General features: G+C 62.4%; 117 protein-coding genes, 6 tRNA genes and 2 pseudogenes (1 of these 125 only partly in view). 60 read left to right on the forward strand and 65 right to left on the reverse strand.

Annotated features, from left to right (window positions below):
* Positions 1–114 precede the first annotated feature (114 nt).
* Positions 115–420: a hypothetical protein gene (locus E5P2_RS30780; RefSeq protein ID WP_162570977.1), complete on the forward strand. Its 306-nt coding sequence runs from the start codon at positions 115–117 to the stop codon at positions 418–420.
* 204 nt (positions 421–624) lie between these two features.
* On the opposite strand, the gene E5P2_RS30785 is transcribed toward E5P2_RS30780, so the two are convergent.
* Both E5P2_RS30785 and E5P2_RS30790 read right to left on the reverse strand, forming a co-directional pair.
* On the reverse strand, positions 625–1,221 hold the full coding sequence (locus E5P2_RS30785; protein ID WP_162570978.1) for an HAD family hydrolase: 597 nt from the start codon (positions 1,219–1,221) through the stop codon (positions 625–627).
* Positions 1,222–1,434: 213 nt separating this feature from the next.
* Positions 1,435–1,740, reverse strand: coding sequence for a hypothetical protein (locus E5P2_RS30790; RefSeq protein WP_162570979.1), 306 nt, complete (start codon positions 1,738–1,740; stop codon positions 1,435–1,437).
* A gap of 300 nt (positions 1,741–2,040) precedes the next feature.
* Between E5P2_RS30790 and E5P2_RS30795 the strand changes: the two genes are divergently transcribed.
* The 3 genes from E5P2_RS30795 (at position 2,041) to E5P2_RS30805 (ending at position 4,534) form a co-directional block, all read left to right on the forward strand.
* Positions 2,041–2,895, forward strand: a complete 855-nt coding sequence (locus E5P2_RS30795) for an RNA ligase family protein (RefSeq protein WP_162570980.1) — start codon at positions 2,041–2,043, stop codon at positions 2,893–2,895.
* A 110-nt stretch (positions 2,896–3,005) separates the two neighbouring features.
* Positions 3,006–3,350 (forward strand): hypothetical protein, encoded by a 345-nt coding sequence (locus E5P2_RS30800; RefSeq protein ID WP_162570981.1) that lies wholly within the window; start codon positions 3,006–3,008, stop codon positions 3,348–3,350.
* 23 nt (positions 3,351–3,373) lie between these two features.
* Positions 3,374–4,534, forward strand: coding sequence for an AAA family ATPase (locus E5P2_RS30805; RefSeq protein ID WP_162570982.1), 1,161 nt, complete (start codon positions 3,374–3,376; stop codon positions 4,532–4,534).
* A gap of 396 nt (positions 4,535–4,930) precedes the next feature.
* Here the strand turns inward: E5P2_RS30805 and E5P2_RS30810 are convergent, their stop codons facing one another.
* Together E5P2_RS30810 and E5P2_RS30815 are read right to left on the reverse strand one after the other, a co-directional pair.
* Entirely contained in the window at positions 4,931–5,431 is a 501-nt protein-coding gene (locus E5P2_RS30810; protein ID WP_162570983.1) for a hypothetical protein, read from the reverse strand.
* Between the two features lie 139 nt (positions 5,432–5,570).
* On the reverse strand, positions 5,571–6,155 hold the full coding sequence (locus tag E5P2_RS30815) for a hypothetical protein (RefSeq protein WP_162570984.1): 585 nt from the start codon (positions 6,153–6,155) through the stop codon (positions 5,571–5,573).
* Positions 6,156–6,597: 442 nt separating this feature from the next.
* Here E5P2_RS30815 and E5P2_RS30820 point away from each other — a divergent pair, with 442 nt between their 5' ends.
* From E5P2_RS30820 to E5P2_RS30845, 6 genes are all read left to right on the forward strand, one after another.
* A complete protein-coding gene (locus E5P2_RS30820; protein ID WP_162570985.1) occupies positions 6,598–6,927 on the forward strand; it encodes a hypothetical protein in 330 nt (109 codons plus the stop codon).
* Between the two features lie 211 nt (positions 6,928–7,138).
* Positions 7,139–8,596 (forward strand): RNA-guided endonuclease InsQ/TnpB family protein, encoded by a 1,458-nt coding sequence (locus E5P2_RS30825; RefSeq protein ID WP_162570986.1) that lies wholly within the window; start codon positions 7,139–7,141, stop codon positions 8,594–8,596.
* A gap of 591 nt (positions 8,597–9,187) precedes the next feature.
* On the forward strand, positions 9,188–9,502 hold the full coding sequence (locus tag E5P2_RS30830) for a helix-turn-helix domain-containing protein (protein ID WP_162570987.1): 315 nt from the start codon (positions 9,188–9,190) through the stop codon (positions 9,500–9,502).
* Between the two features lie 14 nt (positions 9,503–9,516).
* A complete protein-coding gene (locus E5P2_RS30835) occupies positions 9,517–10,113 on the forward strand; it encodes a thioredoxin domain-containing protein (protein ID WP_162570988.1) in 597 nt (198 codons plus the stop codon).
* A 554-nt stretch (positions 10,114–10,667) separates the two neighbouring features.
* Positions 10,668–11,717 carry a hypothetical protein gene (locus E5P2_RS30840; protein WP_162570989.1) on the forward strand — a complete coding sequence of 350 codons (1,050 nt, stop codon included), beginning with the start codon at positions 10,668–10,670 and terminating at the stop codon, positions 11,715–11,717.
* A 131-nt stretch (positions 11,718–11,848) separates the two neighbouring features.
* Positions 11,849–12,640 carry a hypothetical protein gene (locus E5P2_RS30845; RefSeq protein ID WP_162570990.1) on the forward strand — a complete coding sequence of 264 codons (792 nt, stop codon included), beginning with the start codon at positions 11,849–11,851 and terminating at the stop codon, positions 12,638–12,640.
* Between the two features lie 13 nt (positions 12,641–12,653).
* On the opposite strand, the gene E5P2_RS30850 is transcribed toward E5P2_RS30845, so the two are convergent.
* The 3 genes from E5P2_RS30850 to E5P2_RS30860 all read right to left on the reverse strand — a co-directional run bounded on the left by E5P2_RS30850 (position 12,654) and on the right by E5P2_RS30860 (position 14,119).
* A complete protein-coding gene (locus E5P2_RS30850; protein ID WP_162570991.1) occupies positions 12,654–12,917 on the reverse strand; it encodes a hypothetical protein in 264 nt (87 codons plus the stop codon).
* Between the two features lie 62 nt (positions 12,918–12,979).
* The gene (locus E5P2_RS30855) at positions 12,980–13,432 is read right to left on the reverse strand and encodes a hypothetical protein (protein WP_162570992.1); all 453 of its coding nucleotides are present in this window, start codon (positions 13,430–13,432) and stop codon (positions 12,980–12,982) included.
* Between the two features lie 294 nt (positions 13,433–13,726).
* A complete protein-coding gene (locus E5P2_RS30860) occupies positions 13,727–14,119 on the reverse strand; it encodes a DUF4326 domain-containing protein (protein ID WP_162570993.1) in 393 nt (130 codons plus the stop codon).
* A 281-nt stretch (positions 14,120–14,400) separates the two neighbouring features.
* Here E5P2_RS30860 and E5P2_RS30865 point away from each other — a divergent pair, with 281 nt between their 5' ends.
* Entirely contained in the window at positions 14,401–15,120 is a 720-nt protein-coding gene (locus E5P2_RS30865; protein ID WP_162570994.1) for a Crp/Fnr family transcriptional regulator, read from the forward strand.
* Positions 15,121–15,233: 113 nt separating this feature from the next.
* Positions 15,234–16,073 (forward strand): HDOD domain-containing protein, encoded by an 840-nt coding sequence (locus E5P2_RS30870; protein ID WP_162570995.1) that lies wholly within the window; start codon positions 15,234–15,236, stop codon positions 16,071–16,073.
* A gap of 83 nt (positions 16,074–16,156) precedes the next feature.
* Here E5P2_RS30870 and E5P2_RS30875 read toward each other — a convergent pair whose 3' ends face one another.
* Positions 16,157–18,328, reverse strand: coding sequence for an ATP-binding protein (locus E5P2_RS30875; RefSeq protein WP_162577709.1), 2,172 nt, complete (start codon positions 18,326–18,328; stop codon positions 16,157–16,159).
* 195 nt (positions 18,329–18,523) lie between these two features.
* Here E5P2_RS30875 and E5P2_RS30880 point away from each other — a divergent pair, with 195 nt between their 5' ends.
* Positions 18,524–20,602 (forward strand): helicase C-terminal domain-containing protein, encoded by a 2,079-nt coding sequence (locus E5P2_RS30880; protein ID WP_162570997.1) that lies wholly within the window; start codon positions 18,524–18,526, stop codon positions 20,600–20,602.
* A gap of 264 nt (positions 20,603–20,866) precedes the next feature.
* Here the strand turns inward: E5P2_RS30880 and E5P2_RS30885 are convergent, their stop codons facing one another.
* Positions 20,867–21,361 carry an H-NS family nucleoid-associated regulatory protein gene (locus E5P2_RS30885; protein ID WP_162570998.1) on the reverse strand — a complete coding sequence of 165 codons (495 nt, stop codon included), beginning with the start codon at positions 21,359–21,361 and terminating at the stop codon, positions 20,867–20,869.
* A gap of 239 nt (positions 21,362–21,600) precedes the next feature.
* On the opposite strand from E5P2_RS30885, the gene E5P2_RS30890 reads away from it, so the two are divergent.
* The 5 genes from E5P2_RS30890 (at position 21,601) to E5P2_RS30915 (ending at position 25,979) form a co-directional block, all read left to right on the forward strand.
* The gene (locus tag E5P2_RS30890) at positions 21,601–21,999 is read left to right on the forward strand and encodes a hypothetical protein (RefSeq protein ID WP_162570999.1); all 399 of its coding nucleotides are present in this window, start codon (positions 21,601–21,603) and stop codon (positions 21,997–21,999) included.
* A 308-nt stretch (positions 22,000–22,307) separates the two neighbouring features.
* Positions 22,308–23,177 (forward strand): hypothetical protein, encoded by an 870-nt coding sequence (locus E5P2_RS30900; protein WP_162571001.1) that lies wholly within the window; start codon positions 22,308–22,310, stop codon positions 23,175–23,177.
* Between the two features lie 365 nt (positions 23,178–23,542).
* Positions 23,543–24,166, forward strand: a complete 624-nt coding sequence (locus E5P2_RS30905) for an HAD family hydrolase (protein ID WP_162571002.1) — start codon at positions 23,543–23,545, stop codon at positions 24,164–24,166.
* The gene (locus E5P2_RS30910; RefSeq protein WP_162571003.1) at positions 24,130–24,828 is read left to right on the forward strand and encodes a hypothetical protein; all 699 of its coding nucleotides are present in this window, start codon (positions 24,130–24,132) and stop codon (positions 24,826–24,828) included. The genes E5P2_RS30905 and E5P2_RS30910 overlap by 37 nt, the downstream gene beginning before the upstream one ends.
* A 296-nt stretch (positions 24,829–25,124) precedes the next feature.
* Entirely contained in the window at positions 25,125–25,979 is an 855-nt protein-coding gene (locus tag E5P2_RS30915) for a metallophosphoesterase (protein ID WP_162571004.1), read from the forward strand.
* A 112-nt stretch (positions 25,980–26,091) separates the two neighbouring features.
* Here E5P2_RS30915 and E5P2_RS30920 read toward each other — a convergent pair whose 3' ends face one another.
* The 11 genes and pseudogenes from E5P2_RS30920 to E5P2_RS30970 all read right to left on the reverse strand — a co-directional run bounded on the left by E5P2_RS30920 (position 26,092) and on the right by E5P2_RS30970 (position 38,772).
* A complete protein-coding gene (locus E5P2_RS30920) occupies positions 26,092–27,027 on the reverse strand; it encodes a DHHA1 domain-containing protein (RefSeq protein WP_162571005.1) in 936 nt (311 codons plus the stop codon).
* Between the two features lie 52 nt (positions 27,028–27,079).
* Complete coding sequence (locus E5P2_RS30925; RefSeq protein ID WP_162571006.1) at positions 27,080–28,189, reverse strand: hypothetical protein; 1,110 nt, start codon at positions 28,187–28,189, stop codon at positions 27,080–27,082.
* Positions 28,190–28,326: 137 nt separating this feature from the next.
* Complete coding sequence (locus E5P2_RS30930) at positions 28,327–30,222, reverse strand: ribonuclease R family protein (protein ID WP_162571007.1); 1,896 nt, start codon at positions 30,220–30,222, stop codon at positions 28,327–28,329.
* A 617-nt stretch (positions 30,223–30,839) separates the two neighbouring features.
* The gene (locus E5P2_RS30935; protein WP_162571008.1) at positions 30,840–32,696 is read right to left on the reverse strand and encodes a hypothetical protein; all 1,857 of its coding nucleotides are present in this window, start codon (positions 32,694–32,696) and stop codon (positions 30,840–30,842) included.
* 401 nt (positions 32,697–33,097) lie between these two features.
* Positions 33,098–34,936, reverse strand: coding sequence for a type IV secretion system DNA-binding domain-containing protein (locus E5P2_RS30940; protein WP_162571009.1), 1,839 nt, complete (start codon positions 34,934–34,936; stop codon positions 33,098–33,100).
* A 72-nt stretch (positions 34,937–35,008) separates the two neighbouring features.
* Positions 35,009–35,686 carry a uracil-DNA glycosylase gene (locus tag E5P2_RS30945; protein WP_162577707.1) on the reverse strand — a complete coding sequence of 226 codons (678 nt, stop codon included), beginning with the start codon at positions 35,684–35,686 and terminating at the stop codon, positions 35,009–35,011.
* 36 nt (positions 35,687–35,722) lie between these two features.
* Positions 35,723–36,130: a hypothetical protein gene (locus E5P2_RS30950; protein WP_162571011.1), complete on the reverse strand. Its 408-nt coding sequence runs from the start codon at positions 36,128–36,130 to the stop codon at positions 35,723–35,725.
* A 150-nt stretch (positions 36,131–36,280) separates the two neighbouring features.
* On the reverse strand, positions 36,281–36,856 hold the full coding sequence (locus E5P2_RS30955) for a hypothetical protein (RefSeq protein WP_162571012.1): 576 nt from the start codon (positions 36,854–36,856) through the stop codon (positions 36,281–36,283).
* 178 nt (positions 36,857–37,034) lie between these two features.
* Positions 37,035–37,232, reverse strand: a pseudogene (locus E5P2_RS30960) (efflux RND transporter permease subunit); the annotation flags it as partial.
* A 101-nt stretch (positions 37,233–37,333) separates the two neighbouring features.
* A complete protein-coding gene (locus E5P2_RS30965; RefSeq protein ID WP_162571013.1) occupies positions 37,334–38,272 on the reverse strand; it encodes a hypothetical protein in 939 nt (312 codons plus the stop codon).
* Positions 38,273–38,418: 146 nt separating this feature from the next.
* Positions 38,419–38,772, reverse strand: a complete 354-nt coding sequence (locus tag E5P2_RS30970) for a hypothetical protein (protein ID WP_162571014.1) — start codon at positions 38,770–38,772, stop codon at positions 38,419–38,421.
* Positions 38,773–39,297: 525 nt separating this feature from the next.
* On the opposite strand from E5P2_RS30970, the gene E5P2_RS30975 reads away from it, so the two are divergent.
* From E5P2_RS30975 to E5P2_RS30995, 5 genes are all read left to right on the forward strand, one after another.
* Positions 39,298–39,834, forward strand: a complete 537-nt coding sequence (locus E5P2_RS30975) for a hypothetical protein (RefSeq protein ID WP_162571015.1) — start codon at positions 39,298–39,300, stop codon at positions 39,832–39,834.
* A gap of 79 nt (positions 39,835–39,913) precedes the next feature.
* Entirely contained in the window at positions 39,914–40,393 is a 480-nt protein-coding gene (locus tag E5P2_RS30980) for an NUDIX domain-containing protein (RefSeq protein ID WP_162571016.1), read from the forward strand.
* Positions 40,390–40,698: a hypothetical protein gene (locus tag E5P2_RS30985; protein WP_162571017.1), complete on the forward strand. Its 309-nt coding sequence runs from the start codon at positions 40,390–40,392 to the stop codon at positions 40,696–40,698. Before E5P2_RS30980 ends, E5P2_RS30985 begins: the two co-directional genes overlap by 4 nt.
* Entirely contained in the window at positions 40,695–41,501 is an 807-nt protein-coding gene (locus tag E5P2_RS30990; protein WP_162571018.1) for a metallophosphoesterase, read from the forward strand. Before E5P2_RS30985 ends, E5P2_RS30990 begins: the two co-directional genes overlap by 4 nt.
* Positions 41,502–41,529: 28 nt before the next feature.
* Positions 41,530–42,060 carry an HD domain-containing protein gene (locus E5P2_RS30995; RefSeq protein ID WP_162571019.1) on the forward strand — a complete coding sequence of 177 codons (531 nt, stop codon included), beginning with the start codon at positions 41,530–41,532 and terminating at the stop codon, positions 42,058–42,060.
* A gap of 21 nt (positions 42,061–42,081) precedes the next feature.
* Here the strand turns inward: E5P2_RS30995 and E5P2_RS31000 are convergent, their stop codons facing one another.
* The 3 genes from E5P2_RS31000 to E5P2_RS31010 form a co-directional block, all read right to left on the reverse strand.
* Positions 42,082–42,909: a hypothetical protein gene (locus tag E5P2_RS31000; protein ID WP_162571020.1), complete on the reverse strand. Its 828-nt coding sequence runs from the start codon at positions 42,907–42,909 to the stop codon at positions 42,082–42,084.
* A gap of 70 nt (positions 42,910–42,979) precedes the next feature.
* Entirely contained in the window at positions 42,980–43,597 is a 618-nt protein-coding gene (locus E5P2_RS31005) for a hypothetical protein (RefSeq protein WP_162571021.1), read from the reverse strand.
* Positions 43,598–43,776: 179 nt separating this feature from the next.
* On the reverse strand, positions 43,777–45,354 hold the full coding sequence (locus E5P2_RS31010; protein WP_162571022.1) for a hypothetical protein: 1,578 nt from the start codon (positions 45,352–45,354) through the stop codon (positions 43,777–43,779).
* Between the two features lie 117 nt (positions 45,355–45,471).
* On the opposite strand from E5P2_RS31010, the gene E5P2_RS31015 reads away from it, so the two are divergent.
* The 4 genes from E5P2_RS31015 (at position 45,472) to E5P2_RS31030 (ending at position 49,300) form a co-directional block, all read left to right on the forward strand.
* Positions 45,472–47,556, forward strand: a complete 2,085-nt coding sequence (locus E5P2_RS31015) for a hypothetical protein (protein WP_162571023.1) — start codon at positions 45,472–45,474, stop codon at positions 47,554–47,556.
* A gap of 130 nt (positions 47,557–47,686) precedes the next feature.
* Complete coding sequence (locus tag E5P2_RS31020) at positions 47,687–48,064, forward strand: hypothetical protein (protein ID WP_174258344.1); 378 nt, start codon at positions 47,687–47,689, stop codon at positions 48,062–48,064.
* Positions 48,065–48,152: 88 nt separating this feature from the next.
* Positions 48,153–48,863, forward strand: coding sequence for an HD domain-containing protein (locus E5P2_RS31025; RefSeq protein WP_162571024.1), 711 nt, complete (start codon positions 48,153–48,155; stop codon positions 48,861–48,863).
* A gap of 89 nt (positions 48,864–48,952) precedes the next feature.
* Positions 48,953–49,300 (forward strand): DUF4145 domain-containing protein, encoded by a 348-nt coding sequence (locus E5P2_RS31030; RefSeq protein ID WP_162571025.1) that lies wholly within the window; start codon positions 48,953–48,955, stop codon positions 49,298–49,300.
* 979 nt (positions 49,301–50,279) lie between these two features.
* Here the strand turns inward: E5P2_RS31030 and E5P2_RS31035 are convergent.
* The 8 genes from E5P2_RS31035 to E5P2_RS31070 form a co-directional block, all read right to left on the reverse strand.
* Positions 50,280–51,392: an NUDIX domain-containing protein gene (locus tag E5P2_RS31035; RefSeq protein WP_162571026.1), complete on the reverse strand. Its 1,113-nt coding sequence runs from the start codon at positions 51,390–51,392 to the stop codon at positions 50,280–50,282.
* A 198-nt stretch (positions 51,393–51,590) separates the two neighbouring features.
* Positions 51,591–52,202, reverse strand: a complete 612-nt coding sequence (locus E5P2_RS31040) for a hypothetical protein (protein WP_162571027.1) — start codon at positions 52,200–52,202, stop codon at positions 51,591–51,593.
* A gap of 124 nt (positions 52,203–52,326) precedes the next feature.
* The gene (locus tag E5P2_RS31045; protein WP_162571028.1) at positions 52,327–52,839 is read right to left on the reverse strand and encodes a hypothetical protein; all 513 of its coding nucleotides are present in this window, start codon (positions 52,837–52,839) and stop codon (positions 52,327–52,329) included.
* A 44-nt stretch (positions 52,840–52,883) separates the two neighbouring features.
* Complete coding sequence (locus tag E5P2_RS31050) at positions 52,884–53,402, reverse strand: hypothetical protein (protein WP_162571029.1); 519 nt, start codon at positions 53,400–53,402, stop codon at positions 52,884–52,886.
* A complete protein-coding gene (locus tag E5P2_RS31055; protein WP_162571030.1) occupies positions 53,402–55,111 on the reverse strand; it encodes an NAD+ synthase in 1,710 nt (569 codons plus the stop codon). Before E5P2_RS31055 ends, E5P2_RS31050 begins: the two co-directional genes overlap by 1 nt.
* Before the next feature lie 135 nt (positions 55,112–55,246).
* Positions 55,247–55,765 carry an NADAR family protein gene (locus tag E5P2_RS31060; protein WP_162571031.1) on the reverse strand — a complete coding sequence of 173 codons (519 nt, stop codon included), beginning with the start codon at positions 55,763–55,765 and terminating at the stop codon, positions 55,247–55,249.
* Between the two features lie 58 nt (positions 55,766–55,823).
* Positions 55,824–56,375, reverse strand: coding sequence for a nucleoside triphosphate pyrophosphohydrolase family protein (locus tag E5P2_RS37945; RefSeq protein WP_232076894.1), 552 nt, complete (start codon positions 56,373–56,375; stop codon positions 55,824–55,826).
* Positions 56,372–57,103: a nucleotide-binding protein gene (locus E5P2_RS31070; protein ID WP_162571032.1), complete on the reverse strand. Its 732-nt coding sequence runs from the start codon at positions 57,101–57,103 to the stop codon at positions 56,372–56,374. The genes E5P2_RS37945 and E5P2_RS31070 overlap by 4 nt, the downstream gene beginning before the upstream one ends.
* A gap of 214 nt (positions 57,104–57,317) precedes the next feature.
* Between E5P2_RS31070 and E5P2_RS37950 the strand changes: the two genes are divergently transcribed.
* On the forward strand, positions 57,318–57,548 hold the full coding sequence (locus E5P2_RS37950) for a hypothetical protein (RefSeq protein ID WP_162577705.1): 231 nt from the start codon (positions 57,318–57,320) through the stop codon (positions 57,546–57,548).
* A gap of 419 nt (positions 57,549–57,967) precedes the next feature.
* Here E5P2_RS37950 and E5P2_RS31075 read toward each other — a convergent pair whose 3' ends face one another.
* From E5P2_RS31075 to E5P2_RS31130, 12 genes are all read right to left on the reverse strand, one after another.
* Entirely contained in the window at positions 57,968–58,825 is an 858-nt protein-coding gene (locus tag E5P2_RS31075; RefSeq protein WP_162571033.1) for a hypothetical protein, read from the reverse strand.
* Between the two features lie 5 nt (positions 58,826–58,830).
* Positions 58,831–59,331, reverse strand: coding sequence for a hypothetical protein (locus E5P2_RS31080; RefSeq protein ID WP_162571034.1), 501 nt, complete (start codon positions 59,329–59,331; stop codon positions 58,831–58,833).
* A gap of 246 nt (positions 59,332–59,577) precedes the next feature.
* Positions 59,578–60,078 (reverse strand): alpha-ketoglutarate-dependent dioxygenase AlkB family protein, encoded by a 501-nt coding sequence (locus E5P2_RS31085; RefSeq protein ID WP_232076893.1) that lies wholly within the window; start codon positions 60,076–60,078, stop codon positions 59,578–59,580.
* A gap of 232 nt (positions 60,079–60,310) precedes the next feature.
* Positions 60,311–60,529 (reverse strand): hypothetical protein, encoded by a 219-nt coding sequence (locus E5P2_RS31090; protein WP_162571035.1) that lies wholly within the window; start codon positions 60,527–60,529, stop codon positions 60,311–60,313.
* An 11-nt stretch (positions 60,530–60,540) separates the two neighbouring features.
* On the reverse strand, positions 60,541–61,779 hold the full coding sequence (gene pncB, locus E5P2_RS31095) for a nicotinate phosphoribosyltransferase (protein WP_162571036.1): 1,239 nt from the start codon (positions 61,777–61,779) through the stop codon (positions 60,541–60,543).
* Positions 61,780–61,939: 160 nt separating this feature from the next.
* A complete protein-coding gene (locus tag E5P2_RS31100) occupies positions 61,940–63,667 on the reverse strand; it encodes a hypothetical protein (RefSeq protein ID WP_162571037.1) in 1,728 nt (575 codons plus the stop codon).
* Complete coding sequence (locus E5P2_RS31105) at positions 63,660–64,580, reverse strand: protein phosphatase 2C domain-containing protein (protein ID WP_332106004.1); 921 nt, start codon at positions 64,578–64,580, stop codon at positions 63,660–63,662. The genes E5P2_RS31100 and E5P2_RS31105 overlap by 8 nt, the downstream gene beginning before the upstream one ends.
* Before the next feature lie 26 nt (positions 64,581–64,606).
* Positions 64,607–65,521 (reverse strand): hypothetical protein, encoded by a 915-nt coding sequence (locus E5P2_RS31110; RefSeq protein ID WP_162571039.1) that lies wholly within the window; start codon positions 65,519–65,521, stop codon positions 64,607–64,609.
* Positions 65,522–65,653: 132 nt separating this feature from the next.
* Positions 65,654–66,028 (reverse strand): hypothetical protein, encoded by a 375-nt coding sequence (locus E5P2_RS31115; protein ID WP_232080949.1) that lies wholly within the window; start codon positions 66,026–66,028, stop codon positions 65,654–65,656.
* 111 nt (positions 66,029–66,139) lie between these two features.
* A complete protein-coding gene (locus E5P2_RS31120) occupies positions 66,140–66,781 on the reverse strand; it encodes a hypothetical protein (protein WP_162571041.1) in 642 nt (213 codons plus the stop codon).
* Between the two features lie 133 nt (positions 66,782–66,914).
* Entirely contained in the window at positions 66,915–67,316 is a 402-nt protein-coding gene (locus E5P2_RS31125) for a hypothetical protein (RefSeq protein ID WP_162571042.1), read from the reverse strand.
* Between the two features lie 69 nt (positions 67,317–67,385).
* The gene (locus tag E5P2_RS31130; protein WP_162571043.1) at positions 67,386–68,051 is read right to left on the reverse strand and encodes an alpha/beta hydrolase; all 666 of its coding nucleotides are present in this window, start codon (positions 68,049–68,051) and stop codon (positions 67,386–67,388) included.
* Between the two features lie 448 nt (positions 68,052–68,499).
* Between E5P2_RS31130 and E5P2_RS31135 the strand changes: the two genes are divergently transcribed.
* Positions 68,500–68,988 (forward strand): hypothetical protein, encoded by a 489-nt coding sequence (locus tag E5P2_RS31135; protein ID WP_162571044.1) that lies wholly within the window; start codon positions 68,500–68,502, stop codon positions 68,986–68,988.
* Positions 68,978–69,256 (forward strand): hypothetical protein, encoded by a 279-nt coding sequence (locus E5P2_RS31140; RefSeq protein WP_162571045.1) that lies wholly within the window; start codon positions 68,978–68,980, stop codon positions 69,254–69,256. The genes E5P2_RS31135 and E5P2_RS31140 overlap by 11 nt, the downstream gene beginning before the upstream one ends.
* 178 nt (positions 69,257–69,434) lie before the next feature.
* Here the strand turns inward: E5P2_RS31140 and E5P2_RS31145 are convergent, their stop codons facing one another.
* A complete protein-coding gene (locus E5P2_RS31145; RefSeq protein WP_162571046.1) occupies positions 69,435–69,668 on the reverse strand; it encodes a hypothetical protein in 234 nt (77 codons plus the stop codon).
* 318 nt (positions 69,669–69,986) lie between these two features.
* Between E5P2_RS31145 and E5P2_RS31150 the strand changes: the two genes are divergently transcribed.
* Positions 69,987–70,994 (forward strand): hypothetical protein, encoded by a 1,008-nt coding sequence (locus E5P2_RS31150; RefSeq protein ID WP_162571047.1) that lies wholly within the window; start codon positions 69,987–69,989, stop codon positions 70,992–70,994.
* A gap of 256 nt (positions 70,995–71,250) precedes the next feature.
* Positions 71,251–71,715 (forward strand): hypothetical protein, encoded by a 465-nt coding sequence (locus E5P2_RS31155; protein WP_162571048.1) that lies wholly within the window; start codon positions 71,251–71,253, stop codon positions 71,713–71,715.
* 42 nt (positions 71,716–71,757) lie between these two features.
* Here the strand turns inward: E5P2_RS31155 and E5P2_RS31160 are convergent, their stop codons facing one another.
* Complete coding sequence (locus E5P2_RS31160; protein WP_162571049.1) at positions 71,758–72,048, reverse strand: hypothetical protein; 291 nt, start codon at positions 72,046–72,048, stop codon at positions 71,758–71,760.
* 163 nt (positions 72,049–72,211) lie between these two features.
* Here E5P2_RS31160 and E5P2_RS31165 point away from each other — a divergent pair, with 163 nt between their 5' ends.
* Positions 72,212–73,480 (forward strand): site-specific DNA-methyltransferase, encoded by a 1,269-nt coding sequence (locus E5P2_RS31165; protein ID WP_162571050.1) that lies wholly within the window; start codon positions 72,212–72,214, stop codon positions 73,478–73,480.
* A 119-nt stretch (positions 73,481–73,599) separates the two neighbouring features.
* On the opposite strand, the gene E5P2_RS31170 is transcribed toward E5P2_RS31165, so the two are convergent.
* Positions 73,600–73,995 (reverse strand): hypothetical protein, encoded by a 396-nt coding sequence (locus E5P2_RS31170; protein ID WP_162571051.1) that lies wholly within the window; start codon positions 73,993–73,995, stop codon positions 73,600–73,602.
* A 523-nt stretch (positions 73,996–74,518) separates the two neighbouring features.
* Between E5P2_RS31170 and E5P2_RS31175 the strand changes: the two genes are divergently transcribed.
* From E5P2_RS31175 to E5P2_RS31195, 5 genes are all read left to right on the forward strand, one after another.
* Positions 74,519–74,595: transfer RNA gene (locus E5P2_RS31175), tRNA-Glu, on the forward strand.
* A gap of 43 nt (positions 74,596–74,638) precedes the next feature.
* Positions 74,639–74,714, forward strand: a tRNA-Arg gene (locus tag E5P2_RS31180).
* A gap of 9 nt (positions 74,715–74,723) precedes the next feature.
* Positions 74,724–74,800 (forward strand) — tRNA-Asp (locus E5P2_RS31185).
* Between the two features lie 10 nt (positions 74,801–74,810).
* Positions 74,811–74,886: transfer RNA gene (locus E5P2_RS31190), tRNA-Arg, on the forward strand.
* A gap of 51 nt (positions 74,887–74,937) precedes the next feature.
* Positions 74,938–75,011: transfer RNA gene (locus E5P2_RS31195), tRNA-Asp, on the forward strand.
* Positions 75,012–75,112: 101 nt separating this feature from the next.
* On the opposite strand, the gene E5P2_RS31200 is transcribed toward E5P2_RS31195, so the two are convergent.
* A protein-coding gene (locus E5P2_RS31200; RefSeq protein WP_162571052.1) for an IS3 family transposase occupies positions 75,113–76,356 on the reverse strand; the annotation gives its coding sequence in 2 pieces (ribosomal slippage) (positions 75,113–76,059 and positions 76,059–76,356; 1,245 coding nt in all).
* A 150-nt stretch (positions 76,357–76,506) separates the two neighbouring features.
* On the opposite strand from E5P2_RS31200, the gene E5P2_RS31205 reads away from it, so the two are divergent.
* Both E5P2_RS31205 and E5P2_RS31210 read left to right on the forward strand, forming a co-directional pair.
* Positions 76,507–76,590: transfer RNA gene (locus E5P2_RS31205), tRNA-OTHER, on the forward strand.
* Between the two features lie 1,227 nt (positions 76,591–77,817).
* Positions 77,818–78,609 (forward strand): glutamate--tRNA ligase, encoded by a 792-nt coding sequence (locus tag E5P2_RS31210; RefSeq protein ID WP_162571053.1) that lies wholly within the window; start codon positions 77,818–77,820, stop codon positions 78,607–78,609.
* On the opposite strand, the gene istB is transcribed toward E5P2_RS31210, so the two are convergent.
* Positions 78,610–79,449, reverse strand: coding sequence for an IS21-like element helper ATPase IstB (gene istB / locus E5P2_RS31215; RefSeq protein WP_162570835.1), 840 nt, complete (start codon positions 79,447–79,449; stop codon positions 78,610–78,612). It abuts the gene before it with no gap.
* Positions 79,442–80,964 (reverse strand): annotated as a pseudogene (gene istA, locus E5P2_RS31220) (IS21 family transposase). Before istA ends, istB begins: the two are co-directional and overlap by 8 nt.
* A gap of 148 nt (positions 80,965–81,112) precedes the next feature.
* Here istA and E5P2_RS31225 point away from each other — a divergent pair.
* Together E5P2_RS31225 and E5P2_RS31230 are read left to right on the forward strand one after the other, a co-directional pair.
* Positions 81,113–81,412 carry a hypothetical protein gene (locus E5P2_RS31225; RefSeq protein ID WP_068673940.1) on the forward strand — a complete coding sequence of 100 codons (300 nt, stop codon included), beginning with the start codon at positions 81,113–81,115 and terminating at the stop codon, positions 81,410–81,412.
* Positions 81,412–81,861 (forward strand): peptidyl-tRNA hydrolase, encoded by a 450-nt coding sequence (locus E5P2_RS31230; RefSeq protein WP_068673938.1) that lies wholly within the window; start codon positions 81,412–81,414, stop codon positions 81,859–81,861. The genes E5P2_RS31225 and E5P2_RS31230 overlap by 1 nt, the downstream gene beginning before the upstream one ends.
* Before the next feature lie 66 nt (positions 81,862–81,927).
* Here the strand turns inward: E5P2_RS31230 and E5P2_RS31235 are convergent, their stop codons facing one another.
* From E5P2_RS31235 to E5P2_RS31255, 5 genes are all read right to left on the reverse strand, one after another.
* Complete coding sequence (locus tag E5P2_RS31235; RefSeq protein ID WP_068673936.1) at positions 81,928–82,785, reverse strand: NAD(+)/NADH kinase; 858 nt, start codon at positions 82,783–82,785, stop codon at positions 81,928–81,930.
* Between the two features lie 48 nt (positions 82,786–82,833).
* The gene (locus tag E5P2_RS31240; protein ID WP_068673935.1) at positions 82,834–83,322 is read right to left on the reverse strand and encodes a nucleoside 2-deoxyribosyltransferase domain-containing protein; all 489 of its coding nucleotides are present in this window, start codon (positions 83,320–83,322) and stop codon (positions 82,834–82,836) included.
* Between the two features lie 57 nt (positions 83,323–83,379).
* Positions 83,380–84,003: a hypothetical protein gene (locus tag E5P2_RS31245; RefSeq protein ID WP_068673933.1), complete on the reverse strand. Its 624-nt coding sequence runs from the start codon at positions 84,001–84,003 to the stop codon at positions 83,380–83,382.
* Positions 84,004–84,043: 40 nt separating this feature from the next.
* The gene (locus E5P2_RS31250; RefSeq protein ID WP_162571054.1) at positions 84,044–84,769 is read right to left on the reverse strand and encodes a hypothetical protein; all 726 of its coding nucleotides are present in this window, start codon (positions 84,767–84,769) and stop codon (positions 84,044–84,046) included.
* Between the two features lie 62 nt (positions 84,770–84,831).
* Positions 84,832–85,704, reverse strand: a complete 873-nt coding sequence (locus E5P2_RS31255; protein WP_162571055.1) for a cysteine hydrolase — start codon at positions 85,702–85,704, stop codon at positions 84,832–84,834.
* A 224-nt stretch (positions 85,705–85,928) separates the two neighbouring features.
* Here E5P2_RS31255 and E5P2_RS31260 point away from each other — a divergent pair, with 224 nt between their 5' ends.
* The 6 genes from E5P2_RS31260 (at position 85,929) to E5P2_RS31285 (ending at position 89,564) form a co-directional block, all read left to right on the forward strand.
* Positions 85,929–86,603: an NUDIX hydrolase gene (locus E5P2_RS31260; protein ID WP_162571056.1), complete on the forward strand. Its 675-nt coding sequence runs from the start codon at positions 85,929–85,931 to the stop codon at positions 86,601–86,603.
* Positions 86,604–86,615: 12 nt separating this feature from the next.
* The gene (locus E5P2_RS31265; RefSeq protein ID WP_068673924.1) at positions 86,616–87,062 is read left to right on the forward strand and encodes an NUDIX domain-containing protein; all 447 of its coding nucleotides are present in this window, start codon (positions 86,616–86,618) and stop codon (positions 87,060–87,062) included.
* Between the two features lie 22 nt (positions 87,063–87,084).
* Positions 87,085–87,582, forward strand: coding sequence for a regulatory protein RecX (locus E5P2_RS31270; protein ID WP_068673922.1), 498 nt, complete (start codon positions 87,085–87,087; stop codon positions 87,580–87,582).
* 58 nt (positions 87,583–87,640) lie between these two features.
* Positions 87,641–88,174, forward strand: coding sequence for a macro domain-containing protein (locus tag E5P2_RS31275; protein ID WP_068673919.1), 534 nt, complete (start codon positions 87,641–87,643; stop codon positions 88,172–88,174).
* A gap of 213 nt (positions 88,175–88,387) precedes the next feature.
* Positions 88,388–88,948: a hypothetical protein gene (locus E5P2_RS31280; RefSeq protein WP_162571057.1), complete on the forward strand. Its 561-nt coding sequence runs from the start codon at positions 88,388–88,390 to the stop codon at positions 88,946–88,948.
* A 70-nt stretch (positions 88,949–89,018) separates the two neighbouring features.
* Positions 89,019–89,564 (forward strand): alpha-ketoglutarate-dependent dioxygenase AlkB, encoded by a 546-nt coding sequence (locus E5P2_RS31285; RefSeq protein WP_068673915.1) that lies wholly within the window; start codon positions 89,019–89,021, stop codon positions 89,562–89,564.
* Positions 89,565–89,858: 294 nt separating this feature from the next.
* Here the strand turns inward: E5P2_RS31285 and E5P2_RS31290 are convergent, their stop codons facing one another.
* Positions 89,859–90,446 (reverse strand): ribonuclease HII, encoded by a 588-nt coding sequence (locus E5P2_RS31290; protein WP_068673913.1) that lies wholly within the window; start codon positions 90,444–90,446, stop codon positions 89,859–89,861.
* Positions 90,447–90,583: 137 nt separating this feature from the next.
* Between E5P2_RS31290 and E5P2_RS31295 the strand changes: the two genes are divergently transcribed.
* The 3 genes from E5P2_RS31295 (at position 90,584) to E5P2_RS31305 (ending at position 92,537) form a co-directional block, all read left to right on the forward strand.
* Entirely contained in the window at positions 90,584–90,991 is a 408-nt protein-coding gene (locus E5P2_RS31295; RefSeq protein ID WP_068673911.1) for a hypothetical protein, read from the forward strand.
* Positions 90,992–91,133: 142 nt separating this feature from the next.
* Complete coding sequence (locus E5P2_RS31300) at positions 91,134–91,526, forward strand: hypothetical protein (protein ID WP_068673909.1); 393 nt, start codon at positions 91,134–91,136, stop codon at positions 91,524–91,526.
* 99 nt (positions 91,527–91,625) lie between these two features.
* Positions 91,626–92,537, forward strand: coding sequence for a S49 family peptidase (locus tag E5P2_RS31305; protein WP_162487226.1), 912 nt, complete (start codon positions 91,626–91,628; stop codon positions 92,535–92,537).
* 111 nt (positions 92,538–92,648) lie between these two features.
* Here the strand turns inward: E5P2_RS31305 and E5P2_RS31310 are convergent, their stop codons facing one another.
* Both E5P2_RS31310 and E5P2_RS31315 read right to left on the reverse strand, forming a co-directional pair.
* Positions 92,649–93,005, reverse strand: coding sequence for a hypothetical protein (locus tag E5P2_RS31310; RefSeq protein WP_162571058.1), 357 nt, complete (start codon positions 93,003–93,005; stop codon positions 92,649–92,651).
* 143 nt (positions 93,006–93,148) lie between these two features.
* Positions 93,149–93,538 carry a hypothetical protein gene (locus tag E5P2_RS31315; RefSeq protein ID WP_068673903.1) on the reverse strand — a complete coding sequence of 130 codons (390 nt, stop codon included), beginning with the start codon at positions 93,536–93,538 and terminating at the stop codon, positions 93,149–93,151.
* A gap of 235 nt (positions 93,539–93,773) precedes the next feature.
* Between E5P2_RS31315 and E5P2_RS31320 the strand changes: the two genes are divergently transcribed.
* Complete coding sequence (locus tag E5P2_RS31320; RefSeq protein WP_162571059.1) at positions 93,774–94,664, forward strand: hypothetical protein; 891 nt, start codon at positions 93,774–93,776, stop codon at positions 94,662–94,664.
* 57 nt (positions 94,665–94,721) lie between these two features.
* Here the strand turns inward: E5P2_RS31320 and E5P2_RS31325 are convergent, their stop codons facing one another.
* A complete protein-coding gene (locus E5P2_RS31325) occupies positions 94,722–95,111 on the reverse strand; it encodes a hypothetical protein (protein WP_162571060.1) in 390 nt (129 codons plus the stop codon).
* Between the two features lie 112 nt (positions 95,112–95,223).
* On the opposite strand from E5P2_RS31325, the gene E5P2_RS31330 reads away from it, so the two are divergent.
* Positions 95,224–95,469 carry a hypothetical protein gene (locus tag E5P2_RS31330; protein WP_068673897.1) on the forward strand — a complete coding sequence of 82 codons (246 nt, stop codon included), beginning with the start codon at positions 95,224–95,226 and terminating at the stop codon, positions 95,467–95,469.
* Between the two features lie 118 nt (positions 95,470–95,587).
* Here the strand turns inward: E5P2_RS31330 and E5P2_RS31335 are convergent, their stop codons facing one another.
* Together E5P2_RS31335 and E5P2_RS31340 are read right to left on the reverse strand one after the other, a co-directional pair.
* Entirely contained in the window at positions 95,588–96,310 is a 723-nt protein-coding gene (locus E5P2_RS31335) for a DUF262 domain-containing protein (protein WP_162571061.1), read from the reverse strand.
* Positions 96,311–96,398: 88 nt separating this feature from the next.
* The gene (locus E5P2_RS31340) at positions 96,399–96,836 is read right to left on the reverse strand and encodes a hypothetical protein (protein ID WP_068673893.1); all 438 of its coding nucleotides are present in this window, start codon (positions 96,834–96,836) and stop codon (positions 96,399–96,401) included.
* Positions 96,837–97,255: 419 nt separating this feature from the next.
* Here E5P2_RS31340 and E5P2_RS31345 point away from each other — a divergent pair, with 419 nt between their 5' ends.
* From E5P2_RS31345 to E5P2_RS31355, 3 genes are all read left to right on the forward strand, one after another.
* Positions 97,256–98,281 carry a tyrosine-type recombinase/integrase gene (locus E5P2_RS31345; RefSeq protein WP_162571062.1) on the forward strand — a complete coding sequence of 342 codons (1,026 nt, stop codon included), beginning with the start codon at positions 97,256–97,258 and terminating at the stop codon, positions 98,279–98,281.
* Positions 98,265–98,714 carry a helix-turn-helix domain-containing protein gene (locus E5P2_RS31350; protein WP_162571063.1) on the forward strand — a complete coding sequence of 150 codons (450 nt, stop codon included), beginning with the start codon at positions 98,265–98,267 and terminating at the stop codon, positions 98,712–98,714. Before E5P2_RS31345 ends, E5P2_RS31350 begins: the two co-directional genes overlap by 17 nt.
* Before the next feature lie 707 nt (positions 98,715–99,421).
* The gene (locus tag E5P2_RS31355) at positions 99,422–100,516 is read left to right on the forward strand and encodes a hypothetical protein (RefSeq protein WP_162571064.1); all 1,095 of its coding nucleotides are present in this window, start codon (positions 99,422–99,424) and stop codon (positions 100,514–100,516) included.
* A 924-nt stretch (positions 100,517–101,440) separates the two neighbouring features.
* On the opposite strand, the gene E5P2_RS31360 is transcribed toward E5P2_RS31355, so the two are convergent.
* Both E5P2_RS31360 and E5P2_RS31365 read right to left on the reverse strand, forming a co-directional pair.
* On the reverse strand, positions 101,441–101,785 hold the full coding sequence (locus tag E5P2_RS31360; RefSeq protein ID WP_162571065.1) for a hypothetical protein: 345 nt from the start codon (positions 101,783–101,785) through the stop codon (positions 101,441–101,443).
* 193 nt (positions 101,786–101,978) lie between these two features.
* A complete protein-coding gene (locus E5P2_RS31365; RefSeq protein ID WP_068673889.1) occupies positions 101,979–102,533 on the reverse strand; it encodes a hypothetical protein in 555 nt (184 codons plus the stop codon).
* A 265-nt stretch (positions 102,534–102,798) separates the two neighbouring features.
* Between E5P2_RS31365 and E5P2_RS31370 the strand changes: the two genes are divergently transcribed.
* Positions 102,799–103,674 (forward strand): hypothetical protein, encoded by an 876-nt coding sequence (locus E5P2_RS31370; protein WP_068673887.1) that lies wholly within the window; start codon positions 102,799–102,801, stop codon positions 103,672–103,674.
* 61 nt (positions 103,675–103,735) lie between these two features.
* Here E5P2_RS31370 and E5P2_RS31375 read toward each other — a convergent pair whose 3' ends face one another.
* Positions 103,736–104,884 (reverse strand): hypothetical protein, encoded by a 1,149-nt coding sequence (locus E5P2_RS31375; protein WP_068673886.1) that lies wholly within the window; start codon positions 104,882–104,884, stop codon positions 103,736–103,738.
* A gap of 115 nt (positions 104,885–104,999) precedes the next feature.
* Here E5P2_RS31375 and trxA point away from each other — a divergent pair, with 115 nt between their 5' ends.
* Both trxA and E5P2_RS31385 read left to right on the forward strand, forming a co-directional pair.
* On the forward strand, positions 105,000–105,311 hold the full coding sequence (trxA, locus tag E5P2_RS31380) for a thioredoxin (RefSeq protein ID WP_162571066.1): 312 nt from the start codon (positions 105,000–105,002) through the stop codon (positions 105,309–105,311).
* 151 nt (positions 105,312–105,462) lie between these two features.
* Positions 105,463–105,684: a DUF2158 domain-containing protein gene (locus tag E5P2_RS31385; protein ID WP_162571067.1), complete on the forward strand. Its 222-nt coding sequence runs from the start codon at positions 105,463–105,465 to the stop codon at positions 105,682–105,684.
* Positions 105,685–105,759: 75 nt separating this feature from the next.
* Here the strand turns inward: E5P2_RS31385 and E5P2_RS31390 are convergent, their stop codons facing one another.
* Positions 105,760–106,248, reverse strand: coding sequence for a hypothetical protein (locus tag E5P2_RS31390; RefSeq protein WP_162571068.1), 489 nt, complete (start codon positions 106,246–106,248; stop codon positions 105,760–105,762).
* Positions 106,249–107,561: 1,313 nt separating this feature from the next.
* On the opposite strand from E5P2_RS31390, the gene E5P2_RS31395 reads away from it, so the two are divergent.
* Positions 107,562–109,064: a replication initiation protein gene (locus tag E5P2_RS31395; RefSeq protein ID WP_162571069.1), complete on the forward strand. Its 1,503-nt coding sequence runs from the start codon at positions 107,562–107,564 to the stop codon at positions 109,062–109,064.
* Here E5P2_RS31395 and E5P2_RS31400 read toward each other — a convergent pair.
* On the reverse strand, positions 109,061–109,239 hold the end of the coding sequence (locus E5P2_RS31400) for a hypothetical protein (protein WP_162571070.1). The gene runs 580 nt beyond the window's last position; only the last 179 of its 759 coding nucleotides appear in the window; its start codon lies off the right edge, out of view; its stop codon occupies positions 109,061–109,063. The genes E5P2_RS31395 and E5P2_RS31400 overlap by 4 nt on opposite strands.

Below are 109,239 nucleotides of genomic sequence, written 5' to 3' on the forward strand. Positions count from 1 at the left end.
TGACGTTGTCTAGCGAAATGCAGCAGGACCGTGGGCCTGCTGGGGACCGGGGCGGTGCGCGCGCCTCCCTATAGGTCGTTGATTCCAAATCCTTGGAGGTAAAAGGACAACAACATGAGTACACAACAACTGAACGACAGGCGCACGGCAGAAGCAAACGCCGCATTTCAGGCCTACGACTTCGGAACCGCCGTCGTCGAGTCCGCCGACGGCTGGAACCGCAGCCTTCCCGGGACGGAGATGGTTAGAACGATTTACCTGGCGCCAGAGAAGGACGGCGAGCCGACCGAGCGCGCTTACTTCACCGTCCGGTTCTCGGGGCTGGACACTTCGCTCATCAGCGAGGCCTATGCCATTACGGTGAAGGGCGGCATCTTCGGTACCGAGGGCGCACGGGCTGACGCACTGGCCACGGCCTGAGCGATGGGATGATTCTTTGAGAGCGGGCCCCCTTTGGCGGCCCGCTTCTTTTTTTGCCGAACGCTAGCTTGCCTATCCGAACGTGTCTGCGTCATGGCAGTGGGACAACAGCGTTGGCACCGGCATCCAGGTTCCCTGAACGCACCTAAGCGAAAGCCCCTCGGCAACGGCCAGAGGGGCTTTTCTGTGCTCCAGGACGACGGCTCAAGGCCCCAGCAGTCGCGTCACCAGTTCATCCAGGCCTTGAATCGCCGGTAGGGCCGGGTGCCGGCCGAAGCGGTCAACGAGAACGAAGTCCATGCCGGCCGCGGCAGCACCTCCTCCATCGCTTGATACGCTGTCTCCAACCACGATACAGTCCTTCGGCAGGATGCCAAAGGCCGCCGCGGGTCCGAAGAACATTTGCGCGTCAGGCTTGAGCAGGCCCGTGTCGAAGCTGAAGTTCCAGTAGTCAACCATGTCCGCCAGCAGCAACTTTGCCTGGCCATACGGCTTGGCCAGGTTGGAGCTGACGAGGATGAGATATCCCGCCGCCTTGAGCTGCACGAGTGCGTCGCGAACCTCATGGAAGAGCTTGATGCGATGAACCTCAGCCTCGAGCTCTGCCGTCACCTCGCGAAGTGCTTCAGGTGAGAGCACGCTGCCAATCTTCTTCGCCATCCGGCCCGGCGAGGCGTTCGACGTCATTACAAGCTCGCGCGCGTCCGAGGCAGTCGCGCCTGCCAGCAGCTGGCGATAGGGATGGGCAGGGTGGTCGATGTAAACGAGCGTACCGAACAAATCAAAAATGATTGCTTTCAAGGGGAACTCCAGCTGTAACGTTGAGCCAGCCCACCTCGAGTGAATTGCCACCGGCAGGCTTACTCTCCGTCTAGCTAGCGCCCTCCACCCTGGCGGCGTGAATGCGAAAACTCGCTGGACGCGAACCACCCTGCGGGGATTAAAAGGCTGACGGCCAAACGGAGAAAGGCCACCCGGAGGCGGCCTTTTGCGGCGTGCGCTCTGCCGAGGCGCTTACGGGGCCTTCTTTGCGGCCAGCTTCGCTTGAGCAGCCTTCAAAGCTTCGGGGCTCAGGCCAGGCGCCGACGGACCACCTGGCGGTTTCGGAGGGGCGGGCGCAACCACCTTCGGAATGATGGGCTGGCCCTTCTCGTCGAACTTCAGCTCCGGGGCGGGCGGCGGCGAACCGGGCGGCATCACGGGCTTGGCGACCTGGGACTTGGCAGCCGGGGCCTTTGCGGTTGCAGGCGCGGTATCGGTCTTCGAGCAGCCGGCGATTGCGGCAGCGACCAGGAGGACGGTGAGAGCGGTCTTTTTCATGGATACTCGTTGGGAATGATGTTGATGACGGGTGGCGGAAGACACCGCCTTGCCTTGTTTAGCGTTCTCGTTTAGCCAGGAGCATTTTAAGGGAGTCTTGCTTCCTATAAGGCAGAAGCCAATTCAATCTGCTCCCAAGCCGAGAGCCGCGGCGTGGCCCCTGCGAGTTGCGGTTTAGATGTGCAATTGACCGCGCGCTGTAAATCGTCTAAAATACAGCACGATTTAAGACGCGGAAACAAGCAGTTCCTCCGGGCACGCACGGTTCGCCAGCCGCGAAGTATTTGACAAGAGCCCGCCATGGAACAAGCCACCAAGTCCGCCATCATCAGCCTCGACATTCATAAGTACATGCGAACTCCCCACCTGGAAAGCTCCAGGCTGCAGGTGGGCGACGAGGGACATGGCCAGGTGCCCTATGCACAGCACAAGGGCAAGTACATCGTGCTCGAAGAAAAGCTCGACGGCGGCAACTGTGGCGTCAGCTTCAGCGCGGCCGGAGAGCTACTTTTGCAGTCCCGTGGACACTACCTCACTGGTGGCGGCCGCGAGCGCCAGTTCAACCTGTTCAAGCAGTGGGCAGTCGCACATGAGGGTTGGATGTTGGAGCGCCTTGAGGACCGCTACGTGATGTATGGTGAGTGGATGCACAAGAAGCACGCTATGTGGTACGACGCGCTTCCTCACTACTTCTGCGAATTTGACGTCCTCGACAAGGTGACGGGCAAGTTCCTCTCAACCGCCGCTCGCCGGCGCCTTCTCGCTGATGGCCCGGTGCTTTCTGTGCCCGTGCTTTACGACGGCATTGCACCTCCAAAGCTCTCCGATTTGTGGGTGCTGGTGAAGCCGTCGCTGGGGCGTACCTCGCAATGGCGAAGGGCGTTCGAGGCAATCGTCAAACGCGAGGGACTGGACGTCGAGAAGGCGTGGAAGCAATGCGACGGTTCAGACCGAGCCGAAGGACTCTACGGCAAGGTGGAAGAGGGTGACGAAACGGTCGACCGCTTCAAGCTGGTACGGCCTGACTTCGTGCAAGCCATCCTCGACTCGGAGAAGCACCATGCGGAGCAGCCTTTCATACCGAACCTGCTGCGGCCTGGTGTCGATATCTTCGCGCCGCGCCTGACGCACGGATGGAACGCTGAGCCATGGTAGCAAGAAGCCGTTGGCTACCGCCAGAGGACCAGCTGCTGCCTCGTGATGAGTTTAAGCGGCTCGTCTTCCTTCGCGCGGGTGGGAAGTGCGTTTTCTGCGACCAACCGGCCGTGGACGCGCACCACATCCTCGAGCGCAAGCTCTACCCCATCACGGGGGGCTATTTCCTGGGCAATGGCGCCGCGGTATGCGACGAACACCACTGGAAATGCGAGACCACGGAGTTGACGGTCGAAGAGGTGAGGGAAGCTGCTGGAATCAAGGCGCCAGTACTTCCGGACGGTTTCGACCCCGCCGCGCGCTTTGACAAGTGGGGCAACATCGTCCTCGAGGACGGGATGCGCGAAGCGGGGCCGCTGGCCAAGGACGACGGCATGCGCCGGGCCCTGACGCAAGGGCGCTTCATTGGCCTGCTGCTACCCCTAACATCAAAGAACAAGTGCTTCGCGCCATGATTGGTCGAGGCGAGGAGAACCAAATGAACAAGTATGACGCCGCCATCCTCGCGGTCGGCCCTGCAGCTGGCCGAAGGGACATCGACTGGAAGGCAGTAGAGGACGCGTACCCCGAGTGGCGCAGCCTAGCCGAAACCCCTCAAGACAGGCACTATCACGCCGAAGGCGATTGCTGGACGCACACCAAAATGGTCTGCGAGGAGCTCGTGAACCTGGCGGATTTCCAGGCCTTGGACGCCCGGGGCCAGCAACGCATGTTTCTGGGTGCGCTGATGCACGACATTGCGAAGCCCGGCGTCACGAAGGTCGACGAGAACGGCCGCATCTCGAGCAAAGGCCACAGCAAGCGAGGCGAGGTGGACGCCCGAATTCGCCTCTGGCGAGCCGGCTACGACTTCTCGGACCGCGAGGCCGTTTGCCGCATGATTCGGTACCACCAGGAACCCTTCATCAGCTTGCGCAAGGCAAACGCCGCGTTCCTTGCTCACAAGTGGTCGCACGAAGTGAACCTGCGGGAGCTGGCCCTCTTGGCGGAGGCTGACGCGCGCGGCCGGCGCACCGACCCCGCAAGCGATTGGCAGAACACCATCGACAACGTCGAGCTGTTCCGCCTGCTCGCGCAAGAGCAGGAGTGCTACGGCCAACCACGGCACATGGCCGATGAGCACACTGCCGTCTCGTACTTCCGCAGGGAGGGCGAAATCAGCCCGGATTACCCTTTCTTCGCGCAGCCAGGCTCGGAAGTTATCGTGCTGTCTGGGCTTCCAGCGACCGGCAAGAACCACTGGCTCGACACGAACCACCCCGAGCTTCCTGTCGTCTCCTTCGACGACGCGCGCGAGGAGCTGGACTTGGCTCATGGCGAGAACGACGGCAAGGCCGCGCATTTCGCAGTCGACAAGGCGAAGGAGCTCTTGCGCCGGCGTGTTCCTTTCGCCTGGAACAGCACGCACTTAAGCGCCCAGATGCGGCAGAAGACCTTGGACCTGCTGTACGCGTACGACGCTCGTGTCCGCATTGTCTACCTCGAGCAGCCTGAGGACGTCCTGCTGAGCCGGAACAACAAGCGTGACTCGACACTGAGCAACAAGGCCCTGCTGGGCATGCTGTTTCGGTGGGAGGTGCCGCTGCCCACCGAGTCCCACCGGGTCGATTATCAACCAGGCACAGCAGCCCGCACCTAGGGGAACAGATGGGCCGTACAGTCATGAAGCTGAACGCCGCCTTTCACGTCACCGTGACGAACTGAGCACGATTCACAGCCGCTGGTCACTGACCGACGGCTTTCTCGTCGCGACAGGCACCACGGCAGTGCCCCGAGTACCGCTTCATCGGCTGCGAGCTGCGCGACGCGAACCGACTGGCAGCTGCTGGGGCCCTTCGCCCCGGGAGCAAGAAGGGACGCTTCCGTGTGACGCTTACCGGCTACTGTCGCTATGACTGGGACACCGTCAGCCCACCGTGATTTCGAAAGCCACCTTCGGGGCGGCTTTTTTTATTATGCGCTGCAGAGCAGCTGGCGACCGAGTCGATTGCGCAAAGAAAAGCACCGACCAAGGGGTCGGTGCTTTGAATGACGATTACTGTTTAGGGTAATCGGTCCGATGCGCAACGGAAGCCGAGGGCGACCGCAGGAGCGCAACTACCTTGGCAACGTGCGGAGGCAGCGAAGGACCGGCCGTGGGAGTGGACGGGGACTCGCTGACAACTACGCCCTTCTCGACGGAATCGTTGGAACGACCCGAGGTGGAGGTTGCAGCCTGCGTTTGGCCGTTGTCTTGCGAAACGGCAGGGGTGGAGCTGGTCAAGGACGTGGCGCCCTTGACGAAACCTTCCTTGAAATCACCGGCAACCGACTTGATGCCATCAAGCGCGGTTGGGGCGACCGACTTGATGAGCGCGAACGGCGAAGTGATGGCCAGGCCCACGAACTTCCCGGCTTTTTCCGAAACCGATGCAGCGGGAACTGCTTCGGACGCGGGGACGAGAGCTTTGGAGCTGGTGGTGTTGACAGCGTCAGCGTGGGCGGACACAGCAATCATCGACAGCGCAGCGAAAGCGGCAAACAGAAACTTCTTCATAGGAGACTCCTTGTGGTGCTTGAGCACAGTTGAACTACCTTCTATAGCAAGCGCGGCCCGAGCGCGCTGCCCCAAAAAGAAAGAGCGCTCCGCAAAGGAGCGCCCGAATGAGGGGACAAGGGGAGAAGGAGAAGGCTGTCTAGGCGGCAGCGGGGACCTGGTTGACCAGGAAATCCGCCGGGCAAAGCTTGACCGAGTACGAATTGCAATGCTCCCCGTTCCAGTCGGTGTACGGCAAGCTGAAGCCTGCATCCTTCAACAGCTGGTTGAGGGCCAGCAGGTCCTGCGGCAAAAACAACAGGGTGATGTTGTCGTACTCTGCAAGCTGGAACACGATGAGGTTCGGGGTGTTCATGTAGCCACAGCTGATGCTGAGCTGGCCGAACTTGAACAGGCCGCCGACCGACGACTCACGGAACTCAGTCAGGTGCCCGACGATGTCGTCGCGGAAAGCTGCAAGCGTCTCCAGCAGCGTTCGCACGGGCTGGTAGGTTGTCTCGACTTCGGTCAGCTGCCGTTTCCAGCCAGCGAGCAACTGTTCGGCACGGTGAATCCGGTTGATGATTCGACCGCGCACCTCGCGCCGCGCCTCGTCGAGCGACCTCAGCCGATGCCCGACCAATGGGGTTGCCTCGCAGGCCGATGCCGTGATTAGGAACTGGGGGCCAGCGTAGTGCGGGTAGCCGTTGCGCTCCTGAATGGTGAAGTTGGTGTATCCGTCCATTGTGTCTGGTGTCTGATGCCCTGCGGCTGGTTGTGGAAGTCCTGACATCGAATAGCGACGCCTCGGCCCCGCGGCTAAAACCTCTCGATAGACAGTTCGTCGCCTTTCCAGACGATGTTGATGGAGCCTCGCGGCTCGCACCTTGGGCAGCCGAATATTCATCGGCACTCGCCCCGCCCCGGAACCCCGTGCGTCCGGGGCCTTTTTTTGCCCATCCCCTGCTCAGCGCCGCGTATAAAAACGTCCCCTATACAGCTGTGTCATGGTTTCCTCCCTGACCCATCGGATGGTTCTGGACACCTCCGCTCTTGCAGCCGGCCCGGCAACAGGCATGGCGCCTCGCCCTGAGACTTCGTGAGCTCAGGGCGATTTTTTCGTCCTGGGCTTGGCCGAGGTGGCTAGACTCTGCAGCAACCACGCTGAACAGGACATTGAAATGGGAATGAACGCCACCGTCGTCGTGATGCACGACGCCTTGGGACAAATCGAATCCGACCCGCGCTTCGGCGCCAAGCTCGCCGAAGCCATCCGAACGGCTTCGGTCGTTCCGGACACGAGGCAGGACGTCGCCGCGGGCAACTACGCGAATGCCGCCCACGTCGTCGAGTGCCATCACGCGGACTTCTCCGTGGCCATCACTGTCGGTGAGAACCTCGGCAAGGTGCAAAGTCGAGCGTTTTGCAAGCACACGACGGATGAAGGCCAAGTGCGACTTCTCGAGACTTGGGCGGACCGCCTCGGCTATCGCCTAGTCGCAAAGCGAGCCTTTTAGCCAGCCAGCGCCGTAAACCCACGGTCTTCAGGCCGTGGATGTAAGGCGCGAGTATTGCAGGCTATCTGCGCTTTGCCGATATAGGTGAGCCGACTCGGACTAGGCTGAGTCAAAGCGGACCTCTATAGGCTATACTTTCCTAAAATCTAGCCTGACTTTGCTACCGACGTCTAAAGTTCGCGCCAAGCGGACCTCCTATCCCAAGCACGACGTGACCTACGAGGTCCGCGAAGGCGTGCTCGAGGTGTCGCCCGCGCTGGGTGCACGCCTGCACGGAACGCTCGACGTGCTGTGCGAGCTGCGCGAGCATCTGCGCCGGGAACGCGAGCACGACCGTGCCCTGGGCCGCGCCGCCCGGGCCACCGGGGGCAGCCACCGCTATCTCGCCAAGGCCGACCAGTACCAGACCGTGCGCGCTCTGGCGGCGCGCGACCATCGCTTCGCCGGCGTGCACTCCCAGGTCCTGCAGAACGTTGCCGACCGCCTCGACCACGCCACCAAGGCGTGGCTCAAGGGCGAGCGCGGGGCACCCACGGCCGTGCCGCGCAAGAACTACCGCAGCCTCACCTTCACGCAGTACGGCTTTGCGGTGAAGATTCAAGGCGGGCGCCTGCACATGAGCCGGCTCGGCGAGGCGCGGCTCATCGGCCTGCGCAAGCTGCCGGGCCGCGTCAAGAGTGTGACCCTCGTGTTCAAGCAGGGCCGCTGGTTCGCGCAATTCACCTGCGAGGTGCAGGTGCAGCACTGCGAGCGACGGCGTCGCCACGCCTCTCCCGAGGTGGCGCTGCTGCCGGATTCGGGGCTCGATACGGGCCTCGCGCGAATCGCTACGCTCGCCGACGGCACCACCCATACGCCGGCGAAGCCCCTGAAGCAAATGCTGCCGCGGCTCAAGGCCGAGCAGCGCAAGATGAGCCGACAGTTCGAGGCCCGCAAACGCGAGCTCGCGGCATACAGGAAGGCGTTTCGGGCCCTGGGGCTCCATGGGCCGCTGCCGGAGCGTGACCACCGCCCGCTCAGCAATCGGCTCAAGCGCCAGATTCGGCGGGTCGCCATCCTGCACTCGCGCATCGAGTGCGTGCGCCGAGACCAGCTGCGCAAGGTCGCGCGCCAGCTCGAGCAGAAGTACCGCCTCATCGCGGTCGAGGAGCACGGGGTCGAGTTCATGAAGCGGAACCGGCGCACCAGCCGCAGCGTCTCGGACGTCGCCCCTGCGATGTTCAAGGGACTGCTCAAGCACGCACTCGGAGAGCGCTACGTTCCGGTCGCCAGCCGGCGTCCCGGCATCGGAGGCAACAGCCAGACGTGCCTGTGCGGCGCATCGGTGCCCAAGACCCTCTCGGAGCGCTGGCACGTCTGTGCGGCCTGCGGCCTGTCGGCGGACCGCGACGCGGTCAGCGCCAACATCGCGATGGACATCGCGTTCGGATATTCAAACCTCGGGGCGGTGAAGCCCCCGGAGCCCGGGCAGGGCCTCGTCAGACGTGGAGAAGGCAAGTGCCAAGCCGGGCGACCGGTGAAGGCCTCGCGCAAAGCGACAGAGCCTCCTGTGAAGCGTCCATCCTCCACCGGCCGACGGCTGGCGTGTACCGCGGGTGCGCAAGCTACCGCGGGAGTCAAGAACCCGCAGCTCTTGCCAGGCGCTCTGGCGCCCAACTTGAGCGGCTGAGACGAGCACCACGCCGGACAGGTCCGGGCTCAGCGCCTGACCTAAAACGTAGGAAGCCCCCGCCTTCAGGGGCGGGAGGAATGTCACCCGCTGATTCCATGAAGCCCCCCTCCCGCGCGACTGCGAGGAGGGCTTTTCTTCGAAGCTTGCTCTGCCATGGTGGGGCATCTCTCCGAGCAGCCACAGCCATGGCTAAGCCGTGCCGCTACACGCGACATGGCGAAAAACATTCAGTACCTGAAGAGGGTGGCACGTGCAGCGCATGCGGCAGACGCTACCGAAGAACTCTCGCCCGAGGCGCTCGAGGCCTTGTTGCTTCGCAGCGACCGGATGAGCGCTCCGGTCTTCAATGAGCTCACGACCAGGGGTTATTTGGTGGCAGAGCGCCGCGGGTGGTCCTTCTCGATGAAGGCAGAAGCATACCGTGCGGCAGCTCGTCGGCCAGCCGCGACCTAAAACGCATCGAGGGGGAGAGTGGCTACACAGCAAACCGGCACTGCTGGATGTTGAATCATTTTAGCCAATGGTGCGCAGTTTGATTTTAGACTATAATGCGTCCATTCCCAAAGTGAGATATAAGGCTTTTACCCCATGAAAGTGGACCAAAAAGCGCGCATGGACGAGGAGTTGCGAAAGCGCTTCCGCGGCATTGGCGAGGTACTTCGCTCGGCGCGCATGGACAGGAACATGACCCAAGAGGACGCGGCAGTTGCAAGCGCTTTGAGCAGGCAGACCGTGTCGCGCATCGAGCGAGGTCATCCTTCCGTTGCGTGGGGACAGGTTGGACGTCTCGCGCAGGTACTCGGGATGCCGCACCTCCTCGGAGGGGAAGACCCGTCGGCCCCTCACGTACACGGCCGCCGTGCTCGAGCACTGGCCACCAAAGATTCAAACAGCTCAACCTAAAACGCTTCGCTTCCATGAAACACCGCCTCAGCACCATCATCCTCGCCGCCGCAGCCTCCGTTTTCGCCCTGAGCGCCTGCGACACTTCCGTGGCGACGGCTGCCACCCCGGCCCCGGCGCCTTTCTCGACCACCGTCCAGGCCGCCTATGACTCCATCGCGGGCCAGACAACCGGCTTCACGCTGGGCGCGCCGCTGGCGGCCAAGGTGGCCTACGTGTTCTTCGACCCTCAGTGCCCGCATTGCGCCCACCTGTGGAACGCGGCCCAGCCGCTTGGCGCGAGCGCCCGTATCGTCTGGATTCCGATTGGCATGCTCTCGCGCGCCAGTGCACCGCAAGGCGCAACCATCCTCGGCGCGGCAGACCCGGCCAAGGCGATGACCGAGAACGAGACCAGCATCCTCAATCGCCAGGGCGGACTCACGGCAGACAGCGACGCCGTCGCGCGCTTCAAGGACAAGGTCGCGGCCAACACCGCACTGTTCAACAGCATGCGAGCGAAGGACGACGGCGTGCCGTTCATCGTCACCAAGGTCAATGGGGAGGTTCGCTCGCAGTCCGGCTCCCTGTCGACGCCTCAGCTCAAGCAGTTCCTCGGTCTTCCGAACTGAGCACGCAACTGGCTCGGCGCTCGGCCGAGTCTTTGCAGATTTCGCCCTTCGGGGCCTTTTCTGTTTCTGCCTCGCCAAAGTAGCCCGTGAAGTAGTTCACGCAGGTAGCCCTTAAGTGCTACCCGCCACCGGAAAACGAATCCTTTAGACGGACACGAAGTCACCGCCCTTTACAGTCGCGCCCAAGGGCCGGCATCCGTTCGGCCCAATCAACCAAGAGGGCGGACTGGATGATGCGTGCGATTCGATGTTTCGTAGCAGTGGCAATGGTCACGGCAATAGCAGCGTGCGGCGGAGGCGGGGGAGGGTCAAGCGGGGTTGGTGGCCTCATCGCGACGGGCCCCTCAGCGCCTGCGGCGAAGCTTACGACGGTCGTTGCAATCAACGGCGCGGAGGCTTCTGCGGCAAGTGACGGCCGATACCTTGTGCGCCCAGGCGACACCGTCGTCATCACGCCCAGCCAGGGTGCGACATGGTCGACCAAGGCTGCCGACCCCGGGTTTGTCCAACTGCGAAACCCTACAGCTGTCGACAACCAATGGTCGGCGCAGGTAGTGAATACGAAGGCGCAGCAGACGACCTATACGGTTACTGCGAACGCTGCTGGCAGCGACCTGAGTTCAGAGGTCGTCCTGGCGGTCATGGCAGGTGACGCACGCAACGGCGAGTTCCTCGTTTTTGCGACCAACGGTACGCAGCAAAAGCTATCCCTCAATCTCGACCTGAGCACCTACGAGCTGACAAACTCGGCCGGCTCGACCGTCACGGGCACGTTCAGCGCCCGCGCCGAGGAGCCCGGCACGTTTTCGTTCAAGAGCGCCCGGGTAGAAATCGCCGTGGACAACGCCCGCTTCCGGCTGACGGACGACGTGGTCGTCGGGTCCTTTCCCTTGGAGCTCGCGCAGGCGGGTCCATTCATCGCCTACTCCGTACAGCCGTTCGTTGCTGTTCGTAACCTCGTGACTGAGCAGGCCGGCCTGGAAGGGACGTACAACCGGTTCGGCATCGACCTGACGCCAACTGGACGGGATTCGACCATCCGTCAGGTCCAGGTCCTCCCCGGTGGCGCGGCCGTCCTGATGTGCGACGACATTGGCGTCAGGCGCATCGAGGCCTGCCCGCCCGCATCGGTTCTCACCTACGACGTGACGCCAGGCAACTCCGCTACGAGCTGGCGCATCACGAACAGGGCGAATCCCAACGACGTCGGCGCATTCGCTGTCGCTCGGGTGGGCAAGGAGAACGTGTACCTGGCAGCGGGCCTCAACAGCCAGGTCGCCAACATGTCGGTGTTCCGCATCGGGCTGCAAGACTCCGCGGCATGGCCGTACACGACGGCTCGAGGCGCCGACACCGCGGCCGGCTGGGTCAAATTCGTACTTGACGCGACGACATACAGCGCAGCCGTGACTCGCTACGACGGGTCCCAAGAAGCGCTCGCCTACGGGCTTATCGGCACCGGAACTGCCGGTCCGCAGGGCATGCGCATCGCCAACCAGGGGCCCGGTGGCCTCTGGGCTGTGCAAAGCGGCCAGCTGGCTGTTGTCGTCGGCGGGCGCGGCACCGCTCAGAAAGGCTTCATTCAGATTGGCCTGACCGACTGAAGCGCTTGTCTCGGAGAACGCCGCCGGACCTTCCTGGCGGCTTCATGCCGGTCGGAAGGGAAGGACGAGCCCGGCGTTCGCTACATGGGATAGGTCAACAACACAGAAAGCCTTATCCCATGCGTCAAGACATGCAGAAAGTTCTCTCCGAACACGGCCGAAGCGCCTCTCGCTACCGCTACGCCCCGTCCCGGGTCCGCGTGATTGACGGAGAAGTTGTTTCCCTCTCGCGCGAACCGATGCAGCTGCGCTATCGCACCGGCTACGGTCGGGCCGCGAAGGAGAGCTACCTCTCCTTCAAGCCGCTTCATCGCTTCCTGGCGAGCCGCATCGGTCAGCCCTGGGACGAGGTGCACTCGGAACTGCGCGGCCTCAAGGGCGCTCGTTCCGAGGAAGCCATTGCCCATGCCGTCGGCGACGTGGCCGTGAATACGTTCATCGACATCGATGGCGTCGTGAAGGTCACCACGCCCTACTACGGGGTGCAAATCGCGGCCGACTGGTACGACTTCTACGTTCACCCGACGTCGCGCTGCTTGCATGGCGGCACTCCGCGCCAATCCGGTCGCAAGAGCTGGGCGGAGCGCGCGGCCGAGGAGGTCGCGGCTCGCCGCCGCGACATCGACGCGTCAACTCAGGCACACCTCGTCGACGGCATCTGGTATGCCGTCAAGCTGGCACCGTTGGCGCCGCTGGTGCGCTACAGCCACCTGACCCCGCTTCCTTTCGCAAGGCGCGGACGGGTGTACGCAACGACGAGCATCGCCGACCCGAAGGTGTTTTGCGACGCTGTCCTTGGCCAGGCTGATGACTACCATCGCGGCAACCTCGAGAGGCTGTACGGCCGCAAGGACGTTTACGGTATCTCCAGGCGCCAGCTTGGCCACAAGGAGCTCGTGAAACTCGGCCTCGCCGCCGCGTAACGCAGCGCAACAGCTACTTCCACATGGACGGCTTCTTGCCGTCCATTTTTTCTGCGATGCAGTGGTAGTAGCAATCGGTACCTTCGACCGAGTCATAGCAGGCAATCACCTCGCAGCGGTCCCGGAATGCCGCCGGTGAATCTTCGGACAGGCCTAGCCGGTTCAGGAGTGCGGCCGCGACAAGCTTCTTTTCGTCCGCATCCAGGACCAAGGGGTCGGCCACGAGGGGAAGCTTGGATTCGTCTTCGACCATCATGAATCTGAGGGGTTTCTTCACGGAGGTCAACCTTCAAAAAGAGCCCGCAAAGGTAGCGCATCGCCCCGACGATTGCAATGCGCTTACGCCGCGTCTGCGACGCCGCGCGCGTGCGGCTCATGCCATTCAACGCGTTCCCACTGGCCAGCCTGCACAACCAGCGTGCCATCCTCGAGGCGCAGCGGCTGGTAGCTGGTGGTCACCCCGATAAACATCTTTTCCGGGCGGTCAAGCACAGCTTCGTCGGTGGCCCGCAACGCGACACCGCCGGCTTCGGGAAGCTTGCGCGAGTGCCGGCTGTTCGCCAATGCAAGGAAGGGGCAAACAGACATCGCGTAGCTTGCGCAGTCCGTGTGCATCGCCGCGTCCGTGAACACCCGATACTCATGGGACCGCGGTCCTCCGATGAATGCGAGGTGGCGGCCGAGAGGCTCACCGCACATCGCGCAAATGCGGCCAGTAACGACCCGGAGCCATCGCTTGACGTCGGTGACCCGGAAATCCGGAGCTCCATCAGGCTTGATGAGCACCGTCATCGGAATTGGGAAGCCTCTGGCATCCCGAGGACGCTTGGCCAGGCGCGCCGGGATGGGCGCCTCGAGAAGGGTGGCTACAGAAACGCGCATGCGAACTTTTTGGCTATAGGGCGCCGCATTTTAGCAACCCAGCGCCGTAAACCCGCGGCCTGCTTTTGACTGCGGAGCGGCCCGGGATGGGCGAGCACTTCCTGCCAGCACCAAACCCGTGCGTCGCGAGCGAGTTTGCGGTTTGTGACGTTGCGCACACCGGCCCGCAAAAGAGACACCGCGCCCATTTGGCGCGGTGAGGAATCAAAACAAGGAATCTTGCACGGGCGGCGCACCTTGACCGGCTTCGTCCCTAGGTGCGAGCTCGCGACCGAGAATGCGCCCCATTTGGGCCCGAATCAGCTCAGCGTGACAGCGGCGCGGGGCACACCAGCACTGGAGAGCAACGGCCTGGCCGCTTTGAACAAGCAGGGCCAAGCGTCGAATTTCTCGGGTCATGGGTCCTTCGCGCTCTTCGTCCAGGGCTCTCTCTCGCTCGAAACTCGCGATGGCCGCATCCCGGCCAGCGGCATCCAGGTGGTCCTTCAAAACCGCTTTGTTGCCAAGTACTGCGTTCGTGCGGTCCACAGCAACAACCAGTTCCCCATCTCGTGGGGGCGTGCCGCCTTTCCGCTTGCTGACAATGCGTACGTACATCAAACCTCCAATATTAAGCCTGACTCGTATAGAGATTGCCCTTTCGTGACGAAAGAGCGCAGCTGCCGGCCCGGACGTTCAGCGGGTGGTGGATAGGTCAGGTTTGCTGCGTTAGACTCTCCTCGCCCACCCTGAAAGGGATAGCTTTTTACAGGTTCCCGGGCGCCCCTCTGCGGTCACAGACGCTCGTTACGCTAGGGGAGCTTTTGCTCGGATGTCCGCGAACCAGGCTCCGTGCGCAACGATGCAGCGGCATGGGCCGCACGGAACGGAGGCACGGATTGTCCAAAGCGCTCTTGGGGCTACCCCAGGCCTTCTCGAATTTACCGGACCATGCACGCCAGAAGCTGGCAGAGAGCGCAACGGTCCGCACGTTCGCCAGGAACGAGGTCGTCATTCCGCCCGGACAGCTGTCTCCACCGGTGGTCGCCCTGCGCTCCGGACTTTTAGTCCTTTCCTTTACTGGCGATGTCGAGGGAGGCATCGCAAGCGACTTCGTCAGGCCGCTTGACGTATTCAGCGGGTCGACGCGATTGAGAATTTTTTCGTCCGGCACGTTGTCGGCTGTCAGCGCTTCAGCCGCAGTGCTGTGGCCCGTCGAAGCTTTCCGTGAGGCTCTTCTGTCCAGCGCCGACTTTGCGGTCTGGTATCTCGACGGCTTGGAGCGCCGCTTGGCCCATCACTATCTTCACCGCGCCCGCGTGGTCCATCTTTCAGGGGAAGCTCAGTACGCTTACTTCCTCTGGGCCATGTCAGAGCCGACGACGGACGGCCGCCGGCTCATGAAGGTGAAAATTCCCCAGCAACTCGTGGCGTCGTACCTGGGAGTCGGGCGAGAAGAAGTCAGTCGAAGAAAGACACTGCTCGAAAAGACCGGGCATATCAGTCAAACGAGTGCCGGCCTCGAGTTAATGGACTCCATCGTTCACTTGTTCTCGCTGGAGGACGCGGGGTCCCGGATGCCTGGGGAACTGCCATTCGTCACTGGCCTTGACGCATAAAGAGGCGAGTTACGTTTTAGATGCCATGCCCTGTAAGTAAATTGTGGGTGGGGCACACTACAGTTTTCCTTACCTCCTGCCGATATCCCCCGTGAGACACCGAGTTACCCGCCTTGACTGACCAGATGCCTGCCACAAGCCAGCCTATTCCCCTTCAAACCTCGGATTCCCGGATTCCTCCTCTGTCGGACGCCCTCTCTCGGCTGATGGGGCTCACGTCAACTGAGCGGACGAACCCTCGCACCTTCGAGCTGCTGACCCTGAAGGACCCGGCTGCAGTCGCGCGGCTCATTTCGCTGTCAAACGCCGCGGGGTACCACCGCAGCGGCAACTCAGTGAAGTCCGTTCGGGATGCGGTGAGAGTGATTGGCACGCGCGCCTCGTACGACGCGCTGCTGGCCATCTTCACACTCGACCTGGTCACATTCCCAACGCACCTGCAGCCGTTGCGAAACTTCCTGACCCGGCACATTTTCTCAGTCCTCGCGACCGCCCGACGCATCGCGCCCTACGCGTCGCCGGAGCACGTCGTGGCGGACCAGACGCACCTTGCGTTCGTGGCCATCGTGGACAAGCTGGGCATCGCCCTCGCCATGGGCCGCATGCACGGCGCGACGATGCCGGCGATGATGGCAGTTGCATCGGACTCCCGCCACTGGCTCCACGGCATGCCCGAGTTCGACGAGGCCTTCGAACTCAGCGCGCAGGTTGCCCGCAGTTGGGATATGTCAGAAGAAGTGCCTCAGGACCTGGAGCACCTTGCTCGGTGGGCGGAACACATGCCGGTCATGTCCAGCGCGTGCCATCACGTGCTCGCAGCGGAAGCGCTACTTGACGCCAAGAAGGGCATGGGCAATGACGCACTACTGGAAGCACCTTTCCGGGACTGGCCTGTCATTCAGAACCTGTTTACGCGCGGCGTCGACCCGATGTCCCTCGTAGCGGACTGGTAGCTTCGCGCCGGCGGCTGCCCACGCGCCCGGCTGGACGTGATGGCCAGCGGCAAGCACTAAGGCAACCTCCGGCTGCCTGCTGTTCAGACGACAGTCGTGCGGGGTGCCCCAGGCTGAGCCTGGGCCCTGGACTTGACTTGGCACTCGAGCTGAAGCTGGCCAATCCACTCGTCTGGCGACAGGCTCTCCCCGAGCAGGACACACTGGCGTTTGACGGTCGCAAAGTCGCCGGCACAGAGGTTTGGCATGAAGATGAGCTCCTCGCTCCACCGAGCCTTGTCCGCTTCGCTGATACCTTCCTGGGTCTCTCGCAGGCTGGCTTCGTTGAGGAACATCTCCCAGCGTTGCTCCGCCGTCAGGGCGAGGAACTGCAGTTTGAAAGTGAAGCGGCGCAGCGCGGCGGTGTCCAAGCCCTCGAAAAGGTTGGTTCCGAGTACAAAAATCCCAGTGAAGCGCTCCATGGCGGCGAGAAGTTCGTTCACCTTGGACACGTCGTGCGAGGCGTGAGCCTTGTTGCGGTCGCCCAAGAGCGAGTCGCCTTCGTCGAGGAAGAGAATTGCGTCTTCGCTTTCCGCCTCTTCGAACATCGCTGCAATGTTCTTTTCGGTCTCTCCAACCCACTTGCTCATGATATCGGACCCGCGCTTGGCCAGCAGCCGCTTGCCCAGCGTCTGGGCCAAGTACTCGACGTACTGGGTCTTCCCGGTGCCCGGTATCCCGTACAGGCAGATGGACCCCTTCGGAGTACGGGTCAGCGCGGTGAGAATCTGCTTCGGACCGAAGCGCCCCGCGCAGTTCAGGAAATCAAGGGAGTACTGCGTCACGCACTCCTTCGCCTTGGGCGAGGTGCCGCGCTCCAGGGCCTTCAGGCTGCGCTTGACGGCCTGCAGAAGCGCCGCTTCATACTCCGACGGTGTCTGCACTCCGAAAAGGCGTGCGGCGCGCATGCCGGCCTCCAGCTGGACGCCTGACACGTCCTCCAGCCGCAGCAGGGCTTCCTCGGTCTCGCGCGAAAGGTCCAGGCCTTTCACCGTGCGCTCCAGCTGGGCGCGCCGGTCTTCACGCCGCGCCTTCTGCAGGCCCGCGTGAAACACGAAACGGGACACCGTGTCTGGTGACAAGCTACTGACATTCGCCGACAGCCAGACCGTGGGCAAAGGATTTGACGTCAGTATCAGCTCATCGAAGGGCGCGACCTGCCCGGGGTCGACCTCGAGCCCGAACATCTTGGCCATGTAACCTGAAGGCTGCGCCTCCAGGATGGCATCCGGCCGGTCGAGCACGAGGAGGGCGGCCTTGTCGACCGTCGGCAGGCAGCGCTGGGCGATGTACGCAATGGTTGGCTCCTCGCCGTACGAGCTCTCCAGCTTGGCGAGACGATGGGCGTTCCTGTTGGTTCGCTCCACCAGCTCCCGCAGGACCCCCTGCTTGTCCAGGCCGCCGGCCCCGTACAACATCAGGTTGACGCCAGGCTCGGATGCATTCGCGACCAGCGCCGCGGCCAGGTCGAGGTCGTCGGAGGGCAAGCGGGCAGGGACGCCGGAGGTCGGGCGAAAGACGATGGGCTCGGTCAGCGTGCGGGCCAGCCCCTCGGGGGACTCGGCGAGGACGCGAATCCAGAACTCCGAGACGACTGGGTAGCGGTTCAAGGTGCCACGGGTGCGAAGCAGCCCCGAAAGGCGCAGCGGCGACGTTTCCGCCAGGGCACCTGCCAGTTCTGCGACGGACACACCAAAAATCCCTGCGAACACCTCAGGGGCGAGACGGTTGGACTGGTCCAGTCTCGACAGGATGGTGCGCAATTCGTCGCTAACGGCGGACGCAACGCCGAAGACGAGCAAATCGCGCTCGAGGTCAGTTAGCTCAAGGCAGTCCACCAGCTCCTGCACCCGATGGGAAAAGTTGTTCTTTGCCTTGTCGAGGATGAAATCGTAGTGCTTGCTGAACTTCCGCAGCGCCGCGTTCACGAGTTCCAGGAAGGCCTGTGGCTCGGCTGCGACCCAGTCGTGCACGGCAAGACCTTCCAGGATGCTGCGCATGTACTCGACGTCCCGGGATGAGGAATCCGTCGCGTAGTTCACCTGCTTGAGGAGGCTGCTCATGCGTTCCAGGTTCATCTTCTTGCCCCGTTGGGCCGTCTGGATGGCCACGACGTCAGCCGGCCACTCGAGCGCGGCAGCAATCGGTGCGTACCAGGCTGCGAAGACGACCGGATTGTGGACAAAGCGAGGCAGAAGGTCCGGTTGAGCTGCCATTCGCAGCAGCCAGAAGGGGAGCTGGGGAAGGTCGATGTGAGCTTGTGACACGAGGTGGCCTGTGAAAACGTGGTCAGGGAGATGCCGGCTGTGTAAGGCCAGCGTTTATCCGGCCGCCTCCCTAAAGGCCTCGTCGTTTAAGCGTCGTAGCTACAGGTGCCAGGAACAACTTTTCTCGTACCAAGGAAGAACAACATGACCACAATGACTTCGTCGAAGCGCGCTCACGCCTGGGTCGACGCTGCCTACGCGGCACTCTCCCGCGACCGCACCTTCCTGCTGCGCGACCAGCAAGTGGACCTCTCGAAGGCCGTCGCTGACGCATTTCTCACCGCGGTGCCCCTGGCTGCGGAGGCCCCCACCGGCACCGGCAAGACCATCGCTTACCTCATCGGCGCACTCGCGGCGTCCGATGTGCTGGGCGAAAACCCGGTCCAGCCCCTCGTGGTCTCCACCGCAACCAAGGCGCTGCAGTCGCAGCTGTTTGAAAAGGACCTGCCCGCACTCGTGCGCGCAGGGCTCGTCATGGCGAACGACGTCGCCCTCGCAAAGGGCAAGGGGAACTACCTTTGCCTTACGCAGGCGGAGGAAATCCGGGACCTGCTGAACGCGGATGGCCAGGAGACCTTCATCGACGACGCTGCCGCGGCGGTCGACCCCGACCAGCTCGACTTCATGGTCGACCAAGCCAACGCTCGTCGCTGGGATGGTGACTTTGACACCTGGACGCACGGCCGCCCGAAAAACGTACGGTCGATTGCAGTGTCCTCGGACACTTGCACCGGCAAGAAATGCAGCCGCTACAAGGATTGCACCTACTTCCGCGCTCGCGGCCGCCTTGGAGGCGCACGCATCATCGTTGCCAACCACGACCTCGTCCTTCGCGACCTGCTGCTCGCGGTGGACGGCGAAACGTCGGCGCTGCCGGTGGCCAACTACTACATCATCTTCGACGAGGGGCACCACCTCCCGGAAAAGGCGATTGCAGTGGGCGCGCGCGAAGCGGACCTGGCCTCGTTCCTGCGGGTTCTGCCCAAGCTGAGCGGGATTCAAGCCATCCTCAAAGGTAGCCCGGAGCTCACGAAACAGCTGGGCGCGTACAACGTGCACATCGACGACTTCGACCGCAAGCCCATTGGGGGCCCGCTGGACGAGCTCACGACGCTGCTCAACGACATCGAAGTGGACCCCGACACGGCGCAGCGTCGCTTCATGAAGGGCGAATTGCCTCCGAACGTGGAGCTGCAGATGAAGGTGCTGCTTGCAGCCATGATGCCAGCCATGCTGGTGACGGCGGGTACGCTGGCCGCGCTGCGCGAGCTCACCGGCCTGCCCAAGCCAGTGGAAGACAAGGCCACCGACCTCGGTCGGCGCGCCCTGGACGTTCACCGAGCGTTCAAGGAGCTTTCCGAGTGCATCAGCATGATGGTCGCCCCTGGGCGGCGTGTGAAGTGGCTGTTCCGCAAGGACAAGGCACTCTCGCTGCACTGCTCGCCGCTGGAAGGCGCTGACGTGCTCGGCCCGCTGCTCTGGCAGAGCGCCCGCACAAAGGGGGTCGCTATCGTTTCCGCAACGCTGCGCGACATCGGCGGGTTCTCTCGCTTCAAGTCGCGCGCCGGCATGCCGGACAAGTCCAAGACGATGGTGCTGCCGTACACGTTCCCCTACAGGAACAGCACGCTCACCGTCGCCGGAATGAACGCAACGCCGAAGATGGCGGAGCGCAAGATGTTCATGGGCGAGCTGGCCCTGAAGCTGCCGACGGCCATCGACCGCAAGGAAGCGACTCTCATCTTGTTTCCAAGCTGGGCGATGCTCAAGGAGTTCGTGCCGAAGCTGCGCTATCAGTTCGGCGAGGACGCAGTGCTGGTGCAGGGCGACAATGTGGTCCCTGTGCTGCGCAAGATGCACACCGACCGCGTTGAGGCGGGCAAGGGAAGCATCTTGGTTGGCACGGCAACGTTGGCGGAAGGTCTCGACCTCCCTGGCAAGCTGTGCGAGCACGTCATCATTGTGTCACTGCCGTTCGCGGTGCCGACCAATCCGGTGGAACAGGAACTGTCCGACCTGCTCGGAAAGGAATACTTCTCGAAGCGCAGCTTGCCGGACGCCATGGTGAAGCTCGTACAGATGGTGGGTCGCCTCCTGCGTCGTGAAACCGACCGCGGCCGCGTGACCGTCTTCGACCGCCGGCTGGCATCCACCAGCTACGGCCGCCAGATGCTGGAACAGCTTCCACCGTTCCAGAAAATCATTGAAAAACTGGCCGCCTAAAGGCTTTCTTCAACCGCCCGAGACATCTCGGGCGGTTTTTCTTTGCGCAAGTGTCTTACACGCAGCGGATGAATTCCCGCCATAAACAGCGGCGAATGAACATCTATGTCATCGATGACCATCCGATGATGCGCGAGGAATCACGATGGTCCTGCGGCGCCTGCGCCCTGGCGAGAGCATCGTCGAGTTGGACCGTTTGGACCAGCTAGCCCCTGCAGTCAGCGCCAAAGGCCAGCCGGACAGCCTGAAATCGCTCTGAGGCCATCAGGCCTTCTGCGCGAAATCGTCCAGGGACTTGCCTGCTTCCAAAGCTTCGCGCAACCAACGGGGGCGCGGGCCCATACCCGACCAATTGTTGCCTGCATTGTCGCTGTAGCTGACCTTCGCCTGGCGCTTCTTGCCTGCTTTTGACAACTTCAAAGAAGCTGCCTTCTTTGGCGCACCGGCAGTAGCAAAGTCCGCAAGCGACTTCCCCGAGAGAAGGGCCTTTTTCAGCCAATCAGGGCGCTTACCCATTCCTCCCCAGGTGTTGCCGTTCTCGTCCGCAAACTTCGCCACTCGAGCGCCAGTGCGCCCCTTGACTGCCTTCGTCGACTTAACGCCTTTGCCGCCAAACAACTGTTCCGCAGTAAGTCCATAGTGTTCAATTGCTTCCCGGATGCGGGCAACAACGCCCCCGACTTCCTTCTCGCGAACGCTGTCGGCTTGTCGTTGAAGCGCAGCAATTTGCTTTTGGAGTTGGCTGTACGTTTGAGTCATTGGTGTGAAGAATCGATATTTCAGAGTCTTAGACTCTATCGCGATTTTTGGTTCGATGTTCAGGGGAGCGTAGTAAAGCTGTCGTGGAGTCGTTCTAGCACCAGCAAGTAATGAATTTGCGACGGCGCTAGGAGAGTTGGGGAGCTGCAAGACGCGCAAATCGCAATGACCGGAACGTAAGTTGCGCTTTAGCCTCTGGTAACGTATAATTGACCCCACACACTTAAACGACAGCCGAGGTGTTCGGCACCAAGAAGAACAACATGCCCCGCATTCGCAATCTCGCCCAACTTGATGACGAGAGCCTGAACCTGGAAGTTGTCCTCGAAGAGGCGCCCACCTTGTGGGAAGACCTGCTTCGCAAGGGCTACGAAGTCACGATGCCCGATATGCTCGGCTTCAGTGCGCCGCATGACATCAGCTGGTTCATCGAAGTGGGCGAGTCGAGAACCACCGCCTACATGTGGAGCCAGCGCGCCCGCGCTCGTGTCGGCAATCGCTTCATCGTGGACGGTGCCCCGGCAGCTGCTGTCGCCGAAGCGCAGCGGCTTCTCGAAGGGGTGGCGATGGAGGAATCCCTGTCGGGCGCGCCGCTGTATGCCGGCGTACCGGTCGATGAACATGTCACCGTCGCCTGAGCACACTGCCCGGCTCGCATCGTTGGGTAGCCACCTGCGCGACCTGCGCCAGCAGAGCTCGCTTCGGCGCCTGGCCGAAAGCACGGGCGTCTCCAAGCCTACGCTTATCGCCGCGGAACGGGGAGGGGACCTGCAGCTATCCACCCTCCTCCGGCTCCTTCAGGCGCATGGCCGGCTCGCCGAATTCGACCGGTTCGTCGCTACCCTGGCAGTTGGTGAGCACCAAATCGGCGAGCCTGCCTGATACAGCATCCTGAGCGCGCGCTTTCGCTATAGGGGAGGTAGCAACTCTCAAGGAAAGCTCGAGCATGCGAAAAGGAAACAAGCCTCGTTTGGTCGTGAACAGCTCCGGGGCCTTGGTGGCAGTCGCCACAGGTTCTGACGCAACGACCGAGCATCAAGGCGGCATGGATGCCCTGAGTGCGGCCCTGACGGAAGGGCCCGGCGTATCCCGTCTGGCGCTTGCTCAAAGGCTTCGCAAGGATGGGCGGCTCCACTGCCCAGACCTGATGGCAACCAAGCGCATTGTCCGGGACCTGGCCAATGTCGTCTACGAAGAGCGCCTGGTACAGGGCGAGCCGGCGGCTGCCCTGGTGTACATCGCTGGCAAGCGCGCGGCAGCCTTCGGCAATTCGTTCATCGATGCGGAGCTTAGGCTCAATGTCGTGGGCGATTCGACCGGCCTGGGCGGGGCGTGGGATGAACGCAGCTTTGGCATCAAGGTGAAGGGGCAGGAGCGCGTGAAGCAGCTGCGTGCTTTCGCGCAGGCCGTGAAGGCTGGCAGAGCCATCTTCGCGGGGACGTTCCTCGAAGGGGAGGGTCTCCTCGGCCTGAGCGGCGTCATCATCGCGATTGAGGACCTCTTGGAGCCGCGGCACAGGGAAGCCATGGCGAAGGCCCAGGCCGCGTTTGAATCCGATGTGCGGCTGCATGCCAACGGCCGAGCAGATGAGCTGCTTGCAAAAGCTCGCACCCTGCAGCACCGCAGCATCTTGCATATCTGGCCCATCTGGAAGGACGGCGTGGTTGACGGGGAGGTCATTTACGCCATGAACCCTGGGTTCAATGTGGACGCGGACTACTGGGGGCCCTACAGCTTCGACCAGCTGAACCAATGGCTGGAGGCCGGCGCTGTAGCACCATTGCGCGCGAACAAAGTCCAGCTGGCTGCTGCGTAATTCGAAACGACCCAAGAGCACCTTGCTCTTGGGTCGTCTTCTTTCGTCTCAAAACAGCCGGCTCATATTGGGGACCAATAAGAGCCGGCTCTGCCTAACCTCGCCGGCAAGAAGACCTCGCCGAGGCTAGGCATCTCAGTGTTGCCATTGCTGAATGGGCCAGTGTAGTAGGCAGCGCTGCCGACCACAAGCCCGAGCAGAGAACAAAAAAGCAGCCCCTGAGAGGGGCTGCGGGAATGATGCTTTCAAGCCGAGACGAGCGGTCACCTCGGTCTCCAGAAGCCTCCGGCCCTGACGTGGGCCCTATAGGGCGAATGGACGGTCCCTAGACCTAGAAGGCACCCAATCCCTTTGAAGGAACCTAGATGACTGAAAACAATGTGCTCGCCATCGACTGTGATGGCGTCAAGCTGGACTACAACGCCACCTACCCGCGTGTCTGGCGCGCAGCGTTCGGAAGCGACTTGCCCCGTGTGCGAGACAACTGCTACCACGCTTCCAATGAATACGGCGTGGCCTTCCGTGACCAAGCTCAAAAGGAGCAGTTTTTCGATGCGTTCGACGACCGATTCTGGTCGACGATGGAGCCTCTCGAGGGCGCCGTTGAAGGCGCCAAGCTGCTCTCGGCCGCGAGCTGGCGCATTGTCTGCGTAAGCTCGATGCCCAAGAAGTACGCCGGCGCGCGACACCAAAACCTCCAGAAGTTGGGGTTTCCTGTGGAGCGCGTCATTGCCACCGGCCGCGGTGATGACCACCGGAATCCCAAGCTCGACGCCATCGCCGACTTGCAGCCCGCTGCATTCGTCGACGACCTGCTCGAGAACTTCGACGGCATCTCAGAACGCGTGCATCGCGCCTGGGTCGACTACCAGAACGTCGATTCTCCCAACAGGGGCCTTGAGGGCAAGTACCCTCACGATAGCGTCCATCGCTCGCTCTTCGAGTTCGCCGCATGGTGGACGCAGCATCGCAGATTGCCAGCCTTCTGATTCACGGCCGCCTCGTCTTCGAGGCGGCCGTTCCTTTCTTCCGCAATAGCCGAGGGACCCGATGTCCCTATAGGCGACAGGACAACATCAACCTCATCATGAGCTACATCGATACCATCCCTCACAAACGCGTCGGCACGCTCGCGGGCTATCCGGTCTACCACTCCAACGCCACCGTCAAGGCGGCGCGCGGAGCATCCGATTTCGGTTGCACCCCCTCCAACCTGGTGCTGGGCGGCGGCTCAGGCGAGCACCCAGGTCTCGTCGTCCACAACTTCGACTACCTGGTTTCGCAGTACCTGCTCCTTCGAATGGAGCAGCTCGGAAATCCGCCGCATCCGAATGGCTTCAGCCCCGCGGAGGACTACTTCGGCAGCAAGCTCGACACGAATCTCGCGAATTGCTTCGAGTTCTGCGGCTGGGGTGTCGAGCAAGTTGCGGAGTTTCTCCGACGTTGCTCAGGCCACTTGGTAGCACGGCCATACGCGGCAGAGCTCGACACAAGCTTCGAGCATTGGCTTGCTTACAGCTTCGGTGAATACGCCTGGTCTCGCCAGCCGAATTTAATGTCAGGCATGTTCGAGCGCCAAGCCACCCAGCTGCTGTTTACGTACAAGAAGCTCTTCGCCGGGGAACAGTTCTCCAACTTGGTTCCAGCGTAGGGCTCGCCCTTCATTAAGCACCCCTCCGCGGGTGCTTTTTCTTGGCCGGCGCATCCGGCGGGATGGCCACGACGCCCGCCAAATGCAAAAACCCCTGTCGGTGAGGACAGGGGTTTTGCGCCCAGGACAGTTCGAAAGTGGGCTGCGTATTCCACAGCGTGAAAGCATTATAGCACGGCAAGGCTGAAACGCCAAAAGATGCGTTTTAGACGTTCAATCTAGGGTCAGGCAGACAACGAGGGACCTGGGGAAAAGGGTTAAAGCCGGTCGCTTTACGTGGAATTGGATTCCACGTAATGACCGACAAATACCGCATCTTCCCTGGCGCCCCATTTGCCGCCATCGGCACAAATAGCCGAGCGGGTGGCAGGGACTTCATCGTCTCAGACATCCACGGCCGTTACGCGGAGCTGGTTGCAGAGCTGGTCGCCGTGCGATTCAATCCGTCGCGCGACCGGCTGTTCTCGGTAGGGGACCTGGTCGACCGCGGGCCGCAGAACCTGGACTGCCTCGGGCTGCTGCGCCAGCCTTGGTTCAAGGCCGTTCTCGGAAATCACGAGGGCTTGCTTCTGACTCGCCGGGCAGGGCGACCATCCCGCTACCACAGCATCCTCGATGCCTACAACCCGCGGAACGGAACGGGCTGGCTCGACGGGCTGTCCCTCGCCGACGAAGTCGAGCTGAACTCGCTCATTCCGTTGCTCGAAGCCTGCCCCTTGGTCATGCGCGTCGCCCACGAAGCAGGGGAATTCAATGTGACACACGCGCAGCTGACTCGCGACCGCACCTCCGGCTTCATCAGAGAGGAGCACCTGCTGGATGAGCAGTTGCTCGAGTACGCCGAACCCTTCCTCACATGGGGTCGCGCCCTTTGCGGAGAGGGCCGGCGCGCACACAAAGCGCTGACGGTGGACCTTGGCGACGGCGAGGTCCTCGAGGTCACAGGTAACCCCTTTGAGCCCGGCGTTGCGCTCACTTACTGCGGACACAACCGGCTCAAGCGCAGCCTGCTCCACCGCTCCCACTTCCACTTTGACCGTGGTGCGGCCTACATGGGCCCGGGCGAACGGGTGCTGGTGCTGGAACACGCGGATGTGATGCGGCGTCTTGAGCTGGCGGGCGTCAAGGCCTGGCCAAAACACACGCCCTGAACGCCAAAGTCGCCCCCGGAGCTGGGGCCAGGTTGCTGCTGCCGATGTTGGCCGGCGGCAATAGAAAAGCCCCTCGCTCGCCGGGCCGTAGCTGGGGAGGAGGGGCTCAAAATCAGCTTGCCGGCGTAGGGTTCAGTACGCCTGCAACCAGGTCGGTGATGCGGGTAGCCGGAAGGCGCAGCGCCGCAGCCTCCTTGTGACCACCGCCGCCGAAAGCCTCCGCCAGCGCCCGAACGTCGAAGCCGCGGACGCCCCGCAGCGAGAGCTTCAGCTGGCCGGTGTTCTCGAGTGTCCAGACGGCTGCGAAAGTGCCCGCTTGCTTGGCAAGCAGCGCGCCAACATCGCTGGCGAGTTCCCGCGGCCCGCACACCATCAGTCCCTGGTGCCCCATGACGCTGACCGGCACGGCCTCCTTGGCGATGGTCGCGACAATGGCGTCAAATTTCTGGCACATTGCCTGGCCGGCCGCCATGAACGTTGCGCGCTCGCCCTCGTTCATCTGCAGCACCCGATTCCACGTCGGAAAATCCATGGGAAGCGAGTCGAGCTTGGCGAGGAAGTGCCGCGTGTGGTCCCCGAAGTGCCAGAGCCACAGGTCACGGTCTTCGACGAACTGAACAAGTTCAGGCACATCGAACTGACCGTGAAAGTACTCCCACGCGAGGCGGGCGCCCGACTTCGAGATGTCAAGCGCCGTGTGACTGCTGTGCCGGTGCACGGTCGCAGGCTCGGATGCACCAGCCTTGGCGTCGCGCACGAGGCGGACCTTCCCGCAGGTGCACTTGTAGCCCGCAAGCTTGTCGATGGCGGTCTGGTGGTGGTCGAGAAGCACGACGCGTGTTGCGACAGCCTCCAGGGCCTCGACCTGTTCGCGCGGGAACGAGAAGTCGACGATGTACACGGCCTTGCCGGTGACATCCGGGGGCGCCATGCCGTATTGGTACGGCAGGTAGTCGGCGGTATCCCGTAGCTTCAGCCAGGCAGCAAGCGCTGCGGCGAAACCATCTGGACAGTCCGCGTGGTAGATGACGATGTTTTGTTTGCTCATGAGTTCCTTTGAGGGTTGCCTTCTTCGTATAGGGCAGGCCCCCGCGGACCGCCTAAATCGCGGCTGCCTCCAGCCGGTCGTAAGGCACCGGGTGCTCTAGCGGGTCCGCGTACTGCGTCATAAGCTCTTCGAAGTCGTATATGCCCGAAGCAAGGAGGTGCTCGCTCTGGTAGTGCACTCTGAGGTTGATGCCAGGCACCTTGGCAGCCTCGTCCTTCCAGACGAGCTGCGAGTGAAAGCGCTGCTGAATGCCCTGCTTGTTCAAGCCCCGCAGCAGGCGGATGGACCACTCGCGGGCAGCGGGCTGCTCCTCGTACACCGTCAGCTCCGGATGGGCCCGCACCGGGCCGGTGCCAGCAATCCATGCGTCAAGGTCAGCGACCGTGTACCAGCCGTAGCGCGCTTTGTGGGAGTAGTGAGGGGACATGAAGAAGACCACCCCCTGCTTGCGTTCGTCGGCCCAATCCGCACGAATGCTGTCAACCCGCATGCCCGCGGCCTTGAGCCGAACTTCGATGCCGGTCGCCTCGGCCGCCAGGGACAAGGCCTTCGCGTCTGCGTAGCGCGTGGCCGCAGCGGCTTTGTCGTCAGCGGTGAGCGCCCCGAGAATGGCAAAGCTCAGGCCACCGCGCAGGAACGAGTGAGACCAGGGCATCGCCAGGACAACGTCCTTTCGCTGAATTGCTTCGTGAAGCTCGCGCAACCGTGCGATGTTCTCGGCGCCGCGTACATGGATGGCAAACCCATTCCGATTCCAGGCGGTCATGAGGTCATCGCGAGCCTTGGCGCCGAGCTTCTGCGGGTGGTCGGGCCAGAATTCGGTGTGCGTCTCGCGAACGAGCTCCATTGCCTGGGTGCGGGGCCGACCCGGCGGCAGAGCGGCCAAGTCGCAGCTGTACATCAGCAGCGCGGCAGGATAGGGCTTGAACCGCTTGTCCTTGGACCGACCCTCATACTCGATGTACGCCAGTAGGTCGGGAACGACCTGGATTCGGTGGTCTTCGACTCCCTGCGGAAACTGCGGCAGGGCGATGCCCAGCGCGGCCATCAACGGCTTGACGCCACAGCCGTGCTCAGCGCAGTGGTCGAAACCGAGGCTCAAGCCCTGAAGGGTTCCGCCCTCCGAGAGCAGCCAATTCTTTGAGGTATACGCAACACGCATGATTCAATGCCTTCATTCAGGTCAGCGCGTCAATAAACTGACGCATATCCGGCTTTATCGCCAATTTATTGCCAATTCGGGCGGGGCTCGCCCAAAGAAAAGCCCCCGCCGGATAACCGATAGGGGCTTGAAATCACTTAGTACAGACGCGGGCGGACCGCCTCCGGAATCGCGTAGAGCTCGGTGCGGCCGTCCGCGTCCTCGAGGTCCACCCAGCTGACGCTGAGCTTGTGGCCAGGTTCCCAGACGGCGCCGTTGACCCAGTGGCCGGCCTCGGCATCGTACTCACAGCCGTGGGCCTGCAGCACATCCGACTCCAACAGCGCAGAGCACTGCCAGGCTGGAATCACCACCCGCAATCCGCGCCGGCTGGAGCTGACCACGTGGGCGTTGAGCAGGTCGCTCTTCGCGACGTCGCGTGCGAGCAGCCGCTTCTTGATGCGGTCCCAGACATAGCGTTCGGCCATTCGCGAACCGTGCGCGCGTCGCGAGCACTGCTCACCTAGCGAAACCACGGACTCGCCGAGGTCCTCGCCCAGCAGGAGCCGGTGCACCAGCAGGTCAACCAGCCGACGAATCGGACTCGTGAAGTGCGTGTACGCCGCATAGCCCAGGGAGAAGTGGCTGGCGGTGCCCGGTTGGTACACAGCGGACTGCATGACGCCCCGAACTGCCAACTCAGCCTTGAGGCCGCTGCCGCCTTCATGCGCGCTCTTGATGAGCTGAGCGAGAGCGGGCAGAGCGGGCGTTTCACCCTCGAGCGTCAGGCCGTGCGCGGTAGCCCAGTCCTTGAGCTCCGTCCAATCTTCCATTTCGGGGGTTGCCTGGTGCCGGAAGAGGCCGGCGGGCAGCTTGTCCTTCAGGTGTTGGCCGACGGCATTGTTTGCCAGCAGCATCAGCTCTTCGACGAGCTTGTGGGCGTCCGTGCGTTGTTCGAATTCCAGGCTGTACTCGCCATCCTCGCGGATGACCAGCTTTGCCTCCTTGTCATCAAAGGACAGCTGGCCGCGGACCTCGCGTGCTGCGAGCAATTTGCGGAAGACCGCCGTCAACGCCGTCAGCGACGTTTCGATGCTGTGCGGAAGGTGCGTCGCGTTGTCAAACCAGGCCTGAACCTGGTTGTACGTGAGGCGCGCTGCCGAGCGCATTACAGCGCGATAGAACTTCTTGCTCAGCACGCGAGCGTCGGCGTCCAGCTCCAGCTCGGCGACCACCACGAGGCGGTCTTCGCCCGGAACCAAGGAGCAGACCCCGTTGGAGAGCTTCTCGGGAAGCATCGGAACCGTCTTGCCCGGCAAGTAGACCGAGGTGCCACGCTCGCGCGCCGCACGGTCCAGAGCACTGCCCGGCTTGACGTAGTGAGAGACGTCGGCGATGGCCACGTAGACCTTCGCGCCCCCAGAAGTCAAAGGCAGGCCGTAAACGGCGTCATCGAAATCCCGGGTGGACTCACCATCGATGGTAACAAAGGGAATCTGGCGTAGGTCCGCGCGACCCTTGAGGTCGTCAGCCGACAAGCTCAGCGGGATGCGAACCGCTTCCTCGTGGGCGCGCCGGTCGAAGTGCGGGGGAAAATCGTGCAGCGCAAGTGCGTAGTCCTGGTCGAAGCCGCGGCGGTCGCGCGCCCCCAGGATGCGCTCGAGGCGAGTCCGGAGAACCGGTGCCTTCAAGTCGATGGCCTCGGTTCGAACCGAAACCACGCCAGCGGCGGCGAACGTCAGCCCTCGCACCTCGATGGGCATGAAGCACGGCGCATCGGGAACCAGCATCAGCCGGCCGTCAACGACGTTGATGGTGCCCTGCCAGGTAGAAGGCTTGCGCTCCAGAACGCGGATGTCGCCCGCCTGGAATTGGCCGGGCTTCTTGGGCGACTCGACGATGCTGCAGAGAACGGTGTCTCCGGGGACCACCTTGCGCATGAGTGGCGGCGGAACGAAGAATTCTTCGCCGGCAGCCGTGGTCAGGAAGCCGAAGCCTTTTGGATGGGCGGTGACGACACCTTCCTGGGTGTTGTGTTTGTTGTTGTTGGTCATTGGATTGGTCTTTATGTTGAGTGTCCTTGTCTGGCGTATAGCGCAGAGAGGGCCACGCCGCCCTTGCGCCGCTTGGTGCGGGTTTAGGCAGGCTGTAAGAGATAGAGGCAGTGCTTAGGCGTTGCATCTATTTTAGCAGCTTAAGGTCTGAAGCTAAACCAGTTTAGCTTCTTCGCCGGCAGTTTAGACGCATCATTTGGCGTTACTTCGGAGCTCTCGGGAGCGGCAGAGCTGTCGAACACCATTCAAGGACTGGACAGCCTGGCGGACCCCGCCTACAACAAGCAGATGGACACCGTCCGTGACCGGTTCGACCAGGAGTCTCGCGGCAAGCCCGACGTCGAGGTAGCCAAGGCCGTGGACTTCGAGCAAGCCGCCCGGGTTTCGGGGGCAGGAGACCAAGCCACACGACCTGGCGGAAACCTTCAGGAAGTTCGGCGAGGAGACTGCCACCAGTTCGCCTGATGAGCCAGACTTCAGGGAAACAGCAGGCGAACAGGAACGCGCCTCGGAAGCGCCTGAAGCAGCCGAGGCGGAAGAGATGTCCATGGCCGAGTAATCCCAGGCTCCGCAAAGCAAAGGCCCCGCATCGCGGGGCTTTTCTCGTAGCGCATCGTTTACGAGCCGCCGCCCAGCTTGAAGACCTTGACCCTCTCTAGCTCCCTCGCAGCCGGTTCCTCCCGCTTGAGCTCCTCGCGGGAAATCGCAGGCGCCTCATGATGGCTCTCGCTGACCTGCCTTGTGCGGTCACGCATCTCCTGGATGCGCCTCTTGAGGGTGTCATCGCCCAATTCAGCCGCCGCAGGCGCCGCTGCAGGCTGTGCGCTTGCGGCGGCCCGCGGTTGCGCCGCATCCCGGGGTTGCACGCTACGGTCCGCTCGCTCAAGGAAGTCCCGACCGGCGCGGTCGGCCACTTCAAGATTGGTCGTCCCCACAGGGAGGTTGGGCGCAGCGGCACGCAGGTTCCTGACCGTTTCAAGGTTCAGGCCTTTCTCTGCGATGTGCTCCAGCGTCTTTGCAAACACGACGGTGTCGCCCTGCCTCGCCACCTGGGCAGCGCTGCGCTCGGTGGTCGCCGTGGCAAGGGCCTCGCCGGACTTGTGCAGCACGACAACGCTCTGCCCTTCGGGCCGCACATTGGCATTCGCGCGCACAGCAGCCGCAATCTCTCCAACTTTGGACACCGCCTCGCGGTCGAAGCCCTGGCTGCGCATGTGCTCTGCGAGCGTTTGTTCCAGGGTCGCGCGAGGCACGGCCGCTGGCGCAGGGGAGGGCGCTGCGAGAGCCTTCTCCAGGTCCCGCGATGGCTCAAGCTTGCCAACAGCAGGACTGTTTTTGTCAGCGACGACAGTAGCCGGCAGGCCGGGTTCGCGCGCGACCACCGGCTTGGCTTCGGACATCTCCTTCGTTGGTGCACCGGACTGCGGGTGGGCGAGGCCACCTGAAGCACGAACCTCCGACGGCTGAACAACTTCGATACGCTTGGTGTCGACGGGCCTTTCGGCAGGTGCGGCCTCCCCGCGGCTTGGACCTTGGGATGAGTTTCGCAATCCAGATGGTTCGGGTTCGGCACCGGGGCGCTCACCGGCTGGATTGGACCGCAGGGGCGCCGCAGATTCCGGAGCTTCTGCGCTTCCGCGCCCACGCTCGGCAGCCACCCTGGCCTGCTCGCCCTGCCCGTCAACCTGCCTGGGCCCTGGAGCGGAGCCCTGCTGCGGTGTTGGTGCTTCAGCGGCGCGAGTCACATCCTTGGCCTGTTGCCCCGCCCCTTGGACGGTCGTGGGTCGGGCAGGATGCGAGGCGCTCTTTGCCGGCTGCGGCGGCCCTTGCTTCACTGCCGCAGGTTCTTCTCGCTGAGCCTTCGCGACGGACGCTGTGCTGGCCCCTTCTATCGTGGCAGTAGCCTGAGCTGTGACCACCTCCCGCGCCGCGGCGGCGTCAGGCTGTTCCGCGCGTTGGGACGAAGCATCAATCTGGCGGTCTGAAGCTTCGAGCACAAGCTCGCGATTTGCCTCCAAGGCCGTCAGTGGCTTGACTTGTGCGGTCGAGGTGCTGGGCGCGGCACTCGCACCTGCAGCCCCTTCGGGTGCTCGCTGCTCGGCGACCGCGGCGTCCAACGCCTTCAGCAAGCCTGGGTGCTGGGCCACCCCCTTGTTGTGCGCAAATGAAATGGCGTCGCCAGGGGCGTCGCCTCGGTCAGCGGCACGCTGCAGCGCGCCAGCGACCTTGTTGAGTGCGCCGACCTTTTCCTTGATGAGCTCCAGGGACTCCGAATCTGCAAGCAAGTCGGAGACATGAGCCAGAGGCGGCCCGGTAAGTCGGCTTTGGGCAGCGACCAGCATCTCCTCGCGAGCCTTACCTTGCTGAAGCGCCGAGTTCAGGAAGTTCGCAGCTCGGTTGAGTTCCTTCGATTCGGCCTTGAACTGGTCGCGCCAGGCAGCAGAAGCCGCGACTTTAGAATTCGCCTGCTCCACGCCTGCGAGACCCACAGCGGCGGTGACCGCCCCCTTGACCGCGCCGCCAAGGCTCAGCGGCGCCGCGTCAGGCGCGCGCTTGGCTTCTTTCCTCTCAGTTTCCCTGCTCTGCTCGCCCTGTGCACTAGCCGCTGCGCCGGTCTGAGCCGTCGACGCAGCTGTGCGTGGCTTTCCCTTCACTCCGACAGGCTGTGAAGGCGTAGCAGCTGACGGCCCCCTTGAAACGGAAGCCGCAGGGGCTTTCTGCGCGCCGGGCCCGCCGGCAGGGCGGGAACCGCCAGTTCCCAGGAAGGAGAACACGTTTTCCGCGGCGTGAGCGCCACTGCGCGGCCGCTTTCCCTTTGGACGGGGCCCTCCCCCGGAATTCGACTGCGATGGGGACGAGTGAGGTGTCGACATGGTCAGCGGCTGGAATCAGATTGCGGAGCTCGGCGCAGCAGGTCGAGGCCGGGAAGCTTGACGGCAGGGCCAGCTCGGGAAACAAGGAGCTTCGAATCCGCCGGAAGTAGTCCGACCTCGGCCTTGGCAGGCGCCGTCGCTTGTGGATGGACTGGCAGAAGTGGCGCGCCGCCTAGCGGTAGGACGGGCGCCTTCGGCTTCGCCGCGGCCCCCACCTCAGGGCGTGGGGGCGTCGAGGCGTCGGCGGCCGGGACGTCAGCCACGAGCTTCAGCATCGGGCGCTTCGTGAAGTCCCGGCCCACAAAAGCGGCGGCAGTAGTGGGGCGGCGCTTGGCAGGCAGCTCGAGCTTCACCTGGCAGATGGGGTAGTTTCCGGTCAGCTTCAGAAACCCTTGCAGGTTGGGAAGTCCCTGAATCTGCGACGGCAGCAAGGCCCGTTGGGTGGCCTGCTGCTCGTTCTGGCTCGTCGAGTCGCCGGTGTCGGATGTGCTGCTGCTGCGGTTCTTCCGCAAAAGCTCAACGTCGCCGATATAGCGCGACATGTATTCCGAGGTGTCTGCGTCAGCGCACCGCAACACCAGCCAGCTGGACAAGCACGATAGGATGGTCTGCGCCCCGAACTCGCCGTATCGGTCCCGAAGCTGCGAGACGGACTGAACGCCCAGCAGCAAGCAACCTCCCGCCTTGCGAGCCTTCGTGGCCACAGCCTCGATGGACTGCACGCGGCCGATAGAGGCGAACTCGTCCAGCACCAGCCAAATTCGACGGTTCTCGTCGGGGGGCATCGAAAGAATGGTTCGCGCGGCCACGTCCAGCACGCAGGCGATTAGCGCTCGAAGGCTGTCGAGCTGGTCGTCCCTGTAGGTGACATAGAGAAAGCCTGAGTGTTCCTGTCGAATCATCTCCGACACGGAAAACGGCTCACCGGCATTCGGCAGGTATGCGTAGGGGGTCAGGTAGTTCGCGGCGATGGTCCGGATGGAGCCGAACGTCTTCTCCGACGAGAGCTGCGCCATCGCAGCTGTGCCTTGAAGCAGCTCCTTGAGCTCAGGGACCGTGGCCGCCTGGACGTAGTAGAGGAAGTCCCGCAACGTCATCTTGTTCTTTGACCACAGCTGCCGCAGCACGCACGACACCAGTGTCTGAGCGTATCCATTCCATTCCTTACTGTCACCGACACCATCGGGAACGATGGAGCGCGCCATGGCTTCGGCATCCCATTCACCCTGCATCTCGAGAACGGGCGACCAGTTGACGCACCGGGCGTCGAATGGGTTGAAGACAAAATCGGTGTCGGCACGGTAGTGCTTCTCCATGAAGCCGCCGCCGCTGTCGACAAGAATCACCGTGTCATTGGCTGCACGGAGCTGGTCCAGGACCTGGTTGATGGCGACCGACTTGCCTGTGCCGGTTGAACCGGCGAAAAGCAGGTGGTACGGCTCGGAGTCGAAGGGAATCGGCACGCCCCCGATTTCGAGCCGGGTGGGCTTGCGATTCGCTTTGACCTGACGCTTGACGACAGCAGCGGTTGCGACGTTCGTCCCGCGTTTGACTTCATCCTTACCGCCTTGACGCGACTTCAGGAGGTTGTAGATGGCTGGAACGGCGAAGCCGGTCAAGCCTGCAACGAGCGCGAGCTTGAAGTCCGGCGCATGCCCGACGGCGTAGAGGAACCAACCCGCGGATGCTATGGCCCAGGCCCACAGCGAGAGCTCCAACGCCTTCTTGACCAACGGGAAGGCGTTGTTCCACCGGGATGCGCACTTTCGCCACATCCACAGGAGCGCAGCGCCGCTGAGTCCGGCGCAGAAGGCTGGCGCCAATTGAGAAACGAAGTCCATGACCACGGAAGTCCAAAAATGGGGTACTAGCCGTGTAGGGAGGGGACTTATCCCGCGCGCACGCGCGGCACTTCAACGGAACGACGAGGCGAGAGCCTGAACCTGTTCGCGAAACTGATTGATACCTGCCATCGCCGGGTGGCGAACGTAGGGCGCTTCGACGCCCTGGACCTGCAGTTGCCGTTGGGCCACTCGGCCGACCGCAACAACACGGGCCGTACCTAGCAAGGTCAGCATGTCACGAAGCACGTCCGCGCAGGCAGCCACCTCTTTCGGCGTTGGGGCACGGTTCGACAGCGGTTCACCGGGCTTGTGCGGGTGACACGGAAAGGCGTTCCAGAGAACGAATTCTTCCGGGGCCAGTCCGAGGGAGAGCAGCAAGCCCCATACGGTGCTGGCAGTCTGCTCGTTGGCCCCCTTTTTGTGCAGCTCCGGGAGGCTGGTCTGCTGCTTCGGTCCCTCGAAGACCGCGTGGTGTGGAATCACCGGGTGGTGCCCGAGCATGATGCGCTCCGACGTCATTGCAATGCCACTGACGCGGCAACCTCTGTGGCCGGGTGCCTCTGCTACCAACAGCAGGCGGGCCTTGCCCACCCGCGCGGCCAGGTAACGCTCCAGATTGGCTGCCCGGATGCTGGGGCCCAGTTCGTTCTGGTCGTTCACCGGGTCGTGGTCTCGCCATGGATTGAAGACATCCGGGAAGGCTGGGAGCGCCCTCAGGGATTCCACGAATTGGAGAGGGGTGGTCATATGCTGCGTCGATTTCCGGGCCTGAACGGACTGCGGTTAGCGACCGGGCGCCTGCCCGGCCGAGCCGGCGCGCGAGCCCAGCGGCAGACCTCGCAGCGGTGCGCCGGGGTCTTTGCCACCTTGCGCTGCCTGGATGAGAAGGCGCTTGGCCTTGAGCTCCTCGAAGTCCGCCTTCAGCTTCTGCTTGACGGCCGCCATCGAGTCGATGTCGCCTTGCGTTTTCGCCTTACCCAGTCGCTCGAAGGTGGCGTTGATGCGAGCTTCGATGGCGTCTGTTTCCGCATTGGCAGGAATTGCGTGAGCGCCACCGGGGACGCTGGCGGGGTCCAGCCAGATTTGGCGGGCGCCCGAGCTCGGCGCGCCGGCCAGCGACGGGGACTGCGCCAGGCACACGGATGCTGCAACGCACAGGGCGGTAGCAACAGAGATGCGGTTGAATGTCATTCGGAATCCTTCGTGTTGGGGAAGCTGACCCGTCTAGCCAATGGGTCAGACGGAGCGCTATAGCAATTGCGTGCAGCTACCTGGTTTAGCCGCGGCCCATGAAAAAGCCCCGCGCTGCACGAAGCAGGGCGGGGCTTGGGGCCTGTCGGTTCAGCGCGCAGGTTGCGGAGCTGGCCGGGCGGGCGGCGGGCCGAAGCCGTCGCGCGGGGGAGGCGGATGGCGTCCTTCGGCATCAGGGCCTGGTGGTCGGCCGCCTCGGAACTCGGAATGCCGGAATTCGGCGTCCGCGCGCTGCTTCAGCTCGGCACGTGCTGCACGCAGCGCGGCGTGGTCCCGCTTGAGCCTGTGCTTCATGGCCAGGGTAGCGGCTTGGTCGCCCGTACGCTCGGCCTCTGCCAGGTTGGCGTGGCTCTCGGCAATCGCGGCGTGGAGCCGGTGCATCTCCGGGGTCGGCTTGAACTTCGCGCGCCTGGCATGCGCGTGCTCACCGCGTTGGACCTTCTCGGCGTGTGCACGCAACTCCGGGCGGGGGCCGAGCTCCGAATGGAGCGGCGGAGGGAGAGCCTTGAAGTCGTCTCGAGCCTGCGCAGGCGTGGACACTTGTCCCGGAGCGTGGTTCGTCGGGGGCTGCACGCGATTCACAAGCGGCGCGCCTTGCGCAAAGGCGCTCGCTCCGGCGAGTGTCATCGCGCTGGCGAGCAGCAGGCGGTTAATTTTCGTTCTCATCTAAATCCTTTCACTAACAAACGGCGAGGGACGCCGCCCTTAGTAAAGGCACCTCCCCTAGCGTGGGGCACGCGGAAACCTGGCCAGGGGGCCGGGCCTCGTTCATCTGCAATGCAAAGGGAAAGGCACCTGCGGGAGGTGCCTTTTTCTTAGAGCGAGTATTCGCCGCTTGCGTCGGTTATGCCGTCACTCTGCGACCGGACAAGCTGTAGGCGGCAGGCACCACGACCAGCCTCAGAAGAGTCGAGCTGACCATGCCGCCGATAATGGCGACTGCCAGAGGCTCGTTGTTCTCAGAGCCAGCTCCGAAACCCATCGCCGCCGGCAGCATGGAGAGAATGACCGTCAGCGAGGTCATAAGGACCGGGCGCAACCGTCCGCGCACGTAGGTCCGGGTAGAACTTGAGTAAGGCCGAGGCGCGGCAAAAGAAAAGAAGCTCGCCCGATACTGGCGAGCTTCACGAAAATGAGACGGCGCTATGCCTTCGCGGGCTGCTGGAGCAGGCCTTGCGCAAACAAGGACCCGGCCTGGCGCCGAATGCCGTCGGCGGCCACTTCCCTCTTGTGCTGGGAAGCACCCGACATCAGGACCTGCACAACGACCATGCACGCGACCAACGAGCAAAGGAAAACCACCGGCAGCCACCACAGGTACTTCGTACCATCCGTCGCGGCGAACTCGAGCGCCCCTGCGACTGTCCAATTGCGCTGGCGGGCCGCATTGAATTCGGATTCAACCTCCTTCAAGCGCCTTTGCGTCGCGCGGTATGCCGAATAGACCCGCTCGGTTTCTGCGTAACGACCAGGTGTCAGACGGAGGCGGTCGGCGCGTACAGTGACTTCCCTGGCCTTGGCCATCTCCGCGTATGCCACGTTGTACGGCGGATACTCGGCGAGCCAGCGAGGCGGCCGGTCGTTGGCATAGCTCGCGAGCAGGTAGAACATGGCGAACGCGGTGACGAGAAACGTGAGCACGTAAATCGTCTTCATCCAAATCACGTCGGCCACCAAGCCGCCGCGCCGCACGAACGACCGGAACCCCTTCGGGTCTTCTCGCGACTCGCCGGTATCCAGGTTGCTCGCAAAGAGGTACGTGCCACTGCTACTTCCTTCTGGGCCACCCCACATAACCGAAACCCTGTTCCCCGGCCGTACGGGCAGGGACCAACTGTTCCAGCTGAAGGAATGCTCGACGCCGGCGTCATCTCGCACGAACAAGTCCTGATGCTCAACGGACTCCGAAGTGATGCGCGGGGGCGCCACGTAGCCCCCGGAGGGACCTACCGAGCCGCCGCCGCCACGCGACGACACGAGCGTCTCAAAGGCACGTTCGGAGTGCAATACTTCGCCGGTGACTTGGCACGTCCAGGCCGCCTTGCCGCTTGGCCCAATCAGTTTTTGGTTCACGACTGCCATTACATACTCTCCTCTGACACACGCGAGAGTCACCCTTGGGCGCCCGCGTGCTGCTAAAACTCATCTCTCGATGTCCTAATCGGTCTAGCGACCATCGCCGCTGCGCCAAAGGACACCCCGGGCCAGCAGCGCCGGAGGAAATGAGGTCAAGCAACCATCTGGAAAGTCGGCAGGTCTTCGAACTGCTCGTTCTGCGCCGTCAGGAGGCCGAACAGCGTCTTGGCGGCCCAACTCTTGGCGGTCAGGGCCTCAGCAACCTTCTTCTCGACGGAGAACATGTAGCTCATCACGAGCGAAGTGCACTGGCGATACACCGACTTGTCCATCTCCAGGTCGCCACCGTCAACGCAATCCATGTACTCGCATGCAGCGAGGGCGTCACCAGCCTGCACCGCATCCGCGGCAAGGGCGCGTTCAGCGTTGCGTTGAAGCTGGAAAAAATAGGCTTGCTCCGACTCTTCAATCTTCGTACTGGAAACAACCTTAAAATCGTAAACCATCTAAAAGCTCCGTAAACACCATTTAATCGATAGGCTGAAATGTACGCAGGTAGGACATTTCCTGCATCCGGTTTCAGAGCTCAAATGTGGGCATCCTCACATTCGCGCTCACTTAAGCATTCAGCGAATACTTTAGACCTATCGAGGTGCCGCGCGGGGCAAATCAGCTGGCAGACGGGCATTCAAGACGCCCGTTGTCCCAATAGAACGGGACTCCAGGACGGCCGTCCCAACGCTGCCGGCCTCGCGGGCGGGGCGTTTCTCGGAGGGCGTGGTGGAGGCTGTTGCAGTGCTTTTCATCTGTCGGTCGATTCCTACATGTCTGCGTTGTTGGAGCCTACATTTTAGCTTGAGACCTATACCGTTGCAAGGCTAAATCGGCTGCTATTTACGGTATAGACTAGAAAGTATCAGCTATTGCCTTGACACTATCACTTTATGCTTACAGCTAACGCAATTCCCCTATGCGTTCCACGTTGGGATGAACGCGCCGCCCTGAAGGAAGGGGCGGAATACAGCCGAGAGTTGGGCTTCCACGTGCCCGCGGAGGCCTACCTTGACAACGTCTGGAACTGGCTTCCGCTGCGGTGGAAGTACCCTGACAAGCCTGCGCTGCTCCCCGAGATGCTCCCTTCCTCCAGTTGGGAACAGAATCTGCGAACGGCCCTCACTCCAGCCAAGTGGGATGCCTTGCGTCGCCACTGCTACGCGGCGGCAGGAAACCGCTGCGAAATCTGCGGGGAAGCAGGGCGGGTCGAATGCCACGAAAAGTGGGCCTTTGACGACCTGATGTGCGTCCAGTCTCTCGGGGGGCTCATCAGCCTTTGCGGTATTTGTCACAAGGCGCACCATCTAGGGTTTGCGAGACGCCTTGGCGTCTATGGGCAGGTGCTCGAGAAGATGATGGACGTGAACAGCTGGTCCCACGCACAGCTTGGGCAGGCCATGGAGCAGGCCGAAAAGCTTGCCCAGGAGCGAGACCGCTACTACTGGCACGTGGACCTGTCCTGGCTCGAAACGGGCCGATATAACCTTATCTACCAGCTCGACGGCAAGCGCTAAGGGCGTGACGCGCGACGGCTAAACAGCGCTCGCTAAATGGGTGACATCCCCCGCGGCCGCTTCCCGGCCCTTGTCACCTATGCAACAATACGTTTTAGGGTTTGCGTTTGAGCAGGCCAGCGCCCAGGTCGCTCTCATCATCAAAGCTCGCCCCGCTTGGCAGGCGGGGCGGCTCAACGGCATTGGGGGGAAGGTAGAGCCGGGCGAGACGGCGCTCCAGGCGATGGTTCGCGAGTTCAGAGAAGAGGCCGACGTGAGCACGGAAGTGGGCGAATGGGACTTGTATGCGGTGCTCCGCGGTGACGGCTTCGAGGTTTTCACGTTCCGAGCCACTCTGGACAGCGCCCGGTTCGCACAGCTGCGTTCTTGCACGGATGAGGCCGTTGTCGCGATTCCGGTCTTCTCCGAGCAGTTGGCCAAGCATGCCCTATCGAATGTGCCCTGGCTCATCGCCGCGGCGCAGGACCCTGACTGCGGGCGCATTGTCCTGACCGTCGACTACGCCGGCGGAGCCAAGGAGCGCGCGCGGCAGGCGCTCGAGGCGACGGGGGCGCCATGAAGGAATCGTGGGAGCACACCAAGTTCGGTGGCCGGGCTCGGCCGCACCTCCCGGTGACGGTCGATTCGGTCAAGGGCCAGCCGTATACAGGGCCGCGCGAAGAGCTCCGCCCCGACGGCTTCTACATCGCCAAGCCAAAGGGCTCCTACGGACCGTTTTGGCTACGCGCGTACCACGCTTGGCTGATTCTGACCAACCGCGCGATGGCCTTCCAATTCACGGTCGACCACCTCCGGCTCGCGGGGCTGCCAACAAACCCGGCGGAATACGAACGAGTGGCCAAGACCACCCAGGGGAACTCATGAAGCTGCATGTCCTGTCGGACCTCCATTTGGAGTTCTACGCCTCCGGCCCACTGCCTGTCCTCGCGGATGCGCTCGTTCTCGCGGGCGACATCGTCCTGACGCGCGACCTAGGCCCGCTGCGCGAACTGGTGTCGAACTACGCCGCCGCCGGCCGGCCAGTTTTGTTCGTCCCTGGCAATCATGAATTTTATTCTGCGGTCATGAGCGACGCCTTGCGCCAACTGAGCCGTGAGCTGCCGAAGGCCGGCGTCACGCTGCTGCACAACCGCTTGGTGCAGTTTGGGGGTGTACGCTTCTTCGGCGCCACGTTGTGGACCAACTACCTGCTGGGCACAAACGGTGGTTCTGCCGCCTACAGCATGCACGCCGCGCGTTCGATGCTGGTGGACCACCGCGCGATTGCGCTGCGCCGCAAGGGGGAGCTCAGGCACTTCGACCCTTCCGACGCTGCAGCGGCGCACCGGAAGTCGTTGCGGCTGCTCAGAACCAAGCTGAGCACGCCGTTTGCCGGCCGTACGGTCGTCATCACGCACCATGGCGTTCACCCTGGAAGCATCGCGCCGCGCTATGCGGGGGACTCCATCACCCCTGCCTTCATCAGCGACCTGCGGCCCCTCATAGAATTGCTCCAGCCCGCCCTGTGGGTTCACGGCCACGTTCACGACTCCTTTTCCTACGAGCATGGGCAGACGCGCTTCGTCGTGAATCCACGCGGATACCCGCGCTCCAAGTACCCTCCCAAGGGCGAACCGATGCGCTTCGAAAACTCGTCCTTCAATCCAGCGCTGGTCGTCGAGGTTTGACGACACCTGACAATTTCCGAGCTAAACGATGACTTCAGATGCTGGTAAAGTGATGCGGGCCGCGCTCTTCTCGGCGGAGAAGCATCGCAGGCAGCGCCGCAAGGACGCGCAGGCGGACCCGTACATCAACCACCCGCTCGCCCTGGCCGCGGTGCTGGCGGATGAGGCGGGCATCGATGACGGGGTTATCCTGGCCGCTGCGCTTCTCCATGACACGCTGGAGGACACGGACGCCACGGAAGCTGAGCTGCTGGAGCTGTTCGGCGCTGAGGTCCTTCAGGTCGTTCTCGAGATGACCGACGACAAGAGCCTACCGAAGGCACTGCGAAAACAGTTCCAAATCGACCATGCGCCTCATGCCTCCCGAAGGGCGAAGGCCGCCAAGCTTGCTGACAAGATTTGCAACCTGAGGGACATGGCCAAAAGCCCGCCTGTGGGATGGCCGGACGAGCGGGTGGCGGCGTATTTCGCTTGGGCGAAAGCCGTGGTTGACGGCCTGCGGGGCGAGTGGCCCCTGCTCGAGCGCCTGTTCGACGAGGCCCACGCCCTCCGCAGCTGAGACCGAGCGGAGGCGCCCTGACTATGCGCCAGCCCCTTGCAGGCATGGCTGCCCTATGGCCGTGGTCAGCATCGAAAGCGTTAGCTCAGGCGCCAGCGCTTCAGTCACGACCCGCTGAGCATCCTGGACACTTTGCCACGCCAGCGTTCCTTCAAGTGCTTTAGCCTGGCGAAAAGCACTGAGCGCGGTGTAGGCAGAGCCTCCATCCAGCGGATGCGCCTCAAAATAGGCCGTCAGTGCCATCTCGTCGACCGCCACTCGAACTCGCTGTTCGTAGGATGGGAGGGCTTTGAACACCTCCGCGGCCGTCAACCAGGCGGGCTCAGGCACCTCCACGGTGAAGCTCGGCCCAGACCGGCCATCCAGGCACTCATCCCAGGCGAGCCGGCGCTTGCTCCACTGCAGCACCGACACATCGTCCGGCTTGTCCGTGTTGTTCCAATAGCCGTATGCCCGTGCGACGCCCAAGCCAAGAACCCGGTTCAGGGCCCCGGGAAGTTCCGATTGGAGCAGGCCGAGGTAGCTGTCCTGGCGACGGCAGTGCCACAACACGAACTTGGCTTCAAAGTCGACCGCAGGGTCGCGTCGATTTGTGCGGCGAATCGCTGCCTGCCGAGCCTCAAGTTCGGCCTGCGCCGCCTCCAGCGGGCTCTGCCCCGCTCCCGCCCCTGCCGAAGCCTTGCCAAGTGCTACAGCGTCGACGAATGAAGCCGCTCGCAGCGCCAGGAACTGGTTCTGCTGGCGCTCGGCCAAGTCAGCCAGCTGAGCAGAGGCCCTCCCGAGGCTCGAAAGCACCTCAGGAAAGTGCTTGGCCGTCATTCGAAAGCCGGTATAGACCTTGGTACTCATTGATGCGCCAGATGTAGAAAGGCCGCGCCGGGCGAGGGCGCGGCCTTTAGGTAACGGGGGCCCGGATGCCTCAGCGGATTGCCTTGCCGTCTTTGTCGTACTTCGGCGTGAACGTAAAACCGTACTCCTGAACGCTTGCCGGGTAGAGCGTTCCCGTCTCGCCGAAGCCGGGGAACTTCCCGATGCGCGGGAGCTTCTTCAAGCAGTCGTCGTATCCAGGGTCACCCTTGCTGCACAGGACGCCTACGACGATGTTGCCTTCACCCTTGGCCACAAAGTCCTTGTTCACGTCGTACATGCCAGTCTGCCGCACCTCCACGCGGTCGCCCGCCTTCAGGGCCCGAAGGTGGTCAGGAACCATGGCCGACGTCGGCCATACCTTCTGCCCCGTGCTCACCCACGCGCCGTACTCGGGTTGCCGGATGTTCAGTCGAACTACGCGCATGTCGTACTCCGGAGAGCCAGACTCGATTCCGAAGGTGTAGAGAATATTGCGATTGGCAAAGGGGTAGTTGCCGGGCCAAGCCTCGTCGAGCACGACTTCAGCCGCGATATTCCGATGCTGCATGTTCGCAGGAAGCCCCGTCCCAGCGTTGAGCGTCTTGTTGATTCCATGGATGATGGGAGTTTGACATGCCGACAGCATCACTGCCGTGATGGCCACGGCGAATCGGGAAACAATCTTCACTTCTTTGCCTTGATATAGGTGGAATCTTTGCGCCGACCGTTGTCGGAATTCTTTCGTACTTAGTGCGCCTATTTTAGCACACAAAGGCGGCCTATACCATATGCCATCCCTATAAGCCAACGGTCCCCGACGATTTTAGATGTCGGCGCCGTTGTGTGGCATGAGAAGGATGGGCCCCTTTACTGGCCGAACCCGCCACCCGCGTCGTTGCGAACAATCTTTCCGCCGTTATCCCGCAAGAATTGAACCTGATTTTGCTCGATATATTGGTCCGCGTGCTGGATGACGCCAGTCGCACCGGCGCAGTTGGCCAAGGCCGCTCCAGGAGGGCAGGTCCCCTGAAAGGTGGTTGCGAAGCCAGTCAGCGCGTTCCCGTACGCGTTTCCGGTGATTTCGTTGTGCGTCAGGGGGACGACCTTCATGTTCAGCAGCTGGTTGTTCTTGTCGTAGTTAGGGGGGTCGTTGTATCCCTTGACGTTCTCCACCTGGCCATAAATGGCGTTGTAGCCGAACTTCAAGGGGCCACTGAGGTCGGCCCCCCCTAGCATCATCGCGCCCCCGATAAGCGCAGCCTCCACCGCCACGGACATGGCGAGGCTACCCATGGTGACGCCAGCAGCCGCAAGGTAGCCGCCCATGACGCCTGTCGCAACGCCGGACGTCACCGCGCCGGTCGCGGCCGCGGCATTCAGACCGACGGCTGCACCAATGCCTGCAACGGTAAAGCTGAGCACCACCGCGACGACCAGCACAGCGAGCCAGCCAAGGCCGGACTTCGTCCATTGGTCGATAAGCCAGGCGTCCTCATACGCGGAGAGCGAGCCGCCTTCGTACTGCTCAAACATGACGCCGGCACTTGCCGTCTGGTACAGGGCACAGGTTGTGGCGCGAGGGTCATTGGCGCAGTATGCGGCCATGGGGATGGTGCTCGAGCGCGCTTGGAACTGGGCGGGATAGCCAATCAGCCATGCGGGTTTTGCCATCCCGTAGACCTTGGTGGTCACCTTTTTCTTAAAGGCGTTGCCACTCTTGGTCTGCGTCTGGTCGAACCGAGTTTGAGCAACCGCAAGGACGCTCAGCGGAGCTCCGACATATCGCATTGCATGTCCCACAACCACTTGCGCTCCCGACACGCTCAGGTTGCAGAACGTCGTGCTAGCCGGGCAGGTGAAGGCCTCGAAGGGGTTCAGTCCCGGAGTGTCCCCTGCGATACGGCGCTGAGGGTCGAGATAGGCGCCGGACGCCTTCCAGAAGTTGCCGTGGCTCGGCGCGAACTTCGCATGGTAGAGGCCCGATGTCACACTGTTGCCGCTACCACCCTTTTCGAGCTTGAAGATGTCGACCGACATCGTGTTGTCCAGCGGGTTGTAGCGCGCGAACACGAAAGGCACGTTGGACGGAAACATCTGGACGGCGCTCGTGACCTCGCTGGAGGGAACGCCGAGCGCGATTGCAGCACGATTGGCCATGGCCAACGATTCGGTCGAGGGCGGCAAGACGCCTCCGCCGGTTGTCACCGTGGGGGCTGGGACCTCGGCAATGCGCTCCCACTGGAGCTTGGGATAGGCGACGACCTGGCTGCCGAAGCGCTTCGCACTGCAGGCGGGGTCCATGCCCTGGTCGGCTGCGAGGACGTTGGCGCAGTTGCTGATAGGCGCGGCTTGCGCGAAGGCCTTGGGCATGGGCGCAGGCATGCCCGTGAACAGCAAGCTTGCCATCACGAGATAGGAGACGGAGCGCAGAAATGGCTTAAGCATTTTCAGCTTTCATTGAGACGTTACGCCGTCTAGCTACCGGCGGTTTAGACAGGCCGAACCGGCGTGGCTAAACCCTCGTTCCCTATACCGCGTACACCACAACCCGGCCTCACCTCAATGAAACGCCTGTTCATCATCCTTGCCGCGCTGCTTGTCGGCACAAGCAGCCTCGCGCAGACGCCGCGGGCGCGTCCTCTGACGTCCTCTCCCTTCAAGACCGTCCTGTACAGCAGCCAGGAGGTCAATATCAAGGGCGAGAGCGTGGCGCATGCTCGGGTTGCCCCGTTGGCGGTAGCGTCGGGGGGGCTCGCTGCCGACAGGCTTGTGACGGAGGTTTCAGGCTATGACGTCGGGACGCTCCCGAACATCCCGATTGGAAATCCGAGCACCCAGCAAGCAGCCCTGATGGCCGCAGAGATGTGGATGCAGATGAACCAGAACGCGTTCACAACGAAGGTGGGGCGGTACATCAAGAAGGAAGGCATCTCGAATGCTTTCTTCTCCTTTACCCAGGAATTCAACCTGGCCACGGCGACCGGTGTGCGCAAGAAGGCCATGGCCTGGAATGCAAACATCGACACCAGCGGCCGCGCTGTGTACGGCAGCCCCAAAATCATCGACAGCGACCCTGTCTTCATCCTTGCCCAATACACGCCCAAGACCATGGTGGATGGCCTCCCTCAGAGCTGGGCAAATAGCCCCCTCGCCGGGATGCTCTCATACGAAGTGCGCAACAAGAAGTGGGAGCCCATCACCAGCCGTGTCACGGTGGACACAGGCGGCGCCTATGACCAGGACCAGTCCGGCTCGGACAAGTTGGCTTGCCTGATGGACCACGGCTACTACCCGGGCATCTGCTACGGGCCGACGACTATCCGGCAGCTGCTCAACGATTATGGGGCAACGGCGGCCTTCGTCGACTACGTGCGCCAGCTCGAGCCGGTGTACGTAGAAGACGCGAACGGCGACATGGTCGCACAGGGCGCGATTTCCTATGACGCACGCATTGTCAGCTGCGGCTCGCTCAAGAACTCCGGCTTTTTCGGCTACGCGTTGAGCTTAACCGCCGAGCGGTACCTGGCTACGCCGTCCACCGGTCTGGTTCAGTACCAAGCGATTCAGCAGTTCCAAGGGAAGATGGCCTCTCCGACTGAGCCGTTCTCGAAGGAAATCCCTATCGGCGAGCTTCAAGGGCTTAGCCCCGATACGTACGTGATTTCACCGCATCCGGGCGACAACAGCCTGATGCGCCACGACAGCACGCCTAACATCCTGTACGTAGCGCCCCTGCGCTCGGACGCTGCAGGAAGCGGCAACTTCGACAACATTGCAGCCTCACCTGACATGGCGGTGAATCAAGTGTCGCAAGTCGGACCGGTGCGCGAGTTCTACATCGGCACGATTGGCGACAACTACTGGCCCTCGGGCGTCTACGACCGAGCTGTCGGGTTCACGACAGGCAACCCAAAAGCGACGGATGAATTCGCCATGATTGCCGAGGGCTTCGACGACTGGATGATGGTCAAGGTGAACGAGCACATCGTTTTCCTTGGGCCCGCCCCAGGCATGGAGACACTGGAGCTCAGCACGACGCCAGGGACCGGTCTCCCCGCTAGTGCCGGCTGCACCCTTGGTGCGACCGGGAAGTACGAGTGTGCAGGAGGGGCCATCGTCGACTCAACCCCCGCCAGCTGCTTCGGGGGCCGGTTGAATTGCCAGTGCCCCGAGGGGTACACCCTGGAAGAGCAAACCTGCGTGATTCGCGCGCCCCAGTCCTTCGACTATTGCGACGCTCAGATGTCCGGCGTAGGTGGCGATGCATCGAATCCGACCGTGGAAGGGTACACCTGTGGGCAGGGCTGCAGGCCCTTCATGGTCAAGTACCTGCACAACATCAACAACCTCAACCCCAACCCGTTAACAGGCACTGGCTGCGGGTACCCCGAACTCAACCAAAGCTGGTTCTTCAACGCTTATGTTGACCTTCGCCCCTTCCTGGTCGCGGGGTACAACACCCTCTCCTTCCGCGTCATCGTTGCCGGCAACGGGGAAGGCTGGATTCGCGTGCGTACCCAATCGTGCGCGATGGCAGACATCGCCCCGGGCGGTGAGCCTCCGCCGGTGCCGGCAAATGGGGGGAACGGCGGCGTTGGAAATACCGTAGGTGGCATCGTCAACGAGCCCGTGCTTCCAGGCCAGTGATGAGCTGCTAGCTCCTCTACATAGAGCCCGCTTCGGCGGGCTTTTTCTTTTAGCAGGGCGTGTCCCGGTTGCTAGACATGTCGTTACCCCTCCGATACGGGGCTCACCAGAAGGACAGGACACCATCACCATGACCAAGAAGACCACGGCCAAGGCCAAAAAGAGGACCGCATCCAGCAAGGCCGCTGCGGCGACTGGCACGGCAAAAAAGCCGGCCACGAAGAAGGCTCCTGCGGCCAAAAAGCCTGCTGTCAAGAAGGCTCCCGCCAAGCGGGCAACGCCGAAGAAGGCTGCTGCGAGTAAGTCTGCACCATCGGCCTCGGGGCTGTACCTTGGCAAGGAACTCTACAAGCAGACCATCGATGGCCTGCGCGCCCAAGGGCTGGACCAGCAGGACGCGGTGGACACCCTGCGCGTTGGCCTCCGCGAAGCGAATGGCCGGCCCGTCCCGGTCCAGCTGCGCGGCACCCACGCCTCGAACGAACCGAACATGCAGCTCGCTGCCTGATTCAAGAGCCTACCAACCTGGTAGGCTCTTTTTTGGGGGCTGCGGGCCGTTCGTGTCTAGACGGGCAATAGAACCCCAAGGAAATTGCATGACGATTCACTTTGACATCCCCGCCGAGCTCGCCTGGCTAACTGCCCCAGCCCCTCATGAGGAGTTGGCTCGTCTTCGCGCGAGCGGTGAGCTCAGACGATTCCTGCCAGAGGTCGACGCGCTTTACGGCATCCCGCAAAGCCCGGAGCACCACCCCGAAATCGACACAGGAAGGCACATCGAGCTGACCCTGGAGGCCGCAGCGATGCTGTCCTCAGACCCCAAGGTGCGCTACGCCGCTCTCGTCCATGACCTGGGCAAGGCGCTGACGCCACAGGGCGAGCTGCCCCAGCACATCAACCACGAGCACGCCGGCCTCGCTCCGGTCGCTGAGGTGAGCGACAGGCTCGGCGTCCCGAACGACTGGAAGACCCTGGCGTTGCTCGTCTGCGAGCATCATCTCAACGTGCACCGCGCGTTTGAGATGAACCCACGGGGCGTGATTCGGCTGTTCGAGCGGCTTCCGCTCGTTGCCCAGCCCGAGTTGCTCGAGCCTTTCCTGATAGCCGTCGAGGCTGACAAGCGAGGCCGGGCCGGGCAGCTGCATCGCGACTATCGGCAGGGAATCTTCCTGCGCGAGGCGTTCCGCTTCCTGCTTGAGAACCCCATCCCTCCCTACGAGACCATTGACACGCCCGCCGGCGTCGCCGTTCACAGAACGCGCCTCACTGCCCTGGCGGAAGCCCGTAGGGCTGTCCTGGCCGCATAGCCTGCGGTAATTCTCCCAAGCGCCCCTCACATCCAGGGGCGTTTTTTTTTATGCTCGATACCTAGACGCGAGAACTACTTCTGCGCTGCATGTCCGACATCGAGCTTGTCATCACCTGGTCCCGCCGGCTGGAAAAACTGCTGGCCACACGCTATGGTGCCCGAGGAAAGGGGCTTCACGCGCTCACGACTGCCGCGCGCCACCGATTGCCTCCAAACACCGAACCGGGCCTGCGCTGGATTGCCACCATGAGGAACAAGGTCCTGCACGACGACGGTTTTCGGCTCGGAAGCCGCCGCGATTTCGCCAAGGAGTCGCGGCGACTGCAGCGCGCGTTGGGCTCGGCGGGCACCGGCCTCCTGGCGAAGGCTCGTGCAGTTGTGGTGCTTGGGCTGTTTTTGGCCGGAATCTGGGGATTTTCCCGCGGTTTTTATTAAGCGCGAGCCAATTTTATGCACGAGGTTGCTAGACGTTTTATATACCAATCATTAGCACCCCATGCAAACACAACGAAAGGCGCTCCTTGCTGCCATCGCGCTCACCGCGATGCAGCTATCCACAAGTGCCCTAGCTGCCAAAGAGCAGTGCCTGGTCTTCAACCGGGAACTTCAGAAAATTGAGCACAAGCTCTGTGACGTCCCGGACAAGCTGGTCGACGCCGCCGTTCAGGAAGCCAGCCAAAGCGGGCAGGCATGCGCTTTACCGGACCCCGCGCTAGCCAGTTCACCTGAGCCGGGCGCGCCGCTTCCAGCCGCCGCTTCCCCAGCGCCGCCCGACGTGCTCTCGACGGTTGAATGGCGGCAAGCGCAGCCCGAAGGTGGAAGCCCGCCGACATACCAAGGCTTCAGCGCGGGGGTTTCCGCTTCAGGCATGGGCAGCCCCGCGACGCCTACCACGAGCGCGGTAAAGGCAACGCGCGAATCGTATGCCGCTAGCCGCCCTGGCGAGTGGAGTCCGAGCGTGAAACGCGAGACTTCGAGCAGTTGGACGCCACCGGACGTGCTCAAGCCGAACCCGAGAGGCAAAGCAGCGTGGAACGCCTTCGAGTGCCTGCTCGTGCTCGCGGTCATCGCGACCTTGATGGCCTTCGCGGTCAACTGGAGCGATGCGGACGACCGGCGTCGCGCAGAGGCCCGGCCCCGGACATCGCCGCCGGGACCGCCGGCGGGCGGCCCAAAGGCCTCACGCAACACAGCCTTCCAACAGCCTGTCCGTACGCTCTCCATCCCGGACCGCAAGAAGTATGGTCTGAGTTGGCTCCCGGCTCCAGGCTCGCCGGGAGGTCCCTTGGCACGGTTGGTCAGCGGTTCCTCTGTGACACCAAGGGCCTGAACACCGTCGCCTTCACAAATACCGAAAGCGGAGCACATGCTCCGCTTTTCCATGCGCTGCCAACCCTCCCGGCCGGGGAGGGCGTTAGGCAATCGACAGTTTCTGTCGGGATGCACTCTTTTGACCAACGCCGAGCGGTCGCGACGTAATGCGCAGGAAGTGGTCAAGGATGTGAAAGTGGTCTTCGAAGAACTGGTCTTCCATGCGTGCCAGGTCAGAGATTCGCACCCATCGCGCCTTCTTGGCACCTCCATCAGGGTCGAACTGCGCGTTGACCTCCGGGAGTCGCAGGTTTCCGAGATTGAACTTGAAGGCCTGAGAAATGATGCGGCCGCGCGGGCTGCGACCTGGGTGGTCGAAGACGGCCGAGTCCTCGAGCGCGTCCAGCAGCGTGGTATCCAGGAAGGCGAGCCCGGTCTCCTCCGCAAGCTCCCGCACCGCTGTCTCATAGAAGCGGTCGCCATCCTCCATGAAGCCACCGGGCACGGCGTAGAGCCCCTTGCCCGCGCCTTCACCTCGCTGGATGAGCAGGACATGCCCACCGCAGATGACCACCGCGTCGCCGGCGTTGGAAGACTTGATATGCCCCCACTTTGCCTTGTAACCACGCAGCCACTCAGCCTCCCATGCGAGGGTCGACCGACAGGGCAGCGACCACCAGGCCGTCAGGTAGTCGTAGACGCCCGCGGGGACCATTGGCTTGAGCAACATGAAAATTGCTTCGCGCGGCTGGCCAGGGGTGTCGAACAGGACACTGCGAATCGCTGTTGCGTCCAGGTCCGAGAATCGGGGACGCTCTTGAAGCGCCCACCCAGGGAATCGGTTCAGGTAATAGCTCGTGTGGTCTTTGAAGTGTCCGACCAGCGCGACCTTGCGGGCAGCGGGCACCACCTCGGCGACACCGGCACGCACTGCAGCAACCCAGTCAGCGTCCTCGTAGTAGTCCCGGACCGGCACGAAGAACACGCGCTCGCGGTCCGATTCGGGCAGCGCCAGCCGAATCATGTCGGCGCGCTCCTGCCAGGTGAAGGGATTCTTGGGGCTGCGCGCCTGGAAGGCGGAGCCCAGGACGATGGCAACCTGCGGTGCGAGCGCCAGTGCGTCGAGGATGAGGGCCTGGTGGCCGAGGTGCATGCCCTGGAAGCGGCCGATATAGACAGCGAGGTCGAAGGAAGACGGTGGGAGCGGGGAAGTCATGCTTTATGGTGTGAAAAAGCGCAAGGCCTGCGCAGGCCTTTAGTATAGCATCGTTCGTTGCACTGCGCAACTAACGAAAGCAATGTCGTTTGAGAGCCGTTTCCTCTTTTCTTCTTCACCAAACGGCGCCCAGTTGCTGCAACCAAGCGCCATAAAAAAACGCCCCGTGATTGGGGCGTCCTAAAATGAAAGTGGAGGTCAGATGCCGTCGGTCAGCCCAAGCTTTATCCGCGCATTGGCCACCGCGGTTGCGGCATCTCGTGCCTCGGCAATGACGGCCCACGTCGAGTCGGTTGGCTGCACCACTGTCCAGCGACCGTCGCGTTCGCCAACAAAACAACCTGGGGGCAGTTGGTCAAGCGACGACGCCGCGGGGCCTTCGGGAACAAGGGCCACCTTAGGCTCCGCCGTGTGCTTCAGCAGATAGGGGTCCGTGAAATGCACGCCGTGTCCGCCCTCGGGTGTGTGCACCCAGGAAAGGCGATGGCGAATGGCCTTGTAAAGCTCGAACGCAATCTTCGCATCCGTAGGGGTGGATTCGCTGCCGATGGACTTGGAGCCTCCGAGGGTGTAGCCCGTCAGTACGGCCTTAAGCTGTTCGACCAGCTTGTCGCCCTCGAGCAGCGCGCCGTTGGCCAAGGGCTCGCCCTTCTGGCTCGTTATGCCGCCGTAGCGGACGAACTCCATCAGGTATTCGAGCTGGCCCATGCCCAGTCGCCCCACGAGCTCGAGTGCATCAGCCAGTACGTGGCTTTGCTTCTGGCTCAACCCGATGAGGCTGTATCGGAGGTTGGCGTCAAGCTGTGTCATGAATGTCCTTTTGTTTGGTGGAGCGCGCGAAACGGCGGGCCCGGATTTGAGGTCTGTGCGGCGTGTAGCAATTTTGGCGCAACTACCGGCCCCGGCCGTTACAGCACCGTTGCGCCAACGGCGGTCAACGGGGAAGGGTCTCAAGCACCGTTTGAGGCAGCTCGCCGGCGTCAATCAGCTTCTGAAGTCTGCGCATCCGGTACTCGGCGCCGCCTTCCGTCACGATGAGCTCGTGCTCGAACCAGGGCCACGCCGTCTTGCTCATGTCGACGCCTCTGGCCACCTCCTGACCGTAGACAGCCCGAAACTTCTTGAGCAATTCCGTTAGGCTGTAGCGGATGCCGGCAGCCACCTGGTTGAACTCCGAAAGAGCGGGCTGCTCCGTGGCAAGTTGAACCTTCAAGTCACGGTTCTGATTCCAAGCCGTATTGCTTCTCGCGGCGGCCGCCAGCCCCGCGTTCAAGGCGCGCAGTCCATTTTCCCGGTGCTCTCCCTCCGGAAGCTGCAGGACGGCGTCAAGGCCTTTCCTGTAGATGTCCAGGGCGGAGCCTGCCAAGCCGTCTGCGCTGTTCGACTCGAGCAGGCCCCTGAGGTAGTGGTGGCTGAGGGGGTCGTTGTAGTTCTTCTGTGAAGTCATCGTGGTCCTTAAGGCAGCGGAGCAGGGCAGGCAAAACCGCGGGGTCAGGACGCGGGCGCGTCAGAAGGCGAGTCAGGAGCGGCGGGGCTGGCCAAGCTCGACTCGAACCGCCCAAAGATGTGGTTCACGTAATTCGCGGATACGGCCAACTCGTGCTCGAACCAGCACCAGCTTGTCTTCCAGATATCCACGCCTTTCGCCTCCTCCAGCTTCGCGGCCTCCCTGAACTTGCGCTCCACAGTCGCCATCTGGCCCCGGGCTTGCCTGGCGAGTTCATTGAGCTCGCTGAGCTCCGGACGCTCGAGCTTAAGCTGCTCCTTCAGGCGCACGTTCTCGCCGTAGAGCTCAGCTCGGCGTATGGCGGCGCTCACGCCGCTGTTGAAGGCAAACAGAGCCGCCTTGCGGCCCTCGCCGACCGGCAGCTCGAGCAGCCCGTCAAGGCCGGCGCTGAATGACTTCACCACATGGTCCGCCAGGCCCAGCTTCCCCGGGCTTTCGAGCAGGTCGGCCAAGTAGCCGTGGCTTTGAGGGTCGTTGTAGTCTTTTTTGGGTGCGTCGGGCATCAGACCACCTTGGCGGCAATGGGCATCTGACGGCCGCTACCGAACGCGCGCGCCCGGACACGGATGATGGGAGGTGCCTGACGACGCTTGTATTCGTTCCGTGCAATCATCGTTCGCACCCGCAGAACCAGCGCGCGGCCTTCCTCGGTTTCCATCAAATCGCTGACGCGGCGGATTGCGTTGGCCTTTTCGTCAGAAGCCAGGCGGCCGCCCTCGATGAGCATGCGAAGCACGTCGTCCAGCACTTCGTAGGGGGGCAGGCTGTCGGTGTCCTTCTGGTCGGGCGCCAGTTCCGCCGACGGGGGCTTTTCGATGATGGCCACAGGGATGATTTCGCGCTCGGCCGTCGCGTTGATGTGGCGGCACAGCTCGAACACCTCGGTCTTGTAGAGGTCCCCGATGAGGCCGAGGCCGCCATTCGTGTCGCCATAAAGCGTGCAGTAGCCGACCGAGATTTCGCTCTTGTTGCCGGTGGTCAGCAGCAAGTGACCGAACGCGTTCGAGTACTCCATCAGGATGGTCCCGCGGGCGCGGGCCTGGAGGTTCTCCAGGGGAAGCCCCTTCAGCGGCTGCCCGAAGGCTGCCTCGAAGCCCGCGCCGAAGGCGCTGACGACGTCCTTGATAGCGTGTGTGAGCAGTGGGATTCCCAAGTTTCGGCAAAGCGTCTCAGAGTCGCTGACAGAGCCCGTACTGGAGAACTTTGACGGCATCGTGATGGCCGACACGTTCTCTGGCCCGAGTGCTTCAACGGCCAGGGCGAGCGTTAGCGCGCTGTCAATGCCGCCCGACGAGCCGACCACGACTTGTTTGAACCCGCAACGGCGAGCGTAGTCACGCAAGCCCAGGACGATTTGCTGGCGGTAAAACTCCATCGTGGGCAGGCCTTCGACGGACACGACCGGTAGTTCCTTGTCATCGGTTGCGAAGAAGCGCCCGTTGTCGAACCCCAGCGTGCGCACCTCTTCCATGAAACGCGCCGCCTCGTATTGCACTGTGTATCCCTCGCGGGTCGGGACGACAGCAAACGAGCCGCCGTCGTAGACCAGTTGGTCGTGCCCGCCGATGTGATTGACGTAGAAGATTGGGAGCTGGTTCACCGCGCTCGCCTGGCCGAACACGCGGTGGCGCACCTCACGTTTCCCGATGTCGCAGGGGCTCGCGTTCAGCGAAACAATAAGGTTCGGTGCTGCATCACGGAGGCGGTTGAAAGGGTTGACGATGTAGTCGGAGCCATCGTTGTTCCAGCCGTCCTCGCAGATGAGCAGGCCAACTCTCGTGCCTTGCACGTTGACCACGCAGGAACGGTCCGGGCCCGGCTCAAAATGGCGACGTTCGTCGAAGACACCGTAAGTCGGCAAGAGTTGTTTAGCGTACATCCCGCATTCCTTGCCGTCACGGATGACAGAAAGCGCGTTGTGCAGCTGTTTCCCCGGGCCGCTGCGCCGGCGCGGAAGGCCGAATACCCAGGTGAGCTCCGGATGCGCCTTCGACGCGGTCAACAACTGGGCGAAGCCGAGTTCGACCCGGTCCAGGAACTCGGGCTCGTCCAGCAGGTCTCCGGGGTAGTAGCCGGTAAGCGCGAGCTCCGGAAAGACGACCAGGTCGGAACTGGCGGCCGCGGCCTGAGCCGCCGCCTCGGCCATCTTGGCAACGTTGCCGAAGATGTCGCCGACGGTGAGGTTGAGCTGAGCGGAGGTGATGCGAATCATTGTGGTTTTATGCAGCTGTGTTGTCTGGGAAACATGCACAGTATAGCATCGTTCGTTGCACGGTGCAACTAACGGCGGCTATAGAAAACCCACCGCAAATGCGGTGGGTGATTCGAAGTTTCGGACGGGTGGTGCCTAGAAGAGCGTCGGTGCCGGCGCTGCGCGCTGAGCCGAACGGATGGCGGAGCGAACACGCATCAGGAGGTATCCCAGGCGATTCGCGCCGCGCCAGGTCTCGGTGTCAAGAATGCGGGGGTCATAGGCCGCAAGACCCACGCCGTACAGCCGGTCGGTCGGGCTCGCTTCGATGATGAGCTTCTCCTCGCTCGCCATGAGCACGCCATGCGCAGACGCGACCTGCGTGAACTTGTCGAAGAGCCCCTCGAAAAGCACCGCTTCGCTTGCGGCGTCCCAAATCGGCTTGACAAAGCCTGACACGGCCCGGCCCAAGGCCTTTTGTTCGCGCGGGTCCGGCTCTACCAGGATGGCTGCCATGCTGGTGGCATCCCCGAACAGTTCGGCCTTCCGGTACATCATCAGCTGCTCGGAGCAGTTGAAGTCGATGCCGCGGCTGGTGAACTTTCCTATGTTCCAGTTCGAAAGGGGGCTTTGCGCGCCCCAAAAGGTGACGATTTCGGTGCGAAGAAGCTTCATTGTGATGTCCTGTTGGTTTCCTATCCGGTCTAGCGACAGGACAGCGACCTATAGGACCTCAGCGGTCTTCGCCACTACCGTGCATCGTTCCGCGCGCCTTGCGGCCGAGAATCTTGTGCTGGTTCTCTCCCAGCACTTCGGACGGCGTGAAGCCATGCGCCCGGCAGAGCCGCGCCCAGTAATAGGCCACGTCACCCAGCTCCTTGCGCAAGTGAGCGCGGTCGAGCTTGCCGTCGCGAAGCCACTTTTTAAGCAGCTCCATGACCTCACCGGTCTCACCCGACAGGCCGAGCGACATGACGGTGTGCTGGCGCAGGTCCAGCTTGTCGCCATCACCGCTCATCCAGAGGTCGACGGTGAACTGTGCGTACTCGTCGATGTCGGTGCACGGCTTCGCTTCAGCAGGCAGGGGCGGCGCCGGGGCCGGTTCTGCAGCGCGCGAGCTTTTGACCACCCAAAGGCCGAAGAGCAAGCCCACGATGACTGCAAGATGCTCCATCCACAGCTCGAGCTCAGCGCCCAGATAGGCCGCGCTACGCACCAGGAGCACGCAGATGGCGATGGAGCCCAGTACCGTACGAGCAGCGGCGAACTGCCGGGCCGCGCTCATGCGTCGACTGCCTCGATGCCGAGGTTGCTGAAGATTAGGTCCAGCTGCGTCTTGAGCTTCTTGGCGCTCGCGGCCGCCAGCACGTTGCGCACGCCGGCCTTCGGGTCGCCGCCGTCTGCCGCCAGCGCCTTCGAGTCGGCCAGGAGCTGCTTCGGGTCCATTGCGGCCAGTTCCTCGATGGTCTTGCCCAGCGACGCGGCCAGCTGAAACGTGTCGCTCTCCGGAATTTCGCCGTATGCCATCACGCCGAGGTTGGCTGCCTCCTCGACCAGCTTGCCGAACACCACTTCTGAGCCGCGACGCGGCGGCACCTTGTTCAGCACCAGCATGATTTTCCCCTCGTCGAAGCCAAGTTTCTCGATAAGGAAGTGCAGGGTGCTGATGGTGTCCGTCTGGACCTTCTCCGAAGGCTCGGTGGGCACCAGCACCTTGCCGATGAACTCGTGCATGCCGTCGTAGCTCGACAGAGCAGCAAAGAAGTTCGACACGTTCGAAGCGCCCACGTCGACGATGACGGGTGCGGACATGGCCGCTTCGATGGCTTGCTCGAGGATTGCGCTCGTCTGCTCGGCGGAGAGCTGCACGGCCTCCCCCTGGTTGTATCCAGCGTTGACGTCTTCCACAGCAAAGACCCGCACGTCCTTGAGCCGTGGCACAAGCAAGTTGCGCGTCAAAGTTGTTTTTCCGACGTTGCCGCTGAAATTTGCGACCATCACGATTGGGTACATGCGCTCTCCGGAGGAAGTTGACGCCACGGCCTCTGATGGGCCACAGCACTTCCTCGTTTAGGGGAACGTTTTAGCCGGGGGGTGGGGCCTAAGCCGAGACGCTACTACCCGTTACCCCTTCGTTACGCTCGTCGACTGGGCCTCGGTTAAAATCCGCACTTCTCGAAACCGTCACTCCCCTGCGCTGGGACATCGACGGAACCTACAGAGCTCCATGTCCAAAGCAGCACCCCAGACCTCCATCGACTCCGGCGGGCTTCGCTACCGCAACAAAACCCCCGGCTCGCCCTTTGCAGTGGGCGGCAACTTCGGAAGTTCGACCATGTCGTGCTTCAAGTGCGGCACTCACCGCAACCGCTCACTGCTGCAATCCAAGCAGCTGCTGGGCCGGACACACTTCGTCTGCGCCCCGTCTTGCAAGGCGCTGGCAGAAGCCGCGAACTGACGCCAGCCCCGAGCGCGCGCTCGGGAGGCCCCGCTGCTAGCGGTTTCGAATCCGCAATTTCCAGCGAAATTCGGTCGAGCAGGGCTGCGCTCGGCGCCTCTGCGGGGTGAGCCTCGTTAGGGTGACGCCGTAGCCGTCGAATCCGAGGTCATACCGGATGTGCCGCTCAATCTCCCGCAGTGCTTCCTCTGTCCAAGTCACCCAAGACGGTGACTTCGTCGACACGCCCAGATAAACGATGCGGCTGGCACGCGGCCAATGTGCCATTAACCCGTCAGAGAGGTCGAAGCGGCGGTTTGTGCTCGTATGCAGCGGTCTGCCACGGCCATCTGTGAAGTTCAGCGTTGACCGGGATGGCCATAGGTTGGGCGCGCTCGGCCGCTGGTCGCGGGTCAGCAAATTGAGGTTCCGTGCTGTAGTCATTTGTTCTCCAGAAACCCGTCCGTGTCCTGATGGACGGCGGCAGCATCAACCGGACGGCAGACGGCGACAGCCTCCCGGGGCTCACGAGCTGTGAAGTGCCCAGCAGTCAGGCTTGTCACCGTGTCCCGTGGCCACGCCGCGGAGTGAACAGCCTGTCGAGGGTCGCACCAGCAGGGGACGATGAGCGTGGCCGAACTCTGCAGGCAAGGCGTCGCCCCTCCTGGCCAAACCAAGCCGACGTCTGCATTCCATGCACCCGAAACAACGCTGCTGGGCGCGTTCGCGGGCCCAAAGAACTCACCCATTGCCGCCCCATCGAGCTCCTGCAGCGCCGACGCGGCCATCGTTGTCGAGGCTACCTTAAAGACGGCGCTAGCGGCATCAGCGACCTTGCCTGCCGGCCCGCACGCGAACGCCTTCACCGTCTTCAGGCTTGCCCATTCCCACGGCACACTCGCAACGCCTAGCACCAGCTCGAGTTGATGACGGCCGCTGGCACGAATTGCCATCACTGCGGCGTCAACCGCTTCGGCCTCCTTTATCCTCCGCGCCGGAAGCTGCGCTACCACAATCAGGCCTGATGGCCGGAACTGGGACAGCAGCTCGCTTAAGGTTCGCAACAGGTCCTTGGCAGACGCTCGCACCCAGTGCTCGGTCACACCCTGCAATTGCCCAGCCAACGCAGCGGCACTTGGCTGCATTCCGGCATCGAGGTTGAGCAGCACAACAAGCCGCGGGACTTCGGTGCGCTCGCCGTCAGGGAGGTCGAACGCATAGCCTCCGCTCGCAACGAAGATTTCGGCCCCGTCCTGCAAACAGGCCAAGGGTACCAAGGGGGCGGCGGCGCGCGACACCGGCGTCAGGCCGGCAGCTGGGCGCTGTACTTCTCGCAGAACGACTGAATCTTGACCAGGTCTGCCCGGGTGACCGTCTCCGGGAACTGAATCCTCGCCTTACGGCGCGTGTCCAGCTGGATGGCCCATTCATGTACCACGGTCGACGTGGCATTGCCCACGGACTTCATGATGAGGGCGGCCACCGGGTCGACATCCTTCGGCTCGTTCGGCTGAGCTGCCGGGAGGATGGTCGCGAACTTGCGGAATCCCTCGTCCCAGACGAAGCGCGTGCTCATCCCGCGACGGCCAAGAACGAGTTTGCCCATCTGCAGGCCTTCCAGAGCGTTGAGTACCGTTCGGATTCGTCGGGGTCCAAGTTTAGTCAGCTTGACGAGCCGCTCAACCGTGACCGTTTCCATCTTGTTTTCATAGGACCGTAGGGCGTCGAATACGCGGCGGGCATCGCCGCTTTGGATGCGCATGGACTTCAGCTTCTTCTGCAGGTGCATCGTCACGGTGGTCATTCTGGAAGCTCCTTCTATTGCAACCGAATGTACCAGGTAAACAGCGTAAGCGTGCAGTCGCTTAGCCTTTTTAGGCTCTTAGCGTGAGACCGGTGAGCAGCCGAGCGACCGGAGCAGGGCGGCTGCCTGCTGGCAAAGCCCTTTCCGGCTATCGAAAGGTTCTGCGAAACGTAAGGTTCACCCGACTCGAATCGCCAGGCTCCTTGAAGATGCCGTGGCGCCATTCGTTCTGACAATCGCCCTTCATCACCAAGAGCGAGCCCCCTGGGAGCGAGTTCTTGTGCCGCATGCCGGTCTTCTGTGCTCGAAGACGAAGGTTCGCGAATCCCCGAGAGAGATTGAGGCGATGACGGGCTGCGGGCCCAACTGGGTCTCGTCGTCCGAGTGCATGCCGATGGAGTCATTCCCGCTTCGATAGCGGTTCAGCAGGACGCTATTCAGGTCCGTCGGCACCCCATGGTCGCAAAGGTAGGCCTCTATGCGCTGACGGACGGCTTTCAAGGGGGCGGGCATCGCCACCGGTTGGTGAAGGATGCCGGAGTAAGCGTAGGGCACGTCCCCGAACCAAGCCAGTTGGCGGGGGAACTCCACCAGGCGACCGCCCCAGCTGGCCATCTTGGTCTGCCACTGAATCCCGTCCAGGCAGAACTCAAGCAGCTCCGCATGGTGTGCGGGAGTGAGGAAGGCGGGTTCCCACAGCACGTCAGGGAACGGGCCGATGAAATCTGAGAAGAACGAGTTGTCCATAGGTCCTTGCAGCGGTCTCTTTCCCCAGGAGGCGGGCTTCGGTCCGATTACGCGACGGCGGTGGCAGCGAAGCCGATGACCGTCATGCCCGCGCCGAACGCAAGCAGAACGGCCAGCTCGAAGTTGTCGAGGAATCGCGATTTGAGAGAGTAGGTTGCAGGCCTGTTCCTGGGCCTTTGAGGGTTGAACCTCGTGTAGGCAGGTGGTTTACTCGAGGCCGTCTCCGCGCCTGCTACGCATCCGCTGTGGCCAGGTCCAGCTCCGCGAGCTTCCATGCCTCTGTACCGGAACAGAACACGTCCTGAGGCCGGTTCGCGCGGTCCAGGCCAAAGTAGAGGCCAAGGTCCTCGCCATCGACGGACATCACCATTGCGTCCTTGCCCGCCCGACGACCGTCGGGGTGGTCCGCTCGAACCCGGACGAAACCGCCCCTGTTGAGAATGTGCGCCATGCAGTGCCCCTTCAGACGGCGGGCGCCGTGTGGTTGAAAACCTGCCGGAGGTACGCCAGGAAGGTCTCGTCCTTGCACAGCGTCTTCCCCGCGGAATCGGACAGCTTGGCAGTAGGCTGACCATTGCAGCTCATGAGCTTCATGACGATGTTCAGCGCAGGGACGCCCATGTCGTTGGTCAAGTTCGTACCGACACCGAAGCCCACCTGCACGCGGTCGGCAAAGTGGCGATAGAGGTCGAGCGAACGCGGGATGTCGAGGCCATCCGAGAACACCAGACGCTTGGTCCCTGCGTCAACGCGCAGCTTGGCGTAGTGGGCCAGGGCCTTTTCGCCCCACACCTTCGGGTCACCTGAGTCGTGGCGCAGACCGTCGAACAGTTTTGCGAAGTACAGGTCGAAGTCCGCCAGGAACGCGTCCATGCCAACAACGTCCGTGAGCGCAATCCCGAGGTCACCGCGGTACTCCTGCACCCAATCCTCCAGGGCGGCCTTCTGGAAGTCGCGCAGGCGCACGCCAAACGATTGGTAGGACTGAAGGTATTCGTGCGCCATCGTGCCGATTGGCACCAGGCCGTGCTTGCGCGCCAGGTAGACGTTGGACGTGCCCTTGAAGTATTCCGGGACCTCCCGCGCGAGGGTGGCGACCACCTCGTCCTGCCATGCACCAGAGAAGCGTCGGCGCACGCCGAAATCGGAAAGGTCGAACGGAAAGCGCCGTGGCGCCTCCTTGCCGAAGGCCTTGAGCATTGCAATCTTCTCGGCGAGGCGCGCGCGGCCTTCTTCTAGCGCGAGAGCTTGGTCGACATTGCGGAAGTAAAGCTCGTTGACGATGGCGAGCACGAAAATCTCAAACATCATGACGTGAACCTGAGGTCCCGTCGCGACAATGTTCAGGGCATCCCCGCTCACGGAAACCTTGATGAACTTGCGCTGAAAGTGGAACAGCGCAAGGAAGTCGACAAAGTCCGATTTGATGTACCGCAGGCCGCGCAGATAGGTCAGTTCGTCTTCACTGAAGCGCAGGGTGCACAGGTCGTCCAACTGCTCGTTCACCTCCGCCTCGAGCTCTGCCAGCGGAAACTGCGGTTTGTTTCGACAGACAAACGCATACTCCGCGTGTGCACCAGGGTGCCGATGGAGCATCGCCTGCAACATCGAGAACTTGTAGAGGTCGGTTTCCAGCAGGGAGCGGATGACAGGAACGAAGGGCTCTCTTGCGGAGGCCTGGGTTGCGGTGAAAGCGGTCATTTTTTGAGGTGGCGGCATTGCCGCGCGGGAAGGTGTACGTGCAGTATAGCACCGTTCGTTGCGCCGCGCAACTAACGAAAGAGGCGAGGCCGCGCCTGTCGTTCTCTTCCTCACCATGCTGTGCGTGCATCGAGGTGACGCCTACATGCATCCTGCCGAACTAGCTCAAGCTGAGCTTCATCACCTCGCCGTCCTCGAAAGCTCCTATACCGGCGCCGAGCGAGAAGAGCCGCAGCTCGCCGGCCAACCCACTCCTGTCAATCTGCTTGCGGGCCGCCCCTTTGGCAACAACGAGAGCGTCCTCCTCGCGCAGCACCCCGACACCCGAGGAGCTGGCCGCCGCGTCAACCCCCAGCGTCGCAACAACCACCACCTCTTCAACCGCCCACCGCCCGGCCTTGAACGCAAGGGACAGTCGGACGGTCTCACCGTCGACGCGGCGGACAGCCGTAAGCCAGACATTCGACCGGTCAAGGCCAAACCCTTCGGCGACCTTGTAGCCCTTCAGGCCCTCGGCCGGCCCCTGCAGCACGCCGTCCCCTTCAAGCACCCCCACGAAAGGCATGCCCAGGCAGTCTTGCACGAAGCCTCCTCGGAAAAACGATGTCGAGAGGATGGCTGCCGGCCATTGCTGGCGCACAGCCAGCACCAGGCGCCCGCCCAGCTCAGCGGCGTCAACCTCGACCAGACCGTTCGACACGCCAGGCGCAAGCGCGAACACGCGATTCCCGGACTGCCAGACTCGTAGAGCGGTCGAGGGGAGGTTGCTGCCCGACGGCCCGCCGAGCGCGCGACAGGAAAGCGACACCCCTGGCCGGAGCCGTAACACGACCCGGTAACCAGCCGTCCTGACGATGGCGGCCTCGTGCCGAAGGACTTCTTGCAGCTCGCCTTCAGTGACATCAGCTACGGGCGACTTGGCGAGCGCATCCCAAAGCACCAGGCCCGAGGGGCCACGCGCGACGACAAAGCCGTTGAAGGCGGCCAGAATCTTGTCGCCAGCGTGGCCAAGGCGCTCCAGCTTCAAGGAGCCTGCGAGCGTCTGCCGGACGCGCAGCCGCGGCGCGGTCTGTGTCGCAAGCGTGCTCGCAAAGGTTGACGGCGGTTCCGAGCGCTCTCCGGTAGCGAAGGTGAGTTCGTACCAAGCGCGCAAGGCGGGCGGGATGCCCGCCACGAGCCTCGCTGCGGGCGGTAGGCGAACCTTGCTGTCAAAGAGGGACGCGCGCGACCGCATACGCTCCTCGAGCGCCCCGCGACTGAAGTCCGGGTGGGTACCCTTGTAGGGATGAATGCCGGTCCACAGCTGAAACGTGACCACGGCCCAGGCAAACCAGTCACTGCCTTCGGAAAACTCGTTCTGGGAATAGTCGCGGATGGAGGGCATGATTGCCGTGGCAGGGAAGCCAGGCAGCTGCCAGGAGTCCACATCGATTGCCGTTGGCAGCAACCCGTGGACGAGCCAGTTCATCTCGTTGGCGTCGACCATCAAGGCCTGGTGGTCATGAGCGGCGATGGTGATGCCTCGCATGGCCTCTACAACCTTCGCCGTCTCGGTAAGGCCAAACTGATGGGTGTCCCTCCAGCTGTTCGTGAATGCCTTGTAAAGGGCTTCTCCGGGCGCCTTCGGCAGCGACAGCCCAATGAAAAGTCCATTCTTGTCTCGAAGGATGGCTTGCGGAGCGGCGATGCCGGGGTGCTTGATGGCCGCCAGGGCGGCGACCTTGCGCTCCATGCCCGCCCGGATTGCTTTGGCCGGCTCCAGGTAGACCTTGTACGCCGTGTCCCCCTTGACGTAGACCGAACCTTCGCCACCGGTGGCAAGGTGGTCGTTTCCCGTCAACACAAGGCTTCGGCCTCCTTCCGGGTAGACGGTGACGCGCTCACTCATCGCCCGGCTCCCGGTCAAGCCAGATGCCGGCGACCGCGAGGTCATCTGTCGGCATGCCCCCCGCCTTCAGCCAGTCTCGAGCAAGCTTGGCCACCCGCCTACGCACGAACTCCCCTGTGGAGTTCTTCACTGCGGCCACCGCGGCAGCCGTTGCCTCAAGGCCTTCCTTGGTCGTGCCGAGCCCGTCACTGCACACAAAGACGGCATCCAGGTCCTGGCGCTTCACGTCCAGGGTGAGCTCCCAAGCCGGCGCCTGCGAGCTCTGAGCACAAACGTCGCTGCCCAGGACGCCGCCGTTGGCATCGAGCCTGGTACGTACGCAGTTCCGCAGCTGGTCCCTGTATTGCTCGTCGTAGGCAGTCTCCAGGGCAGGGTCTCGGAGGTACTGAAGGTAGAACGGGGCATTCGCAGAGTATTCGACCGACCAGACGGATAGGCCTCCGTCCCTGTGTCGGGCGATGACGACTCCGTCCCCGAACAGGCAGCAGCGCACAAGTGCACCATCGCTTTGGAGTACGCCGAGCGTCGAAAAGCCGTCCTCTGTGCTGAGGTTGGCCAATAGGGGCTCCGCCCTCTCAAGCACGCGGCGCTGCAGCTCGTAGGCGGGCAGCAGCTCCCCCGCAGCGCGAATGAGGACGCGTCGTGCGGCAAGCGCCCAGACACGGGCGCCGAGGTCCGAGGCCCCTCCACTAGAGCACCCATCCGCGACCACTGCCCATGCGACTCCTTCGGCCGAGCCCGCAAGGCAATAGTCCTGGCACGCCGTCGCCGCTGCGGTATGGCTGCTCCCTGTCAACACGGCATGGTCTGTGTGCATGCTCAACCCCTTTTGCTTGCGATGCTCAGTGTAGCTTCGTTCGTTGCTTGGTGCAACTATCGAACCGCAGGAAAAGGCCACCAAGGATTGATTCATCCCTGGCGGCCCGAATTAACGCTGTGCTACGCGATTGCAGGTTCCTGCTCTTCTTCGAAAGCGCGCACGATGTTGGCTCCGTGGAAGAGCCTGCCACCCCCGATGACCCCCGACGGCACCCATCCCGGTCCCTCGATGAACTTCATCCACGAGGTGAAATTGCCTTCATCACGGCGATGCCGATACTCCGTGACCATCCAGGCAGCGAGTTCCTTGGCAGTCGCGAACACCGGGGAAATGGGGCTGCCTTCGGTGGTGTGCTCCCAAATCTGGTAGCCCAACCCTGCCGGAGGCTCCACCTTAGTCCACTTCTCGGCCTTTTTCCTCAGCCGGTTGGTGCGCCAGATTTGACACTCGCCTTCACACGCGCTGCACGACATCGGGTGGCCCAACCGCTTGCATTCGGCTCTGATAACAGCCCAGGAGTTGATACTGTCGTGCCCCATGCCTCCGATGCTCCACGCGTTGACTTGCGCCGCAGTGGGCACGACCGCCGGCTCTTTCTTCACCCAACCGTCGCCGGGGCTGAACGTGGAAGTGAAGTCCCAGAGGCGGTCAGCCTCCAGCAGAGCTGCGACGTCGTCGTCGTTGAGGTGGTGGCTCCACTGCTGATTGAACAGGTCGCACAGCCGTTGCGCCTCACGATTCAGTGCGACGGGCCCTTGACCGTAGAACCCGGGTGCGCTCTCCAGGTTCCTCGACGCGAACGCGATGATGGGCGCGTCTTCGGTCGTCCAGGGCCTGCTGCCTCTGTCCTCCGGTCGAAAGGCCGAGTAGCCGTACCACTGGTTATGCAGCTCGGTGAGCTGCGGCGATTCGCCTCGCCCGCCGCATTGCCGGCACGGTCGGGCATGCTTGCTGAACGGATTCAGGAAGCCCTTCCAGACCTTTTCCAGCGGCCACTTGAAGTCCAGTGCGACTCGCTTGAGTTCACGTCCCATGGAAGTTCCTTTGACGCAGTGCGTCGTACTTGGGCTCGGGGCCCGTTGATAGAAATGCTCTGGGACGTGTAGAAACCGCGCGAGGGCCGCGCAAGCCCGCCTTAGGGCCAAGCGCGTGGACCCTGGCTATGGTCAGGTGAGCGATTCCAGGTCTGCTATGACCTTGGTGCAGACCTCGAGCGGAGGCTTCCCGGGGAACTCGTTGTTGGCCCGGTCCACGGCAGCGTGGACCGCTTTACCCAGCGCCAGGCGGTCGGCACCGCTCTGGTCCGCCTCCGCGGCGACCACATCGGCCAGTGCGTCCGAGAGACGCTCGAGCGCGTCGGAGGGCATGCCGCACTTTTCGGCAACCCGAAGGCCGTAACCGATTTTTCCTGCCGTAGCCAAGAGGTCGTCATCGGCTGCGGTCGCTGCCAGCGGCAGCAGCAGGAGGGCGGCCGCGAGGCCGAAGGGGGCAAGTTTGCGAGTCATGTGCGTGAAGGAAGTGCGGTTGCGCAGTGCAGTCACCGCCTTTAGCCAGCCCTGCTGGGCCTAGGCGGCACGGCGGCGTGGCGACTTTTGGCAGAAAAAAAGAGCCCTCCGTCTAAGCGGAGGGCTGAGCGCGGCGAGCGCGCGAATCTAGGCGGTTGCGGTGCCCTTGCGAGCTTTGCTGGCCTTGGTAGCAGAGGGCTTCGCGCTGCCATTCGACTTGGCTGCGCGAGTGACACGATAGAGGTCGAAAATCATCGTGGCCTCGAGCTGCGCAGGCGCCATGCGGGCATGGTGAGCCACGAATTCATGAGGACGGGTGAACACCGCCTCGTGGTCCGCAGGAAGCTTCAGCGCACCGGGCGCCGGCAGCTTGCAGCGGTTCGCCAGAAAGATGGCGTGACCTGCGCACTGTGCTGAGGTCTTCGCCTGCTCCTCCCAGTTCGGGCTTTCGTAGTCGATGCCTGCCGTGTGGCAGGGCATCCGGATACCCGAGTCAGCTTGTGCCAGAAACTCGCCAGGCTCCGAGGCTCCGAGCCAGCCAGGAGCGCTGTTGCGCCGCCATGGACACTCGAAACATGGTTTTTCGTGTTGGGCGCAGGGCGATGCGTCGGCAGGCTTGAACTCGGGATACTCCTCGTAGAGCGCTTGCTCGGGCGTTTGCCCGTCCTCGTAGGGGCCCATCCAGGCGTCCTCGTCGGCGACGGATACGCCATGCTTGCCCGCGAGCTTCTCGAGCTCGAGGTACCAGTGTTCCCAGATGACGCCCCGGGCCTTGTTGAATTCAGGCATTTCGTTCCTTCGTAGTTGACCTACAGGCGTGTAGCGAAGGGCGAGGCGCCGAGCTTGCCGGACCGCCGGCGCGGTTTAGGCAAGAAAATGGCGCCCGGTGAGGGGCGCCAGTTGTAAGCAGGGAGGGGTGCGCTTAGCTGGCGTCACAGGTGACGCGCCAGGCGAGAAGGCGGCTAGCTGTGGCAACGACCTGGTCCGCCCAGGCCTTGTCCGCCTCGAAGTCCTCGGTCGAAACGCCGAATCGCGCCGCGATGTCCGCCATCTCGGCGGCCGACGCGACCGTGGCGCCCAGGGGGAGCGAGAACAGATTGCCTTGGTGGTCGTAGCCGACGCCATCGACCTCCACCCAAGCGTGGGTGAAGCCGTCCGCACGGTAGCGGAGTACCGGAGCTGCGCCTAGTAGGGTGAAGCGCTCGTAGAGCGCTACCGCCATGGCCCAGCAGCCGCCCTCTTCGAAGTGGAAACCAGCTTCGGCATGTTCGACGGCTAGCGCCATCCCGGAGGAGATGTTCCCCGGATGAAATTCAGCATGCATGGTGTCCTCTGTGTCCTTTCGCTGTGTAGCAAGCGGAAGGCGAGGGAGGCCGTGGCGCGGCGCTTCGAGCTACCTCTTGAATTCCCAGTAGGTGCCTGTGGCCGTCGGCACCTTCGTCAGGCCGAACCGGCTGCTCGCTCCGAACCCTCGAAAAAGTGCTGCCAGGTCGCCAAGGAGAATGCGCGAGTCACCGTACGCTGAGTGGCCGAGGAAATCCGTGTTGACGTTTGAAGCGTCCATCGTCTCCAGGCCCGGCAGGACGATGAGGTCGGCGCCGGCGGAGCCCGCCCGTACTCCTCCCCAGAGACCCATAGATGCCGTCAGCGCTTTGTCCGCCTGGGAGGCGTACAAGCTGACGGGGGCACCGACTGCGACCAGCCGGGGAATGGTTTGCGAGGCGGCCGTGAAGTCCCAGGTGTACGCGGGCAGGGAACCATTGGAGGGCCAACTGTAAAAAACGGGGACCGAGGATAGGCCCAGGTCGGCGGAGATTTGTGCGGTCCGGTATGCCGCGTCTACGAAGGGAACGTTGAACCCGTGAATGAAAAGGAAGGCAGATTTCACACCTGGCGCCCGGCTAAGCGCAGTGTTCATCTCTTGGTAGAACTGTGCGGAAGTCAGCACCCGCTGGTCGAGAATTACGAAGTGCTTTTCGGTGCTCTCCTTCTGCCAGGAGGACGGCCTTTCGATACGGCCCATCTGATGAATAGGGCTAGGTGGGACGCTCACCTTCATGGCCCCCAGGACGATTGGGCCCCCCCTCTTTTCCAAATCTCTCCGGGCCCTCAACAGCTTTGCGGTCCGTTCCGAAGAAAACGTCCAAGACCATTGGCTTGGGGGGCCCCGCCAGGCCCGCGCAGCCTGAGAGCGCCGCCGCCAGGACTGCAACGGCCATGGAGGCCGACCAAAGTTGACGCGATTTCGCGGCCATCAAGGATGCCAGTGCCATGAACCCCTCCATTGTGGAAAAGCGGACAGACGATGGCGGCCTAGTGGTTTTAGGAGTTTGGCCGGCTACGCATTACAGCCGAATTCTGGAGTGACGAGAAGCCCCGCTCCGAGGGGCCAGCGCCCTGAAGCCACGTGCTCTGAACGACCGCGGGGCGAGCTCGAAGCGGGGAGGGCACCGGCTAGTGGTGGCTAGACCGAGAAGAACTACTTCTTCTCAGTCGATAAGGAACCCATGCCAACACACGCATCCCTCTCGAAGTACCAACAAGGCCAGAACCTCTGGTTTCACCCCGAAACGGGCGTCGAGGTGCGCGCTGCCCTCGAAGCAGCGTTCAAGACGCGATATGCCGTCCGACTCTGGTTCGGCGACACCAAGACAGGCCGCGCCTGGCCGGAGCAAGACCACGTCATCGGGCAAATCGGACGGTCGGCGGGCAAGCGCAAGCTGCCGCTCCTCGCGTCAGCCGATGGCGAGGCCGAGCTGCAAATCGAAGACCAGTGCATCGTTCGAATCGACCTGGCCGCACCTGGAACGCTGCCGGGTAGCTCCGTTTACCGGCATCAGGCGTTCCACACTGGCGACTGGGCCGTATCGGCCTCAGATAAGCGTGGTTACGCCGAGGACGTGCTGAACGATGGAAAGGTGCTGGCGCGCTTCAAGCAGAATGGCGCCGGCGCCCGCTACATCGACTTTCTGACCGGAGCATCGAATGCCTTCTGAGCAACCACGGCCCGTCCGCCCGGAGCTCGCTCCCGCATTCCAGCCTGGCCAGGTCATCGAGTTCTGCGACGACTTCTTTGTCGTCAGGGACAACCTCGGCGCCAGCGGGACGGTTACCCACCTTGACGGGCAGCACTGCTCCAGCAACTGGCGCTGGTCCTTTGAAGACGAGGTCTGCCGTCTCGCGACGGAGGCAGAGCTCAAGGCTCTCGACACCGGCCTGCCTCTCGTTTCCGCCGCGCTGGCGAGACTCAAGGCAGCCTCCTAACCAACGTCATTCCAAGCCGGGCCCTATTTGGGCCCGGCTTTGCCTTGTGCTCGGTGAGCGTTCCCGCAGCGCCGCAGGCACCGGTAGTGAGCATCGGGCGCTTGGCCCCGCCACCAACCCCGAAAGAAGGGCCGCTGTCCGGGAGGGAGCAGCGGCCGCTGAATTTTCGCGCCCTGGGTCAGCAGGCTTGGGTCCAAGCCAGCTCGCCACCCTGGTAGATGCGAAGAATGAGCTTGTCGTGGGTGCTTAACCATCGGCGCTTCACCTCAGGCACGAGGAGGAGCAGAAAAGATGAGAACTCATTAGGGTCGAGCCCTTGGGCAAGGTCTGGATGAAGGAGCTGAAGTTCAACTCGTGCAACATCGACCTCCTGGTCGCCTTTGACGGCAACAAAGACAATTGAAGTAGTCATGTGGTATCTGCTGAAGTTTTCCTGTCTTCTATAGCCAACCGCCGCCGCGTCGAGCCCTGCTCCGGGCAAGCTTCGGGAGGACAGGGGCCGGCGCGCCCAGCAACCCCCGGCACGCTAGCTTACCGGCGGGGCTCTCCTGGTTAGCTGCATATACTGAGCACGCGCAGCCCCAGCGCGCCGTCCTCGCCTGCTAACGCAGGTACGGTGAAACGGGGCATTCAGGACACACACACGAACTTTTTGCTTTGCGCAAAGGCGAGTATGTAAAGAGGACAGCATGCATTCACGCCAACGCGCGTATTGCAAGGAGTATTTCACGTGAACGTTACCCAACCTACGCCCAGCCAAGCCGCTGTGGTGCTGAAGAACTTTTTCCGTCGCAAGAGCATCCCGGTCGACCTGGGCACAGCCCAAGAGGCCGTGGCGCTTACCAGGGGCTACGCCTCCTGGAACGTCCTTGCAGCCAATGAAGCCCCGCGCGGTGGCAAGCAGCGCCCAGGTGCTGCGGCCTCCAAGCCGCTCGCTAGCGCCACAGGCGATGAGCTCTGGGTGGTCTGCGGCCGGCTCGGAGGCGATACATTCGACGAGCAACGTAGCATCTGGGCACCAAGCGGCCAAATCGCGGCTCAACGCTTTCAGCGTGCTCTTCTCGAAGACGACGGCCGCATCGATGAGGGTGAGACCTACGACCAATACGACGAGTACTACTCGGTGCTCGTCAACTCCAAGACGCTCGTCGGCAAGCTGGCAGGCGGGCGGTTCGAACTGGACGCGGATACGCTGCCGGAGGAGCATGTCGCCAAGGAACCCGCTAACCCGCAGGCTCCAGAGCGCAGCGAGAAGGCCAGCGAGTCACCCTCTCTGGCGGATATTGAACAGTGGTCGGCCGAAGTTTCGGCGCTCAAGGCTGACAAAGAGGACGCCCTGGTCGTGCTCAAGGACCGGCTCGAGAAAGCCGTTGACGCTACCGGCCTGCTCAAGGCTGCCAAGCGGATGGACGGCCGCGATGAACGGGCCATCGAGGAAGACAAAGGTAGCCCCTACGTGCAGCTAAGCTACAACTTCAAGCTCAGCAATCGTTTTGCCACAGAGCTCGTGGTCACCCTTCGGGATGACACGCTTGCCGTCTACGTACGGACTTGGGAGATGCTCGATGAACTCGACATGAGCAGCAACTACCAAATCTTCGACGAGCGGTCTGGCGACTTCGACACCGATGCCGAGTTGCCTGACAAGGATGAGCCGCTCGCGGTGCTCTTGGCCAACGCGCTCAAGGAAGCGAGGGGCCACAAGGAAATGCTGCAAGCACGCTACAACGTAGCTTGAGGGCGACCTAGCCTAAACCATTCGCCGCCGGACTCAGTCCGGCGGCTTTTTCTTGGCGAGAAGGCATTGCCGACGCGGCTTCATGCCTCTTATACTTTGAGCACGACATCCCTGATGAGCCGTCCTCACCTGTGAAAGCAGGTAGGCAATTCGGGGCATAAGCACCTCCGAACTTCTTGCAAAAGCAAAGGCTTCGCGTGTACCAGAGGACGACACCGAATCCAAGAACCCCTTTGTTTTAGCAAGGAGCATTTGCATGCCCGCTCGTTTTGTATCGCCAGGCCAAGCGGCATTGGCGCTGAAGTCGTATTTCTCTCGTCAGGGGATTGAACTCGCGCTGTGCATGGCAAAAGAAGCCGTCGCAGTGACGAGAGGCCACATCTCCTGGAACAGCCTCATGGCCGCGAGTGCGCCCGGTACCGACGAATCTGACGAGCCAACCTGGTGCCACCACTGTGAGGAGCCGCTCGAGGGCAAAACCGGTTACTGCACCGACCCGCGCTGCCCCTACCACCAATGGAAGCAGGAAGTGCCGTACGGCCGAATGGTCCTTCAAACGACCGAGCAGCTCGAGGCACGCTATGGGCCGAGACGTGGCCAAAGCGTCTGCCTGAACGAGGCCGAGAGCGTCGCCCGCACGGAAAGCGCCGGGCGGCTGGCCGCTGAGCGCACCGATGGGCCCGACGCCAAGCTGTGGCTGGTGCCGCCGCCACAGGACTAGCTCAGCCCGCGAGTGGAGTCCGGGGCGTCTCGGCCGGCCGGTTCAGGGCAATTCCTCTGGGTTCGGGCCCAGCCCGTCGATAGCCAGGTCCTGGTCGGCGGCGTTCTCCTCGGCTACGTCCCCAGAAATCTCGAAAACTTCCTTCCAAACCTCCGGCAGGGGCACCCCGGTTTTTGCGGCCAGGTCAGCCGCGAGCCGGCCGGCATCTGTCGAACTCGGCTGCGCCTCCTCGTCATGAATCTGCGCGCTAGTCAGGTTATTGCAGATTTCTTTGATGCCGCTGTAGAAAACCGGGGAGTCTTTCGGGTCGGGGGTAGGGTTGTCGTGTTGCATGTGTACTTTCAAAGGCCCCCGGAGTGGGGCGGCGATTCTAGTGAGCGACCCCGAGCTTGCCAAGTGCTTCGTTGAAGCGCTCCGACAGGCGGGGTTCTCGGAAGAAATCGCGGTCACGGGGTCGAGCTAGCTACACGCAAGCAGGACAACCACAAGCAACCTCATGACCCCCAACAACCAAATGGACCTCTTCTCGAGCGTCCTGCACGCCTACTCCAAGGAGCAGGAAGGTACGCTGGACAACGACAGCCTGTACAAGGCCGTCGCCGTCGGCATGGAACTGCCTGACGACACCGTGAGCCTGCGCAAGGCCACGGGCGAAGAAGGCGCTTCATTTAATGTGTTCAAGCGCAAGTGCCGCTGGTACCAGCAAACGCTGAAGCAGGCAGGCATCCTCGAGCACGTCGAGGGCGAGCGCGGCGTTTGGCGCCTTACGCGACCTGCGTCGAAGGACCTGAACCGCATCGAGCCCACAGTTTCGGTGGTCGGCTTCTCCACGAAGCTGGGCATTGCCATCCTAGGCTCATGCGAAACGGTCTTCGCCAGCATCGACTCGCCCATCACGCTTGTCATCACGAGCCCGCCGTATCCTCTGGCCAGCGCCCGAAAATACGGCAATCCCACGGAGCCCGAGTACGTCGACTGGATTTGCAAGACGCTGGAGCCAGTTGTTCGCAACCTGGTGCCTGGCGGCAGCATCTGCCTGAACATCTCCAACGACATCTTCCTGCCCGGCTCACCGGCGCGCTCTCTCTACCGCGAGCGGCTGGTGCTGGCGCTGCATGACCGGCTCGGTCTCCACAAGATGGACGAGCTCATCTGGTCGAACCCTTCGAAGGCCCCAGGCCCGTTCCAATATGCCAGCAAGGCGCGCACGCAGCTCAACGTGGCGTACGAGCCAATTTACTGGCTGACAAACGACCCTCACCGGGTCAAGTCGGACAACCGTAGGGTGCTGCAAGCCCACACTGAAGAGCACCTGAGGCTCATCCAGCGTGGCGGCGAGACCCGCGATACCAGCAACTCCGATGGTGCATATTCGATTCGGCCTGGCAGCTACGGCAACGAGACCGCCGGCCGCATTCCGCGGAACATCCTCACGTACGGCCACCGGTGTGCCGCTCAGACTGCTTACAAGCGGGATGCTCGAGCACTCGGCTTGCCTGCGCACGGAGCGCCCATGCCCCTGAAGCTTGCGTCGTTCCTGGTCGAGTTCCTCTCGGAGCCCGGCGACCTGGTGGCAGACCCATTTGGCGGTTCGTTCACAACCGCGGACGCTGCTGAACGGCTTGGCCGCAGGTGGTTGTCGACAGAGTGCATGGTCGAGTACGTGCTCGGCGGGGCCACGCGGTTCCGCCAGGCCGAAGGCTTCGTGCAGTCGCTGCTGCTACCAAGGAAGGCTCAGGCCGACCTGGAGCTGATGGCAGCGTAGCCGGAGCACAGCTTCACTTCATTCAAGCCGCCGGACCTAGGTTCGGCGGCTCCTTTTTTTCCGGACAGGCCTGCGCCGGCGCTCTACTCCTGGCTCGCGCCAGGATGAACCGTATCTACTCATCGGGGATGCAACAGTAGCCAGTCCTCTAGCGCGGCCGGAAGTTCCGAGTCGACAGATGCCTCCGCTACCCAGATGGTCCACTTTGCACCAAGCAGCCCCCATTTCCCGTCCTCGCCGGCGAACTTAAAGATGCCTTCGACCTGCACCGGCACGGCAGAGGGCGCAGGGAATCGTAGCGCCTCGTTCGCAGCTACGACGCGCGCGAACTCAGCGCGGGCTACCGCTCCAGCCGAGGAAATCAACAGCGAGAAGGTCGCGTCGATAACGTCGCGGGCCGCTCCTGGCCCGACTTCGTACCGGCATTCAGCGTGGAGTACATGGTGCACGCGAAACTCGAAGGCGTCACACTGTTGCCAGTGGAGGGGGTGAGTGGAATACAAGTCTGTTTTCATTTGAGTACCTTTCAAAGGTTGGTTAGAGGGTCACGACGGAAGCAGTACTCGCCGTCAAAGAGTGGAGGGAGTGAACGCCGCACCCACGAAAATCCTCTAACGCCGGGCACCCGCACGCAGAACGAATTTTTCTAAAAAAGGCTTGCGCGTATAAACTCCGCGACCTATAATGCTCACACATTCAAACCTGACTGACCGCAACATCATGAACGCCCTCAACATCACCGCCGCTTCCATCCGGGTCTCCCGGACGGTCGACTGCGCTCGTGATGAGCGTCGTGATGAACGTGCGGAGCGCGACGAGCGCTCCTAAGCAGTCACTGGTCGTCTCCGCCAGTGAGCTGGCGGACCCTCAGACGGCCAAAGTCTCACGACACCTCCCTCTGTATTCCCGCTAGCTGCGTCCAACAGGACTCGGAGAGCTTGGTTTTGCCTTGCCGCGGGAAGCTTCCCCTGGCAATGCGGACCATCGGTTTTAGACACCGAGGCGGAGCTATATCCGTCGAAATCTTAAAGGTTTCCTACTCCGTTCGACTTCTGGTTGAGGTCACCAGGCTTTCACCCTGGGCAGGCCGGGTTCAAATCCCGCACGGAGTACCAAATTCGCCGCGTGTCGAGTGACGCCGACGCGCCTTAAACAACTGCGCCATTGGCTCAATGGATAGAGCACCAGGTTGCGAACCTGGAGACTCCTGGTTCGATTCCAGGATGGCGCGCCATGCTTGCAAGGACTAGTAGCTCAGCTGAGAAGAGCAACCGCCTGTCCAGCGGTAGGTCGTGGGTTCGAGCCCCATCTAGTCCGCCAATCATTCGATGCACCCGTAGCTCAGGGGATAGAGCGCCGGCGTCCGAAGCCGGAGGTCGTCTGTTCAATTCAGACCGGATGCGCCAGCGGCGCGAAAGCGCTGCCAAGGGCAGTTTTGTCAGATATGAAAGTTTTGCAGAGCCGTAGCGCAACTGGTTAGCGCACCGGCCTGTCACGTCGGAGGTTGCGGGTTCGAGTCCCGTCAGCTCTGCAAAGCTTTTACGTCACGTTCGTCTAGTGCTCAGGACGTCACCTTCTCAAGGTGATTACACGGGTTGGAATTGATCTTGCCCCCGTATTTCAGGACACGGGCTATTCGCAATGTAGCGCCTGCTCGATCTGAGCAAGACGCTGTTGGGCAGCGCGATGCTGCCTGAACTCCCTGGGTGATCTCATCTTCAATGCCGAGTGCGGGTGTACCTCATTGAAGTGCTCGAAGGCCGCGGCCATCTGCGCCATCACCGTTCTCGCGTCGGCGAGGTCCATGCGGCTGACGTAGTCGCGCTTAAATGTGTTGACGAAGCTCTCGGCCATGCCGTTGCTCTGCGGGCTACACACGGGCGTGTTCACCGGCTTCAGGCCCAGCTGTCGAGCAATCTTCCGGGTCTCGGCCGCGATGTACGCGCCGCCGTTGTCCGAGAGGAACTCCAGCGTGTGAGTCCCGGGGATGCCATCGATGTTGCCGAAGCGCTTTTCCACGGCTTCGATGAGCATCTCACGCACCGGCTCGCCCGGCAGCCCCTTCCCCTCCCAAGCCCGGAAGGCAAGGATCTCGCGGTCGCAGCAGTCCTTGGTGAAGGTCGCGGTGACTGTCTGTCCCGAGTCGCACTTGATCTCGAAGCCGTCCGAGCACCAGCGCACATTGCTGTGCGCGACCGCCACTTTCCCCTCGTGAGGCCGGCTGGACTGGCGCCGTCGGGGTGCCTTCGGCAACAGCAACGCGTGGCCCGCCATCACGCGGTAGACGCGCTTGGCGTTCACGCGCGCAGCGCCGGTGTTGGCTCGATACCGGTTCACCAGTGCGCAGGCGCGTCGGTAGCCATAGGTTGGCAACTCGGTGATCTGCGCCTTGATCTCGTCGAGCAACGTGGCGTCGCTGAGCTTCGCCGGTCTCTGTGTGCGCGCGTCGATCCAGTTCTCTGGGCGGGTCCGCAGGCGATGAACATTCGAGCGCGCCAACCCCAAGGCCTGGCAGACAGCCTTCACTGGCCGTCCCCGTTCAGCAAGGGCGAGCGCGCAATCCACTTTTTTTCGGCGGCGTACTCCACGGCTTCCTTGAGGATTTCGTTCTCCAGCGTCTTCTTGCCGAGCACGCGCTGCAGCTTGGCAATCTCGGCACGAGCGGCGGCGAGCTCAGAAGCCGGCACCACGGCCTCGCCAGCGGAGACCGCCGTCAACGCTCCCTGTCGCTCCAGCTTGCGCCACTGGAACAACAAGCTGGCGGCAACGCCTTCCTGGCGTGCAACCAGCGACACGCTCATGCCCGGTTCGTAGCTTTGGCGAACCAGTGCGGCCTTCTCTCCAAGGGACCAGCGCCTACGGCGCTGGTCCCTCATGATCACTTCAACGGTATCCGTATTCCTAGTCGTACTCACAGTCCTACTCCTATCTTGAAAGATAAGCGATAGACCGTGTCCTGTCATTCAAGGGGCCAGCTCAGAATCCCGTACGTGACTCCAAATCTCTCGGGGCTAGCGCCTCGAAATCCGTCCGTAGCCGGTCTGGTCTTCGAAGCCAGTACGCCGTAGTTGGAGCTGCAATCGGGAGTTCGAATCTCTCCGGACGGGCCACTAAACTCAGTTCGTTAATCCACCTCTCCGACGAGCCAGCTGCCAATGTCTCACCGCCGAGCACCCTTTCTGATAACGGACTTCAAGACTATCGCGTGGCTGGCGGGGTACCTTGAGGGGGAGGGTTCGTTCCTGCGAAACTCCAAGCGCGTTGCCATAAGCCTTCAAACAACAGACTTTGACGTTGCGCAGAGGGTAGCTGGGCTTATGAACGCGAAGGTGCATCCGGTTTCTCAAGCGGCGGCGCACCACAAGCAGGCCTACGCTGTCCATGTCACCGGCAAGCGAGCGGTTTACTACATGCAACTCGTTCAACCCTACAGGGGGGTCCGTCGTCGCATCCGTATCGACGAGTGCCTCGACGCAGTCGCTCAAAACAGCCAGCATAGGAAGCGACTTGGCCAGGCGTCGGCCCGCATCTCGGATTCGGCTCTATTGGCGGCTTGGTTAGGCCGAGGAGAGGGCGTATCGCTTCGGGCGTTCTCAAACTCCGTTGGCATTGGCCGTAGCTCCGTGTCCCGTCGGTTGAACATCCTGGGTTGCAAGGTCAGTCGAGCCGCGCAGCATGACTCATGCTCAGATGCGTCAAGTTCACCACCAACTCAAGCTTGCTACCCGGCCCTTGACGAGCCGTCGGAGGTCTCGCTGGAATGGACAGCTGGGCTACTTGAAGGGGAGGGGAGCTTCGATTTCATCCAGGGGCGCACACGCGTCTCACTGAAAATGACCGACGAGGACGTCGTTGCCCGGTTCTCCCGCCTCGTCTCAACGACCGTTTGCTACCAAGCGCCCACGCGCGTTGGGTGGAAGGCAAGCTACATCGCAGCAGTACACGGCAATGCGGCAAAGGACTTGATGAGTCGCGTTGCACCACTGATGGGCAAGCGAAGACTAGCCAGAATCTCCCACTGCCTGACTGCGGCTCATGAGCATCGCGTGGCGCTGACGCTAGCGGCAAACCGCGTGTTCGAAGCCCGCTATCCCCAGGCGGCCATTTGCGCCAGATGGGCCAGCCGTCTGCCTGGCGAATCCCTCGAGTCTGTTGCAAAGGAGTTTGGAATCAGCCTCGAGTCGCTCCGGCGTCGGCTAACCGAATGGGGCGTCTATGAAGGCACGCCATCGAAGAGCATTCGCGCGTCAGTTCGCGTGGCCAGCCCTGCCTCTTTGCTCTAAGCCTAGCGTATCAGCGCACGCCACTTTGTCCTGAACCTCTTTCTCTGAGCACCCATGGTCTACAACACACGCATCGCCCCAAGCCCATCTGGATTCTTCCATCTCGGAACCGCACGCACGGCTTACTTCAACTGGCTGGCCGCGCGCGCCTCTGGCGGCAAGTTCCTCCTGCGCATTGACGACACGAACACTGCCAAGTCGCAGGACCAGTTCGTTGACGTCATCTACCAGGCTATGGACTACCTCAAGCTCGGCCACGACCTCACCTTCAAGCAGAGCGACCGGCAGGCCCGCTACCAAACGGTCGCCGGCGACCTGGTCGCAAAGGGCAGGGCGGTCCACCGCGATGGCGCGGTCTTTCTGCAGCACGACCTGGTCCATCAATCGTTCGACGACCGAGCGCTCGGCACAGTCAAGGTCACGAAGCTCGACCTCGACTTCATCAAGAACATGGTGCTGCTGAAATCGGACGGCATGCCGACGTACCACTTCGCGAGCGTCGTCGACGACATCGACTTTGACATCAACCTGGTCATCCGCGGCAACGACCACGTGAGCAACACCATGAAGCAGGTCGCCATCTACGATGCGCTAGACGCCGCCGTGCCCCAGTACGCGCATATCGGGTTGCTTTGCGACCTCAAGACCGGCAAGAAGCTCTCGAAGTCGGACGGCGCCAAGTCGCTGCTCGACTTCCAGGCAGACGGCATCGGCGCAGACGCCATGTGCAACTTTTTGCTCCGCCTGGGCTGGGGCTGTTGGCGCCGATGGAATATTGACCAGCTGTGCCGGTTGAATTTTGACCAGGGGCTAAGGCTGCCTCCGCAGGAGGTCAGCTGTGGATAACTATAGAGACGTTCCTGGTTTCTCGCTCCCTTCATTCAAGGGTTGACTGGCTGAAGTCTTGCGCTCCTGCTCCCTGGACTTGATGCGGCCCTTGGCCTCCTTGGAGCTGTGGCGGAAGCGGTAGGACTCGTTTCCGGTCTCGATGATGTGGCAGTGGTGCGTCAACCGATCGAGCAGCGCGGTGGTCATCTTGGCGTCCCCGAACACGCTGGACCATTCCGCGAAGGTCAGGTTGGTCGTGATCATCACGCTGGTGTGCTCGTAGAGCTTGGACAGCAGGTGGAACAGCAAGGCACCACCGGACTGGCTGAACGGCAAGTAGCCCAGTTCGTCCAGAACCACCAGGTCCATGCGCACCAAACTCATGGCAATGCGGCCTGCGCGACCTTGGGCTTTCTCCTGCTCCAGCGCGTTGACCAGATCCACCGTGGAGTAGAACCGCACCCGCTTGGCGTGCCGGCTCAACCCGGCAATGCCCAGTGCGGTGGCCAGGTGCGTCTTGCCCGTGCCAGGCCCACCGATCAGCACAGCGTTCTGCGCATCGTCGGTGAAGGACAGGTCTGAGAGTTTCTGGATCAGCGCCTTGTCCACCTGCGACACCTCGAAGTTGAACCCGGCCAAGTCGCGGTGCATGGGGAAGCGGGCCGACTTCATCTGGTGCGCAATCGAGCGCATCGCCCGGTCCGCATCTTCGGCTTGCAGCAGATGCTCCACCAGCCAGCGTGAGGCATCCAGCGTCGAGTCCCCACCTTGCTCGACCAGATCCGCCCAGGCCACGGCCATGCCGTTCAACCTCAATGCCTTGAGCTGCGCGTGAACATCCCGTGTCGTATCACGCATGACGCACCTCCTGATCATCCAGGTGGGTGGGACGCAGCCGGTCGTACCGCGCTGTGTCGGCCTTGGGCGCCAAGGTCAATTGCAGCGCGGTCTCGGCCTGCATTGGGGTCACCGGGTTGTTCAACCGCGCCAGCACATTGCGAACGTGCTCCACGCTGATGCTGCCGCTGGGGGCCATGCCTTCGAGCACCAGCTCTACAGCCACCAGCACCGCCTCCAAACCCGCCTGCGGAACCACCGCCAGCACCTGCGCCATGACCCGGTCACCTCCGGCGTGGCGCAACAAAGACTGCCGCAGCCGCAGCAGCGCAGGCGGCAGATCCAGGAAGGGTGTTCCATTGCGAAGCGCACCCGGCTTGCGCTGCACCAGGTCGATGTAGTGCTGCCAGTCAAAGACGGTCTGTCCACTGCCCGAGAGCCGGGCGTGGCTGGCCACCACCGCATCCATGGCAGCCACCTCCACCCGCTCCGGATACACCCGGGTGCTCACGATGTGACCCGCCCATTCACACGGCACCGAGTAACGGTTGCGGGCGGCCACCACCAGGCAGGTGCTGCTTACCCGGGCCAGGCGCTCCACATAACCATCAAAGAGCGTCGGCATGGACATGAGGTGGCCCCTCTCCAACTCCAGCATCTCACCCACGGTGAACTGTCGATGGATCGGGTGCGACGTGTCGGCCCACACCGAGCGGCAACGCTCTGCCAGCCAGGCATTGAGTTCGATGAATGAGCCGAAGCGCCGGGTGCTCGCCTCGATCCAGATACGCCGGCGGCTGTCCTGCACGTTCTTCTCCACCACCCCTTTCTCCCAACCCGAGGCCACGTTGCAGAAGTCCGGGTCGAACAGGTAGTGGCTGCACATGGCCGCAAAGCGCGCGTTGACGATGCGCCCCTTGCCCCGCTTGACCTTGTCCACCGCGGTCTTCATGTTGTCGTAGATGCCCCGCCGCGCCACCCCGCCAAGCGCCTGGAACGAGCGCGTGTGCGCGTCAAACAGCATCTCGTGCCCCTGGCTGGGATACGCCACCAGCCAGAACGCTCGGCTGGCACACAGCTTCAAATGCGCGACCTGCACGTTGTAGAACACGCCGCCCACCACCATCGCCTCATCGCTCCAGTCAAACTGGAACGCCTCGCCCAACTCAAAGCTCAAGGGCACGAACGCCTTGGCCGGACTGCTGTCAGAGCGCGTGCGCCACGCCCGGATGAAGTCCGTGACCGCGCTGTAGCCACCGCGGTAACCCTGCGCCTGGATCTGGGAGAACAGTGCCCTTGCAGAACGCCGGCTTTGCTTGGGCCGGTGCGCATCGGCCGCCAGCGCCTGGTGCAGCGTGCCCTCGAACGCCGTGAGCTTGCGCTCAACGACGCGTCGCTCGTACTTCGGAGGCTCATGGCCGGGGCCTTGAGCCATTTCTTGACCGTGTTTCGGGCCAAGCCGGTTCGCTTGGAAATCTCGCTCAGGGAGAGTTGGTCGCGCAGCTTCATGCGCCTGACCTTGCCAATCATGTCCATGGTGATCACCTAATTTCCCTGCTGAAAGTTTCAGCAGGTCAGTGGAACACCCTGGTCAATTTTCAGTAGGCACTTCGACCTCTAGATGGTCAGTTTTCGGTCGGCGTCAACACCTATACGAAGCAGGACCACTTCGTACTAGGAAACCATGGAACTCATCGGAACAATCAAGGCCTACGGTCAAGACCTCGAGGTCAGGGAGACACGCTATCGGGACGGAGCGCTCGCGTTTATCGTGCAATCCCGGCAAGGCGAGGCGTACGGGACTCTGAGCGTCAACGTGCCCGGCCTCGAGCTGGCCGAAGGCGAATTCCTCGCCAAGACCTGGTCGGAAAACGAACCGCTTCGCGCGCCAGCGCTGGCCTTGACAGCATTCACCGACACCGGCAAGCGCGTGCCAGTCGGGTTCTGCGACGCCGAGGTGTGGGTGCGGCAGAGGGCCCATTGATGGCAGCCTTCGACCCTGACATCCAAGCCATGCTCGACGAGCGGGCACGCACGATGGCAGCTTTCACGGCGGACCATCGGCCACTGGCGCTCTACGCGCTTTATCGTGCGGACCTCCAGATGCCGACCGGCAAGCTGGCTGCACAGTGCGGTCACGCGTTCGACCTGGCCCATGACCGCGCCAAGCTCGAGCGACCGGAAATCACCGCTCAGTACCGAGGCAGCGGCAACGGAACCAAGCTCGTGATGTACGGCAAGAACGTCGGCCAGCTGATACGCGCATACCGGGAAGCGAAAGCCGCGGGCCTGCCCTGCGAGCTCATCATCGACCGGGGCCATATTCTCCTGCCGCACTTCACCGGCAAGCCCATCATCACTGCCGTTGGTATCGGCCCAGCCTACAAGGACGAGGTCGCCAACATCACCAAGCGATTCACGCTGGCGCGCTAGCCCCGTGCGTCTCATTCCAACGCCCCCACGTCATCGACGCTGGGGGCGCTTTTCCTGGTCAGGCGCTCAACGCTCGCGCGGCGAGCTCCAGTTCAGCTTTTGCTGAAGCGTCTTGAACAGGTTGTAGTCCTTCAGGTGCAGCATCTTCACGGTGGTCGCACCCTGCGAGACGTGGACCCGCGTTCCGTCCGTGAGCGGCCCGCCGTATGGCTGCCCGTCGCAGACCACCCTCGACTCCACCGTCCCTCGCACAACGACTTCGACCTTCACCGAGCTCGGAAGCGAGATGGGCCTTGCGGTCAACGAATGTGGGTTCAGTGGCACCAGGGCGATGGCTGCCAAGGAGGGGTGCAGGATGGGCCCGTTGGCCGACAGGGCGTAGGCGGTCGAGCCGGTGGGCGTCGTGATGATGAGCCCGTCCGCACGCAGGGAGAAGACGGGCTGCTCGTCCACGAAGACGTCGAACTGAGCGAGCCGGCCGAAGCCGCCGTTTGTGAACACGACGTCGTTGAAGGCAAGCCCCCTCGACTCTTCGCCGTCCAGCCCTGCCTCCAGAAGAATGCGGTCCTCGACCGTGTACTCGCCGGCCTGGATAGCATCCAGCATCCGTTCAATGTCCTTGGCAGCAACGTCGGTGAGGAAGCCGAGGGTTCCAAGGTTGACGCCAAGAATGGGTTTGCCCCAGCCGAAGAGGTTGCGAGCCACCCCGAGCAGGGTGCCGTCCCCGCCGATGGCAATGGCAATGTCCGCCTCCTGCCTGGCCGACTCGATGAGCTCAGAACTCCAGTTCTTGCCGTCCCATCCGCCCTTGTCGGGCCCCACCAGAACCCGTAGGCCCTTGAGCTGCGCCCAGGAGACGATTTCGTTGAGAACACCCCATGCGTGGGGGTTGTTGGGCTTGCTGAAGAGGGCCAGGGTCGTCATTGTTGTTTTTGCGGTGCAGGAATCGGAAAACTTGTTCTTTGGGGAAACCTAGAAGGCCAGCTCTGCGCCGGCCCCGTTGAAGGGGTAAGGGTTCTTCGTCTTCTCGACCGCCGCCTCCAGCAGCTCGGCCAGGTCGGCGTGTACGGGGATGTGGTAGCGCTGTGCCAGGCGGTCAAGGTAGCGCATCTTCTGCGCGTCTCCAGGAAAGCCCAGCAGCAACTTTGACGACGCCGCCAGCAAGCCGAATTCGGTGTTAGTCGTGAAGCCAGGCAGGGTTGCGACGTCACGGGGCACCCAGAACACGACCACTGTGGCCTGATTTAGGGCCTGCCATTCCCACTGCACCTGCGGGTCATACGTGTTGGGAGGAAGCCCGCCTCCAACCGTCTCGGGGACGAAGACCTTCCCGTCGAAGTCCAGACCCCGAAGAATCTCCAGCGCTTGCGGGCGCCAGGACTTCGTGGCGGCATCGCGCGGCGTGGGGCCCGCGAGGAAGATGGATTTTTCGAGGGGCTGCTGTGCAAAGATGATGTGCATTTGGAGAAAGAAGTAGGATTTCGAGGGCTTTAGCCCGTGAAGCGGACGGGGTGCTGCTCACCCCGGGAACTGACGAAAGCGGCCCGCGCCATGCCACTCATCGCCATCCACCGGATAGGCATGACCAATACGCGCAGACCAGACGTCCACCATGTGGCAGAACGCCGCGAGCTCGTTCATCACACGACCGTTGCTCGAGTAGTCCTGCATTTCGCCTTCCACGTACGTCAGCGCGTTGAGCTGCGCAGGTGTCAGTACCAACGCATACTCCTGCAGCTTGGCCGCGCGAAAAGCCTTGAACGCGGCTTTGGTATCCAGGCCCTGGCGGTTTACAACCTGGCCGTCGGAGTGCACCAATATGCGCCAAGGCTTCTCGAGGTCGTGCAGGTACAGGATGAGCAATGCGTCTGAAATCGAGAACGGCAGCGGGCGACCCAACGCTTTGGTCAGCGCATACAGGTGGCGACCGTAGTTCATCGAATCGACCACATGGTCCAGGTAGCCCCCATCCCAGGCCTGATGGTTGTGCGTCGACCCGCGCGTGGTCTCGAACAGCTTGCGGTTGTCCGCGAGGATGTGCTTGCAGGCTGTGTGGGCAGGTTCGTCGATAAGGTCCAGCAGGTCCTGGATTTGCAGGTAGTCCAGGATTTGACTAAGGCAGCGAACGTTGGTGGTAGGCATGAAGCAAAGGCTAGATTGAGCGAAGCCTGGCCGGGCGTTCTCAGAAGACGAGAGCTTGGCTGGGACCGCCAGTGCCAAGGGATTGGGACTGCGCGGAGATGGAGCGGCTGACAAAGTCCGCGAGCTTGGCCAGGCGTTGTGGCGTTGCATCCGCCAAGTCGACGTACTGGTCGATGCCCGCTTCGACCTGGAAGGCCTGGAGCTCGCGGGCGTATTGGGCGGCGTTGATGCCAATCAGGACGGTGCGCAGCGATTCGATGTGCTCGCCCTTCAACGCACCCACAATCTCCTTCTGGATGTCCGCTGGCCGCATGCGACTATCGTTGTCGACGCCGTCGGTGCCGATGAAGACGATGCCGTTGACCAGGTAGTCCTGCTGGGCCAGCGTCTTGGCGTAGGCGTTGGTTGCACTTACCGCGGCAAAGGTGGCGTCGGCCAAGGCGGTCAGCCCCTCGCAGGTTGGGGCCACGTACGAGGCCACATCCACCTGATTCAGAGGCAGGAACCCGTGCACCTCGTCGACGCTGCGATTGAATTCGACGACGCGCAGCAGGAGGAACTCGGCACGAGGGCTCTTTCTGCAAGCACCGACCACCGTGACTTTGAGCTTGTTCAACTCGTCCGCGAACGAGGAAACCGAGCCGGTCTTGTCCATCACGACGGTCACAAGGGTGTACTCCGTCGAGCCGAGCGTCTCTGGACGGACGGCGGAGAACGCAAAGCCGGAGACGCTGCCGAGCGTCATGGTGTCATCAACGAGTTTCATGGGAATCCTTTCTGGTCTAGAGACGGGTTGTCTCAACCCGCCCGGTCCAAGCGGTTTAGAGGTTACTTGCGCCCGTTGGCCACGAGTTCGCCCAGCACGTCGGTCGACGTCGCCGTACGCAGGCCGCGAGCGGTCATGTCCGCCAGGAACGACTGGTACTGGGCTTCGAACCCACCTACCGGCGAGATGCAGTCGGTCAGGAGCACCAGCTTGCTGAGACTGTCGGCGCCGAAGTTGTCGGCAATGTGCTCGGTCGTGGCCTTGACGCAGTGGCTGCCCGCCTCGCCGGCAATGAGCACTATGTCGGCCTGGGCCAGGATGTCGATGAGGCCGCGATTGAGCTGCGTGGTGGGGTCGTCGGCCGCCGGAACCTCGGCCATGACCGCGCTGTAGTGCTCGGTCCAGGGGTTCGAGCCCTTGGTCACCTTGTTTACGATGCCGAGGAACGCCTCCTCCCATGCGACGTAGGCGGCGCGCACATCGGCGTGCACGTTGTGCCCCCAGGTTCCGATTTCGCAGTGTGGCGTCCAAACCATGTGGACGTAGCGGCCACCCGCCTCGAGCGCGTCCAGGTAGGCCAGCACGCGGTCCGTGGCCTTCGGGTGGCGCGGCAGATAGGCGCCAGCTCGCACCTGGGCGGCGGTGATTTGGGTGAACGGGTCAACGGGCGAACCGTCACCCTTCATCCACATGGCCGGGCGCTCGATGCCCACACGGTGATGGGAGTCCAGCGTGACGGAGATATCCGAGAGGCCGCGCAGACCGCGATTCAGGAGCTCGGTCAGTCTCAGCATGTCAGCGTGCGCGCCGGGGACGGCGAGTTGCGGCCGGAGGACCTCGCCAGGCTTCAGTGGGTCCGCGGGCAGGTAGGCGGACGGCAGGTCGCAGAAGTCGTTTTGCGGGTCGATGACGAGAAGGTGGATGTTGTGCTTCATGCGGAGCTCCTTTGCCGTTGTGTTGTGCTCAGTATAGCATCGTTAGTTTCTCCGTGCAACTAACAGCGGAATCGAGGGCGCCCAGCGCAAAAAAAATGAGTGCGGAACAGGCAAGGGGAGGGGCCTTGTCGTGGCCTTGCCCAAAAAGTGTCGTTAGTTCTATAATGATACTAACGGCCTTCCCGCAGGCTTATCCCACAAAGCTCCCTCTAAAGAGGAATCCCATGTTTCAAACTGTCATCTGCACGGTCGACGTCGTGCTACTGACCCTGAAGGAGCACAAGCTCCACGTCGCGCTCTTCAAGCGGGACAAAGAGCCCTTCGCCGGCAGCTACGCCCTGCCCGGGGGCTATATCCATGCCGACGAAGACAACACAGCGTTTGATGCGGCGCTGCGCGTTCTCAAGGCCAAGACCGGGGTCACGAGCCCCTACCTCGAGCAGTTGGCGACATTCTCGGGCGCGGAGCGCGACCCTCGCGGATGGTCCGTCTCCATCGTCTACTACGCGCTGATGCCGCTGGAGGTTTTGGAAGCCGCCGACCAGGCGGGAATGCAGGTGTTGCCCGTCAGCGCCGTCAAAGACCTGCCCTTTGACCACAATGACATTGTTGCGGCGGCCGTCAAGCGCGTGCGCAGCAAGAGCATCTACTCATCGCTGCCGGCACATCTGTGCGGCCCGCAGTTCACGCTGCCTGAGTTGCAGTCGGTTTACGAAGCGGTGCTGGGCAAGACACTGAACAAGGTGAGCTTTCGCCGAAAGGTGGACGAGCTCGACCTGGTGGAAGAGATTCCTGGCGCCAAGACCGAGGTCATCTCGCAGCGGCCCGCGCAAATCTACCGCCTGAAGCGCAAGTTCCGCCACAAGCTTTCGACCGTCGAGCGGGCACTGCTGTCCTGAGGCGGCAACGCGATGAAGACCACATCGTGCGGCGTGCTCATCCGGAACGCGGCCGGCCAACTCCTGGTGGCCCATGCCACGGGCCAGCGCCACTGGGACATCCCCAAGGGCGGTGCCGAACCCGGTGAATCGCCCAGGGAGGCAGCGGTCCGGGAGGTCCTGGAGGAAACAGGGCTGGTGCTGGCGGCCGAAGCGCTTCGGGAAGTGGGCCTTTTCGCCTACAGGTCCGGCAAGGACCTCCATTTGTTCACAACGACGCTGGCGGAGGCCGATTGCGACCTGGGCCGGTGCCAGTGCACAAGCCATTTCCCTCACTTCCGGACCGGCGTCTTGACGCCTGAGGTCGACGAGTACAGGTGGGTGGACCTGCCGGAAGTACCGAAGTACTGCGCGCTTTCGATGACGGCGCTTCTCCGAACGTTGCCGGGCCTCGAGGCAATCGCCGGACCAAAACGCTGAAACCCGGCCGCTACACAGGCTCATGCCCAAGCACACTCGCGAACCACCGAAGCGCTCTGCAAAGTCCTACGCCGTCTGGCTCCTGAGCCGCCGGGAATACTCGGCCAGGGAGCTTCAGGACAAGCTCACGAACCGCGGGTACCCGGCCGAGGAGGCGACCTCTGCGGTGGGTGAAATGCAGCGTCACGGCTTCCAGGATGACGGGCGGTTTGCCGCGGGTGCCGCGCGCACCTCCGCCCTCCGACTGGGCAACCGCAGCGTGACCGCGAAGCTTGCGGCCAAAGGCATCTCCAAAGAGCTCGCGGCTGAGCAGCTCGAGCAGCTCGAGCCCGAGGAGACACGCGCCCTACGCGTTGCGGAGCGTTTCGAGGGAAAGCCCCTCGACGAGGCCCTCAAGGCCAAGGCCTACCGGTACCTGGCATCGCGGGGATTTTCTGGTGGGGCGGTCAAGGCCGCCATGCGTCACCTCCACGCAGAGGCCCAGCGGCGCGCCGAAGAGGAGGATGGACGGCCTGTCTAAAGGGGTGAGGGGTCGAGTTGCCTATACGGCTGCAGGACAACACACAAAGGAACCCTTCATGACCATCCGCTTCAACACCGGTGACCTCCTGGCCCAGCAAGGAATCATCGTCCACGGCTGCAACTGCTTCGGCAAGATGGGCTCCGGCATGGCCAAGGCCATTCGAAACCGCTACCCGTTCGCCTACCGCGCCTACATGAACCGCTTCGAGGTGTTCGGCCTGCAGCTCGGCGACATCGTCGCGGTGGCCAATCCAAAGCTGCGCATGCAGCAGCCCGAGCTCATGAGGCACATCAGCCAGTTCGACGAGAGCATCCCCGAGGGAGTCATCGTCGTCAACGCCATGACGCAATACGACTACGCCACGAGCGACGACACCAGCACCCGCGTCTTCGCCGACTATCCGGCCATCGAAGCTGCGTTTGCCCGCATCTACATGATTGCCGCGGCAACCAAGATGCCGGTGAACTACCCCCTCATTGGCTGCGGCCTTGCCCGAGGCAAGTGGCCCGAGGTCCGCGAGCGTATCGAACGCTCGATGAAGAACATCGACAGCGACCTGTGGCTCCTCCCCGGCGCAACCGTCGAGTAAGAAATCCGTTCTCTACTTCAACCACCGCTCCTTTTCCAAAGGGCGGTGGTTTTCTTATGGGGTTGGGCGTGATGTTCGTCGCGCATTGACGGGATTTGGGACGCACCGAGGCGCGTTTCGGACACGAGGCGACAGCTATCATTGGCGCCAAACAGGCAAGAAGCAGATGATGAGATTCGACTTTCGCAGGGAGGGGCTTTTAGCCTGCTTCCCATGACCGCGCGCAGCACGCAGGCGCTTCGCGCCCGAACCGCTCAAATCCTCAAATTCCTGGACTCCCCCGTCTACGGGGTGACGCGGACATCCAGCCTCCCGCTCACCGGCGCGGCATTCTTCTACGCGACAGGCGCTGCAAGTTGGCTGTTCAGCCCCGCCCTGGCTGGCGCCCTGGCAGCCACGTTGACGCTGCGAGCGGCGCTCAAAGGCCTTCGCATTCGCCTCGACGCTGCTGGGTTCGCGGCACAGAGCCACCCGAGCATGTCTGCCGCCGAGCGAGCCGCGATGCAAGAGATTTGGGGCCGCTGGTCGATACATGCCGGCAAGAGTGCGCTCCAGGCGCTTGCGTTCTGCGCAGGCGCCGGCCTGACTCCCGCGATTGCCTACGGACTTGGAACGCTCCTGGCCGACCCTCTCGAAATCTTGATGCAAGCGTTGGGCACAACAGGAATTGCACTGGCCTGGAGCCTCGTTTTCATGTCCAGGCGAGGGTACTGGGTGCGGCCGCTGCGAAGGGTCTTCGGCAGTTCAGGGTCGGTCCAGAACACTGACATTTAGTTTAGGTCGAGGGCTTCCTAAAACGTATCGGTCGTGCTAAAATGCTTCTCCTACGCTAAAGAGAAGAGCCATGAACGCGCCAATCACGTACATCCCCGGATTTCTGAAAGACCCCGACGCCGTCTTGAACGCGCTTTGGAACGAGCTCGCCTGGGAACGCCGCGGCACGACGCCGCGTCGTGAGTACTACTCCAACGAGCATCCGGTGCCCTACGCCTACGGGGTGGAGGAGTTCAAGCGCGAATACCAGCCACAGCCTTGGCATCCGGTCGTCCTTGACATCAAGGCGGCTCTCGAGGAGCGCACGAACACCAAGTTCGAGGTCTGCTTCTTGAACGGATACGAAGACCAGCGTGACCACCTTGGGTGGCATGGCGACAATTCCAGCGAAATGGACGACGCTCGCCCTATTGGCATCGTCACAGTCGGCGCGGAGCGCGACATCATGTTTCGACGCAGAGGCGACAAGGAAAGCATCGAGCGGCTCAAGCTCCAGCATGGAAGCCTGTGTCTCATGGCCCCAGGTATGCAAGACCTGTGGGACCACAAAATCCCAAAGGCCGGCTTCTCCTGCGGCACGCGCATCAGCTTGACGTTCCGCGGCTACGTCGCCTGACAACAACTGACCCTACGAGCCCCGAAGCCGCAGCTGGCCTCGGGGCTTTTTCTTTGCCGCCGTGCGTGCATCCAACGAAGGAGGCAAAGGCGCGGCCGGCGGGGGACTGAGGCCGGCACGACTCCGTGCGAAACACAGCAAAAGGCTAAGGGCGCTATCCCTAAGGGCGGGGAGTGAATCGCGGTGGTGGGCCCGCTGCGCTCCCGGGTCAGCGCAAGCTGTTAGCAGCCGCTTGATTCCCGCCGGACCCCGCCACCTCGACGGAGTTTTCCTTGGTCGGGCGCGATGGCTTTCCTATCGACGCGCGGCCGCCCGGACCGGAGCAAACGATTGCCGGTGCTCGGGGCAGGGACCGCGCGTGCGTAGTGCTTCCATATGGGCGGCAACGCCGTACCCGGAGTGCTTGGAGAAGCCATAGCCGGGGTAACGCGCGTCCAGCTCGACCATATGCCGGTCTCTGCGCACCTTGGCAACGATGGACGCGGCGGAAATTTGCGGGCATAGGGCATCACCGCCGACCAGGCTCTCCAGCTGGTTGGCTGCAAAGTTCTCGAAGCGTGGCAGCCGGTTTCCGTCAACGCGAATCAGGTCCGGACGGACGGGCAAGGCGGCAACGGCGCGCTCCATGGCCAGGAAGGTCGCCTGCAGGATGTTGATTTTGTCGATTTCCTCGGCGGTGGCCACCCCGACGCCTACCCAGCAATGCTCCTCGATGAGCGGCAGAAGAGCCTCGCGTCGGCGTGCACTCAGTTTCTTTGAATCGTCGAGGCCTGGAACCAAGACGTCGCGGAAGATGACCGCAGCCGCATAGACAGGCCCCGCGAGCGGGCCGCGGCCTGCTTCGTCAACACCGCAAACCAGCTTGAAGGGGGAATTGCTCATGTGGCGCCATTTCGAGACCTGTGAGCTTTTCGAGGGATTCGCCAAGTCTCTGGTCCGTCCCCCTATAGGCGCCGTCGTTTAGCCGCTGGCCCGGGCGGCTTCGCTACACCGGGGCAGGACCAACAGAAAGGAATGACATGACAATCTCTCTTGCGCCCACCGATGCAAATGCGACCGACCCTCTAAGCTCAGTCGCGCTCAACCAAGCGCTGGCGGAAAATGAGGCTGAACTTGCCGCCGTACAGGCGGAGATGGACCGCCTGCGAAAAATCCGAAGCGGGCTGCTGCGACAAACGCCCGTCGCTTGCGAGCGCAACAACTTCGGCCAAGGCTGCGGTGCGGTCACCTCCATCGGCGAACTGACCTACATCCAGACGCACTGGTATGAGGGCCCGCATGGCTGCAGCGGCGGCGACACCTGGCATCGAGGTGAAGGTCAATTCGTCTGCCCAAGCTGTGGGCACCGCAACCGGCTTTACAACCGAAAGGACGTCGAAAAGCTGGCTGGGCTCTTCAGGGTCATCCAAGCCGTGTACGACCGCTGAACTGATTGAACGAACGCCTTGGTCCTTCCGGGGCGTTTTCTTCTGCCTGCCAGGCTAACGAAGAACGCAGAGCCAGCACCAAAGAGTACTTCCGGCTAAACGAATGCTCTAGATGTGCAAACGACTCTACGCAGCACACCCAATGGAATTCCCGGCCCTCACGGAACGAACCTACAACGACAGCCGCCGCAAGCTCTCCGTGCTGGCACAAGCCATGGCACTGGACGTCATCCACCGCGCCCAATCGCAGGCCGTCACTCTCATCCTTCAGGCCGGCCTGCCGGACGATGCTGCACGGCTCCTCAAGAGCGATATTGCCGAGTCGCTGCTGGCAAAGGACGTTGCCCGCGTTGTGGAATGCGAGGGCTACCTGCAAGTTCCAACTGCAGCCCGGAGGGAGGAAATCCTCGAGCAGGCGCTGGTGGGTACCTTGCTCGGCTGGGTTTCGCAGAAGGTGGAGCAGGAGGACGCCCATCGGCTGCTTCAGGCGGTGCTTTCGCTATACGAGCCGTCCAACCCTGACGGAAGACCCTGACCACCCCGAGCGGGTCGCCCCCAGGCAGTGCCACCCCAAGCGAGACCCGCGATGACAACTGAATACACTCCTGACCGCAAAGAGACGCTCGAGCGTCGCATGTTCGACGACCTCCTCGCGGACCGACGGCTCTCCCGCCGATTGACCTACGCGAAGTACGCGGTCATCGCGACCCTCGGCCTGAGCTATCTGGGCGTGCTCGGTTTCGGCTTCTTCAAGTCCGCGGCCCAGCCCATCGTTCCCGGTGGATACGCTGCCATGATTCGCATCGAAGGCGAAATCGGACCAGGCAAGGCGGCCAGCGCCGAGCGGCTGAATCCCCTCCTGGAGAAGGCCTTCGCTGACGTGAACGCCAAGGGCGTCATCCTGCGCATCAACAGCCCGGGAGGCACGCCGGTCCAGTCGGCGCTCATCAACGACCGCATCCTGCAGCTCAAGAAGCAATACCCGGAGAAGAAAGTGGTGGCGGTCGCCGAGGACATGATGACCTCGGGCGCGTACTTCATCTCCGTCGCAGCGGACAAGATTGTGGTCAACCGCTCCACCATCGCTGGCTCCATCGGCGTCATTACCAAGGGCTTCGGTTTCCAGGGTCTGATGGACAAGCTGGGCGTGGAACGCCGGGTCGTGACCGCAGGTGAGTCAAAAAACATGATGGACCCGTTCGGGCCCCAGACGGACGACGAGAGGACGAAGCAGTCGGAGCTCCTGTCGGCCATCCACAAGCACTTCATCGATGCGGTCAAGGCCGGCCGGGGTGCCCGACTTCACATGGAGACACCGAATTTGTTCTCGGGAACCGTTTGGACGGGCGAAGAGGCCGTTCAACTCGGCCTTGCTGACACCCTCGGAGATATCGAATCTGCGGCCCAGGCAAGCTTCGGCACCAAGAACATCCATGAGTACGCGCCGGCGCGTGGTCTGCTGGAGTCCCTCATCTCGGGCGTCAGCGTGCAAGCTGCGGCGCTCCTCAAGCCAGAGGTCGAAGGCCCGCAACTCCTTCCCCGATAGGGTCATTGCTGAGTCCAAAGGAGGGCGCCATTGGCGCCTTTCCTCATGGCCCAACCCGGTCTACGACTGGCAAGAAAAAAGCGCCTCCTGGGGAGGCGCAGAAGAAGAGACTTAGTGAACCGTCGAGAATTCTGCCTTGAAGCGGTCGATTTCCTTGAGAATCCCTGCGTCGCGGCAGCACAAGTTGTCGATGAGGCAGACGCGGTGGCTGCCGTTGACCACAAGCTGGGCTCGGAGGAACCAACCTCGAAGCCAGTCCTTCCGGACATTCTCCACGACGTACTTGCGGCCGGTCGTCTTGTCGATGACCTGCTTGCCGACCAGGGGATGGCCGGGCACGTAGTGGTGCGACGGGTAGAAGGCATTGCGTTGAGCGCGCGCAGCCTTCACCTTGAGCCAATGAACCAGGTCGAAATGCGAGTACTCGACAGCGGGAACCGAAGAGTGCGGGAGAGCGATGGCGTTCATGAAGCGTCCTTACTGAGTTAACCTGCCTCGTCTAGATACGAGCTCGAGTGGCCGGCGGCGAGGTCTAACCCTTAGGCACCGCCGCTGCCAACACGGCAAAACGCCCTCGGGGGAGGGCGTTTCACGGAGGAATCGGAGAGCTGCTAGTCCGAGCGAAGGCAGAACTGCTCGAAGGCTGCCTGAAGAAAGCCGACCGGTCCGTACTCGCGGTTGACCGCCTCTGCGCCTTCGTGGCCACCGGATTGCCGATACGCAAGCGTTTCTCCTTCGCGCACGTACCAAAGCTGCTCTCCCGCTGGTCCACGGTCCAGGCTGACGAACAGCGAAAGAGCCGGGCGCAGAAGAGAGAGGCCATGACAGACGTCCGACAAGATGCTCTCCGAGGGCTTGGTCTCGTGCAGCCACATGGCGGTCGGTTCCTCGCGCCGAACCTCGACCCCTCTCGCCTTTAGAAGAGGCAGGACTTCGGCTTTGAACGCGTTGATTGCGGTCGCGCTGGCGTGAACAACGAGGGTGGTCTCGTACTTGGACAAAGGTAGCGCTCCTGTTGGGTTAGATGCTCGGTGTAGCCATATGAGTTTGGCGAGCACATCGCGAACCGCAGGCTCGCTCCCGCAAGGTTGGGGCGGCGAGATGAAGCTGGCCGGCAACACTTCCCCCTCCGTTAGTGCGCCCAATCTGGCGCAAAGGCACTGGAAAGGCTATTCTCCGAACGTCGCGATAGCCCGCGTAATTGGATTCAAACTGAGCCAACGCGAAGGTGCACTTATGGACATTCCCAAACTCCCCGCCTTCGTTGGCCCTGATTCACCCACCGCGGACCGCATGCATTGGGTCCGTGTCCCTTTCGATGTTGTGCTCGGGATGTACAAGGAGTCCGTGCTTCGCGTACAGCGCCATCACTTGCGCCGCGCTAAGGAAGCTCGACACATCACAGGTTCCGACAACCCCCTGCACGTCAACTTTCTTGCAGCACGGACTGCTGACGGAAAGACTCGACTGATTGACGGGTACACCCGCATCACCGCCATCCTGCACGAGGGGAAGGTTGCTCCTGCCCAGGTGTGGCTGGGGGTTGCCGATTGCGAGAGCATCACGGATGCAGAGAAGCTCTATGACGCCGTCGATAGCCGCGCGGCCGTCAAGCGGGGCCGGGATGCATTTGAGGAAGGGTTACGTCGCTCAGGCCTTCTGGGCAAGCTCACCAGCCCGGCCTTCGTGCGAGGCCAGGCCGTGTCAGCTGTCGCTGCGGCTGCCGGCGACCGCGACATCCGTAAGGCCGTCTACGAGCTGCGCAAGGGTATTCAGGTGCTCGACCCCATTTCAATTCGAGCGGGCCGCAGCGGGCTTCCTGCTGGCGCCCTGGCAGCACTGCTGGTCGTCGCATCGAAGGAGGAAAGCCGGGCGCCGGAGGTACAGGCCTTTGCAGCTGCGATTCAGCATCCAAAGGAGGTGCCGCTCGAACGACGCAAGGAGCTCGAAGCAGCCTTCAAGTGTGCCGAAGCCTTGAAGCATCGACGAGAGGCAAACGCGCTTTCCGGCAAGAACGTGGAACCCATCATGGAGTTGGTCCTCGGGTACTGGGAGCAGCATTCGGGCAGGGGTGGTCCTCGAGCAACTCCTGTCAAACGCGACGAGTACCTGGCGACCCCCGCCTGAAGCACGAAAAAGCTCCCCTCAAAGCACTTGCTTCAAGGGGAGTGTTCGGAATGATGGCTAGGCCAGTTCGGTTTCGAGCGATTCGATGGCGGTGATTTCCCATCCTCGCTCCAGGCTGAGAGAGGCTTCGTTGCCCTGGTTCTCGCCCAGCACATCGAAGAGGAGCTTCAGGAAAGCACTTGGAGGATAGAAATTCTCCGCGGCCTCCTCATGTGGGGCCTCGACTGCCAACACGATGGTGACAAAGCAGCGGGTTCCAGCTCGGTTACCAGAGCGCTCCGGGCAAACCTGGCCGCGCACCAGGGTCGCCACGCCTTTCGGGAAGGTCCGAGCCTTCGCGTGACGGGCATTGAACGCCTGGATGAACGCGTCACTCAACTGGCCTGCGGAGACCGTAGCGTTGCGGGTAAAGCCGGTAGCGTCGAATTCGACGTTAAATTGCGCCATTTATGTTGCCTTTTTGATTACAGGAGGGGCACAACGTGCCGATGTACTACTTCCTGTAGAGACGCCGGCAAGGCGGCCCTATACCGAGCAGGTCAACTCAGCGAGCATCTCCATGCCCAACAAAATCGTGTTCATCGGCAACTGGCGCTTCTTCGAAGGCCGCAAGTACTGGCACACGGACATCGACCTTGTTGCCGATATGCGGCGCAAAGGCGTGCGTGACGGCAAACTCCACGGGGTTGCCCTGGAAGCGTTCGTCGTCGCCTGTCTGCGGACGCCGGACTATCAGGTACTCGGCGTCCCAATGGACGCTCAGGACTATGCCGCGGTCAGCGCTGCTGCACTCGAGGCGGCGTAAAGGCGCCTCGTTCTTCAATCCCCTGTCGACTCCTTGTCTACAGGGGATTTTTTTCAGCCAAAAAGGAAATCCCCCGGCAGCTCAAGCTGCGGGGGGATGAATCATCCCGCGGGGCCCATCACGGAACCCAAGAGAGCGCGGCATCGAAGTCGCTTGCGGCCATGGGGACGCCGACCTTGCAGATATGCAAAAACGCGTCCTTTGCTTCCTGCGCAGTGGCGTACTCCATCTCGGTGACCACCACGCGCGCTCCTGAGAATGCCCCAGAAGCTTCGTCGAACCACTTCAGGCCATCGTTGAGAACGGTTTCCTCGAAACCAGCCCACTCGTTGGTCCAGCGGCGGCGCATCAGCGGGCTTGCGACCAGACTGCTGAGCAGGGCTCGCGCCGGCAGCCGGAATCCCGAGTCAGCCTCTGCCTGGTCGACGAACTCCAACTTCTTCTCCCGGAGGTTGGCAACCAGCGCCTTGCCGTCGGCCCACACTGCTCGTTCGGCAGTCGTCAGGTCGTCAGGAAGGGGGCTCGCCTCGTCACGGGCCACCCAAGCGAGGGTCGCAAGCCGGTTCTGGCCGTCCAGTAGCAGCGAACTCGTGGAGTTCCCGCGCAGCATGTGCACGGGGCCCAGCCTTGTACGGCCGGCTTGACTGATGTCGGCCCGGCCATAGGGGGACCAGAGCAGGAAGGCGCCGATAGGGTAGCCGCGCAGGATGGATTCCAAAAGCGCCATTACATCGGCCCTTGTCCAAACGTAGGGGCGTTGGAAGCCGGCGGGCAAGAGCCGCGCGTTGGTTAGGTCCTTCAGCAGGTTGATGAGGAACACCGAATTTTGCTGAATGTTCATTCGTTCTAGTCCTGTGATGTTGTCCTGCGCCGTATAGCTGACGGTCGCGGGAGGCCAAAAAAAACCTCGCGTTAAGCGAGGTTTGGAATCAGGAGTGCAAGCGGGAAGCTTGCGAATGATGAATCAGGGGTTCAGAAAAAAGCAGCGGTTTGCTGCGCAACTTCAATCGAAGCACGAAACTGAGAGCAGAAGCCCTCAAAACGCGCATCGCAGAAGGCGTTGCGAGCACAGCGATTGCAAAAGCAATCGTTGAATAGCCCAACGAAGCAGTGAAATTCGCATCCATCACAATGGACGCAAATAACATGGCTACGGAACATCCCGTAGCCAGCATGTGAGACATGAAGAAGCGTGACAGCTTCAACATAGCCTTCAACATGGCTAGGAATGCTTCGGCGCCACTGATTTGCTTGCCAAGGAGACCTTGCTCCCAGACAGACACAATCAGTACCTTTGTCATACCGCCGACGGCAGCAACGACGAGGGCTAGTGTTACCAGCGACCCAATAAAGTTTGCGATTTCCATATGTGTGCCTCGATGGACGACGCGCAGCGCTCGATGACGAACTCTGGCGAACAACCAAAAAATGTTTCCTATGCACCATATAGGCACCCGAATCAATCGGGTTCGCAGGGCACCCTTCAGGGTCGCTAAAGCGCGGATTTCCCTTTTTGCATCAATGACTTAGGCGCGCATGCCGCGCCAACAGATGTCCATCTTCGACATCCAACGTCATGGGCGCACATGAAGCGCCGCTTCACATGTCACCTCTTGCGACTTCATGACCTAAAACGTCATACTGGGACGGCTGCAAGACCCTCATCGCGCAGCACTCCCTCAACAATACAGTTCGTTGTACTTTGAATACTAACCGTAATGCTTTAGACGCGCAACCGACCCGTCTAAAACGCTTGTCCTGGGCCAATGACTCCCATCGGCAGCTCGTGGATGAACTCCTGGAGGCCTATCGCGTCCACCGAGGCAGCCTTCGCCATCGCGAGCGGACCGTCACCCTGGAAGAAGGCATCATCTTTGACTTCATGCGGCATGCCCAATGCCCGCCAGGCCATACGCAGCCGCACCACTTCGAGCAGTGGGGCGACAGCCTGTTTCAGCAGCGTGGGGTTAGCGCGGGCACGCAGCGGCGCTACCAGTCCAGCGTGCGCCTGTTCTACGACTACGTGGGCAGGGAGCCGCGGCTACGGCAACGCGTGCGCGACGTCACTGGGCAGGAGCTCGTGCAGGTCGCAACGCCCGAGAACTGCATCGTGCACGTGCGTGTACGAGAGCTCGAGGCCGACAGCAGCCGACGGTCATTCACCGATGACGAGACGCAGGCCCTCATCGAACGCATGGACCTCGAGATTCGTCTGGCTCACCAGCAACGCTCCAAGGCACTGAAAGCGCTGCGACGCGACAAGGTCGTGTTTTGCACCGTGCTCGAGCTCGGGTTGCGCGCAGCCGAAGTCTTGGGACTGAACATCGACTCCTTTGAGCGCAACCCCAAGCATCCGAAGATGGGACGGTTCGGCCTGGTGAGGGTCTACGGCAAAGGGGGCGTGTGGCGCAGCGTCCCCATCCTGAACCCAGACCTCAGCCGACTCCTGCAGTGGTACCTCGACGAGGTACGCCCAGACTTCCTGGGCAACGCGGCCAACGGGGAGAAGGCCTTGTTCCTCTCTGAGCAAGGCAAGCGCCTGAGCTACAGCGCGCTTTACCGGTCCTTTGTGCGAATGCGGCGCCTGGCCGGTCTGTCCGAGGAGCTTGTGATGCATTGCCTGCGGCATACCTCGGTGTCCAACAACACGATGCTGGGCTTGTCATCCGAGAGCGTGCGGCTTCGCCACGGTCACCGCCACCAAGCCACGACGCAGGGGTACACCCACTTCCCCGACAAGTTCGTACAGAAAGACTTCAGCAAGGTCATCAAGAGGAACCTGAAGGAACGTGACGATGGCGACTCGGATTGACGTCCAGGAGGCCCCCGCGCTGCAGTGGCGGCTGCATACCGTCATGTCCGAGCGGGGCATCCGTAGCAGCGCCGAGCTGCATCGGCGACTGCAGTCCCGAAAGGTGGACATCACCCACCGCCAGCTGGCCCGTATCGTCTCCCAGCTGCCGCAGCGCCTGAGCACCGAGCTCATCCTGGCGTTGATGGTCGAGCTCGATTGCCGCGCCGACGAGCTGCTCAGGCTTTCGCGTACCGGCAGAAGGCAGGTCAAGGCCACGCCGACGAAGGCCTCCGTCGCAGAGGCCCCGCGCCAGGAGGGAGGGGAGCCACCGGTGACGGGGGCCGACGGCACGCAACCGCCGGCCACCATCGCGCCGGCGCCGGACGACGGTGTCTGCGGACCCGACATGAGTTCGTTGGTGCTGCGCCTGGACGAGGATGAACTTGGATGAGCAGCAACACCAGTTCGGCCAAATCGAGCGAGCCCTGCGCGCTGTGCAAGACCTTCACAGACGAGCCGCAGGCTTTCCTTCCCGACGGACCTGTTTGCTTTGCGTGCTACCAGCGCGACTTCATCGCCGTGGCGTGCAGCGGTTGCGGTGCCTCCACTAGGACGTACCTCGGGCAGGGTGAGGCGCTGTGCCGCAGTTGCCGGGCCGCGGCGCGACCTGGCTGCCTGCGTTGCGCTAAACCGGTCTCTCGACGCTCGTTCGAAGTCCCTGGTGGCCACGTCTGCGCGTACTGCAGACGCTTCTACGAGCCACCCAGGACCTGCTGCCGTTGTGGTCGCGAAAGCCGTCACTTCAGCAGCAACCGAGCCATCGGCCTGACGGAGCGGGTCTGCGCAGGTTGCGCCCGAGGTGACTGCCAGACATGCCGAGGTTGCCGAAAGCACCGGCGTGTCTTTGCACGCGATGCGAAAGGCCACCCGCTTTGCCGCCATTGCGCAAGCGGCCAACCGTTCCAGTGCCCGTCGTGCGGGGAGCAGGGCCGGCGACATTCGTCTACCGAGTGTGAGCGCTGCTACCGACGCCGCGGCGTCCAGGAGGAAGCAGCAAGCCTGGCCAGCCAGATTGCGGCACCTTGGGCTCGCGCGTGCTTCCTCGAGTTCGCGGGGGCCTACGCCGGACAGCTCCTCAACGGACGCGCCAAGGTCAAGTTGAGACGCTACGCCAGGTTCTTTGCGGCGGTGGGAGAGCTTTGTACCTCTGCCGGCGAACTAACCTCCATCGCGTTGCTCAACACTTTTGGAACCGAGGGTTTGCGTCGGCACAAGGTCCCCTTCAGCTGGATGGCTGCGCGATATGCCAATGCTCGCGTCGATTTAGAGCAGTCAGTCGCCCATTCCGGCATGAGTACGCGAAGTCGCTTGCTCGCTCGAGTGGAAAGCGGCTGGCAACAGGAAATCCTGCGTCGCTACCTCGCGTTCCTGATGCGCTGCCAACAGCGTTGGCGTGAGCACGGCTGGGTCGGTGACCACGAACGGTTCACGGACCGTACCGTCACGCTCCTGCTGCGCGCAGCAAAGCGGTTTCTGGAGACGCTGGATGACGACGTGACCTCGGTTCATGCCATCGACCGGCTCGCCCTTGAGCGTTTTGTGACAAAACTGCCTGGGCAACGCAATGCTCTGCACTCGTTCATTCAATACCTCAACCGGCGCGAGAGGCTGTTCCAGAAGCTGGAGCTCGTGTCACCGCCCAAGGGTGCGCTGCCCTACCATCACCTGCTCACGGAGCCGCGGGCTCGCGCCCTGATTCAACGCTGGCTCCATGACGAATCCGTGCACCCCCGAAACGCGCTGATGTGCCTGTTCATGCTGCTGTATGCGCGCAAGGCCGTGCAGGTATGTCGGCTGCGCAGGAAGGTGTTCAGGGTCCACGAAGATGGCCGCGTGTTCGCAAGGTTCGGCCCGGTTTCAACTCCGCTGCCCGAGCCACTCGCACGGATGCTCCTGGACTACCTGGCCGCCATTGAAGAGGCAAGGGGCGAGTTCCTGGCGCCTGATGACTACCTGTTCCCAGGACAACTGCCTGGCCGACCGTTTACGCCGGAAGGCCTGCGCTACATCCTGAACCAGGAAGGGGTCAGCGCCCACGAACTGTTCACCACGGCCATGGCCTCCCTCTTCAGAGGGAGGCTGACCCATCCGAAAGTCATTGCGCGGGCCCTGGGAATATCCATCCCGACGGTTATCCGCTACTGGGAAGCGTTCAGTCCGCGCGTCTCCGACGAGATGACGCAGCTGACGTGACGGACAGTTCAGCGCGGAGGTCGTACAGCTCTTCTGTCATGCGTGGGCTCAAGCACGGGCCATATTCCGAAGTGAAAGGGAGCAGTTCATTGATATTCGCCATCCCTCCGCTAGCTGCCATGTGGCTCATGAGTCCCTTGGCTAGCTCACGAGTCGACGCGGGCAATGGCCGTTGCCCTTGAGCCAACTCCGCTTTGTAGCCGGGCAGAGCTTTTCCCAAGGCCTCACCCGCAGCAGTCTGCCGCCGCCCAAAATCGGACATGTGGCCCACGAGGTCCTCATACTCTCCCAGCCACGATTCGGACTCAACCTCGGAGAGAGTGCGCAACTTGTGGTCCTTGACCTCCCAGAGCCCTTTCGCAATGGCGTGGTCCACGAAGCTTGCGTAGACCGACTGCAGGGTGTCCGGGCAGTAGGCACGCTCAACGTACCCCTGACTCATTGCTGAGAACAGATGAAGTTTGATGACCGACTGGTTATCGATGAAGAAGGCAGGAGGCTTGATGGTGGGGATTCCGATGCAAGACATCGCAGTACATGGGGGAGTTGATGGTCCGCCGTGTAGCGAGGCTCTCCGGAAACTTTTTCCCACCCCTGCTTAGCGCAAACCTGCCGGCTTGGAAGCAGGCTCGGAAGCACTGCCAGCGGCCAACCCGTGAAGGCGAAACCCCTTCCCCGGACCCCATCCCCAGCCTATGGATTTGTGAATTTCTCCTTCGGAGACCGGCAGCTTCCTGATGGACAAGCTCATGGACAACCCTTTGGGTTGCCCACGACCTTGACCACAGGACTCCTGCCTAATTCACAAGCTCCACAGGCTTCTAGTCACTGCGTTTTAGAAAGAAAGAAGAGAAAGACATTCGTGGCAAAGGTCAAGGGTTCGTGGATTTGAAGGAACAAGCTTCCCAGTCGAAAAAAACAGCCTCAGGCGGCCACAGGCGCCAGGCCGAAGATGGCGAAGTGCACGTTCCCGCGCCCTCGCGGCGCACTGCGCTGCACGACCCAAGGCGGGTAGGGCATATGCTTGGGGCTGTCGTCGGTCACCAGCCCCAGGCCACTCGGATTCTTGGAAGATTTGACAACCAGGCAATCGAGAATTGGCTTGAGCCCGCCATAGGCGTTGTCCCAATCGAGCTCGCCGGCTGACCTACGGACCACGACCAAGGCAGCCTGCGCGAGCGGCGCGGCAGGCCTCCGGTCGGCAAGGCCCCGGCTGAAGACCTTCACCGTCCACAACCGGCGAAGTGCCATGTAGGCCTTGGGCGCCATCCCCCGAATCATGTTGTTCGATGACGTCTCCTGGCCAATTTCAAAGCTGTAGGCCAGTCGCGCGCCCTCGCACCACCGCGGCAGCTCGAGGTCGCCTGGAAGCTCAAGGGGGAGGGTGGTCAGAACGGTCTACACAGGTGCAAAGCAAAGTCCCGGCATATCCCGTCGGGCCGTCGGCGGCTGATGGGCAAGCTCAGCCCATCTGGACGGCAGCACGCTGGCCAGGATTCGGGTCTTCTGGCAAGCCAGCCTGGTCAATGTCCAGAGAATGCCGGTGCGCGGACTCCGGATACTTGGCAAGGCCCACGGCGTACGCATTCTTTCCCAGCTCGATGGAGAACGCCGGTCCGCTGATATTGAGCGCCGGATTCGCACGCAGTTGCGCACCGGTGGCCGCCCGCAGGTGCCAGTTGGAGAACTCCGGGTCGGTGGGCTCCGACTGCGGCTCGTAAAGCAGCACCGGACCATGGCGGCCCTTGAAAGCCGGACGCAACGCGCCCCACTGCTTCACGCGAGCGCTATGGATGAACAAGGTCCAGACATCGTGCTGTGCCTCTCGGGGGAGCACCACGCGATGGAAGCACTCTGGCCCGATGTAGTTGAGAAAGCGCTTTACGACACGGCCCGACCACCGGTCCTCGTAGTACCAGCCAGCCAGAATGAGCGACAGGCTGCGCAGGAACGGGTGGTCGTGAAGGCCGTCAGCGTCGCAAGCAACGAATCGGTGCAGGTAGAAGCGCAGCCCCATCGCCGTTCCGATGTACGACCTCTCCATGTAGGGTTGGCCGAGATGGGAAATGTGACGGGTGGGAAGACGGCCTTGCAGCCAAAAGAGACCTCGACGAATCATTCCTATGCACTTTCTCGTGGGTGAGGCGACATCCAATATAGATGCAAGCCTGTTACATTTTAGCACGGCTAATCTAAAACGCAATATCTCTTCGGTTCGGGGCCACTCGGGCCCGCCAATCACCGCGGGCTATACGCGGAAGGACAACTTCACAGGAGAATGGATGAGTTACTCATCAAAGGTGCTGAAGCTCTACTTCAGCAAGGGAACCTCCGACAAGGAGTACCACATCGTCATCGAGGCAATGGCGGGCGGCTACCGCGTTTACGGTCTCAACGGACGCCGCGGCAATGCCACGACGCTTCAGACCAAGGCTTCCGGCCCCGTGTCGCTGCGCGCCGCTGAAGCCGCGTTCCACGCGGTCGTCGAGGAGAAGCGAAAGAAGCAGTACACCACCGACTGGTCGGGTCGACCAGGCGCCGGCATCGACTTCAGCGCCGCAATCATTTCCGGCACGGCGCCCGCATCAGTGGTCAGCCCCGTCATGACCGCAATGGAAGCCGAGCACCTGGTACCGGCTCCTTGGCTGGGCAGCGGTCCGGACATCGACGAGGCCCTCCTGAGCGGTGAATCGGGGACAAGCGCCCAGCTATTGCCAGCAGGGGAGCGGCTCATGGCCCTCGCCACGGTCGGGAACCCTCTCGTGGTGAGCGCCGACGACGGCAAGCCCGGCTTCCTTCCGAAGGACGTGTTGGATGAGCTGGAGGCAGCGCTGCCCCAGTATGTCCTGGACGGCTGCTACGCAGCGGGCACGTTCGTCATTTGTGACGGCTACAGCCTGAAGGACACAGCGGCAGGGCAGGGGGCGCCCTTCGCAGACCGCATCCGGTCCATCGAGGCAGGCCTGCGCCGGCGCAAGCTGGCACCAAGCCATGTGATGCTCCAGCAAGTCTTCTTCGACAGCGACATCCCCCAAGGGGTATACATGCTGGCCAAGCCAGGCTCGGACGTCTTGGTTCGAAGGAACCACCTTCCGTACCAGCGCGCGGCCGCTACGAATGCCGCAGAAGCCTACGTTTGCCGCTTGACGGTCGATTGATTTTTCCTGGTCCGCCTCCGTGGCGGACCTTTTTTGACCCGCGGGCCAGGCAGCGGGGATGTCAGACCGGCGGAAAGGCAACGAACGTTTCCGGCGCTTCTTGCCAACCCTTGCCGGGCACCAGGAATCTGAAAGTGCCGCCCTTGTCGACCTCTCCGCAGCCGAAGGCAGAGTCGGAGACCGACAGGGCCCCAAACCGCAGATTTCCCATCATCCGGCGCACCGCGGCCGCGTACTGGTCAGGCTCCGCCAGGTCGTGTTCGATGACGCCCGTCAGGAGACCTTTTTCTGGATGGATGACGGCTGCCCGTGCAGTCATGCTCTCCCCGTCCGGGTGGTCAACGAAGGCCAGGCTGACCTGCAGCTGCGCAGGGTCACAGCGGTGGTCGACCGCTGCCTGAGCCATGAGTCGACATAGCCCGAATGCCTGTGCAGTGTGCAGTGAGGCTCGGAAGACCTCCCAGGGGGTGCCAAAGCCAAGCACGGTGTGGTGAATCTCGAGCGGCTCGGCGATACCGCCGTCCATCTCGTAGCGTGCGCTGAACGTCAGGGCCGGGCGGCCGGCATCGGAGTCATTTTCTCCGGGCGTGATATCGCCCCGAATGAGAACCATGAAGAGCGCTTCGTCGTTCACAGGGTGCGCCTCCGGCGCACGCCATCCATTGACAGCATCCAGGGCCAGAACCGGCGCCAGGCGGTTGGCTAGCCGCTGCCGGCGCGCAAGGGCGCCTACGAGATTGGACTCCACCTCCATCGCCGTCTTCAGCTCGCGGCAGAAGCGAAAGACATCGGCAGGAGGCATCAGGTACGCGTCCTGGGTCGCCACCTGGCCCGCGACGACCCGGATGTCCTCGACGGGGATTCCGGTCGAAGCGGCGATAGACCTGGCGATGACGCGCGGGTTGGCGGCAAGCGAGAGCACGGCTCCCGCGGGGCGCTCGAAAATCGTCGAAAGGGCGTACGCGCGCCAACCACTCGTCGGAAAGCCGCGCAGCGGGACCGGCTCGCAGGTCAGCATGCCCATGAGAGCGTCGAAGGCGCTCAGCGCACCATCGTCATTGAGTCGGGTGAGCTCTACGGACAGCCGCATCAGCTTCAGGCTGTTCCGCGCGTCCAGCATCTCGAACATGTCTTCGATGAGTGCTCGCCGATGCGCTTCATCTCCCCGTGCGAATGCGTAGAAGCTCTGGGCCAGGTCTTGCGGGGTCATGGGGCGGGTACGTTGTAGTAGTAAGGTGCTGGTAGTATTGTAACCAGTTCTATCACTGTCAGTCAAATCGTGCCCTGCCTATACGGTTGCCGAACTATTTTTTAGGACTTACACAATGGTTGCTTCCATCACTGACTCCACCTTCGAGCAAGACGTCGTCAAGTCCGATGTGCCCGTGCTCGTCGACTTCTGGGCGCCCTGGTGCGGCCCCTGCAAGCTGCTTGCGCCTGTCCTGGACCAACTCGCGGCCAACCACGAGGGCAAGCTGAAGGTTGTCAAGGTCAACATCGACGAGGACCGGGAACACGCCAAGAAGCTGGCCATTCGCGGGGTGCCCACGCTCGTGCTTTACCGGCACGGGGAGGTCGTTGCCCGAGCAACCGGCGCCCAGTCGCTAGGAAAGCTTGAAGCGATGGTCGCCGCCTAAGCCGTCAGCCTCTTTTTTCACAGCCCGCTTCGTGCGGGCCTTTTTGTTAGAAACCAACCCCCGCGATTCCTGGCCGGCCGCCAATTTTTCCGACGTCCCTACACGTGGCTTCCTCAACAGATTCGCCCGAGCAGGGCAGGAGACACACAACATGGCAATCAAGCTCGCCGTCGGCGACGTCGTAGAACTCAAGTCGGGCGGCCCGCTGCTGACCGTGGTCAAGGACCGCGTCGAGCAGGGCAGCAAGTTCGTCCAGGTCGCATGGTTCGACGGTGCGGCGGTTCTGAAGCAGGAAGTGCTGCCGAAGGATTCCTTTCAGGTAAAGGGCATCAAACCGTCACCCGAAGGTGGTACGGCGCCCACCGCTGAGTAACGGGTAACACCCAAGACTGAAGCCGCCCACGAGGCGGCTTCTTCACGCGCGCCCGGCCCGGCGCGCGAGGCCCGATTACAGGCAGGTGTCGTGGGCCACCAGGTTCGGCGAGTCGAACCGGGCACCTGTGGGAGAGATGTAGCCCCCTTTAACGTCAAACGCGATGAGTGGGTAGCCCCCGTCATCGTCCACCACCGCCTCCGACACAGTGGCCACGAGCCATGCGCGCTCCTTACCCGGGGCCCGGAATTTCAGGTTAAGCGTGTCGCCTCGGCCCAATACGTCCTTCACCCGTAGTTTTTGGTCCAGGCTGGCAAGCTCGAGTGTGCGAACGCCGTCCGCGGTGCGCAGGAAGAGCACTCGGTCGGTCGACATGAACATCACACTGGCTGCGCCGGGCAGCGTCCCCTTGCTGTGCACGTAGGTCCCGCACTCGCCTTGCGGCGCATCGCCGACTTGCAGAAGCTGGAAGGCGCCATCGGCGGGGGCGGCGGGAGGAGGTGCGGACGCGGCTCCGCTTCCCAGGTACAGGGCAGCAGTGAGCGCGAGTAGGGGCTTGAGCATGGTGCAGAGGAAGTGAACAACCGCGTCTAGCTTCCCGCCTTTAGCCCGCTCGACGAGGGGCCGCCCTGGGCGTCTCCGTGGGGCTCCGCGCCGCCTACCCGTTCGCTGGCAGCCGTAGCCGGTTCACCACCTGCTCATACACCCAGCTGCTGCGATTCACCTCCGCCGGAGCCGCCGGGCCGACCGCCCTCACAAGTTTCGTGACCGTCCCGGCGTCGGGCTGCAACTCCAGGAGGGCGGCCCACTTGTCGGCTGCCAGGCTGACTGACGTTCGGTGGCCGTTGGCTTCCTTGAAAACAACGATGACGGGCTTGCGTTTCGGCTGCGCCCCTGTGGACAGATTGGGGGATACCAGGCCACCCGGCCGTTCCGCGGTGCTACGGGGGAGGCCGAATGGCGTCGTTATGTCGCGCGGGCTCGCCGGCGTGGGGACCGTTTGTGCACGGTCGCTCGTTGGCGGAACTGCCGAGAAGCCCGTGCGCTCCCCCGCTGCAAGCAACTCGCGTACGGCTTGGCTGAGCAATTGGTCCGACGCACCGGCGGCCGCTAAGGCTCGAAGGGCTTCAAGGTAAACGGGGTCTTCAGCCGACATAACTTCGAATTATGCCTGTCCGACCGGCATAACATAAACATAACTCGCATAAGTTATGCCGTATTATGTCGTTTATGCGATGTGAGGCAATGCAGTAGCGTTGCTTTTCGTGACCGATGCGTTTGATTTCTTTAATTCAATGTTTACTTGCTTTACGCCATCTAAGCTGTTGATATGGAAGGAATTTCCGTTGGACATGTGAGTCTTTTGAGGGGCAAATGTGAGCGAATTGAGGGACACCCGGAGCTTTTGGAGGGACCGTTGTGAGCATAAGGAGGGCGCATAAAGCCCCACATGTGAGCGTTTTGAGGGACTGGGCTGTGGATAACCGGCCAGCTTCGCAAAGGACGACATGTGAGCTTTTTGAGGGATACCCGAACCGCCGACATGTGAGCTTTTTGAGGGAGAGTCATGTGCACGTGTCGGCCAGGCCCGGGCAGTTGTGAGCTTTTTGAGGGACCTTCCCTGGACAGGCCGACCTGTGAGTGTTTCGAGGGACTGAGAATCCGTGCGCGACCTGTGAGCTTTTTGAGGGACCTACTCGACCGCGTGGCAACTCGCCGATAAATGAGGGGATGTCTGTTTGCAAGGAGACAACCTCGTCCGAGGACCCCGATGCCCATCGAAAGAACAGCGGCCTCATTACCTCGTTGCTCGCCGTTGACCTGTGAGGAGGTGACTGTTAGCCTTCTCACATCAAACGACCTACGCGAAAATCCCATTGGCCAAAGTCATAGGGGTCACCGGCGAGATACTGACCGATGACAGCCGCCAGCTATCCTTGCTCGCCGACAGCAATCTGCCGGAGCGACTTCGCAAGGCCGTTGAGGTCGTTCACATGTACCCGGTGTCCGGCCAATACAGCCATTTTTGCCGCCGGGTGTTCAACGCTTTGTTGTTGGTGACGACCAAGGGCTGGCAATCTATCCCTTCCGAGCTGCAGGCCAAGGTTCTAGACGAGCGACGAGTCCTCAGGTTCGCCGCCACCGTGGGGGAGCTGGGTAAGGTGTTGCGGGCCACGACCAGAGCAACTGAGAGAATTTACGACGCCGTGGAGAACCTGTACGGCCAGGAATTCCGCTTCGACGCGATGGGCGAGCGGGGCGACATGTACAAGGTGGCCAGCCGCCTGATATCCCAGTATTCGAGGAGTTCGGACGGCTCGGGAGAGGTGCAATGGGAGTTTCCGCCGGATGTATTCGAGATGCTCATGAGCCCAGGGCGCTGGGCGGCCATCGATATCCACCTAGCAAACCGGTTCAATTCGGGCCATTCGCTCGCGCTCTATGAAAACACGCACCGGTACATTCGCGTTCAACTGACGGCGCGGATGCCGGTTGTCGATTGGGTCAAGCTGCTCGTGAGCCCTGATGCGGCCGAGACCTTTCTCCAGCAAGGGAACTATCGCTACTTCAAGCGCGACATTCTCTTACCGGCAATGCGAGAGCTGGAGAGCACCGAGGCCTGTCCGTTTAGCGTCGAGCTGCTGGAGACCACAGGTTCGCGTAATAAGGTGACCCACCTTCAATTCCGGCTGCACCTGAAGGTCCAGGCCGCTTTAGACATGGACACCAGCCAGACCGGGGACCCTCGCCTCGAGGCCAAGCTGCGTGAATACGGAATCACGGAACGGGGCATCGACCAACTGCTGACGAAATACGACGAGCCCGTTCTCAGGCTCCACATAGCCGCGTTCGACAAGCGCCTGGCGGAAGGGGGTATCCGGGACAAGGCTGCAGCCTTCGTCCATCAGGTCAAGAATGATTACTACGGTCGCAGTCCCCAGCAGGAAGGTCAGGCCGACGCCCCCGCTCTCCCGGCTCCCGCGGTGGACACGCGGAAGCAGGATGAGGCCGATTTCGCCAAGCATATTGCGCAGCGAGTTCGAAAGTACTACTTGGGCCAGCCGCGATTTGTCCAGGACCAGCTGCTCCAGGCCTTCCTCAACAGCCCGGACACTCCGAACCTGGTGCGAGAACAGTTCGCGAAAAAGGGGTTCAAGACACCCGCCGTGTCCGGGACGTTCTACGCGTGGATGGCGAAGCAAGAAGGAGTTCTTTCCCTTCCGGAAGACGCATCACTAGATGCGTACCTCGACTGGCGCAACGAACCCAAAAGAAGCAAGGGCCCGAGAGTTTTGTCGACCAAAATCTCTGTAGGGGGGCCAATCTCTTCCGGCACGCGAAAGAAGGCGGCATCGCCTCGGGAGGTTCCGGCCGACTAGCCCGGTATTGCCGCCACGGCAGCGCCTGGCGGGCGCTCCTTGTCGAGCAAGGTGCCAAGCAGGCTGTAAGCGAACGCTTCGTCGACGACCCCAGCCTTGGCCAAGTCTAGATACTTAGCCAGCACCGTTTGGTGAATTGGCGCCACTGCCGTCGGCAGCGGCCAGTCGCCCAGCC

It is taken from the genome of Variovorax sp. SRS16, from assembly GCF_901827165.1.
Lineage (GTDB): Bacteria > Pseudomonadota > Gammaproteobacteria > Burkholderiales > Burkholderiaceae_C > Variovorax.

Coding starts and splice junctions, on each gene's coding strand:
- E5P2_RS30855 (WP_162570992.1), bottom strand. CDS start 13,432: ATGACGGTGCTCATCAAGCCTGATGGAGCTCCGGATTTCCGGGTCACC.
- E5P2_RS30795 (WP_162570980.1), top strand. CDS start 2,041: ATGGAACAAGCCACCAAGTCCGCCATCATCAGCCTCGACATTCATAAG.
- E5P2_RS31210 (WP_162571053.1), top strand. CDS start 77,818: ATGGTCTACAACACACGCATCGCCCCAAGCCCATCTGGATTCTTCCAT.
- E5P2_RS30845 (WP_162570990.1), top strand. CDS start 11,849: ATGCAGAAAGTTCTCTCCGAACACGGCCGAAGCGCCTCTCGCTACCGC.
- trxA (WP_162571066.1), top strand. CDS start 105,000: ATGGTTGCTTCCATCACTGACTCCACCTTCGAGCAAGACGTCGTCAAG.
- E5P2_RS30920 (WP_162571005.1), bottom strand. CDS start 27,027: ATGAGCAAACAAAACATCGTCATCTACCACGCGGACTGTCCAGATGGT.
- E5P2_RS31225 (WP_068673940.1), top strand. CDS start 81,113: ATGGAACTCATCGGAACAATCAAGGCCTACGGTCAAGACCTCGAGGTC.
- E5P2_RS37945 (WP_232076894.1), bottom strand. CDS start 56,375: ATGAGCGCGGCCCGGCAGTTCGCCGCTGCTCGTACGGTACTGGGCTCC.
- E5P2_RS30900 (WP_162571001.1), top strand. CDS start 22,308: ATGCGAAAAGGAAACAAGCCTCGTTTGGTCGTGAACAGCTCCGGGGCC.
- E5P2_RS31295 (WP_068673911.1), top strand. CDS start 90,584: ATGACAATCTCTCTTGCGCCCACCGATGCAAATGCGACCGACCCTCTA.
- E5P2_RS31350 (WP_162571063.1), top strand. CDS start 98,265: ATGGCGACTCGGATTGACGTCCAGGAGGCCCCCGCGCTGCAGTGGCGG.
- E5P2_RS31145 (WP_162571046.1), bottom strand. CDS start 69,668: ATGACTACTTCAATTGTCTTTGTTGCCGTCAAAGGCGACCAGGAGGTC.
- E5P2_RS31230 (WP_068673938.1), top strand. CDS start 81,412: ATGGCAGCCTTCGACCCTGACATCCAAGCCATGCTCGACGAGCGGGCA.
- E5P2_RS31245 (WP_068673933.1), bottom strand. CDS start 84,003: ATGCCTACCACCAACGTTCGCTGCCTTAGTCAAATCCTGGACTACCTG.
- E5P2_RS31160 (WP_162571049.1), bottom strand. CDS start 72,048: ATGCAACACGACAACCCTACCCCCGACCCGAAAGACTCCCCGGTTTTC.
- E5P2_RS30835 (WP_162570988.1), top strand. CDS start 9,517: ATGAAACACCGCCTCAGCACCATCATCCTCGCCGCCGCAGCCTCCGTT.
- E5P2_RS31250 (WP_162571054.1), bottom strand. CDS start 84,769: ATGAAACTCGTTGATGACACCATGACGCTCGGCAGCGTCTCCGGCTTT.
- E5P2_RS31085 (WP_232076893.1), bottom strand. CDS start 60,078: ATGGACAACTCGTTCTTCTCAGATTTCATCGGCCCGTTCCCTGACGTG.
- E5P2_RS31375 (WP_068673886.1), bottom strand. CDS start 104,884: ATGACCCCGCAAGACCTGGCCCAGAGCTTCTACGCATTCGCACGGGGA.
- E5P2_RS31090 (WP_162571035.1), bottom strand. CDS start 60,529: ATGGCGCACATTCTCAACAGGGGCGGTTTCGTCCGGGTTCGAGCGGAC.
- E5P2_RS31165 (WP_162571050.1), top strand. CDS start 72,212: ATGACCCCCAACAACCAAATGGACCTCTTCTCGAGCGTCCTGCACGCC.
- E5P2_RS30780 (WP_162570977.1), top strand. CDS start 115: ATGAGTACACAACAACTGAACGACAGGCGCACGGCAGAAGCAAACGCC.
- E5P2_RS31265 (WP_068673924.1), top strand. CDS start 86,616: ATGAAGACCACATCGTGCGGCGTGCTCATCCGGAACGCGGCCGGCCAA.
- E5P2_RS30790 (WP_162570979.1), bottom strand. CDS start 1,740: ATGAAAAAGACCGCTCTCACCGTCCTCCTGGTCGCTGCCGCAATCGCC.
- E5P2_RS31040 (WP_162571027.1), bottom strand. CDS start 52,202: ATGACACAGCTTGACGCCAACCTCCGATACAGCCTCATCGGGTTGAGC.
- E5P2_RS30910 (WP_162571003.1), top strand. CDS start 24,130: ATGGTGGACGCAGCATCGCAGATTGCCAGCCTTCTGATTCACGGCCGC.
- E5P2_RS31260 (WP_162571056.1), top strand. CDS start 85,929: ATGTTTCAAACTGTCATCTGCACGGTCGACGTCGTGCTACTGACCCTG.
- E5P2_RS31010 (WP_162571022.1), bottom strand. CDS start 45,354: ATGCTTAAGCCATTTCTGCGCTCCGTCTCCTATCTCGTGATGGCAAGC.
- E5P2_RS30940 (WP_162571009.1), bottom strand. CDS start 34,936: ATGGACTTCGTTTCTCAATTGGCGCCAGCCTTCTGCGCCGGACTCAGC.
- E5P2_RS30985 (WP_162571017.1), top strand. CDS start 40,390: ATGAAGGAATCGTGGGAGCACACCAAGTTCGGTGGCCGGGCTCGGCCG.
- E5P2_RS31340 (WP_068673893.1), bottom strand. CDS start 96,836: ATGGAAATCGCAAACTTTATTGGGTCGCTGGTAACACTAGCCCTCGTC.
- E5P2_RS30875 (WP_162577709.1), bottom strand. CDS start 18,328: ATGGCAGCTCAACCGGACCTTCTGCCTCGCTTTGTCCACAATCCGGTC.
- E5P2_RS30990 (WP_162571018.1), top strand. CDS start 40,695: ATGAAGCTGCATGTCCTGTCGGACCTCCATTTGGAGTTCTACGCCTCC.
- E5P2_RS37950 (WP_162577705.1), top strand. CDS start 57,318: ATGTCCAAAGCAGCACCCCAGACCTCCATCGACTCCGGCGGGCTTCGC.
- E5P2_RS30995 (WP_162571019.1), top strand. CDS start 41,530: ATGACTTCAGATGCTGGTAAAGTGATGCGGGCCGCGCTCTTCTCGGCG.
- E5P2_RS30925 (WP_162571006.1), bottom strand. CDS start 28,189: ATGCGTGTTGCGTATACCTCAAAGAATTGGCTGCTCTCGGAGGGCGGA.
- E5P2_RS30955 (WP_162571012.1), bottom strand. CDS start 36,856: ATGAGAACGAAAATTAACCGCCTGCTGCTCGCCAGCGCGATGACACTC.
- E5P2_RS31385 (WP_162571067.1), top strand. CDS start 105,463: ATGGCAATCAAGCTCGCCGTCGGCGACGTCGTAGAACTCAAGTCGGGC.
- E5P2_RS31360 (WP_162571065.1), bottom strand. CDS start 101,785: ATGGCGCCCAAGGCCTACATGGCACTTCGCCGGTTGTGGACGGTGAAG.
- E5P2_RS31030 (WP_162571025.1), top strand. CDS start 48,953: ATGTCCGACATCGAGCTTGTCATCACCTGGTCCCGCCGGCTGGAAAAA.
- E5P2_RS31130 (WP_162571043.1), bottom strand. CDS start 68,051: ATGAAGGTGAGCGTCCCACCTAGCCCTATTCATCAGATGGGCCGTATC.
- E5P2_RS31370 (WP_068673887.1), top strand. CDS start 102,799: ATGAGTTACTCATCAAAGGTGCTGAAGCTCTACTTCAGCAAGGGAACC.
- E5P2_RS31070 (WP_162571032.1), bottom strand. CDS start 57,103: ATGTACCCAATCGTGATGGTCGCAAATTTCAGCGGCAACGTCGGAAAA.
- E5P2_RS31045 (WP_162571028.1), bottom strand. CDS start 52,839: ATGACTTCACAGAAGAACTACAACGACCCCCTCAGCCACCACTACCTC.
- E5P2_RS31135 (WP_162571044.1), top strand. CDS start 68,500: ATGCCAACACACGCATCCCTCTCGAAGTACCAACAAGGCCAGAACCTC.
- E5P2_RS31365 (WP_068673889.1), bottom strand. CDS start 102,533: ATGGGGCTGCGCTTCTACCTGCACCGATTCGTTGCTTGCGACGCTGAC.
- E5P2_RS30965 (WP_162571013.1), bottom strand. CDS start 38,272: ATGGCAGTCGTGAACCAAAAACTGATTGGGCCAAGCGGCAAGGCGGCC.
- E5P2_RS31335 (WP_162571061.1), bottom strand. CDS start 96,310: ATGAACATTCAGCAAAATTCGGTGTTCCTCATCAACCTGCTGAAGGAC.
- E5P2_RS31020 (WP_174258344.1), top strand. CDS start 47,687: ATGACCAAGAAGACCACGGCCAAGGCCAAAAAGAGGACCGCATCCAGC.
- E5P2_RS31080 (WP_162571034.1), bottom strand. CDS start 59,331: ATGACCACCGTGACGATGCACCTGCAGAAGAAGCTGAAGTCCATGCGC.
- E5P2_RS31305 (WP_162487226.1), top strand. CDS start 91,626: ATGTTCGACGACCTCCTCGCGGACCGACGGCTCTCCCGCCGATTGACC.
- E5P2_RS30880 (WP_162570997.1), top strand. CDS start 18,524: ATGACCACAATGACTTCGTCGAAGCGCGCTCACGCCTGGGTCGACGCT.
- E5P2_RS31050 (WP_162571029.1), bottom strand. CDS start 53,402: ATGCCCGACGCACCCAAAAAAGACTACAACGACCCTCAAAGCCACGGC.
- E5P2_RS31110 (WP_162571039.1), bottom strand. CDS start 65,521: ATGGGACGTGAACTCAAGCGAGTCGCACTGGACTTCAAGTGGCCGCTG.
- E5P2_RS31140 (WP_162571045.1), top strand. CDS start 68,978: ATGCCTTCTGAGCAACCACGGCCCGTCCGCCCGGAGCTCGCTCCCGCA.
- E5P2_RS30945 (WP_162577707.1), bottom strand. CDS start 35,686: ATGACCACCCCTCTCCAATTCGTGGAATCCCTGAGGGCGCTCCCAGCC.
- E5P2_RS31320 (WP_162571059.1), top strand. CDS start 93,774: ATGGACATTCCCAAACTCCCCGCCTTCGTTGGCCCTGATTCACCCACC.
- E5P2_RS30915 (WP_162571004.1), top strand. CDS start 25,125: ATGACCGACAAATACCGCATCTTCCCTGGCGCCCCATTTGCCGCCATC.
- E5P2_RS30930 (WP_162571007.1), bottom strand. CDS start 30,222: ATGACCAACAACAACAAACACAACACCCAGGAAGGTGTCGTCACCGCC.
- E5P2_RS31100 (WP_162571037.1), bottom strand. CDS start 63,667: ATGAGTGAGCGCGTCACCGTCTACCCGGAAGGAGGCCGAAGCCTTGTG.
- E5P2_RS31390 (WP_162571068.1), bottom strand. CDS start 106,248: ATGCTCAAGCCCCTACTCGCGCTCACTGCTGCCCTGTACCTGGGAAGC.
- E5P2_RS30860 (WP_162570993.1), bottom strand. CDS start 14,119: ATGTACGTACGCATTGTCAGCAAGCGGAAAGGCGGCACGCCCCCACGA.
- E5P2_RS30980 (WP_162571016.1), top strand. CDS start 39,914: ATGCAACAATACGTTTTAGGGTTTGCGTTTGAGCAGGCCAGCGCCCAG.
- E5P2_RS30830 (WP_162570987.1), top strand. CDS start 9,188: ATGAAAGTGGACCAAAAAGCGCGCATGGACGAGGAGTTGCGAAAGCGC.
- E5P2_RS31025 (WP_162571024.1), top strand. CDS start 48,153: ATGACGATTCACTTTGACATCCCCGCCGAGCTCGCCTGGCTAACTGCC.
- E5P2_RS30950 (WP_162571011.1), bottom strand. CDS start 36,130: ATGACATTCAACCGCATCTCTGTTGCTACCGCCCTGTGCGTTGCAGCA.
- E5P2_RS31060 (WP_162571031.1), bottom strand. CDS start 55,765: ATGAAGCTTCTTCGCACCGAAATCGTCACCTTTTGGGGCGCGCAAAGC.
- E5P2_RS31120 (WP_162571041.1), bottom strand. CDS start 66,781: ATGCCTGAATTCAACAAGGCCCGGGGCGTCATCTGGGAACACTGGTAC.
- E5P2_RS31155 (WP_162571048.1), top strand. CDS start 71,251: ATGCCCGCTCGTTTTGTATCGCCAGGCCAAGCGGCATTGGCGCTGAAG.
- istB (WP_162570835.1), bottom strand. CDS start 79,449: ATGCGTGATACGACACGGGATGTTCACGCGCAGCTCAAGGCATTGAGG.
- E5P2_RS31300 (WP_068673909.1), top strand. CDS start 91,134: ATGGAATTCCCGGCCCTCACGGAACGAACCTACAACGACAGCCGCCGC.
- E5P2_RS31240 (WP_068673935.1), bottom strand. CDS start 83,322: ATGCACATCATCTTTGCACAGCAGCCCCTCGAAAAATCCATCTTCCTC.
- E5P2_RS31000 (WP_162571020.1), bottom strand. CDS start 42,909: ATGAGTACCAAGGTCTATACCGGCTTTCGAATGACGGCCAAGCACTTT.
- E5P2_RS31035 (WP_162571026.1), bottom strand. CDS start 51,392: ATGACTTCCCCGCTCCCACCGTCTTCCTTCGACCTCGCTGTCTATATC.
- E5P2_RS31105 (WP_332106004.1), bottom strand. CDS start 64,580: ATGAATCAATCCTTGGTGGCCTTTTCCTGCGGTTCGATAGTTGCACCA.
- E5P2_RS31310 (WP_162571058.1), bottom strand. CDS start 93,005: ATGAACGCCATCGCTCTCCCGCACTCTTCGGTTCCCGCTGTCGAGTAC.
- E5P2_RS31285 (WP_068673915.1), top strand. CDS start 89,019: ATGAACGCGCCAATCACGTACATCCCCGGATTTCTGAAAGACCCCGAC.
- E5P2_RS31170 (WP_162571051.1), bottom strand. CDS start 73,995: ATGAAAACAGACTTGTATTCCACTCACCCCCTCCACTGGCAACAGTGT.
- E5P2_RS31270 (WP_068673922.1), top strand. CDS start 87,085: ATGCCCAAGCACACTCGCGAACCACCGAAGCGCTCTGCAAAGTCCTAC.
- E5P2_RS31235 (WP_068673936.1), bottom strand. CDS start 82,785: ATGACGACCCTGGCCCTCTTCAGCAAGCCCAACAACCCCCACGCATGG.
- E5P2_RS30805 (WP_162570982.1), top strand. CDS start 3,374: ATGAACAAGTATGACGCCGCCATCCTCGCGGTCGGCCCTGCAGCTGGC.
- E5P2_RS30815 (WP_162570984.1), bottom strand. CDS start 6,155: ATGGACGGATACACCAACTTCACCATTCAGGAGCGCAACGGCTACCCG.
- pncB (WP_162571036.1), bottom strand. CDS start 61,779: ATGACCGCTTTCACCGCAACCCAGGCCTCCGCAAGAGAGCCCTTCGTT.
- E5P2_RS31125 (WP_162571042.1), bottom strand. CDS start 67,316: ATGCATGCTGAATTTCATCCGGGGAACATCTCCTCCGGGATGGCGCTA.
- E5P2_RS31330 (WP_068673897.1), top strand. CDS start 95,224: ATGCCCAACAAAATCGTGTTCATCGGCAACTGGCGCTTCTTCGAAGGC.
- E5P2_RS30970 (WP_162571014.1), bottom strand. CDS start 38,772: ATGGTTTACGATTTTAAGGTTGTTTCCAGTACGAAGATTGAAGAGTCG.
- E5P2_RS31015 (WP_162571023.1), top strand. CDS start 45,472: ATGAAACGCCTGTTCATCATCCTTGCCGCGCTGCTTGTCGGCACAAGC.
- E5P2_RS31055 (WP_162571030.1), bottom strand. CDS start 55,111: ATGATTCGCATCACCTCCGCTCAGCTCAACCTCACCGTCGGCGACATC.
- E5P2_RS31255 (WP_162571055.1), bottom strand. CDS start 85,704: ATGAAGCACAACATCCACCTTCTCGTCATCGACCCGCAAAACGACTTC.
- E5P2_RS31325 (WP_162571060.1), bottom strand. CDS start 95,111: ATGGCGCAATTTAACGTCGAATTCGACGCTACCGGCTTTACCCGCAAC.
- E5P2_RS30810 (WP_162570983.1), bottom strand. CDS start 5,431: ATGAAGAAGTTTCTGTTTGCCGCTTTCGCTGCGCTGTCGATGATTGCT.
- E5P2_RS30820 (WP_162570985.1), top strand. CDS start 6,598: ATGAACGCCACCGTCGTCGTGATGCACGACGCCTTGGGACAAATCGAA.
- E5P2_RS30905 (WP_162571002.1), top strand. CDS start 23,543: ATGACTGAAAACAATGTGCTCGCCATCGACTGTGATGGCGTCAAGCTG.
- E5P2_RS31290 (WP_068673913.1), bottom strand. CDS start 90,446: ATGAGCAATTCCCCCTTCAAGCTGGTTTGCGGTGTTGACGAAGCAGGC.
- E5P2_RS30885 (WP_162570998.1), bottom strand. CDS start 21,361: ATGACTCAAACGTACAGCCAACTCCAAAAGCAAATTGCTGCGCTTCAA.
- E5P2_RS31275 (WP_068673919.1), top strand. CDS start 87,641: ATGACCATCCGCTTCAACACCGGTGACCTCCTGGCCCAGCAAGGAATC.
- E5P2_RS31280 (WP_162571057.1), top strand. CDS start 88,388: ATGACCGCGCGCAGCACGCAGGCGCTTCGCGCCCGAACCGCTCAAATC.